This is a genomic window from Streptomyces sp. NPDC005811, assembly GCF_040630405.1.
Lineage (GTDB): Bacteria > Actinomycetota > Actinomycetes > Streptomycetales > Streptomycetaceae > Streptomyces.
The window spans coordinates 1-112808 of record NZ_JBEXXK010000004.1 but is presented as its reverse complement, the minus strand read 5'-3'; the positions used below and the strand labels follow the sequence as shown (position 1 = coordinate 112808).

Annotated in this window: 102 protein-coding genes and 3 pseudogenes (1 of these 105 running past the window's edge); 49 read left to right on the top strand and 56 right to left on the bottom strand. The window is 72.7% G+C overall.

The features are described from left to right. Positions 1-994 carry the 5' portion of a cellulase family glycosylhydrolase gene (locus ABZ490_RS05670; protein ID WP_358984627.1) on the bottom strand. Its footprint begins 866 nt before the window's first position, so only the first 994 of its 1860 coding nucleotides appear in the window; the start codon lies at positions 992-994; its stop codon lies beyond the left edge, outside the window. A 94-nt stretch (positions 995-1088) separates the two neighbouring features. After that, the gene (locus ABZ490_RS05665; RefSeq protein ID WP_358984624.1) at positions 1089-3047 is read right to left on the bottom strand and encodes a translation factor GTPase family protein; all 1959 of its coding nucleotides are present in this window, start codon (positions 3045-3047) and stop codon (positions 1089-1091) included. Between the two features lie 147 nt (positions 3048-3194). Between ABZ490_RS05665 and ABZ490_RS05660 the strand changes: the two genes are divergently transcribed. Continuing rightward, the gene (locus tag ABZ490_RS05660) at positions 3195-4322 is read left to right on the top strand and encodes an XdhC family protein (RefSeq protein WP_358984621.1); all 1128 of its coding nucleotides are present in this window, start codon (positions 3195-3197) and stop codon (positions 4320-4322) included. 171 nt (positions 4323-4493) lie between these two features. Here the strand turns inward: ABZ490_RS05660 and ABZ490_RS05655 are convergent, their stop codons facing one another. Further along, positions 4494-4994, bottom strand: a complete 501-nt coding sequence (locus ABZ490_RS05655) for a metallophosphoesterase (RefSeq protein ID WP_358984618.1) — start codon at positions 4992-4994, stop codon at positions 4494-4496. Positions 4995-5208: 214 nt separating this feature from the next. On the opposite strand from ABZ490_RS05655, the gene ABZ490_RS05650 reads away from it, so the two are divergent. Continuing rightward, a complete protein-coding gene (locus ABZ490_RS05650) occupies positions 5209-7116 on the top strand; it encodes a glycosyltransferase (protein ID WP_358984615.1) in 1908 nt (635 codons plus the stop codon). A 133-nt stretch (positions 7117-7249) separates the two neighbouring features. Here ABZ490_RS05650 and ABZ490_RS05645 read toward each other — a convergent pair whose 3' ends face one another. From ABZ490_RS05645 to ABZ490_RS05620, 6 genes are all read right to left on the bottom strand, one after another. Next, on the bottom strand, positions 7250-8050 hold the full coding sequence (locus tag ABZ490_RS05645; RefSeq protein WP_358984612.1) for a class I SAM-dependent methyltransferase: 801 nt from the start codon (positions 8048-8050) through the stop codon (positions 7250-7252). Further along, positions 8047-8928, bottom strand: coding sequence for a dTDP-4-dehydrorhamnose reductase (rfbD, locus tag ABZ490_RS05640; protein ID WP_358984609.1), 882 nt, complete (start codon positions 8926-8928; stop codon positions 8047-8049). The genes ABZ490_RS05645 and rfbD overlap by 4 nt, the downstream gene beginning before the upstream one ends. Further along, positions 8925-9893 carry a dTDP-glucose 4,6-dehydratase gene (rfbB, locus tag ABZ490_RS05635; protein ID WP_358984606.1) on the bottom strand — a complete coding sequence of 323 codons (969 nt, stop codon included), beginning with the start codon at positions 9891-9893 and terminating at the stop codon, positions 8925-8927. The genes rfbD and rfbB overlap by 4 nt, the downstream gene beginning before the upstream one ends. Beyond that, positions 9890-10957: a glucose-1-phosphate thymidylyltransferase gene (locus ABZ490_RS05630; protein ID WP_358984603.1), complete on the bottom strand. Its 1068-nt coding sequence runs from the start codon at positions 10955-10957 to the stop codon at positions 9890-9892. The genes rfbB and ABZ490_RS05630 overlap by 4 nt, the downstream gene beginning before the upstream one ends. 57 nt (positions 10958-11014) lie before the next feature. Beyond that, positions 11015-11197 (bottom strand): hypothetical protein, encoded by a 183-nt coding sequence (locus ABZ490_RS05625; RefSeq protein WP_358984601.1) that lies wholly within the window; start codon positions 11195-11197, stop codon positions 11015-11017. An 87-nt stretch (positions 11198-11284) separates the two neighbouring features. Beyond that, the gene (locus ABZ490_RS05620; protein ID WP_358984598.1) at positions 11285-13708 is read right to left on the bottom strand and encodes a SpoIIE family protein phosphatase; all 2424 of its coding nucleotides are present in this window, start codon (positions 13706-13708) and stop codon (positions 11285-11287) included. A 160-nt stretch (positions 13709-13868) separates the two neighbouring features. On the opposite strand from ABZ490_RS05620, the gene ABZ490_RS05615 reads away from it, so the two are divergent. Next, entirely contained in the window at positions 13869-16004 is a 2136-nt protein-coding gene (locus tag ABZ490_RS05615) for a SpoIIE family protein phosphatase (protein WP_358984594.1), read from the top strand. 78 nt (positions 16005-16082) lie between these two features. Here the strand turns inward: ABZ490_RS05615 and ABZ490_RS05610 are convergent, their stop codons facing one another. Further along, positions 16083-17600 carry a trypsin-like serine protease gene (locus ABZ490_RS05610; RefSeq protein ID WP_358984591.1) on the bottom strand — a complete coding sequence of 506 codons (1518 nt, stop codon included), beginning with the start codon at positions 17598-17600 and terminating at the stop codon, positions 16083-16085. A gap of 764 nt (positions 17601-18364) precedes the next feature. Between ABZ490_RS05610 and ABZ490_RS05605 the strand changes: the two genes are divergently transcribed. From ABZ490_RS05605 to ABZ490_RS05570, 8 genes are all read left to right on the top strand, one after another. Next, the gene (locus ABZ490_RS05605) at positions 18365-18580 is read left to right on the top strand and encodes a type A2 lantipeptide (protein WP_358984588.1); all 216 of its coding nucleotides are present in this window, start codon (positions 18365-18367) and stop codon (positions 18578-18580) included. Positions 18581-18664: 84 nt separating this feature from the next. Further along, positions 18665-19471: an HlyD family efflux transporter periplasmic adaptor subunit gene (locus ABZ490_RS05600; protein ID WP_358984586.1), complete on the top strand. Its 807-nt coding sequence runs from the start codon at positions 18665-18667 to the stop codon at positions 19469-19471. Then, positions 19468-21690: an NHLP family bacteriocin export ABC transporter peptidase/permease/ATPase subunit gene (locus ABZ490_RS05595; protein WP_358984583.1), complete on the top strand. Its 2223-nt coding sequence runs from the start codon at positions 19468-19470 to the stop codon at positions 21688-21690. Before ABZ490_RS05600 ends, ABZ490_RS05595 begins: the two co-directional genes overlap by 4 nt. After that, positions 21687-24503 (top strand): NHLP bacteriocin export ABC transporter permease/ATPase subunit, encoded by a 2817-nt coding sequence (locus ABZ490_RS05590; protein WP_358984580.1) that lies wholly within the window; start codon positions 21687-21689, stop codon positions 24501-24503. The genes ABZ490_RS05595 and ABZ490_RS05590 overlap by 4 nt, the downstream gene beginning before the upstream one ends. Positions 24504-24811: 308 nt before the next feature. Continuing rightward, positions 24812-26311 carry an MFS transporter gene (locus tag ABZ490_RS05585; RefSeq protein WP_358984577.1) on the top strand — a complete coding sequence of 500 codons (1500 nt, stop codon included), beginning with the start codon at positions 24812-24814 and terminating at the stop codon, positions 26309-26311. A gap of 130 nt (positions 26312-26441) precedes the next feature. Then, positions 26442-27446: a Ppx/GppA family phosphatase gene (locus ABZ490_RS05580; RefSeq protein ID WP_358984574.1), complete on the top strand. Its 1005-nt coding sequence runs from the start codon at positions 26442-26444 to the stop codon at positions 27444-27446. Between the two features lie 35 nt (positions 27447-27481). Continuing rightward, complete coding sequence (locus ABZ490_RS05575; RefSeq protein WP_358984572.1) at positions 27482-27661, top strand: hypothetical protein; 180 nt, start codon at positions 27482-27484, stop codon at positions 27659-27661. A 114-nt stretch (positions 27662-27775) separates the two neighbouring features. Beyond that, positions 27776-28135, top strand: coding sequence for an anti-sigma factor antagonist (locus ABZ490_RS05570; RefSeq protein WP_358984568.1), 360 nt, complete (start codon positions 27776-27778; stop codon positions 28133-28135). Between the two features lie 139 nt (positions 28136-28274). Here ABZ490_RS05570 and ABZ490_RS05565 read toward each other — a convergent pair whose 3' ends face one another. Beyond that, the gene (locus ABZ490_RS05565; protein WP_358984565.1) at positions 28275-28709 is read right to left on the bottom strand and encodes a protease inhibitor; all 435 of its coding nucleotides are present in this window, start codon (positions 28707-28709) and stop codon (positions 28275-28277) included. A gap of 335 nt (positions 28710-29044) precedes the next feature. Here ABZ490_RS05565 and ABZ490_RS05560 point away from each other — a divergent pair, with 335 nt between their 5' ends. The 4 genes from ABZ490_RS05560 to ABZ490_RS05545 all read left to right on the top strand — a co-directional run bounded on the left by ABZ490_RS05560 (position 29045) and on the right by ABZ490_RS05545 (position 33342). Further along, positions 29045-29638, top strand: coding sequence for a hypothetical protein (locus ABZ490_RS05560; protein ID WP_358984562.1), 594 nt, complete (start codon positions 29045-29047; stop codon positions 29636-29638). Between the two features lie 159 nt (positions 29639-29797). Then, positions 29798-31396, top strand: a complete 1599-nt coding sequence (locus ABZ490_RS05555) for a cytosine permease (protein WP_358984559.1) — start codon at positions 29798-29800, stop codon at positions 31394-31396. Continuing rightward, the gene (locus ABZ490_RS05550; RefSeq protein ID WP_358984556.1) at positions 31393-32088 is read left to right on the top strand and encodes an alpha/beta hydrolase; all 696 of its coding nucleotides are present in this window, start codon (positions 31393-31395) and stop codon (positions 32086-32088) included. Before ABZ490_RS05555 ends, ABZ490_RS05550 begins: the two co-directional genes overlap by 4 nt. Before the next feature lie 84 nt (positions 32089-32172). Next, positions 32173-33342 (top strand): lactate 2-monooxygenase, encoded by a 1170-nt coding sequence (locus ABZ490_RS05545; protein WP_358984553.1) that lies wholly within the window; start codon positions 32173-32175, stop codon positions 33340-33342. 181 nt (positions 33343-33523) lie between these two features. Here ABZ490_RS05545 and ABZ490_RS05540 read toward each other — a convergent pair whose 3' ends face one another. The 5 genes from ABZ490_RS05540 to ABZ490_RS05520 form a co-directional block, all read right to left on the bottom strand. Then, positions 33524-35152: an RICIN domain-containing protein gene (locus tag ABZ490_RS05540; RefSeq protein ID WP_358984550.1), complete on the bottom strand. Its 1629-nt coding sequence runs from the start codon at positions 35150-35152 to the stop codon at positions 33524-33526. Positions 35153-35560: 408 nt separating this feature from the next. Beyond that, the gene (locus ABZ490_RS05535; protein ID WP_133915542.1) at positions 35561-35938 is read right to left on the bottom strand and encodes a toxin Doc; all 378 of its coding nucleotides are present in this window, start codon (positions 35936-35938) and stop codon (positions 35561-35563) included. Positions 35939-35941: 3 nt separating this feature from the next. Then, a complete protein-coding gene (locus ABZ490_RS05530) occupies positions 35942-36187 on the bottom strand; it encodes a hypothetical protein (protein ID WP_055631620.1) in 246 nt (81 codons plus the stop codon). Positions 36188-36267: 80 nt separating this feature from the next. Further along, positions 36268-38508, bottom strand: a complete 2241-nt coding sequence (locus tag ABZ490_RS05525; protein WP_358984546.1) for a glycoside hydrolase family 9 protein — start codon at positions 38506-38508, stop codon at positions 36268-36270. Positions 38509-38641: 133 nt separating this feature from the next. After that, positions 38642-41725: a glycoside hydrolase family 2 TIM barrel-domain containing protein gene (locus ABZ490_RS05520; RefSeq protein WP_358984543.1), complete on the bottom strand. Its 3084-nt coding sequence runs from the start codon at positions 41723-41725 to the stop codon at positions 38642-38644. 301 nt (positions 41726-42026) lie between these two features. On the opposite strand from ABZ490_RS05520, the gene ABZ490_RS05515 reads away from it, so the two are divergent. Together ABZ490_RS05515 and ABZ490_RS05510 are read left to right on the top strand one after the other, a co-directional pair. After that, entirely contained in the window at positions 42027-44402 is a 2376-nt protein-coding gene (locus tag ABZ490_RS05515) for a SpoIIE family protein phosphatase (protein WP_358984540.1), read from the top strand. Positions 44403-44561: 159 nt separating this feature from the next. Next, on the top strand, positions 44562-45830 hold the full coding sequence (locus tag ABZ490_RS05510; protein WP_358985092.1) for an SLC13 family permease: 1269 nt from the start codon (positions 44562-44564) through the stop codon (positions 45828-45830). A 21-nt stretch (positions 45831-45851) separates the two neighbouring features. On the opposite strand, the gene ABZ490_RS05505 is transcribed toward ABZ490_RS05510, so the two are convergent. After that, the gene (locus ABZ490_RS05505; RefSeq protein WP_358984537.1) at positions 45852-47864 is read right to left on the bottom strand and encodes an RICIN domain-containing protein; all 2013 of its coding nucleotides are present in this window, start codon (positions 47862-47864) and stop codon (positions 45852-45854) included. Positions 47865-48183: 319 nt separating this feature from the next. Further along, entirely contained in the window at positions 48184-49107 is a 924-nt protein-coding gene (locus tag ABZ490_RS05500; protein ID WP_358984533.1) for a helix-turn-helix domain-containing protein, read from the bottom strand. Positions 49108-49168: 61 nt separating this feature from the next. Here ABZ490_RS05500 and ABZ490_RS05495 point away from each other — a divergent pair, with 61 nt between their 5' ends. Further along, complete coding sequence (locus ABZ490_RS05495; RefSeq protein ID WP_358984530.1) at positions 49169-49942, top strand: phytanoyl-CoA dioxygenase family protein; 774 nt, start codon at positions 49169-49171, stop codon at positions 49940-49942. Between the two features lie 67 nt (positions 49943-50009). Here the strand turns inward: ABZ490_RS05495 and ABZ490_RS05490 are convergent, their stop codons facing one another. The 3 genes from ABZ490_RS05490 to ABZ490_RS05480 form a co-directional block, all read right to left on the bottom strand. Next, positions 50010-50978 (bottom strand): aldo/keto reductase, encoded by a 969-nt coding sequence (locus tag ABZ490_RS05490; RefSeq protein WP_358984527.1) that lies wholly within the window; start codon positions 50976-50978, stop codon positions 50010-50012. Between the two features lie 74 nt (positions 50979-51052). Continuing rightward, positions 51053-51559 (bottom strand): flavoprotein, encoded by a 507-nt coding sequence (locus tag ABZ490_RS05485; protein ID WP_358984524.1) that lies wholly within the window; start codon positions 51557-51559, stop codon positions 51053-51055. A 9-nt stretch (positions 51560-51568) separates the two neighbouring features. Beyond that, on the bottom strand, positions 51569-52030 hold the full coding sequence (locus ABZ490_RS05480; RefSeq protein ID WP_358984521.1) for a nuclear transport factor 2 family protein: 462 nt from the start codon (positions 52028-52030) through the stop codon (positions 51569-51571). Positions 52031-52180: 150 nt separating this feature from the next. Here ABZ490_RS05480 and ABZ490_RS05475 point away from each other — a divergent pair, with 150 nt between their 5' ends. Then, the gene (locus ABZ490_RS05475; protein WP_358985089.1) at positions 52181-52726 is read left to right on the top strand and encodes a TetR/AcrR family transcriptional regulator; all 546 of its coding nucleotides are present in this window, start codon (positions 52181-52183) and stop codon (positions 52724-52726) included. Between the two features lie 9 nt (positions 52727-52735). Here ABZ490_RS05475 and ABZ490_RS05470 read toward each other — a convergent pair whose 3' ends face one another. From ABZ490_RS05470 to ABZ490_RS05460, 3 genes are all read right to left on the bottom strand, one after another. Beyond that, on the bottom strand, positions 52736-53362 hold the full coding sequence (locus tag ABZ490_RS05470) for an HAD family hydrolase (RefSeq protein WP_358984519.1): 627 nt from the start codon (positions 53360-53362) through the stop codon (positions 52736-52738). A 337-nt stretch (positions 53363-53699) separates the two neighbouring features. After that, a complete protein-coding gene (locus tag ABZ490_RS05465) occupies positions 53700-53924 on the bottom strand; it encodes a ferredoxin (RefSeq protein ID WP_358985085.1) in 225 nt (74 codons plus the stop codon). Between the two features lie 11 nt (positions 53925-53935). Continuing rightward, positions 53936-55153: a cytochrome P450 gene (locus ABZ490_RS05460; RefSeq protein ID WP_358984518.1), complete on the bottom strand. Its 1218-nt coding sequence runs from the start codon at positions 55151-55153 to the stop codon at positions 53936-53938. Between the two features lie 322 nt (positions 55154-55475). On the opposite strand from ABZ490_RS05460, the gene ABZ490_RS05455 reads away from it, so the two are divergent. After that, positions 55476-56099 (top strand): LysE family transporter, encoded by a 624-nt coding sequence (locus ABZ490_RS05455; protein ID WP_358984515.1) that lies wholly within the window; start codon positions 55476-55478, stop codon positions 56097-56099. A 16-nt stretch (positions 56100-56115) separates the two neighbouring features. On the opposite strand, the gene ABZ490_RS05450 is transcribed toward ABZ490_RS05455, so the two are convergent. Further along, entirely contained in the window at positions 56116-56544 is a 429-nt protein-coding gene (locus tag ABZ490_RS05450; RefSeq protein WP_358984512.1) for a nuclear transport factor 2 family protein, read from the bottom strand. Between the two features lie 135 nt (positions 56545-56679). Between ABZ490_RS05450 and ABZ490_RS05445 the strand changes: the two genes are divergently transcribed. Beyond that, positions 56680-57126, top strand: coding sequence for a nitroreductase family deazaflavin-dependent oxidoreductase (locus tag ABZ490_RS05445; RefSeq protein ID WP_358984509.1), 447 nt, complete (start codon positions 56680-56682; stop codon positions 57124-57126). A gap of 90 nt (positions 57127-57216) precedes the next feature. Here the strand turns inward: ABZ490_RS05445 and ABZ490_RS05440 are convergent, their stop codons facing one another. Then, on the bottom strand, positions 57217-58134 hold the full coding sequence (locus tag ABZ490_RS05440) for a cation diffusion facilitator family transporter (protein ID WP_358984506.1): 918 nt from the start codon (positions 58132-58134) through the stop codon (positions 57217-57219). A 234-nt stretch (positions 58135-58368) separates the two neighbouring features. Between ABZ490_RS05440 and ABZ490_RS05435 the strand changes: the two genes are divergently transcribed. Next, positions 58369-59388, top strand: a complete 1020-nt coding sequence (locus ABZ490_RS05435; RefSeq protein ID WP_358984503.1) for a glutathione S-transferase C-terminal domain-containing protein — start codon at positions 58369-58371, stop codon at positions 59386-59388. A 31-nt stretch (positions 59389-59419) separates the two neighbouring features. Further along, positions 59420-59725, top strand: a complete 306-nt coding sequence (locus ABZ490_RS05430) for a DUF4235 domain-containing protein (RefSeq protein WP_358984501.1) — start codon at positions 59420-59422, stop codon at positions 59723-59725. Between the two features lie 840 nt (positions 59726-60565). On the opposite strand, the gene ABZ490_RS05425 is transcribed toward ABZ490_RS05430, so the two are convergent. Beyond that, a complete protein-coding gene (locus tag ABZ490_RS05425; RefSeq protein WP_358984498.1) occupies positions 60566-60958 on the bottom strand; it encodes a VOC family protein in 393 nt (130 codons plus the stop codon). A gap of 64 nt (positions 60959-61022) precedes the next feature. Continuing rightward, a complete protein-coding gene (locus ABZ490_RS05420; protein WP_358984495.1) occupies positions 61023-61490 on the bottom strand; it encodes a pyridoxamine 5'-phosphate oxidase family protein in 468 nt (155 codons plus the stop codon). Positions 61491-61627: 137 nt separating this feature from the next. Between ABZ490_RS05420 and ABZ490_RS05415 the strand changes: the two genes are divergently transcribed. Both ABZ490_RS05415 and ABZ490_RS05410 read left to right on the top strand, forming a co-directional pair. After that, positions 61628-61990: a DUF1304 domain-containing protein gene (locus ABZ490_RS05415; protein WP_358984493.1), complete on the top strand. Its 363-nt coding sequence runs from the start codon at positions 61628-61630 to the stop codon at positions 61988-61990. Beyond that, positions 61987-62550: a TetR/AcrR family transcriptional regulator gene (locus ABZ490_RS05410; protein ID WP_358984490.1), complete on the top strand. Its 564-nt coding sequence runs from the start codon at positions 61987-61989 to the stop codon at positions 62548-62550. The genes ABZ490_RS05415 and ABZ490_RS05410 overlap by 4 nt, the downstream gene beginning before the upstream one ends. Before the next feature lie 7 nt (positions 62551-62557). Here the strand turns inward: ABZ490_RS05410 and ABZ490_RS05405 are convergent, their stop codons facing one another. Beyond that, the gene (locus ABZ490_RS05405) at positions 62558-63409 is read right to left on the bottom strand and encodes a hypothetical protein (protein WP_358984487.1); all 852 of its coding nucleotides are present in this window, start codon (positions 63407-63409) and stop codon (positions 62558-62560) included. Between the two features lie 61 nt (positions 63410-63470). Next, positions 63471-64424, bottom strand: a complete 954-nt coding sequence (locus ABZ490_RS05400) for a helix-turn-helix domain-containing protein (protein ID WP_358984484.1) — start codon at positions 64422-64424, stop codon at positions 63471-63473. Between the two features lie 71 nt (positions 64425-64495). Here ABZ490_RS05400 and ABZ490_RS05395 point away from each other — a divergent pair, with 71 nt between their 5' ends. Further along, the gene (locus ABZ490_RS05395; RefSeq protein WP_358984481.1) at positions 64496-65446 is read left to right on the top strand and encodes an NADP-dependent oxidoreductase; all 951 of its coding nucleotides are present in this window, start codon (positions 64496-64498) and stop codon (positions 65444-65446) included. Between the two features lie 20 nt (positions 65447-65466). Here the strand turns inward: ABZ490_RS05395 and ABZ490_RS05390 are convergent, their stop codons facing one another. Both ABZ490_RS05390 and ABZ490_RS05385 read right to left on the bottom strand, forming a co-directional pair. Continuing rightward, on the bottom strand, positions 65467-66573 hold the full coding sequence (locus ABZ490_RS05390) for an NAD(P)-dependent alcohol dehydrogenase (RefSeq protein WP_358984479.1): 1107 nt from the start codon (positions 66571-66573) through the stop codon (positions 65467-65469). A 30-nt stretch (positions 66574-66603) separates the two neighbouring features. Further along, a complete protein-coding gene (locus ABZ490_RS05385) occupies positions 66604-68058 on the bottom strand; it encodes an aldehyde dehydrogenase family protein (RefSeq protein ID WP_358984476.1) in 1455 nt (484 codons plus the stop codon). Positions 68059-68162: 104 nt separating this feature from the next. On the opposite strand from ABZ490_RS05385, the gene ABZ490_RS05380 reads away from it, so the two are divergent. Together ABZ490_RS05380 and ABZ490_RS05375 are read left to right on the top strand one after the other, a co-directional pair. Beyond that, positions 68163-68630 (top strand): MarR family transcriptional regulator, encoded by a 468-nt coding sequence (locus tag ABZ490_RS05380; protein ID WP_358984473.1) that lies wholly within the window; start codon positions 68163-68165, stop codon positions 68628-68630. Between the two features lie 191 nt (positions 68631-68821). Beyond that, on the top strand, positions 68822-69202 hold the full coding sequence (locus ABZ490_RS05375) for an anti-sigma factor antagonist (RefSeq protein WP_358984470.1): 381 nt from the start codon (positions 68822-68824) through the stop codon (positions 69200-69202). A gap of 15 nt (positions 69203-69217) precedes the next feature. On the opposite strand, the gene tuf is transcribed toward ABZ490_RS05375, so the two are convergent. Continuing rightward, positions 69218-70411 carry an elongation factor Tu gene (gene tuf, locus ABZ490_RS05370; protein ID WP_358984467.1) on the bottom strand — a complete coding sequence of 398 codons (1194 nt, stop codon included), beginning with the start codon at positions 70409-70411 and terminating at the stop codon, positions 69218-69220. 56 nt (positions 70412-70467) lie between these two features. After that, positions 70468-71421 (bottom strand): ribose-phosphate pyrophosphokinase, encoded by a 954-nt coding sequence (locus tag ABZ490_RS05365; protein WP_358984464.1) that lies wholly within the window; start codon positions 71419-71421, stop codon positions 70468-70470. Between the two features lie 248 nt (positions 71422-71669). Between ABZ490_RS05365 and ABZ490_RS05360 the strand changes: the two genes are divergently transcribed. Both ABZ490_RS05360 and ABZ490_RS05355 read left to right on the top strand, forming a co-directional pair. Further along, on the top strand, positions 71670-72332 hold the full coding sequence (locus tag ABZ490_RS05360) for a DUF4230 domain-containing protein (RefSeq protein WP_358984460.1): 663 nt from the start codon (positions 71670-71672) through the stop codon (positions 72330-72332). Between the two features lie 96 nt (positions 72333-72428). Then, on the top strand, positions 72429-73091 hold the full coding sequence (locus tag ABZ490_RS05355; protein WP_358984457.1) for a VanZ family protein: 663 nt from the start codon (positions 72429-72431) through the stop codon (positions 73089-73091). Here the strand turns inward: ABZ490_RS05355 and ABZ490_RS05350 are convergent. After that, the gene (locus ABZ490_RS05350) at positions 73088-73327 is read right to left on the bottom strand and encodes a hypothetical protein (RefSeq protein WP_358984454.1); all 240 of its coding nucleotides are present in this window, start codon (positions 73325-73327) and stop codon (positions 73088-73090) included. The genes ABZ490_RS05355 and ABZ490_RS05350 overlap by 4 nt on opposite strands. Before the next feature lie 81 nt (positions 73328-73408). On the opposite strand from ABZ490_RS05350, the gene ABZ490_RS05345 reads away from it, so the two are divergent. Together ABZ490_RS05345 and ABZ490_RS05340 are read left to right on the top strand one after the other, a co-directional pair. Continuing rightward, positions 73409-74431 carry a PHP domain-containing protein gene (locus ABZ490_RS05345; protein WP_358984451.1) on the top strand — a complete coding sequence of 341 codons (1023 nt, stop codon included), beginning with the start codon at positions 73409-73411 and terminating at the stop codon, positions 74429-74431. 49 nt (positions 74432-74480) lie between these two features. Then, positions 74481-75446, top strand: coding sequence for an SDR family NAD(P)-dependent oxidoreductase (locus tag ABZ490_RS05340; protein WP_358985082.1), 966 nt, complete (start codon positions 74481-74483; stop codon positions 75444-75446). Positions 75447-75484: 38 nt separating this feature from the next. Here the strand turns inward: ABZ490_RS05340 and ABZ490_RS05335 are convergent, their stop codons facing one another. Together ABZ490_RS05335 and ABZ490_RS05330 are read right to left on the bottom strand one after the other, a co-directional pair. Beyond that, positions 75485-75712, bottom strand: coding sequence for a hypothetical protein (locus ABZ490_RS05335; RefSeq protein WP_358984449.1), 228 nt, complete (start codon positions 75710-75712; stop codon positions 75485-75487). A gap of 88 nt (positions 75713-75800) precedes the next feature. Next, positions 75801-77090, bottom strand: a complete 1290-nt coding sequence (locus ABZ490_RS05330) for an ROK family transcriptional regulator (RefSeq protein ID WP_358984447.1) — start codon at positions 77088-77090, stop codon at positions 75801-75803. Between the two features lie 180 nt (positions 77091-77270). Between ABZ490_RS05330 and ABZ490_RS05325 the strand changes: the two genes are divergently transcribed. Next, on the top strand, positions 77271-77867 hold the full coding sequence (locus ABZ490_RS05325) for an HD domain-containing protein (protein ID WP_358984444.1): 597 nt from the start codon (positions 77271-77273) through the stop codon (positions 77865-77867). A 40-nt stretch (positions 77868-77907) separates the two neighbouring features. After that, positions 77908-78216 (top strand): annotated as a pseudogene (locus tag ABZ490_RS05320) (PAS domain-containing protein); the annotation flags it as partial. Between the two features lie 108 nt (positions 78217-78324). Here the strand turns inward: ABZ490_RS05320 and ABZ490_RS05315 are convergent. Further along, a complete protein-coding gene (locus ABZ490_RS05315; protein ID WP_358985079.1) occupies positions 78325-79140 on the bottom strand; it encodes a DUF3626 domain-containing protein in 816 nt (271 codons plus the stop codon). Between the two features lie 157 nt (positions 79141-79297). Between ABZ490_RS05315 and ABZ490_RS05310 the strand changes: the two genes are divergently transcribed. From ABZ490_RS05310 to ABZ490_RS05295, 4 genes are all read left to right on the top strand, one after another. Continuing rightward, entirely contained in the window at positions 79298-79792 is a 495-nt protein-coding gene (locus tag ABZ490_RS05310) for an FBP domain-containing protein (RefSeq protein ID WP_358984441.1), read from the top strand. Between the two features lie 387 nt (positions 79793-80179). Then, complete coding sequence (locus ABZ490_RS05305; protein WP_358984438.1) at positions 80180-81433, top strand: FUSC family protein; 1254 nt, start codon at positions 80180-80182, stop codon at positions 81431-81433. A 46-nt stretch (positions 81434-81479) separates the two neighbouring features. Then, the gene (locus tag ABZ490_RS05300) at positions 81480-82556 is read left to right on the top strand and encodes a hypothetical protein (RefSeq protein WP_358984435.1); all 1077 of its coding nucleotides are present in this window, start codon (positions 81480-81482) and stop codon (positions 82554-82556) included. A gap of 93 nt (positions 82557-82649) precedes the next feature. Continuing rightward, complete coding sequence (locus ABZ490_RS05295) at positions 82650-83909, top strand: lactonase family protein (RefSeq protein ID WP_358984434.1); 1260 nt, start codon at positions 82650-82652, stop codon at positions 83907-83909. Here ABZ490_RS05295 and ABZ490_RS05290 read toward each other — a convergent pair. Both ABZ490_RS05290 and ABZ490_RS05285 read right to left on the bottom strand, forming a co-directional pair. Further along, entirely contained in the window at positions 83877-84602 is a 726-nt protein-coding gene (locus ABZ490_RS05290; RefSeq protein ID WP_358984431.1) for a DUF2470 domain-containing protein, read from the bottom strand. The two genes, ABZ490_RS05295 and ABZ490_RS05290, sit on opposite strands and share 33 nt — an antisense overlap. A 95-nt stretch (positions 84603-84697) precedes the next feature. After that, positions 84698-85306 (bottom strand): TetR/AcrR family transcriptional regulator, encoded by a 609-nt coding sequence (locus tag ABZ490_RS05285; protein WP_358984428.1) that lies wholly within the window; start codon positions 85304-85306, stop codon positions 84698-84700. Between the two features lie 107 nt (positions 85307-85413). Between ABZ490_RS05285 and ABZ490_RS05280 the strand changes: the two genes are divergently transcribed. Further along, on the top strand, positions 85414-86946 hold the full coding sequence (locus tag ABZ490_RS05280; RefSeq protein WP_358984426.1) for a cytochrome P450: 1533 nt from the start codon (positions 85414-85416) through the stop codon (positions 86944-86946). A 131-nt stretch (positions 86947-87077) separates the two neighbouring features. Here the strand turns inward: ABZ490_RS05280 and ABZ490_RS05275 are convergent. From ABZ490_RS05275 to ABZ490_RS05215, 13 genes and pseudogenes are all read right to left on the bottom strand, one after another. Next, positions 87078-87167: pseudogene (locus tag ABZ490_RS05275) on the bottom strand (pentapeptide repeat-containing protein); the annotation flags it as partial. 97 nt (positions 87168-87264) lie between these two features. Then, a pseudogene (locus tag ABZ490_RS05270) lies at positions 87265-87354 on the bottom strand (pentapeptide repeat-containing protein); the annotation flags it as partial. Between the two features lie 82 nt (positions 87355-87436). Beyond that, positions 87437-88279 carry a pentapeptide repeat-containing protein gene (locus tag ABZ490_RS05265; protein WP_358984422.1) on the bottom strand — a complete coding sequence of 281 codons (843 nt, stop codon included), beginning with the start codon at positions 88277-88279 and terminating at the stop codon, positions 87437-87439. Between the two features lie 35 nt (positions 88280-88314). Then, positions 88315-89250 carry a sigma-70 family RNA polymerase sigma factor gene (locus ABZ490_RS05260; protein WP_358984419.1) on the bottom strand — a complete coding sequence of 312 codons (936 nt, stop codon included), beginning with the start codon at positions 89248-89250 and terminating at the stop codon, positions 88315-88317. A 28-nt stretch (positions 89251-89278) separates the two neighbouring features. Further along, positions 89279-90022: a PIG-L deacetylase family protein gene (locus ABZ490_RS05255; RefSeq protein WP_358984417.1), complete on the bottom strand. Its 744-nt coding sequence runs from the start codon at positions 90020-90022 to the stop codon at positions 89279-89281. A 28-nt stretch (positions 90023-90050) separates the two neighbouring features. Beyond that, on the bottom strand, positions 90051-91352 hold the full coding sequence (locus tag ABZ490_RS05250) for an alpha/beta fold hydrolase (RefSeq protein WP_358984415.1): 1302 nt from the start codon (positions 91350-91352) through the stop codon (positions 90051-90053). A 104-nt stretch (positions 91353-91456) separates the two neighbouring features. After that, positions 91457-92479: a LacI family DNA-binding transcriptional regulator gene (locus tag ABZ490_RS05245; protein ID WP_358984412.1), complete on the bottom strand. Its 1023-nt coding sequence runs from the start codon at positions 92477-92479 to the stop codon at positions 91457-91459. 79 nt (positions 92480-92558) lie between these two features. Further along, the gene (locus ABZ490_RS05240; protein WP_358984409.1) at positions 92559-93983 is read right to left on the bottom strand and encodes a BNR repeat-containing protein; all 1425 of its coding nucleotides are present in this window, start codon (positions 93981-93983) and stop codon (positions 92559-92561) included. Between the two features lie 47 nt (positions 93984-94030). Beyond that, the gene (locus ABZ490_RS05235) at positions 94031-94351 is read right to left on the bottom strand and encodes an L-rhamnose mutarotase (RefSeq protein WP_358984406.1); all 321 of its coding nucleotides are present in this window, start codon (positions 94349-94351) and stop codon (positions 94031-94033) included. A gap of 48 nt (positions 94352-94399) precedes the next feature. Next, positions 94400-95479 carry a rhamnose ABC transporter substrate-binding protein gene (rhaS, locus tag ABZ490_RS05230; protein ID WP_358984403.1) on the bottom strand — a complete coding sequence of 360 codons (1080 nt, stop codon included), beginning with the start codon at positions 95477-95479 and terminating at the stop codon, positions 94400-94402. Positions 95480-95573: 94 nt separating this feature from the next. Next, a complete protein-coding gene (locus ABZ490_RS05225; RefSeq protein ID WP_358984399.1) occupies positions 95574-96566 on the bottom strand; it encodes an ABC transporter permease in 993 nt (330 codons plus the stop codon). Continuing rightward, positions 96559-97629: an ABC transporter permease gene (locus ABZ490_RS05220; RefSeq protein ID WP_358984395.1), complete on the bottom strand. Its 1071-nt coding sequence runs from the start codon at positions 97627-97629 to the stop codon at positions 96559-96561. Before ABZ490_RS05220 ends, ABZ490_RS05225 begins: the two co-directional genes overlap by 8 nt. Then, positions 97626-99143, bottom strand: coding sequence for a sugar ABC transporter ATP-binding protein (locus tag ABZ490_RS05215; protein WP_358984392.1), 1518 nt, complete (start codon positions 99141-99143; stop codon positions 97626-97628). The genes ABZ490_RS05220 and ABZ490_RS05215 overlap by 4 nt, the downstream gene beginning before the upstream one ends. Positions 99144-99416: 273 nt before the next feature. On the opposite strand from ABZ490_RS05215, the gene rhaI reads away from it, so the two are divergent. From rhaI to ABZ490_RS05180, 7 genes are all read left to right on the top strand, one after another. Next, positions 99417-100577, top strand: a complete 1161-nt coding sequence (gene rhaI, locus ABZ490_RS05210) for an L-rhamnose isomerase (protein WP_358984389.1) — start codon at positions 99417-99419, stop codon at positions 100575-100577. A 108-nt stretch (positions 100578-100685) separates the two neighbouring features. Then, the gene (locus ABZ490_RS05205) at positions 100686-102725 is read left to right on the top strand and encodes a bifunctional aldolase/short-chain dehydrogenase (RefSeq protein ID WP_358984386.1); all 2040 of its coding nucleotides are present in this window, start codon (positions 100686-100688) and stop codon (positions 102723-102725) included. A gap of 53 nt (positions 102726-102778) precedes the next feature. Beyond that, complete coding sequence (locus ABZ490_RS05200) at positions 102779-104167, top strand: rhamnulokinase family protein (RefSeq protein WP_358985076.1); 1389 nt, start codon at positions 102779-102781, stop codon at positions 104165-104167. Positions 104168-104239: 72 nt separating this feature from the next. Beyond that, a complete protein-coding gene (locus tag ABZ490_RS05195; protein ID WP_358984383.1) occupies positions 104240-104995 on the top strand; it encodes a (Fe-S)-binding protein in 756 nt (251 codons plus the stop codon). Further along, the gene (locus ABZ490_RS05190) at positions 104992-106470 is read left to right on the top strand and encodes a LutB/LldF family L-lactate oxidation iron-sulfur protein (RefSeq protein WP_358984380.1); all 1479 of its coding nucleotides are present in this window, start codon (positions 104992-104994) and stop codon (positions 106468-106470) included. The genes ABZ490_RS05195 and ABZ490_RS05190 overlap by 4 nt, the downstream gene beginning before the upstream one ends. Continuing rightward, positions 106467-107096, top strand: coding sequence for a lactate utilization protein C (locus tag ABZ490_RS05185; RefSeq protein ID WP_358984377.1), 630 nt, complete (start codon positions 106467-106469; stop codon positions 107094-107096). Before ABZ490_RS05190 ends, ABZ490_RS05185 begins: the two co-directional genes overlap by 4 nt. A 55-nt stretch (positions 107097-107151) precedes the next feature. Beyond that, positions 107152-107877: a hypothetical protein gene (locus ABZ490_RS05180; RefSeq protein WP_358984374.1), complete on the top strand. Its 726-nt coding sequence runs from the start codon at positions 107152-107154 to the stop codon at positions 107875-107877. On the opposite strand, the gene ABZ490_RS05175 is transcribed toward ABZ490_RS05180, so the two are convergent. Beyond that, a complete protein-coding gene (locus ABZ490_RS05175; protein WP_358984371.1) occupies positions 107868-108440 on the bottom strand; it encodes a hypothetical protein in 573 nt (190 codons plus the stop codon). The two genes, ABZ490_RS05180 and ABZ490_RS05175, sit on opposite strands and share 10 nt — an antisense overlap. 106 nt (positions 108441-108546) lie before the next feature. On the opposite strand from ABZ490_RS05175, the gene ABZ490_RS05170 reads away from it, so the two are divergent. Then, a complete protein-coding gene (locus tag ABZ490_RS05170; protein WP_358984369.1) occupies positions 108547-109404 on the top strand; it encodes a MoxR family ATPase in 858 nt (285 codons plus the stop codon). After that, positions 109401-110753 carry a VWA domain-containing protein gene (locus ABZ490_RS05165; protein ID WP_358984366.1) on the top strand — a complete coding sequence of 451 codons (1353 nt, stop codon included), beginning with the start codon at positions 109401-109403 and terminating at the stop codon, positions 110751-110753. The genes ABZ490_RS05170 and ABZ490_RS05165 overlap by 4 nt, the downstream gene beginning before the upstream one ends. 15 nt (positions 110754-110768) lie before the next feature. Here the strand turns inward: ABZ490_RS05165 and ABZ490_RS05160 are convergent, their stop codons facing one another. Next, the gene (locus ABZ490_RS05160; RefSeq protein WP_358984363.1) at positions 110769-111677 is read right to left on the bottom strand and encodes an SDR family oxidoreductase; all 909 of its coding nucleotides are present in this window, start codon (positions 111675-111677) and stop codon (positions 110769-110771) included. A 133-nt stretch (positions 111678-111810) separates the two neighbouring features. Between ABZ490_RS05160 and ABZ490_RS05155 the strand changes: the two genes are divergently transcribed. Beyond that, entirely contained in the window at positions 111811-112377 is a 567-nt protein-coding gene (locus tag ABZ490_RS05155; protein ID WP_358984360.1) for a TetR family transcriptional regulator, read from the top strand. A gap of 222 nt (positions 112378-112599) precedes the next feature. On the opposite strand, the gene ABZ490_RS05150 is transcribed toward ABZ490_RS05155, so the two are convergent. Then, positions 112600-112808, bottom strand: a 209-nt coding sequence (locus ABZ490_RS05150) for a transposase (RefSeq protein ID WP_358984357.1), incomplete at its 5' end; no start/stop codon positions are given.

Here is a 112808-nt window from a genome sequence, read left to right as displayed (position 1 = left end):
GGATCCCGGAGATCGCCTTCTGGTCGTAGAAGTGCGTGTTGAAGACGTACCGGGAGCCGATCGCGCCGGCGTCGAGCAGGCCGCCCTCCTCCTTGCTGACGTTGCCGTTCCAGAAGAGGTTCGGCTCGACGAAGGCGGGCTTGTCGGTCCAGCCGGCCGCGTCCATCCGGGCCCGGAACTTCACATAGAAGGGCCACAGCAGGTCGCGTTCCCAGGTGCGGCTGGCCTGGCCGGAGTCGTAGGTGCCGGCGTAGGGCTCGTTGTAGGGGTCGAAGCCGAGGACGCCGGTGAACTCCTCGGTGGTGAGGTTGGCCTTGATGTACGCCATGGTCTTCTGGGCGGTGGCCAGGAAGTAGTCCTGGAGGCCGTAGGTGTTGTGCCAGAAGTCGTACTGGGCCTTCGTCACCGCGCTGTTCTGGGTGATGTTCTGGCCCCACATGAAGCAGATCCCGCAGGACTCGGTGGGATAGCCGCCGAGCGCGACCGCCCACGCGGGGGCGCCGTCGCCGGTGTACCAGCTGCCCGAGTTGAACAGCCAGCGGGAGTACAGGTCCTGGTGGAAGTCGGGGTAGACCCGGATGCCCGCGTCGAGGAAGGCCTGCATCTGGGCGGTGGCGGAGGCCAGGTAGGCGGTGTCGACCTGGCCCTTCACCGGTTCGGCGTAGGCCCAGGAGAGCAGGAAGCGCACGGAGTTGCCGCCGCCGAGGGCGCGCAGGGCCGTCGCCGACTTCTTGGCGTCGGCGACCGAGGCGAAGGGCAGGCCCTTGTTCTCGGCGAGTTTCGTCTCACCGGAGACGTTGTAGCCACGCAGTACCACCTCACGGCCGTTCGCGTCGACGAAGCGGCCGTTCGACACGGTGAGCGCCGTGCCGTCGAACGAGAGGGAGTCGGGGACGGTGGCCGCGGCGGCGGGCGTGCCCGCCGCCGTCAGGAAACCGCAGAGTCCGCAGAGGACAACCAGAACAGCGAGCAGACGTGCCCGGACATTCGGCATGTCCACTACAGTCGGGCGGTTTCCGGACACCGTCAATACATCTGACTCACGAGTAAGGTTGAACGTTGTTCACCTCTTGCGTCCATCGCGCACCTCACGCGCCCGTGCGGCCCGTCACGTTCAGCAGGTACTCCTTCCGGTCGAGCGGGTTGTGGTCGGTGCGCGGCCGCTCCGGGACCGTCCCGTCGACCACGGGCGCGTAGTGGTCGAACGCGCTCTCCCACTCCCCCTCGCCCCTGGTCAGCCCGGGGATGCGCTGCTCGAGGCCGTGCACCCGGGCGGCCGGCACCGCCCCTTCCAGCAGACACCGGCCGCCGCGGGTGTCCGTCGACCGCGGTACGGCCCGCAGCGCGGCCAGCACCGGCAGCAGCCCGCCCAGCGTGTCGGCCGGGGCCTCCAGCCGGAAGCGGTGCATGGGCTCGTACACCCGGGTGCCCGCCCGGCGCAGCGCCTCGACCAGGACCAGCGGGGTCAGGCCCCGGAAGTCGTACCCGGTGCTGGACATGCTCTTGTCGAAGCCCTGGTGGGCGTGGCTCTGACGCGGCCAGTAGCCGGAGTGGGTCATGGTGACCGCGCAGTCGGTGACCTGCCAGCCGTGCAGGCCCTGGCCGAGGGTGGCGCGAACGGTGTCCTCCACCGCCTTGAAGAAGGCGTACGGCATCGCGCCCAGCTCCACCTCCAGGCCGAAGGTGACGCCGGTGCCGGGCGGGGCCGGGTCGACGCGCAGGCCCACCGTGGCGAGGAACGGGTTGGCGTCCTTCTTGATGAACTCGGCTGCGGCCCCGCTCCCGGCCGGGCGTTCCACGCACAGCGGTGTCGTCCCGCGGAAGGTGACCCGCAGGCCGTAGTCGTCGGCGAGGGTCGCCTGCACGACCTCCTTCTGCACCTCCCCGTACAGGGACACCGAGGTCTCCCGGCGGACCTCGTCGTGGCGCAGGCCGATCAGCGGGTCCTGTTCGGCCAGCTGGGTGAGGGCCAGGTGCAGGGAGCGCCGGTCGGTGCCCGCTCCCGGGACGACGACCGTCTCCAGGGTCGGGGGTGCGAACACCCGGCCGTGCTCCCGGTGCGGTGCGCCGAGGCTGTCGCCGATGCGGATGTCCGTGAGCCCCCACAGCCGGGCGATCCGGCCCGCCGTGACGGTCTCCTCAGGGGCGTCGGTGCCGTGGTCGAAGACGCTGATCGCGGTGACCTTGCCCGTGGTCTCCCCGTACGGCACCCGGTCGCGGGTGTGCAGGGTGCCGGAGAACAGGCGCGCGTAGGCGATCTTCTCGCCGGCCGGTCCCCGCTCCACCTTGAAGACCGATCCGGACAGCGGACCGTCGGGGTCCCCCTCCGCGCGGGGCAGCAACTCCTCGATCCCGGCGATGAGTTCGGGCGCCCCGGCGCCGGTCGCGGCGGAGCCGAAGTAGACCGGGTGGACCACCGCGCGGCGGGTCCCGTCGAGGAGGGCGGCCTGGATCCGCGCGGGGGTGAGGGTGCCCTCGACGTACGCGGCGAGCAGCTCGTCGTCGTGCTCGGTGAGGACGTCCACCGGCGCCGGAGCGGGGTGGAAGGCCGCCGCGCGCGTCCCGATCCCGCTCACGGTCCCCATCGGGACCGCGGGCACCGCCAGCCGCTCGGTCAGCTCGCGCAGCACACCCTCCTCACGGGCGCCCCGCCGGTCGATCTTGTTGACGAAGACGAGCGTGGGGATGCGCAGCCGGCGCAGGGTGCGCAGGAGGATCCTGGTCTGCGCCTGTACGCCCTCGACGGCCGACACCACGAGTACGGCCCCGTCGAGCACGCCGAGGACCCGCTCGACCTCGGCGATGAAGTCGGGGTGGCCCGGGGTGTCGATGAGGTTGACGGTGACGTCGCCGACCGGGAAGGAGACGACGGCGGACTTGATGGTGATGCCGCGCTGCCGCTCCAGCGCGAGGGTGTCGGTCCGGGTGCTGCCGTCGTCGACGCTGCCGAGTTCGTCGATGATCCCGGCGGAGTGCAGCAGCCGCTCGGTGAGGCTGGTCTTACCGGCGTCGACGTGGGCGAGGATCCCGAGGTTGAGCAGATGCACGAGGTGTCATGTCCTTTGGAGTGGGGGTCGTTCCTTCCGGGGTGGACATGAACGCAGTGCGCATCTCTCGCTCCTGATCTTCCGGTGCCGTTACCCGCGCAGTGCACCAGAGCGGCGCGCGGGACCGCAACGGATTAACGTTCAGGCGTGCGCGAGATTCTCCCGGTGCTGAGCGGGTGGTACGCCGCCGGTGTGCCGTTCGGGCTCGCGACCGTGGTCGCGGTCAGCCGCAGTACGCCGCGGGCGCCGGGAGCGGCGATGGCGGTGGGGCCGGACGACGAGGTCGTGGGCAGTGTGTCCGGGGGCTGTGTGGAGGGCGCGGTGTTCGAGCTGGCCCAGGAGGTCGTGGCGAGCGGGCGGGCCCGCCTGGAGACCTTCGGGTACAGCGACGCCGACGCGTTCGCCGTGGGGCTGACCTGCGGCGGGGAGCTCACCGTGCTGGTGCGGCCGGTCACCCCCGCGCGGGATCCCGCCTTCGGCGTCCTTGCCGCGTCGGTCGCCGCGGGCGAGCCGGTGACCCTGGCGACCGTGACCGACGGCCCGGCCGCCCTCGGCGCCGCCCTCGCGGTCCGGCCGGACCGGGCGGCGGGCTCGCTCGGCACGGCGGGCCTGGACGCGGCGGTCACCGCCGACGCGCGCGGGGAGCTCGCTCTCGGCGCCACCGGGCTGCGGCACTACGGGCCGCGCGGGCAGCGGCGCGAGGACGCGGTCACGGTGTTCCTGCACTCCTTCGCCCCGCCGCCGCGCATGCTGGTGTTCGGGGCGATCGACTACGCGGCGGCCGTGGCCCGCATCGGTGACTTCCTCGGCTACCGGGTCACGGTGTGCGACGCGCGCCCGGTGTTCGCGACCCCGAGCCGCTTCCCCGAGGGCGTCGAGGTGGTCGTGGACTGGCCGCACCGCTATCTGCGCGGCACCCGGACGGACGAGCGCACGGTGATCTGCGTCCTCACCCACGACCCGAAGTTCGACGTGCCGCTCCTGGAGGAGGCGCTGCGCCGGCCGGCCGCGTACATCGGCGCGATGGGCAGCCGGCGCACCCACGACGACCGCCGGCGGCGGCTGGTCGAGGCGGGGCTGGGCGAGCCCGAGCTGACCCGGCTGCGCTCCCCGGTCGGGCTCGACCTCGGTGCCCGTACGCCCGAGGAGGTCGCGGTGTCGGTGGCCGCCGAGATCGTCGCGCTGCGCTGGGGCGGCACGGGCGCTCCGCTGACGGGGACGGCGGGGGCGATCCACGGCCTCCCTCCGAAGAATCATGACAATCGTGCGAATTAACTCATATATGGGCGTGTGGGGCGGGCGGATGGTGGGTAGTGGCACTGTCAACCATCCCCCGCGAGGGAAGGAGGTCCGTGAAGCACAGCAGACTCGCAGCAGCCGGGCCGCCCCCGACCGTTTCGGCCGGGCGCGGCCCGGTTCTCCGTTCCCGCTGAACCGCCGCCCGGTTCAGCGGGGCGGCAGCCGGTGCAGGACGACGTCCGTGAGCCGGCCGTCGGCCACCGTGGCGGTGAGATAGGTGCAGTGCGGCTGGCGGCGGCGGTCGGTCGGGGAACCCGGGTTGAGCAGGCGCAGTCCGCCGGGGGCGGTGCTGTCCCAGGGGATGTGGCTGTGGCCGAAGACCAGGACGTCGAGCTCGGGGAAACGGGCGGCGCAGCGGGCCTCGCGGCCCTGGGCCGGACCCGTCTCGTGGATCACGCCGAAGCGCAGCCCGCCCAGCTCGGCCCGCGACACCTCGGGCAGCCGGGCGCGCAGGTCGGGGCCGTCGTTGTTGCCGTACACCCCGATCAGCCGGCGGCTGCGGCTCTCCAGCAGATCCAGGGTGGCGCCATCGACCCAGTCCCCGGCGTGCACGACGACATCGACCTCGGGAAGGGCGGCGAGCAGCGGGGCGGGGAGTCGCTTGGCGCGTCGGGGCAGGTGGGTATCAGCCATCAGCAGGAGTCGCACGGGGCCAGGCTACGCGCGGCCTGGCCCCGCCTCCCCCGACCGGACCAAGGCGGAAATCGGCTCCGCGGCCCGGGAAACCCGCAGCCGGCGGGCAACGGCGGGCAACGGCTCATGAACGCTCGGGAACAGGACAGGTGGCCGAGGGGCTGCGGCGTTAGCATCGGGCCACGCGCATCCGCCCTACGGCACAGATCCAAAGGGGGCCAGGAGCCCGATGCCGGTCAAGGTCAGCGTCATCGTCCCCGTCTACAACCCCGGTCCCTACATCGAGGACTGTGTCGCGTCACTGCTGAGGCAGTCGCTGCCGCCCGACGCCTACGAAGTGATCTTCGTGGACGACGGCTCCACCGACGCCACCCCCGCCCGTCTCGACGCGCTCGCCGCGGAGGATCCCCGGGTGCGGGTCATCCACCAGGAGAACTCCGGCTGGTCGGGCAAGCCCCGCAACGTGGGCATCGACGCCGCCCGCGGCGAGTACGTCATGTTCGTCGACAACGACGACCACCTCGGCGACGAGGCCCTGGAGCGGATGTACGCGTACGGGGTCGCCAACGACGCCGACGTCGTCGTGGGAAAGATGGTCGGCCGCGGCCGCGGGGTGCCGGTGGAGCTGTTCCGGGTGAACCGGCCGAAGGCGAGCGTCGAGAACGCGCCGCTGATCGACAGTCTCACCCCGCACAAGATGGTCCGCCGCGCGTTCCTGGAACGCACCGGGCTGCGCTTCCCGGAGGGCCGGCGGCGCCTGGAGGACCATGTCTTCGTCACCGAGGCCTATCTGCGCGCGGACAACGTCTCGGTGCTCGGCGACTACGTCTGCTACTACCACGTACGGCGGGACGACGACGCGAACGCGGGCTTCCAGCGCTTCGATCCCGCCGGGTACTTCAAGAACCTCCGTGAGGCCCTCGACGTCGTCGAGAAGTACACCGAGCCGGGCCCGCTGCGCGACCGGCTCTTCCGGCGCTGGCTGCGCGTGGAGATGGTGGAGCGGTTGCGCGGCCGACGGTTCCTGGATCTGCCCGAGGACTACCGCAAGGACCTCTTCGAGGAGATCCACGCGGTGGTCGTCGAGCGGTTCGGACCGGGGGTGGCGGCACCGCTCCAGCCCACCCAGCGGGTGGTCGCCGCGCTGGTGACGGACGGGCGTTACGACGACGTCGTCGCGTTCGCCGAGTGGGAGTCCGGGGTCGCGCTCACCGTGGACCCGGAGGACGTCCGTTGGCAGGACGGGGTGCTGCGGATCGCGTTCGCCGCGGAGCTGACGCACGACGGCGGGCCGATGACGTTCCCGGCCGCCGGGGGCTCCCCGCAGTGGCCGCCGAGGGACGTCGGCGAGGCGGTGCGGTGGCTGGGCGAGGACACGGTCGGCCGCTTCGGCAGGGCCAGGCCGGATCTGCTGCTGCGCGACCGGGCCAGCGCCGCGCAGTACTTCCATCCGGTCGAGGTGGTCCGGGAGACGGTCCCGGCCGGGGACGGCAGCCGGGTGCGGCTGGTGCTGCGCGGGACGGCGACCGTCGACCCCGCGGACCGGGCGGTGCTGCCGGGCGACGGGCTGTGGGACGCGTACGTACGGGTCGGGCTCGGCGGCTGGACGAAGGAGCTGCGGCTCGGGCCGGCGCCGCGCCACGACCGCCCGGAGCCGCCGGCCGCCGTCGTCGCGGGGCGGGTGGTGCTGCCGTACTGGACCGACCGGCACACCAGTCTCGCGCTGGACATCGGCCGCGCGGGCAGACGGCTGGGCCTCGGCCGGCTGGCGCCCGGGGACGTCACGGTCGCCGGGGAGCGGATCGGGGCGGACCTGCGGCTGCATGTGCCCGTGCGCACGGGGGTGCTGCTGCGGCTGAGCGGGCCGGGGTCGCACGACGTGCCCGCGGTACTGCTGCCCGGCGGGCGGCTGGAGGCGTCGCTGCCCCTCGCCGACCTCACGGGGCGCACCTGGCGTACGGCGCTGTGTCTCACGCCGGACGGGCCCGGGGCGCGGTTCCATCCGCTGGCGGTGGCGCTGCGGGTCGGGGCGGACGGGGTGCGGGCCGTTACGGCGCCGCGGCCCGGGGGGTTGCGGAGGCTGGTGCGGCGGGGGTGGCGGCGGGTGCTGGGGGTTGTGGTGCGGGGGCGGGGCTGAGGTGTGCGTTCGGGTGCGGGGGGGGGGTGGCTGGTCGCGCAGTTCCCCGCGCCCCTGAAGAACGATGCCCCGCCCCTCGTGAAGCACAGGCGGCTTCCCGTGCCGCCAAAGGAATGCGCAGTCCCCCGCGCCCCTACAAGCCCGATACCTGGGTCAGGGCCGTGCGCAGGGGGTCCCAGCCTCGGGTGCGGGACAGGCCGCGGTTGCGGGCTCGGGTCAGGGGGCGCCAGAAGCCGGCCGTCAGGAGGGTCTCCGGCGGGACCGCGCGGACGCGGTCGAGGACGGTCTCGGGGACCTTCTGCGGGTCGGGCACGGCGAACTCGCCGAGGATCTCGTCGTAGCGCTGACTCAGTACCCGGCTGCGCGGGTCGGCGCCGAAGACGAGGAGCTGGCCGGTGGGCTCGGTGTCGACGAGGACCGTGACGAGGTCGGGGCGGTGGCGGGCGAGGATCTCGGTGAGTTTGTAGACGTCGCCGGTCCAGGCGGTGGTGTGGCGGTCGCGGGCCGCCTCGTCGGCGCTGCGCGGCAGCATGTCGTCGAAGACGATCACGCTCGCCCAGTCGGAGTGCCGCTCGACGTTGATGAAGTCGCGCAGCGCGTACTCGAACAGGTGCATGCCGTCGATGAAGGAGAGGTCGAGGACGGGGCGCCGCCAGTGGCCGAGGGCCGGTCGGCCGCGGCGCAGGTTGCGCCAGGGGTGCCGGCCTCCCCTGAGATGCTGGAGGGGGTTGTCTCGGGCGAAGAAGTCGTCGCTGGTGGCCTTCACCAGATGGACGTCGCAGCGGATCTCGGAGGTCACCTTGAACGCGGGGTCGACGGCGATGCTGGGGACCCGGGACAGCCGCAGGCTGCGGCCGTCGTTGACGCCGATCTCCAGGTAGTTGCGGTTGGCGGTGACCTTGTGCAGTTCCCGGAGGAACTCATGGCGTTTCACGAACGGACTCCTTGGGTCTCCTTGTGGATGAGGGGCAGTGCGGTGTGCAGGGCGGTGCGCCAGTCCCGCAGGGGGCGCAGGCCGGTCTCCCGCCAGCGGGCGTGCCCGAGCACGCTGTAGGCGGGGCGCGGAGCGGGCCGGGGGAAGGCGTCGCTGGTGGTGGGGCGCACCCGGTCGGGGTCGGCGCCGATGAGCCGGAGGATCTCGCGGGTCAGCTCGTACCAGGTCGCCTCGCCGGACGCGGTGGCGTGCAGGATCCCGGTGGCCGTACGGCCGGTGCGCGGTCCCAGGTCGGCGATCCGGGCGGCGACGTCGGCGCTCCAGGTGGGCTGGCCGCGCTGGTCGTCGACGACGTCGAGGGTGTCGCGGCGGGCCTGGAGACCGAGCATCGTCCGGACGAAGCTGGGGCCGTGGACGCCGTAGAGCCAGGCGGTGCGCAGGACGACGCAGGCGTCGGGGAGTTCGGTGAGGACGGCGCGTTCCCCGGCGAGCTTGGTGCGGCCGTAGGCGGTGCGGGGGGCCGGGGGGTGGTCCTCCGGGTAGGGGGTGGTGGCGTCCCCGGCGAAGACGTAGTCGGTGGAGACGTGGATGAGGCGGGCGCCGTGTGCGGCGCAGGCCCGGGCGAGCAGCCGGGGGCCGTCGCCGTTGATCCGCAGCGCGCGGTCCTCGTCGTTCTCGGCGTCGTCGACGGCGGTGTACGCGGCGCAGTTGACGACGAGGTCGGGCCGGTGCACGGCGAAGGCCCGGTCCACCCGGTCCGGGCGGGTGATGTCCAGGCCCGCGTGGTCGAGGCCGGTCACCTCCTCGCCGCGCCGGGCCAGTTCCGCGACGGTGTCGCGGCCGAGCAGACCGGCGGCGCCGGTGACGAGCCATCTCATACGGTCCGCGCTCCCCGTTTCAGCGGCTCCCACCAGTCGCGGTGGTCCCGGTACCAGGCGACGGTCTCGGCGAGACCGGCCGTGAAGTCGTGCCGGGGCCGGTAGCCGAGTTCGGTGCGGGCCTTGGTCCAGTCGACGCTGTAGCGCAGGTCGTGGCCCTTGCGGTCGGGCACGTGGTCGACCCGGTCCCAGTCGGCGTCGCAGGCCTCCAGCAGCAGCCCGGTCAGTTCCCGGTTGCTGAGTTCGGTGCCGCCGCCGATGTTGTAGACCTCGCCGGGGCGGCCCTTGGTGCGCACGAGGTCGACGCCGCGGCAGTGGTCCTCGACGTGCAGCCAGTCGCGGACGTTGCGTCCGTCGCCGTAGAGGGGGACCCGTTCGCCGTCGAGGAGGTGGGTGACGAACAGCGGGATGACCTTCTCGGGGAACTGGTGCGGGCCGTAGTTGTTGGAGCAGCGGGTGACCCGTACGTCGAGGCCGTGGGTGCGGTGGTAGGCGAGCGCGATCAGGTCGGAGGACGCCTTGGACGCGGAGTACGGGGAGGTGGGGCCGAGCGGGTGGCCCTCGGGCCAGGAGCCGGTCTCGATGGAGCCGTAGACCTCGTCGGTGGAGACGTGCACGAACGGTCCGACCGCGTGCCGCAGGGCCGCGTCGAGCAGGGTCTGGGTGCCGAGCACATTGGTGCGGACGAACGCCCCGGCGCCCTCGATGGAGCGGTCCACGTGGGACTCGGCGGCGAAGTGCACGATCTGGTCGGCGCCCGCGACGAGCTTGTCGACGAGGTCGGCGTCGCAGATGTCGCCCTGCACGAACTCCAGGCGGGGGTGGCCGGCCGGCAGGTTGGTGAGGGTGCCCGCGTAGGTCAGCTTGTCCAGGATGGTGATGTCGAGTGCGGTGTCGCGGGCGAGGAGGCCGCGGACGTACGTGGAGCCGATGAAGCCGGCGGCTCCGGTGACGAGGAGGTTCATGTGTGGATCTGTACCTTGCTGTGGTCGCCGAGGACGAGACGGTGGGCACTCGGCACGCCGGGCGCCGGGGTGACTTCCACGTGTCGGCCGATCAGGGAGTTCTCGATGCGGCCCACCCCGTCGATGGAGGAGTCGCGCAGCACGATGGAGAACTCCAGCTCGCTGTCGGTGATCCGGCAGTTCTCCGCGACGGAGGTGAAGGGTCCGACGTAGGAGTCGCGGACCTCGGTGCCCGCGCCGATGACGACGGGTCCGACGACGCGTGAGTTGACGATGCGGGCGCCCGCCTCGACGACCACCCGGCCGACGGTCTCGGAGGCCTCGTCGACCTCGCCGTCGATCCGGGGTTCGAGGCCCTCCAGGACGGTCCGGTTGACCTCCAGCATGTCGACGACGTTCCCGGTGTCCTTCCAGTAGCCCTTGATGATCGTGGAGCGGACGTCGGCGCCGTCGTCGATCAGCCGCTGGATGGCGTGGGTGATCTCCAGCTCGCCGCGCCGGGAGGGCCGGATCGTGTGCACGGCCGCGTGGATGGCGGGGGTGAACAGGTAGACGCCGACCAGCGCGAGGTCGCTCTTGGGCCGGTCGGGTTTCTCCTCCAGGCCGACGACCTGTCCGTCCGCGTCGAGTTCGGCGACGCCGAAGGAGCGCGGGTCGGGGACCCGGGTGAGGAGGATCTGGGCGGCGGGGCGGGTCCTGCGGAACTCGTCGACGAGGTCGGTGATGCCGCCGACGATGAAGTTGTCGCCCAGGTACATCACGAAGTCGTCGTCGCCGAGGAAGTCGCGGGCCACCATGACCGCGTGGGCGAGGCCGAGGGGCCGCTCCTGCGGGATGTAGGTGACGGCGAGGCCGAAGCGGGAGCCGTCGCCGACGGCTTCGCGGATCTCGTCGGCCGTGTCGCCGACGATCACCCCGACCTCGGTGACGCCCGCGGCGGCGATGGCCTCCAGGCCGTAGAAGAGCACGGCCTTGTTGGCCACGGGGACTAGCTGTTTGGCCGAGGTGTGGGTGATCGGCCGGAGCCGGGTACCGGCACCGCCGGACAGCACGAGAGCCTTCATCGCCTCACCTCTGCCCCCGGAGCCCCGGATGCCTGGATCGTGGTGGTTACGTGTCTTTCAGTCCTCACCCCTGACGATGTTCCATTCCGGGCCGGAGCGCATCCCGGACGGGGTGCCGGGGCCGACGACGGCGGGCAGGCAGGTACGCAGTGCCCACAGGTCGCGGCGCAGCCGGCGGGCCCTGGCCCAGCCGGTCTCCGCACGGCGTACGGCGGTCTTCTCCTCGATGTGCGAGGTCACGGGGTCTCATCACCTTCCGGGTGGCCCAGGGAGCGTTTCCCGTGGCGCCACGGGAGGGCGAGTACCCGTCCCGGCCGTGCGGATGCGTCAGCGGTCCAGGGGAAGCTCGGCCCACACCTGCTTGCCGCCGCTGACCGGGAGCGAGCCCCAGGCCTCGGAGACGGCCTCCACCAGGAGGATGCCGCGGCCGCCGGTGGCCTCCCAGCCGAGGTTGGGTTTGACGGGGGTCCGGGGCGAGGTGTCGGTGAGGGCCACCCGCAGCCGGTTGCCGGCCAGGGTGAGGTCGAGGCGGACCCGGCCGTCGGTGTGCACCAGGGCGTTGGTGACGAGTTCGGAGACCACGAGCAGGGCCGTGTCGACGGCGTCCCCGGTCACGTCCCAGGAGCGCAGGGTGCGCCGGGTGAAGCGGCGGGCCTGGCGGGCCGCCTCGGGCACGCGCCACACGGTCCAGCCCTCGCGCAGGGGTTTGACGGCCATGCCGTCGTAGCGCATCAGCAGCAGGGCCACGTCGTCGGCGCGGTGGGCGTCGGCGAGCAGGGCGTCGGCGACCAGGCCCAGGTCGGCGGGGTCGGAGCCGGACAGCTCCGCGGCGAGCCGGGCCAGGCCGGTGTCGATGTCGAGCTGGGCGGACTCCACGAGGCCGTCCGTGGTCAGGGCGATCACCGTGCCGGGCAGCAGCCTGAGCGGGGTCATCGGGAACTCGGTCCGGTCGAGCACGCCGAGCGGCGGGCCGCCCTCGCCCTCGGCGACTTCGGTTGCGCCGTCCGGGTGGCGCAGCACCGGTGGCGGGTGCCCGGCGCGTACGCACCAGCCGGTGCCGGACTCCATGTCGACGTCCACGTAGGCGCAGGTGGCGAAGAGGTCGGTCTCCAGTTCGGTCAGCAGCCGGTTGGCGTGGGCGACGACCACGTCCGGGGGGTGGCCCTCGGCGGCGTAGGCGCGCAGCGCGGTGCGCATCTGGCCCATCAGGGTGGCGGCGCCCGCGCTGTGGCCCTGGACGTCGCCGATGACGAGGGCCACGTGGTGGTCGGGCAGCGGGATCACGTCGTACCAGTCGCCGCCGACCTCCAGCCCGGCGGTGGCGGGCAGATAGCGGGCGACGGCGACCCCGCCGGGGAGCGCGGGCAGCCGGCGCGGGAGCAGCTGGCGCTGGAGCATGCCGACGAGTTCGTGCTCGGCGTCGAAGGCGTGGGCGCGCAGCAGGGCCTGTCCGGCGAGCCCGGCGGAGGCGGTGAGCAGGGCGCGTTCGTCGGGGCCGAAGTCGTGCGGGCTGTCCCAGCCGATGAGACAGGCGCCCGCCATCCGGCCGGCGGCGGGCAGCGGCAGGACGGCGAGGCCGCCCGGGCCGACCTCGGCGAGGGCGGGTTCCAGGACGTCGCTGCCGGCCGGCCAGATCCGGGCGCGGCCCTCGCGCAGCGCGGCGGCGAGGGTGGGCATGGAGCGCACGGGGGCGTCGGGCCATTCGCCGCGCCATTCCGAGCGCCACAGCTCGGGCCAGGCCTCGGGGTCGGGCGGGTCGAGGACGATGACGACGAGCCGGTCGTTCTCCAGCTCGGCGAGGGCGATCCGGTCGGCGCGCAGCGGCTCCCGCAGCGCGGTGACGACGGCCTGGCTGACGTCCCGGACGGTGCCGGCGGTGGCGAGGGCGGCGGCCAGGCGCTGGACCCGGGCCACGTCGGTGACCTCGGTGCGCAGGCTGGAGGCGTCGGCGACGGTGCCGACGAGCCGGGGCGGCCGGTCCTCCCCGCCGGGCAGCAGCCGGCCGCGCAGCCGCAGCCAGCGGGGCGGGCCGTCGGGCCGGAGCACCCGGAACTCCAGTTCGCGTTCGCCGATCGACATGTGGTCGGCCTCGACGACGGACATCAGCGAGGGCAGATCCTCGGGGACGGTGCGGGCGAGGAGGGTCTCCACGCGGCCGTCGAAGTCCTCCCGGTCCATGCCGAACAGGTCCAGGAGCGTGTCGCCGACCTCGACGCGGCCGGTGTCCATGGCGAGCCCGAAGGAGCCGGCGCCGGGTTCGTCCTCCCCGTCGGGGGCGGGGGGTGCCGGCGCGGCGAGGGCCTCCGCGACGAGGGCGAGGCAGGCGCGGTCGTCGCCGTCGAAGCCGGCGGGGCGCTCACTGACGGCGAGCAGCAGCCGTCCGCCGGCGCCGGGCACCGGCAGGGCGGCCAGCCGGACGTCCGGGGCGCCCTCGGCGAGGTGTTGCGGGCCGCACCACACCGGCTGCCCGGTGCGGTGGGCGTCGGCGACCGGCGAATGTGCGTCGGCGGGGTAACTCTCGCGCAGTCCGTACAACGCCCCGGGAACTCCCGCGGACTCGGTCAGCAGGAGCGGTCCGGCGTCCTCGCCGGGCGCGTACAGGGCGGCGAGGGAGGCCCCCGTGAAGACGAGCGCCTGTTCCAGGACCCGCCGCACCCGGTCCGGGGCGGCGGGATCGGCCGTGATCGTCTTGAGGACGATGTCGGCACGCACGGGTCCCGCTCCGCGCCCCGCAGCACCCTCACTGACCACGTCCGCAATTACAGCGCGTATGGGACCCGTGCGCAGCCCCTCCTCCCGGGGGAGCCGCCCGGGCCCCGCCGTGGCGCGTTCGCCGTGCGCCCGCGCCCGGCAGGGGGCAGATTTGGAGCCGGAACCCGGGGTGGTCGGTTGGGCCGAGGAGGTGGGCGCCGTGTCCGACGGGACCCAGGCCGGTCAGACGGCGGCCGCCGTGCGGACGCCGGTCGCCAGGCCGCTGCTGTCCCTCGCGCTGACCTCGATGATGGACGCGGTCGGCGCGCACTCGGGTGCGGTGTACCTGCGGCCGGGCGAGGAGCCGGTGCTCCAGATGGCGGTGACGGCGGGGCTGCCCCGCTCCTTCTCTGCGCCCTGGGAGCGGGTCGGGCTGAACGCGCCGATCCCGGTGGCGGAGGCGGTCCGGGAGCGGCGGCTGGTGTGGGTCGGCGGGGAGGAGGACATGGCCCGCCGGTATCCGCGGATCGCGGTCGTCCTGCCCTATCCCTTCGCGCTGGCGGCGCTGCCGGTGGCGACGGAGTCGCGGGTGTACGGGGCGGTGTACGTGACCTGGCCCGGTTCGCATCCGCCGGAGCTGTCCGCGCGGGAGCGCGAGGAGCTGACGGCGGGCTGCGAGCGGCTGGCGGTGCGGCTGGAGCGGACGGCGGCGGAGAACCGTACCCTGCGGGTCGAGTCCGATCTGATGGACGCCTGGTCGATCGGCGGGACCGCGGACACCCTCGGCACGGTGGAGGCGGCGCGGATGGTGGCCCGGCTGCCGTACGGGCTGTGCTCGCTGGACCTGAGCGGCCGGGTGGGCTTCGCCAACACGGCGGCGGCGGAGCTGCTCGGGGTGCCGGTGCGGCGGCTGCTGGGGGCGCAGCTGTGGGCCGCGGTGCCCTGGCTCAACGATCCCTCGTACGAGGAGCGCTACCGGGCGGCGCTGATCGGGCAGGCGCCGGTGTCGTTCGTGGCGCTGCGGCCGCCCAAGGACTGGCTGTCGTTCCGGCTGTACCCGAGCACCACGGGGATCAGTGTCCGGATCACCCGGGCCCGGAACGTGTCGGAGCCGAAGCCCTCGCCGTCCCGGCCGGGGGACGCGCCGACCCGGCTGGTGTCGATGTCGCAGGCGCTGTCCCTGGCGGGGGCGCTCACCGAGACGGTGACCGTGCAGGACGTGGTGGGGCTGGTCGCGGACGAGATCGCGCCGACCGTGGGCAGTCAGGCGCTGGCGCTGCTCGGGGCGCAGGCGGGACGGCTGCATGTGCTGGGCCATCACGGCTATCCCGACCCGCACCTGGTGGAGCGGTACGAGGGGATGCCGCTGTCGGCCGCGTCGCCGGGGGCGCATGCCGTCGCGCACGGCGTGCCGGCGTTCTTCGCGTCCCGGAAGCAGCTGGAGCAGCTCTACCCGGCCAAGCGGTCCTCCCCGGACGGCTTCGCGGCCTGGGCGTATCTGCCGCTGATCGCCTCCGGCCGTCCGGTGGGCGCCTGTGTGCTGGCGTACGGGGAGCCGCGGGAGTTCTCCACGCACGAGCGGGCGGTGCTGACCAGTCTGGCCGGGCTGATCGCGCAGGCGCTGGACCGGGCGCTGCTGTACGACGTCAAGCACCAGCTCGCCCACGGTCTTCAGGCGGCCCTCCTCCCCCACACGCTGCCGGAACTGCCCGGGGTGCGGGCGACCGCCCGCTATCTGCCGGCCACCCGGGGCATGGAGATCGGCGGCGACTTCTACGACCTGGTGCCGTCCCGGCCGCTGGCGGCGGCGGTGATCGGGGACGTCCAGGGGCACAACGTGACGGCGGCGGGGCTGATGGGGCAGCTCCGTACGGCCGTACGGGCGTACACGACCGTCGGGCAGGAGCCGGCGGAGGTGATGCGCAGCACCAACCGGCTGCTGATCGACCTGGGGTCCGATCTGTTCGCGAGCTGTCTGTATCTGCGGCTGGACCCGGCGCGCGGGCGGGCCGTGATGGCGCGGGCCGGTCATCCGCCGCCGCTGCTGCGCCGGGCGGACGGACAGGTGCGGGTGCTGGACCTCGCGGGCGGTCCGCTGCTGGGCATCGACGGGGCGGCGGCGTATCCGACGACGGAGGTGGAGCTCGCCCCCGGCTGTGTCCTCGCGCTGTACACGGACGGGCTGATCGAGTCGCCCGGGGTGGACATCGAGGACGCCGTCGCCGAGCTGGGCCGGCGGCTGGGCGAGGGCGGTGACCGTCCGCTGGAGGAGCTGGCCGACGATCTGGTGGGGCCGTACGCGGCGGCCGAGGAGCGGATCGACGACGTGGCGCTGCTGTTGCTGCGGGCGACCTGACGACATGAACGGTCCGGCCCCCGCCGGAGGGCCGGACCGTTCACATGGTTCCGGTGGTCGGCCGATGCCGACGCGGTGTCAGTGTGACTCGTTCACTCCCGAGCCGCCCTCGACACCGTTGTTGTCCTGCTGGTCGGCGCCGTTGCCGTTCTGGTCCTGGGCACCGTTCTGGTCGTCGGCGCCGTTCTGGTCGTCGGCCCCGTTGCCGGCCTCCTGGCCGTTGCCGGCGTTGTCGTCGCCCTGGATGGCCTCGCCCGTGTTGTCGTCGATGCCGTCGCCGTTCTCGTCCACGGCACCGGCGTCCTGACCGTTGCCGGCCTCGTTGCCGCCCTGGATGGCCTCGCCCGTGTTGTCGTCGATGCCGTCGCCGTTCTCGTCGACCGCACCCGCACCGGCACCCGCACCGGCGTTGTCGCCGCCGACCGCGTCACCGGCGCCGACACCGCCGCCGTCGCCGAGGGTCGCGCCGGTCGCCTCGAGGGCGGTCGTCACCGGCTGGAAGAAGGTCTCGCCGCCGGCGGTGCAGTCACCGCTGCCGCCCGAGGTCAGGCCTATCGCCTGGCCGTCCTGGGTGAACAGGGGGCCGCCGCTGTCGCCGGGCTCGGCGCAGACGTCCGTCTGGATGAGGCCGTTGACGGTGTCGACACCGTTGGGGTCGGTCTCGCTCTGGAAGTTGACCGTGGCGTCGAGGGCGAGCACCTGGCCGTCGTTGAGGCCGGTGGTGCTGCCCATGCGGAAGACCTGGGTGCCCACGACCGCGTCGGCGGCCTGCGAGATGGCGACGGTCTGCTGGCCGACATTGACCTCGCTCGGCGCCTGGGTGTTCGCGTCGTCGTACTTCACGAGTGCGAAGTCGCTGCCGGGGAAGGTCGCCTGGTCGACCGTGGCGATCGGCTGACCGGTCTCGGAGTCGGACCACTCCTTGGCCGCCACACCGCAGTGACCGGCGGTCAGGAAGGCCGGGCTTCCGTCACTGGCGGTGACGTTGAAGCCGAGCGAGCAGCGGACCGTGCCGCCCTCCGCCTGGGCGAAGATGGCGTCGCCGCCGGAGACCTTGGTGGAGAAGGTGCCGGCCGACTTCTTGAGGGTCGCCATGCCCGAGCCGAGCTTCGCGACGGTGGACTGGACCTTGTCCCAGTTGTTGCCGGTGACCGTGGAGTCGGCGCTGACGAGGATCTTGTCCGTCTTGGGGTCGACGGCCCACGCGGTGCCGGGGATGGTCGCCTCGGCCTTCAGCGTCTTGGCGGCGGCGGCGAGTTCGGCCGCGCTGTTCTCCACTTGGCGGACCTTGGCTCCGGCCTTCTCGGCCTGGACGATGACGTTGTTGTCGTCACCGTCGACGTTCACCACGTTGATCACGAGCTGCTGGCCGTCGGAGTCGTAGTACGAACCGGCGAAGGCGTCACCGAGCAGCTCCTCGAGCTGCGCGGCGAGGCCCGAGGCGTCGCCCGACTTCAGGGTCTTCACGGAGGCGGCGTTGTTGGAGCCGTCCTGGGAGGCGTTGGCCTGCGGAAGGAAGATGGCCGCCGCTCCGAGCGCAGCGACACCGCCGGCGGCGATGATGGCATTGCGCTTCGTGACTCGCTTGTGACTCAAAAAACTCGACCTCCTGGGGGACGGGGTCTGGCTGCCGGTCGTCGGCAGCTCCGTACAGCGGCGCCTGGTTGGCCTTGAGTACGCGGAGGACGCGGGATGCGTTCAATCGCGTTTGCCAACTTCCTTTGCGCAATGCGGAATCGGCCATGACCGCGCCCTGACCGGGCCATGGGGAGAGAACCACCCATACCGCGACGACCCCGTCGAAGCAGACGGGATCCTTCCAGGACACGGGCATCGAAATCCCGCCAGGCGCACAGCCTTCCCACAGCCCCCCGACGGATCGGATGTCTCGATCCCGGCAGTTCCGGCCACCCCCTGGACGCACATTCGGTGAGCGGGTCGTCACAGTGCGCACTCGTCGGAGAATCTGCACATCGATTGCCCAAGGGAGTCACCGGAAGCGGGGATTCTGCACAACTCCGGGGTGCCGCTCATGTCATTGGGGCAGGAGTGTCGGATTCGCCGTGACGGCTCCCGCCGCTCATCCGAGCGAATCGGAGCGAATGCGGACCGAGTCGTGAAGGAGTCGGCGACAAGTCGTGCGCGCGCCTGCACGGTTCGCCCCTCCCGTGCCGCAAGTTCCCAGGTGAGGCCGGTGATTGATTGGAACCGCGCCCCGCGGACCTGCTTTCATCCATCGCACCGCAGGGCTCGGACGCCTCCCGGAAACGGGGGTCCGGCCCCCACGGTCGCGGCCGTCGTCTGTCCCCAGAGGGGGCCGCTCCCCCCTTGTGAATATCCATATGAAGGGAAGTTCCATCATGAACTCCACCCCCCAGGTCGAGACCGTCGAGATCTCCGACGCGGACCTCGACAACGTCTCCGGCGGTCTGTCCGTGAACGCCCTCGGCACCGTCACCGGCCTGGTGGACGGCATCGCCCCGGTCTCCGGCCTGGTCGACACGGCCGTCGGCACCGTCGAGGGTGTCACCGGCCTGAACACCGCCCCGGTCACCAACCTGGTCGCCGGTCTCTGATCGCACCCCGTGTGACCTTCTGAGTCCCGGAGCCCTCACCCGGCTCCGGGACTCGTCGGCGTCCCGACCCCGGAAGAAGCGCCCGTGCAGTTCCGCCAACAGGCCCTCAGCAAGCTCCAGTCACCGGAGGAGCTCGACCTCCCGGTGCGTTTCGCGCGCCCTCAGGGCCGACTGGTGCTGGCCGTGACCCTCGTCGTCATGGCGGCCGCCTCCGGGTGGGCGGTGACCGGCTCGGTCGCCTCCACGGTGAGCGCGCCCGCCGTGCTGACCCACGGCGAGGGCAGCTACATCCTGCAGAGTCCGGCGGCCGGCCAGGTCACCGCCGTCCTCGCGAAGGAGGGCGAGCGGCTGCCCGCCGGCTCCCCCGTGCTGAAGGTCCGTACGGCCGACGGCGAGACCGTGGTCCGCACGGTCGCCGCGGGCCGGATCACCGCCCTCGCCGCCGCCCTCGGGCAGATCATCGCCACCGGCGCGAACGTCGCCGCCGTGGAGAAGGTCGCCCGCGCCGACGATCCGCTGTACGCCACCGTGTACGTGCCGGCCGGGAGCGCCGCGTCGATCCCCGAGAACGCCGCCGTCGACCTGACCGTGCAGACCGTGCCCGCCCAGGAGTACGGCGTGCTGCGCGGCCATGTGAAGTCGGTCGACCGCACGGCCCAGTCGGCGCAGCAGATCTCCGCGTTCCTCGGCGACAGCGGGCTCGGCGAGCAGTTCACCGAGGACGGACGTCCGGTGGCGGTGCTCGTACGGCTCGACACGTCGGCGTCCACGAAGAGCGGTTACCGGTGGTCCTCCGCCGACGGACCGCCGTACAGGCTGACTTCCCTGACCATGGCCACCGGCGCGATCCGGCTGGCCGACCAGCGTCCCGTCGATTGGCTGCTTCCGTGACCACCGCCGAGCAGACCCGGAGCCGGAGACGGGCGGCGCCGCCCCGGCGCACGGTCCCCAGGGCCCGGGCGAAGAGCGTCCGCACCCCCACCGTCCTGCAGATGGAGGCCGTGGAGTGCGGCGCCGCCTCCCTCGCGATGGTCCTCGGCCACTACGGCCGGCACGTTCCGCTGGAGGAGCTGCGGATCGCGTGCGGGGTCTCGCGTGACGGGTCGCGGGCGAGCAACCTGCTGAAGGCGGCGCGCGGTTACGGCCTCACGGCCAAGGGCATGCAGATGGATCTGGCGGCCCTCGCCGAGGTGCAGGCGCCCGCGATCCTCTTCTGGGAGTTCAACCACTACGTCGTCTACGACGGCATGGGCCGCCGTCTCGGCCGCCGCGGGGTGTTCGTCAACGACCCCGGCAAGGGGCGGCGGTTCGTGCCGATGGAGGACTTCGACGGCAGCTTCACCGGGGTCGTCCTGGTGCTGGAGCCGGGTGAGGGGTTCGAGCGGGGCGGGCGTCGGCCGGGGGTGCTCGGTGCGATGCCGGCGCGGCTGCGCGGCACGGCCGGCACCCTGCCCGCCGCCGTGCTGGCGAGTCTGCTGCTGGTGCTGGTCGGTGCCGCCGTCCCGGCGCTGAGCCGGACCTACATCGACATGTTCCTGATCGGCGGTCAGACCTCGCTGCTGAAGGTGCTGTTCACGGCCATGGGCGCCTGCGTCCTGCTGACGGTCGCGCTGACCTGGCTCCAGCAGGCCAACCTCCACCACGGCCGCATCATCTCCTCCACCCTCTCCAGCGCCCGCTTCCTGCGCCATCTGCTGCGGCTGCCGGTGACCTTCTTCTCCCAGCGCAGCCCGGCCGACCTGGTGCAGCGGCTCCAGTCGAACGACGCCGTCGCCGAGACCCTGGCCCGTGATCTGGCCTCGGCGGGCGTGGACGCGATCGTCGTCGTCCTGTACGCCGTCCTCCTCTACACCTACGACCCGCAGCTGACGTTCGTCGGCATCGGGGTGGCGCTGCTGAACATCGTCGCCATGCGGGTCGTCGTCCGGCTGCGCGCGACGCGTACGGCGAAGCTGCGGGCGGACACCGCCCGGCTCACCAACACCGCCTACACCGGGCTCCAGTTGATCGAGACGATGAAGGCGACCGGCGGGGAGGACGGCTACTTCCGCAAGTGGGCCGGGCAGCACGCCACCACGCTGGAGGAGCAGCAGCGGCTCGGGGTGCCGAGCGCCTGGCTGGGCGTGGTCGCGCCGACGCTGGCCACCCTCAACAGCGCGCTGATCCTGTGGATCGGCGGGATGCGGGCCATCGAGGGCCACCTCTCCGTGGGGCTGCTGGTCGCCTTCCAGGCGCTGGTCGCCCGTTTCACGGCCCCGCTGACCCGGCTGACCGGTGTGGCGGGCCGTATCCAGGACTTCGCGGCCGACGTGGCCCGGCTCAAGGACGTGGAGAGCTTCCGCGCCGACCCGCTCTACGACCGCCGCGCCGGAGCCGACTCCACGCGCCGGCTCCGGGGGCACGTCGAGCTGGAGAACATCGCCTTCGGCTACAGCCCGCTGGACAAGCCTCTGTTGTCGGGCTTCGACCTGACGGTCGGCCCCGGGCAGCAGGTGGCGCTGGTCGGCGGCTCGGGCAGCGGGAAGTCGACGGTCTCCCGGCTGCTGTCGGGCCTGTACACACCGTGGGAGGGCGTGATCCGGATCGACGGACAGCGGCTGGAGGACATCCCGCGCGGGGCGCTCGCCTCCTCCGTCTCCTTCGTCGACCAGGAGGTGTTCCTCTTCGAGGGCACGGTACGCGACAACGTGGCGCTGTGGGACCCGTCGATCCCGGACGAGGCGGTGATCGAGGCGCTGCGGGACGTGGCGCTGCACGACGTCGTCCTGCGCAGGCCCGGCGGCATCGCCGGGCGGGTCGAGCAGGACGGCCGCAACTTCTCCGGCGGGCAGCGGCAACGCCTGGAGATCGCGCGGGCGTTGGTGCGCCGGCCCAGTGTCCTGGTCCTGGACGAGGTGACCAGTGCGCTGGACGCGGAGACCGAGCTGGTGGTGATGGACAATCTGCGCCGGCGCGGCTGCGCCTGTGTGGTGATCGCCCACCGGCTGAGCACGGTCCGCGACAGCGACGAGATCGTGGTGCTGGAGCACGGCGCGATCGTGGAGCGGGGACGGCACGAGGAACTCGTCGCGCGCGGCGGCGCGTACGCGGCGCTGGTCAGGGAGCGGTGACCGCCATGTCCGACGGTGATGTCGTCCTGGGCGCACTCGGCGGGATGGGTGCGCGCGTCGACTGCGCCGGCTTCGGCCGCCTCGATCTCGAAGGCCCCCAGGCGCTGTGGCTCGTCGTGTCCGGCGCGCTGGACCTGTTCGCGGTGGATGCCGGACAGCAGGGCCACTGGCACCACTTGGGGCGGCTGGAGGCGGGCGCGCTGCTGCTGGGTCCGGTCGCCGGACCTCAGCACACGCTCGTGGCACGGCCGTTGCGCGACTGCGTGGTGCACCGCATCGGCCTGCGCGAGCTGTACCAGCCGGCCGGCACCCAGACCTGGTCCTACGACGCGTACGGCAATCCCCAGTACGTACCGCCGACGTCGAGCCCGCTGGAGTACGCGCTCGCCCTGGGCGTCGGCCGCGGTCTGTCCGTCCTCTTCCAGGCGCCGATGGCGACGGAGCGGCCCGCGGAGGTGACCGACGACGACGTGTTCTGGATGCAGGTCCCGCCGGGCAGCGTGCAGTACGGGTCGCTGTACGGCGCGGAGGCGGCCGCCGATCTGCTGATGGACCCGGCGGTGTGGCAGAGCATGGTCGACCAGCAGTACCGCCTGCTGACCACGCTGGACCGCTGGATCGAGCAGCTGGAGCGCACCCACGAGACCCGGGCCGCCGCCGGCATCAGGGCGGGCGAGGCGGTCCGCGACCGGGCCGACCGGACGCTGCTCGCCTCGATCGGCGCGAAGGCGTCCCGGCGGACCACGGCCGCCGACGCGGACGCGACCTTCGCCGCGTGCGGGCTGGTCGCCGAGGCGGCCGGGATCGCGCTCGTGGAGCCGGCCCGGACGGGGGCCGGGGACGACCGTCTCGACCCGGTCGAGCAGGTGGCCCTGGCCGCGCGGGTGCGTACCCGGGCGGTACGGCTCGACGGGCGCTGGTGGCGTGACGACATCGGCCCGCTGGTCGGCCGGCGGACGCTGTCCGGGGCCCCGGTCGCGCTGCTGTGGCGGCGCGGCGGCTATGTCGCCGTACACCCGTCGACGGGGCGGGAGACCCCGGTCGAGAAGGCGAACGCCGAGGAGTTCGAGCCGCGGGCCGTGATGTTCTACCGGCCGCTGCCGGACCGCAGGCCGGGCCCGCTGGGCCTGCTGCGGTTCAGCGTGCGGGGCACCGGCGGCGATCTGACGCGGCTGCTGCTGAGCGGGCTGGTGACGGTGGCGAACGGGGCGCTGGTGCCGATCGCCACGGGCAAGGTGCTCGGCGAGTACGTGCCGAAGGCGCAGTCGGGGCCGATCGTGCAGGTGTGTCTGGCCGTGATGGTGGGCGGTGTGGTCGCGGCCGCGTTCACGCTGCTGCAGAACCTCACCATCCTGCGGCTGGAGGGCCGGATCGAGTCGACCCTCCAGCCGGCCGTGTGGGACCGGCTGCTGAGACTGCCGACGCGGTTCTTCGCCGAGCGGTCCACGGGTGAGCTGGCCAGTGCCGCCATGGGCATCAGCGCGATCCGCCGGCTGCTGGCGGGACTCGGCCCCTCGGTCGCGCAGTCGCTCACCGTCGGCGCGATGAACCTGGGGCTGCTGCTCTGGTACAGCGTGCCGATGGCGCTGGCGGCGATCGGCATGCTGGTCGTGGTCGCCGGGGTCTTCCTGGGGCTCGGGCTGTGGCAGGTGCGGTGGCAGCGGCGGCTGGTGGTGCTCTCCAACAAGCTGAACAACCAGGCGTTCCAGACGCTGCGCGGTCTGCCGAAGCTGCGGGTGGCGGCCGCCGAGAACTACGCGTACGCGGCCTGGGCGGAGCAGTTCGCGCGCAGCCGTGAGCTCCAGCAGCGCCTCGGCCGGATCAAGAACCTCTCCACGGTGCTGGGCGCGGTGTATCTGCCGCTGTGCTCGCTGCTGATGTTCATGCTGCTGGCCGGTCCGGCGCGGGGCGCGCTGTCGGCGGCGGACTTCCTCACCTTCAACACGTCGATGACGATGCTGCTCACCTCGGTCACCGCGCTGACCGGTGCCTTCGTCTCGGCGGTGGCGGCGCTGCCGCTGTTCGAGGAGATCCGCCCGGTGCTGGAGGCGACGCCGGAGGTCCGTACGGCGAGCACCCGTCCGGGCCCGCTGTCCGGCGCCCTGGAGGCCCGCCGGCTCTCCTTCCGCTACTCCGACGACGGCCCGCTCGTCCTCGACGACGTCTCCTTCGCGGTCCGGCCGGGCGAGTTCGTGGCGGTCGTGGGGCCGAGCGGCTGCGGCAAGTCGACCCTGCTGCGCCTGCTCATCGGCTTCGACCGACCGGTCTCGGGCCAGGTGCTGTACGACGGCCAGGACCTCGCCGCGCTCGATCAGTCCGCCGTGCGCCGGCAGTGCGGGGTGGTGCTCCAGCACGCCCAGCCGTTCACCGGCTCGATCCTGGACGTCATCTGCGGCACCGGGGCCTACACGCCGGAGGAGGCGATGGCGGCGGCCGAGCTGGCGGGGCTCGCGGAGGACGTCCGGCGGATGCCGATGGGGCTGCACACCCTCGTCTCGGGCAGCGGCTCGGTCTCCGGCGGCCAGCGTCAGCGGCTGATGATCGCCCAGGCGCTGATCCGCCGGCCGCGCGTCCTCTTCTTCGACGAGGCGACCAGCGCCCTGGACAACGACTCCCAGCGCACGGTCATCGAGAGCACCCGCAAGCTGAACGCCACCCGGATCGTCATCGCCCACCGCCTGTCGACGGTGCTGGACGCCGACCGGGTCGTGGTGATGGAGAACGGCAGGATCACCGAACAGGGCGCGCCCGCCGACCTCCTCGCGGACACGGCCGGCCGCCTGCACGAACTGGTGCGGCGGCAGCTGACGTAGGGCGGGCGGGGGCGGGCGTCCAGCGCGGCCGGACACACCTCCCGGCCCACGGCGTTGCGCGCGGCGGCGTCGCGAAGGACAGATGGCTGAGCGCGTCCACGGCGAGGACCCGGCCGGTCGACTGACGCGGGCGACCGGTTGGCCGTAGGTCCGGGTGAAGCGGGCGGCGGGCCCCGTGACCCCTCCTAACGAAACTTTGCCGTTTCGCTCGAAGTGGTTTAGCCTCGATGTGTACGAAACCGTTTCGTTTACGTTCTCTTTGCCCTTCCGCCTGCTCCACCGCACCGACCTCCCTGGAGTGGTTCCCCATGTCCTCGAAGACCTTGACGGACGGCGCCCGCACGGGCACCGAGCCGGCGGCGTCCGCCTCCGCCAGGAAGTGGTGGATCCTCGCGGTCGTCGCCCTGGCCCAGCTCATGGTGGTGCTGGACGCCACCATCGTGAACATCGCCCTGCCCTCGGCCCAGGCCGACCTCGGCTTCTCCGACGGCAACCGGCAGTGGATCGTCACCGCCTACGCGCTGGCGTTCGCCTCGCTGCTGCTGCTCGGCGGCCGCACAGCCGACCTCTTCGGCCGCAAGACCGCCTTCCTCGTCGGGGTCGTCGGCTTCGCCGCGGTCTCCGCGCTGGGCGGCGCCGCCACCAACTTCGAGATGCTGGTCACCGCCCGCGCCCTCCAGGGTGCCTTCGGCGCGCTGCTCGCCCCGGCCGCGCTCTCCCTGCTCAACACGACGTTCACCGACGCCAAGGAGCGCGCCAAGGCGTTCAGCGTCTACGGCGCCATCGCCGGCGCGGGCGGCGCGGTGGGCCTGCTGCTCGGCGGCATCCTGACCGACGCGCTGGACTGGCGCTGGACCCTCTACGTCAACGTGGCCATCGCCGTCGTCGCCTTCGCGGGCGGCTGGGTCCTGCTGACCAACCACCGCGACGCGGGGAACTCCAAGCTCGACGTCCCCGGCACCCTCCTGGTCGCCGCCGGACTGTTCTCCCTGGTCTACGGGTTCTCCAACGCCGAGACGCACGACTGGGGCTCCCCCGAGACCTGGGGCTTCCTGATCGGGGGCGGGGTGCTGCTGGCGGCCTTCGCCTGGTGGCAGACCCGCGCCGCGCACCCGCTGCTGCCGCTGCGCATCCTGCTCGACCGCAACCGCGCCGCCTCCTTCTTCGCCGTGCTGATCTCCGGCGCCGGCATGTTCGGCGTGTTCCTCTTCCTCACCTACTACCTCCAGCTCAACCTGGGCTTCAGCCCGACGAAGACCGGTGTGGCGTTCCTGCCGATGGTCGGCGCGCTGATGGTGGCGGCCCAGGTCGGCACGACCGTCCTGGTGCCCCGGATGGGTCCGAAGGCGGTCATCCCGCTGGGCTTCGCGATCGCCGCCGTCGGCATGGCCTGGCTGACCGGGATCGGCGTCGGCTCCGACTACGCGAGCACGGTGCTCCCGCAGCTGGTCGTCACCGGCATCGGACTCGGCCTGGTCATGCCGCCCGCCATGCAGATGGCCACCGGCGGGGTCGCCGCCGAGGACGCCGGGGTGGCGTCCGCGACGGTCAACGCCATGCAGCAGGTCGGCGGTTCGATCGGCACGGCGCTGCTCAACACCCTCGCCGCGAGCGCCGCGACCGACTATCTGGCCGGCCGGGACGCGACCAGCAAGCTCGTCCAGGCACAGGCGACCATCGAGAGCTACACCACCGCGTTCTGGTGGTCGGCGGGCCTCTTCGTGGCGGGCGCCGTGATCGCGTTCGCGCTCTTCCGCCCCGGGGTGCCGCAGCAGGACGCGGACGCCGCACCGGTCGTCCACATGTAGTCCCGCCGATCCCCACCGGAGAACACCGGAGAACACCGGAGAACGAGGAGCCACCGTCCGCTGCGGGACGGTGGCTCCTTTCGTACGGCGTCCGGCGTAGGGAATCGGCCCTCTGGGTACGCGCCGGGCCATGAGAATCAGCGTGCTGGACGTGGGGTCGAACGCGGTGCGGCTGGTGGTGGCGGACGCCGAGGGCGGGATGCCGCTCCCGGTGCACACGGAGAAGTGGCGGCTGCGCCTGTCCGAACAGGTCGGTCCGGGCGGGCCCGTCCCGGAGGAGGCCGTGGAACGGCTGGTGACCGCCGTCGCCGCGGCGGCCCGGACCGCGGACCGGTGGGGCGCGACGGACCCCCTGGCCTTCGCGACCGCCGTGGTGCGCGCCGCCCCCAACCGCACGGAGGTGCTGCGGGCGGTCCACGCCAGGACCGGGGTCGCCCTGCGCACCATGCCGGGCGAGCTGGAGGCGGAACTGACCTTCCTCGGCGCCCGCCGCTGGATGGGCTGGCGGTCCGGTCCGCTCGCGCTGCTGGACATCGGCGGCGGCTCGTTCGAGGTGGCGTTCGGCCGGGGCCGGCTGCCGGACTTCGTGGCCTCGCTGCCGCTCGGGGCGAACCGGCTGACCCATGACTTCTTCACCGGGCAGGACCCGCCCTCCCCGGATCTGGTCCGGGCGCTGCGGCGCAGGGTCCGCCATCAGCTCAGGGACGCGGCCGCCCGGATCCGCTGGGAGGGACCGCGCACCGCGGTGGCCACCTCCCGCACGTTCCAGCAGCTCGGCCGGTTGTGCGGGGCCCTGCCGGGCCGGCACGGCCCGTTCGTGGACCGTACCCTGCACCGCAGTGATCTGCGGACGGCGATCGAACGGCTGGCCGAACTGCCGGCGGCGGAACGCGCCCGGCTGCCCGGTATCTCCGCACCGCGCGCCGCGCAGAGCCTGGCCGGGGCGGTGGTGGGACACACGGCGATGAAGCTGACGGGGCTGCGCCGGGTCACGGTCTGCCCCTGGGCGATCCGCGAGGGCGTCATGCTCCGGCACATCGAGGACGGCCCGTCCTGGTGGGCGGGGGTCGGCGGCCTGGCCGACGGGGCCCCCGGCCCCCCGGAGCCGGTGCCGCTGCGCGTCGCGCGACACTGAAGGGCCCCGAAGACGCCCGACCCGAGGAGCAGGCCATGTCCGACGACCGTGAACCGCCCGAGACCGCGCTCGAGGCGGTCCTGCGGGAGATAGAGGACGCCGAGGCCCGCGCCGACGAGTTCGACCACCTCGAAGACCACCCTGAGGACCATGCCGAAAACCACCCTGAAGCTCTGACAACAAGCGAAATGCGGAAATTTCACTGGGACGAGTGAACTAGATCTTGCGCCCGGCCGAGCAGGGATGCCGGGTGCCCCGACGGGGTAGCTACCGGCTCCGAAAGCGGTTCCCGAGAGCCGCCCGAGAGCCCCTGCCGAGGTGGAGCGGACATGACGCCACCGGCCGATCCCCACGCCCGTACTCGTGTCAGCGGTTCCTTCACCGTGGTGGAGCTGACGGGCGAGATAGACCTGGCGACGGCCGGGTTCGTCGCGGACCAGCTCGACGCGGTGACGGCCGCGGCGGCCGTCGACGTCCTGGTCGATCTGCGCGGAGTGGAGTTCTTCGACTGTTCGGGGCTGCGGGTGCTCTGCCGGGCCCAGGACCGGGCGGTGCGCGGGGGCGGCCGCCTGCGGGTCGTCTGCGACCAGCCGTCCCTGCACCGGCTGTTCCGCGCGACGGGCCTGCTGGGGCGCTTCCCCCCGCTCGCCTCGCTGCCCGACGGCGTCACGGACAGCCGTACGGAATGACCCCAGGGACCGGCGGGCGGCCCCACTCCGCCCGTCCGGCCCCTGGGTTACGAGATCACGGTCGTCCCGTGTCCAATGGCCCGCACTCCCCACGTCACGGGCCGGTCACGGCGTCCACGGGAGCCACGCGATCCCGGTCTCAGAAGGCGAAGAGGCTGCTCCCGGCAGCGTTCTTCACACATTCGTTGGCGAACGTACGCTCGTAGGCGACCCGCTTGCCCTGCCACACTCCGTCGACGGTGACGACGACCGGGGCGTACTGCTTGGTGCACAGGGCGTCGCCCGGGCCCGCGAGGGCGTCGAGATCACCGCCGGCGGCACGCAGCTCCGCACAGGCGAGCGCGGCCGCGGGGTGGGTGCCGGAGGGTCCCGGCGCACAGCTCAGGGTGACCGCACGGGCGGCACCCACCGTGGCGGCGCTCTCGCCGTGGCCCATGGTCAGCACCAGGGCGGACGGGGCGTAGAGCGAGGCGGGGGCGGCGGCCGGGGCGGCGAGCGCGGCCCCGGTCAGGGGTGCGCAGACGGTGGCGGCCGTAAGGCCGAGGGTCGCCGCCCAGCGCGCGGTGTTCCGCATTGTGTGCATCCTTCCGCTCGATTTCGAGGGTGTGCCGGCCGGCCCGATCGGAGCCGAACTCGGCGACCGCGAGTCTGCCGAGTCCGCCGCCGAAACTCACATCGACCCCACGCGTTTCAGTAACCTTGTGTATTGAATCAGTGGCGTGAAGTCACGGAATTCGAACGTTCCAACCCCGGAAGCAAGCGCTTCACGATCTCTTCCGTCGGCCAGATGGCTGGTTTCGATGGGTTCGTTAATCGGCCTGAAACATTCCGCTCCTGCTCTCTTTCCGCTCTCGGCTGACCCCTTCGCGACCCCTTGTGTTCATGGACCAGCGGAGTAATCGTCATTACATGATTACTTCAGAGCAGAGAGACAATCTGAGGGGCTGGTTCGCCGGGCGGCTGCCCGACGACCTGTTCGAGGAACTCGTCGAGGTCGTCGTGGACCGCGAGGAGATCACCGTGATCGGCCGGGTGCCCGCGCCGCGGCTCGCCGGGGACGCCCCGGCCGCCGAGCGGGAGGCCGCCGTCACGGCCCGGATCCAGGAGTTCCGGGAGCGCACCCGCGAGGCCCGGATGGCCGTGGCCCGGGACGCCGAGCACCGGTTCCGCCGCAAGGTGTCGTGGGGCGTGGTGTGCGACGGGGAGCGCGCCCTGTTCACGCATGTCGCGGCGCCGGTGATGACCCGGCTGCGGCAGCCCGAGCGGCAGGTCCTGGACACACTGATCGCCGCGGGCGTGGCACGCAGCCGCAGCGACGCGCTCGCCTGGTGCGTCCGGCTGGTGCAGCGGCACACCGACGACTGGCTCACCGAGCTGCGCGAATCCCTGGAGCATGTGCAGCGGGTCCGGGCCCAGGGGCCCGACACGGGGGAGGCGACCGACACCCAGGACGAGGCATCCACTCGGGACGATTCCTCCACTCGGGACCAGAAAGAAGGATGATCCGCCCACTGGCCGGGGTCCTGCCCCACCGCTTAGGTTCGGCAGACCCCGTCCCGGACGGCCTCCGCCCGCGCCGCCCACCCCGCGGCAGCGACGGCGTCCGGCTCCCCGCCGCGCCACCCCGCGCTCCGCCGTCGACCGCCCGCTGCTGGAGCCCCCGTGACCCCGCCGTCCCCCGAGACCTCCCCCACCGCGCCACCCTCCCTCACCGAGGTCGAGACCCACGGCGTGGACCGCATCCCCGACGCCGAGCGCTCGGCGAGTCCGTTCGACCTGTTCCGACTCGCCTTCGGCGGGGCGAACACCTTCTCCACCTGTGTCCTCGGCGCCTTCCCGATCCTCTTCGGCCTCTCCTTCTGGCAGGGTCTCGCCGCCACCCTCCTGGGCGTGGTCGCGGGCGCGCTGATCCTGTGCCCGATGGCGGTGTTCGGCCCGGTCAACGGCACCAACAACGCGGTGTCCTCCTCCGCGCACCTCGGGGTGCACGGCCGGGTGGTCGGTTCCTTCCTGTCCCTGCTGACCGCGATCGCCTTCTTCTCCATCTCGGTGTGGAGCTCGGGCGACGCGCTGGTCGGCGGCGCCCACCGGCTCTTCGGCCTCTCCCGGAGCGACGTCACCTACGGGGTGGCGTACGCGCTGTTCGCGGGGCTGGTCCTCGCGGTGTGCGTGTACGGCTTCCGGTTCATGCTGTTCGTCAACAAGGTCGCGGTGACCTCGGCGACCGTGCTGTTCCTGCTCGGCGCGATCGCCTTCGCCGGTGACTTCGACGCCTCGTACGCGGGCGTCTTCACGGACTCCGCCGACGCGGCGACGCAGTCCCTGTTCTGGCCCTCCTTCATCGGCGCGGCGCTGATCGTGCTGTCCAACCCGGTGTCGTTCGGCGCGTTCCTGGGCGACTGGTCGCGCTACATCCCGGCGTCCACCCCGCGCCGCCGGGTGATCGGCGCAGCGTTCCTCTCCCAGCTCGCGACGCTGCTGCCGTTCGTCTTCGGCCTCGCGACCGCGAGCATCATCGCCGCCAAGGCCCCGGAGTACGTCGACCCGGCCGCCCCCGACTTCGTGGGCGGGCTGCTGGCGATCTCGCCGAGCTGGTTCTTCCTGCCGGTGTGCCTGCTGGCGCTGATCGGCGGTATGTCCACCGGCACGACCTCGCTCTACGGCACCGGGCTGGACTTCTCCTCGGTGTTCCCGCGCCTGTCGCGGGTGCAGGCGACCGTGCTGGTCGGTGTGCTGTCGATCGCGTTCATCTTCATCGGCCGGTTCGGTCTGGACCTCGTGCAGTCCATCTCCACCTTCGCCACCATGATCATCACCTGTACGACGCCGTGGATGGTCGTGATGATGCTGGGCTTCTACACCCGGCGCGGCTGGTACGACCCGGACGCCCTCCAGGTCTTCAACCGCCGTCAGCGCGGCGGCCGGTACTGGTTCGCGCACGGCTGGAACTGGCGCGGCATGACCGCCTGGTGGGTGTCGGCCGTGCTCGGCGTCCTCTTCACCGACATCCCGGGCCAGTTCGTCGGCCCGCTGGGCGATCTGGCGAACGGCATCGACATCAGCCTGCCGCTGTCGCTGGCCGTCGCCGCCGTCCTCTACCTGGCCCTGCTGCGGCTGTTCCCCGAGCCCAGGGCGGTGTACGGCCCCGAGGGCCCGCGCCTCGCCCGGACCGTGGACGTGCCCGTCCCGCCGATCACCGGGCCGGGCGCGTCGGTCGAGGCAGGGGCGTTGTCAGACCCTGCCTCTACCGTGGGGGCATGACTCATTTCGTGCTCGTGGCGGGTGCTTTTCTGGGTGGATGGGCCTGGGACGAGGTGGCGGCGGAGCTGCGCGCCGCGGGGGACGAGGCCCATCCCCTGACGCTGTCCGGGCTCGCCGAGCGGTCCGCGGAACCCGCGGGGCTCCAGACGCATGTGCGGGACGTCGTGGCCGAGGTGGAGCGCCTCGGCCTGCGGGACGTGGTGCTGGTCGGGCACAGCTACTCGGGGATCCCGGTGGGCCAGGCGGCCGAGCGGATCGGCGACCGGCTCGGCAGGGTGGTGTACGTGGACGCGAGCGTGCCCTTCGACGGGGAGTCCTTCCTGGCGAGCTGGCCGAGCGACCACATCCGCGCGTCGATCGAGGCGAACGGCGGCAGCTGGCTCCCGCTCGACGCCGACGACTACGCCGGCCAGGACCTGACCGACGAGCAGATCGCCGGGATACTCGCCAGGGCCACCGCCCACCCCGGCGCCACCCTCACCGAGGGCGCGGAGCTCAAGGGCTCCGCGGGCGATCTCCCCTCGACGTACATCAAGTGCCTGCTCGACGGGGACACCCCGCCGCCGGCCGTGACGGAACTCCTCGAGGCCGAGCACTGGGAGCTGGTGGAGATGAACACCGGCCACTGGCCGATGTTCTCGCGCCCGGCCGAACTGGCCCGGATCCTGCACGAGTCGGCCGCCGGACGCTAGCCCTCCTCCCTCCTCCCTGTTCTCCCTACCCGCCGGTATCGTCGCCGTGCACGCGGGCTCGACGGCGAGAGGCGGTAGGGGCGGATGGCGAAGCACTGGGCGGACTTCCAGTACGAGATCTATCTGAACGGGATGACGGGCCAGGTCCCCCGGCTGCCCACCGATCTGACCCGGCTGGAGGAGCTGACCGAGCGGCGGCTCGGGCCGGGTCCGGTCGGATATGTGGCGGGCAGCGCGGGGGACGGCGGCACGGCGCGGGCCAACCGGGCCGCGCTGGAGCGGCGCCGGATCGTGCCGCGCATGCTGCGGGACGTCCATGAGCGGGATCTGTCGGTCGAGGTGCTGGGCCGGGCCCTGCCCGCGCCACTGGCCCTCGCACCGGTCGGCGTGCTGTCGATCATGCACCCGGAGGCGGAGACCGCGGCGGCCCGGGCGGCGGCCGCGCAGGGAGTGCCGTACATCCTGTCGTCGGCCTCCAGCACCCCAATGGAGCGGATCGCCGAGGCGATGGGGGACGCCGAGCGCTGGTTCCAGCTCTACTGGTCCAAGGACCGCGAGGTGACCCGGAGTTTCCTGGACCGGGCGAGGGCGGGCGGCTTCACCGTGCTCGTGGTCACCCTCGACACCCCGCTGCTGGCCTGGCGTCCGCGCGACCTGGACCAGGCGTATCTGCCCTTCCTGCACGGCGTAGGCACCGCCAACTACTTCACGGACCCCGCCTTCCAGGCGGGCCTGGCCAAACCGGCGGCGGAGGATCCGAATGCCGCCGTGCTGCATTTCATCGGTCTGTTCGCGGACCCCGGCAAGACCTGGCCGGACCTGGCCTTCCTGCGCGAGCACTGGGACGGCCCGATCGTCCTCAAGGGCATCCTGCACCCGGACGACGCCCGGCTCGCCGCGGACGCCGGGATGGACGGCGTGGTGGTCTCCAACCACGGCGGCCGCCAGGTGGCGGGCTCGATCGGCGCCGCCGACGCGCTGCCCCGGGTCGCACGGGCGGTCGGGGACCGGCTGACCGTGCTGTTCGACAGCGGGATCCGCACCGGCGACGACGTCTTCAAGGCCCTCGCCCTGGGCGCGGAGGCGGTCCTGCTGGGCCGCCCGTACGTCTACGGCCTCGGCCTGGACGGACAGCCCGGCGTCGAGCACGTCATCCGCTGTCTGCTCGCCGAGTTCGACCTCACGCTGGCCCTGTCGGGCCACGCCACACCGGCGACCGTGGGCCCGGGTGATCTGGCCGAGGACGAGGGCTAGTGCCGCGGCAGGCAACGTCTGCCCGTCAAGGAGCGGCGTCCGGTGCGTACTCTCGGCGTGCCGGCCGGAAGCCCTCGTACCGGACGTACTTGGGCTTTCGGCCGGTGCGGCGAGAGGGCGTGCCGGGCGTCGCGACGGGGCGAACGTTGCCTGCCGCGGCACTGGCGCCCGGGAGCGCCCCTCAGGCCGTCGTGCCCTCCTCCAGGCCCACCGGCTGGGCCGACGGTGGGGCGTCCGTGCCGGTGACGGCGAGGGAGCCGGGCGTGGCGGCGGCCGTGTCGGGGAGCCAGCGCTGGGTGTCGGAGCGGTCGCGGACCTTGACCACCACATCGGCGCCCGCCTCCGTGCCGGCGCTGGTCAGCGCGAGGGAGTCGTCCCAGCGCGGCAGCAACTCGCCCTGGACGGTGAAGTCGTAGCGGACGTCGTCCGCCCGGGCCTCCCCCGCGTCCACGCAGTCGCCGAGGATGACCACACCGGCGTCGGCGTGGGAGTCCACGCACAGGTCGGGCTGGGCCGCGCTGCGCAGCTGGCCGTCCTCGGCGTACGACCACTGCTGGGTGTTTCCGGTGCCGCACGCGGCGAGTTCGAGGGCGGCGCCGGCCTCGGCGTCGCCCCGGATGTCCAGGCAGAGGTCGGCGCCGGCCTCGCGCAGCCTGGTCCGCTGGGGCGCGGTGGGGAGCTGGACGGTGCCCTGGGTGGTCGGGGAGGCGCCGGCGGCCGGGGTGTCGGTGCCCGGGACGACACCGCTGGTGGAGGCGGCCGGGTCGGCGCTGCCGTCGTCCATCCACATGCCGGCGGCCAGCAGGCTGGTCAGCAGCCCGGCGGAGGCGAGTCCCACTCCGGTGAACAGGGCACGCGGGGAGCGCGCCTGGCCGGCGGCGCGACGGCGCGGCGAGGGGATGCGGGAGAGCAGGGTGCCGCCGCGCGGCCGGCCGCCCCGGTGCCGGGCGGAGCCCCGCAGCCGTACGGGCTGCTGGGCGCGGCCCGGGCGGGAGTCGTGGTAGCGGCGGGCGCCCCAGCCGAGGACGGCCTCGGCGAGCAGCACACCGAGCGCGTTCTCGAAGTGCCCGAGCTGCTCGGCCGCGGCCCGGCAGTAGCGGCACTCGTCGAGGTGCCTGCGGACGTCCGGCAGCAGTTCGCCGCCGCGCCGGATGGGCACGTCGAGGAGGCGGTTGTAGAAGCGGCACTCCTTGCTCGGGGCGAGTTCCCGGTGGGCGCGGACCAGGCCCTCGCGGAGCTTGTCCCGGGCCTGTTCGTAGGCGCCGGTGACCATCTCGGTGTCCATGCCCAGCAGTCCGGCGGCCACCGGGATCGACTCGGCCTCGACCTCGACGTGCCACAGGATGCAGCGGGCGATCGCGGGCAGGCTCTGGAAGGAGCGTTCGGCGAGCACCCGGTTGTCCGGGGTCATGGACTTCGCGGCGCGCATGCCCCGGGCCCCGGCGGGCTTCGTCAGCACGGGCAGCACGCCGGAGATGTGCTCGTCGGCGGCCCAGAGCCGGGCCATGTCCCGTACGGTCACCAGCAGTCGGGGCCGCAGCGCGGTGCCGGGCTCGCCCAGCTTCAGCCGGTCGAAGACCTGGTGGACGGCGGCCGCGGTGAGCATGTTCGAGACGTTCCCGGAGGACGCGAGGCAGATCACCGCGTACTCGTGGACCGGCCGCCAGTGCCGGGCGATCAGCACCGCCGTGGACTGGGCGACCTCGCTGTCCGTGCCGCCGCGGATCCCTGCGGCGAGGGACTCGTCGGATTCTCCGGGGCCACCGCCGGGCGGCGGGTAGGGAGGGCGAGGCGGCTGGGCGGTCGGCACTGAGCGGTTCCTTTGGTACGTACCTGATGGCGCGACGGGGAGCGTGTGTCCGCCCCACAGGCGTCACACAGGGACCCGGCCGTCACCCCCCGCTCGGAAGGTTCACCTTTGCACAACTAAGTCGCGCACAACAAGGCGTGAGGACATCCGGCCCCTTGTTGAAAGGAAGTCGACAAGGAGGGCGGACGAATGCCCCGCGGCACGCCTTTCGTCCGTTCTTGCGCCCCGTGTGAAACGGACGCACGCGCAGGGGTGCCGCGCACCTTCCCGAGGGGTGCGGCGCGTAGTGGACTGGGACCCGGCCACTTCCTCGGAGGCCCCGCGCAGGACGGCGGCTCTCCTGCGCGCCACGGCCGCCGGCCCTGTTCCTCCCGCCCTGGGCCGGCGGCCCACAAGCCTGCGGTGCGGCTATATCTGCCAGGACCGCAGCCGGTCCGCCGCCCCGTACACATCGGTCTTGCCGTCGATCAGGTCACGGGCGAGGTCGACGAGCGCGCCGTAGGGCGGGTCGATGCCGACGCCGCTGACGAACATGTAGGCCACCGCGGTCGCGCAGGCGAACCGGGCGTTGGCCGACGGCAGGGGCTTGAGCAGGGTGAGGGTGTGCAGCAGGGCGGCGGCCCGCCAGGCCGGGTCGGAGTCGACGCCGAGCCGGGGCGGATCCACCCGGTGCCGGGCGACGGCCGCGACCAGGGCGGAGAAGTCGTTGACGGTGGGCTGGTCCGGCAGGACCTCTTCGTGCCGCTGGAGCAGCCAGGGCACATCGATGTGGATGACGGGTGTCATCGGTCAGGCGACCCGCCCCTCGCCCTTGACGGCGGGTTCGTCGTCCGGGAACGCGGCCGCGAACTCGTCGGCGTGGGCGGAGAAGAAGCGACGGAACGCCTCCGCGCCCTCCTGGAGCGCCCGGTGCCGTGCGATGTCGGCGGCGGCCGCCTCCCGCACGAGTGCCTTCATGGACGTACCGCGTTCCTTGGCGATCTGCCGCAGGTCCTCCAGCTCGCGATCGCTGAACTCCACATTGAGGGCTGGCATGCCCTCACGGTACCGCCCGGGTACTTACTCGTAAATATCCCCAGGTCAAGCGAGTGTCCGGGCGGTACCGAGCGGAGTGCCTAGCCCTGGTCCGCCACGAAGGAGGCCAGCCGGGCCAGGGCCGCGTTCCAGTTGATCGCGGTCTCGTTCGTGGACCAGGACTGGATGTCGTCGATGTAGCAGAACTGGCCGACGCAGCCCTGGAGTTTGCTCTGGGCGTAGGGGTCCTGGATGCTCGAGTTCGCGCCGCCCGCGAGGGTGCCCCTCGGCGGCTCCGGGAGGTTCGGGTCGAGCTGGTGGGCGTACCAGCGGCTGTGCTGGTGGTGGGAGGCGACCTCGCCGTAGCCGGTGACGTACGACAGGTTCAGCGCGTTGCGGCCGAGGACGTAGTCCATGCTCTCGACGGCCCCGTCGCGGTACTTCGAGGCGCCGGTGAGGTCGTAGGCGGTGGCGATGACGACCGCGTTGTTCAGCACCTGGTGGCTGGAGCCCCAGTCGTAGCGGTTGCCGTCGGGGGCGTAGGGCATGCCGTACGGCTGTGCGGCGAGCGTGGCCAGGTAGGTGTCGGCGCCCCGCACCACCGACCTGCGGACCTTGTCGCGGCCGGGCAGCCGGTTGGGCACGAGCGCGAGGTCGAGGCGGCCGGCGGCGGCCGTGCGGGCCCAGTCGAAGCCGTTGGGGACGAAGATGTCGGCGGTGTGCGCCGGGGAGCCGAGGACGTGGTCGGCGAACCGCTGCTCGCCGGTGGTGAGGTACAGCTCGGCGGCCGCCCAGTAGAACTCGTCGGTCGCGTCGCTGTCGTCGTAGGTGCCGCCGCCGTTGCCGTCGGCGGGACTGGCGTGGACGTCGGGGTGGGCGAGGGCCGCGGCCCAGGCCTTGCGGGCCGCCGTGAGGGCCTTCGCCGCGAACTCCTTGTCGTAGGGCCGGTAGAGGCGGGCCGCCTGGGCGGCCGTGGCGGCGAGGTTGAGGGTGGCCGTGGTGGTCGGCGGGTGCAGTTCGCGCTTCTGCGGGTCGGCGCCCGGCAGCAGGGGCAGGCCGGTCCACTGCTCGTCGTGGACCTTGTGATGGGCCATGCCGGCGAGGGGCTGTCCGTCCGGTACCTGCATCTTCAGCAGGAACTCCAGTTCCCAGCGGGCCTCGTCGAGGACGTCCGGCACCTTGTTGCCGCTCTCGGGGAGGGCGAGGGTGCCGTCGCCCAGCGTCGAGGGCCGGCCGGTGCGGGCGTGCAGGGAGCGCTCGTAGGTGCTGAGCAGCTCCCAGGTGGCTATGCCGCCGTTGACGACGTACTTGCCGTGGTCGCCGGCGTCGTACCAGCCGCCGCTGACGTCGAGGCGGTAGTCGCACACTCCCGGCTGGCAGGGGACGCTCGTGTCGCCCTGGTTGGGCGCGACGCCTGCGTGGCCGGCCGCCCTGCCGTAGCCGGGGCGCAGGTCGTCGCGGATCGCGATGCCGCTGCGCTGGGTGTAGTAGTACTTCACCGCGTCGAGCCGCAGCTGCTGGTAGGCGGCCGTGCCGATGTCGAAGGGGCGGCTGGTCTCGCCGTCGGCGACCAGCGTGAGGCCCGTGCCGCGCCCCCGGTAGGCGCCGAAGTCGATGGAGTGGACGCGCTGCCCGGAGGAGACGTCGAGGCCGCGTGGCACGGTCCAGCCGTGGGCGAGCGTCGCTCCGGCGGCGTTCTTCAGCCGCCAGGGCAGCTTCCCGGTCGCGTCGGTGACGAGCGTGGCGTTCTTCGGCCCGGCGGGCAGATAGGCGACCTGGTTGACGCGCACCCGCGGCCCGGTGTCGGGCTCGTAGACCTCCGGGGGCACCCCGCCCAGCAGCGACACGTCGTCCAGGCAGAACCGCCACGGATCGGCGCTGCCCCCGACCTGGAAGGCGACCTGCCCGTCGGTGGAGTCCACCGGCGAGGTGAAGGTGTACGTGTAGGAGTCGCCCGACGCGCTCAGCACCGGCGTCGCCTCGTACCAGGTGTCGTACGGGGCGACACCGAGCCCCACGATCGCCCGCACCACATGCCCCTCGGGCACCCCGGAGGCGGCGAAGGAGAAGCGGTACGAGGACCCCTTGACCAGGGTGATCGCGTTCTGGCCGAGCGCGGAGTCCCAGCGGTTGGCGGTGCCGCCGGGGACGTCCGCGCAGAGGCGGCCGTCGGACAGGCCGGCGGTGACGTTGCTGGTCCACCAGGGGTCGGCGGTGGTGTCGAAGCCGCCGTTCCTGACCTGCTCGACCTCGTCGGCACCGGCCTGCTGCACGGGCAGCGCGGTGAGCGCGGCGCCCAGCAGGGCCGCGAGGGACAGCAGGGCGGTTCTGCGTCGTGTCACGTCCGGCTCCTCGGTCAGCGTCATGGGAGCGCTCCCAAACAGGCGCAGGGATATGCTTGTCCCAGTCATGACACCGCGTCAACGGTCCGGACGGGAACGGACGGCCCGCCCCCGCCCCGGACCATGAACCCGGTTACGCCTCCCACTTGCTGATCCGCACCGCCCCTCCGACCGTGCCGGGCGCGGCGCTGGTGAACGTCAGCCGCACCCGGGAGCCGCGCACCGCGTCGAAGGTGACGACGGTCGGGGCGTCGGAGTCCGTGGCCCACTCCACGGCCGCCCCGGTGACCGGCGTGTACGACCGCCCGTCCGCCACCGCGACCTCGATCGTCGCGGGCAGGCTGTGCGTGGCGTCCACGGTGAAGGAGACCGCCACCCGGTCGAGGTCCCGGGTGCGCCCCCAGTCCACCGAGACCCAGTCGGCCGGCCGGGCCCCGCTGAAGGCGGGCAGCAGCGCGGTGGCCGCCTTGGTGAAGGCGTTGGACCAGCCCGTGGCCGGGTTCCCGTCCAGCATCGCGGCGGGCAGGGTGTCCGGCCGGCCGGAGTAACTGGCGTCCGCGTGAGGGTAGTTCACCGGATCGGGATAGGCGGGCGCGAACGCGACGGCGGGCGTGGCGGCCACCCGGCGGGCCCGGGTGGCGCGCACGGTGGCGGTGCCCTCGCGCAGCCCCTCCACGCGCGCGGTCACCTTCAGGGGGCCCGCCTCGGTTCCGGCGCGCACGATCGCGAGCGCCTTGCCGTGGAAGGCGGTCCGGGTGCTCGCATGGTACGGCTCGGCGCTCTCCTGGCGGCCGTTGTCGAGCCCGGCGAGCGAACCGCCGCTCACGGCGAAGGAGATGAGGTGCTCGGCGTCCGGGACGAGAACCCCGTGGGCGTCGACGACGTCGGCGGTGACGAAGAGGAGGGAACGCCCGTCCGCCGGGAGGGAGGTGCGGTCGGGGGTGAGCCGTACGGCGTGCGGGGCGCCGGCCGTGCGCAGGACGTCGGTGGCCACGACCTTGCCGCCGCGCCGGGCCACCGCCTTCAACACCCCTGGTTCATAGGCGACTTTCCAGGTCAGATGCAGTGTGCCCGCGCTGCCGTTCGGGCTGGTGTAACTGCCCGGCCAGGGGCCGGTGGTGAAGGTCTTGTCGTCGCCGGTGGCCTCGGTGGTCTCCAGGTAGGTACGGCCGTCCACGGTCGTCTTGGTGTCGAACGTCCGCACGCCCAGCGACCGTCCGTCGAGATACAGCTCGACGGTGTCGACGTTGGCGTACGCCCACACCTCGACGGTGTCGCCGGGCTCGTGGTTCCAGGTGGCCGGCAGCAGATGGACCATCGGCTCGTCCGTCCACTGGCTGCGGAACAGGTGGTACATGTCCTTGGGGAAGCCGGCCGTGTCGACCGCGCCGAAGAAGGAGGCCTTCACCGGGAAGACGTTGTACGGGGTCGGCTCGCCGATGTAGTCGATGCCGGACCACAGGAACTGCCCGGCGAACCACTTCCGGTCCCGGTCCTTCTTGTGGCCGTACTCGCCGCTCATCGTCCAGGAGGCGAGGTTGTTGTCGTAGGACGAGGTGGCCCGCCTGCCGGGGGTGTGGTTCTCGCCGGTGTTCAGGTGCTCCGGTTCCTGGTACGCCCCTCGGGTGGAGGTCTCCGAGGAGGACTCGGACTCGAAGAGGAACAGGTGCGGGTAGGTGGCGTGCAGCACGTCCACGCTCTTCGCGGTGTTGTAGTTGAGGCCGAGGCCGTCGAGCTTGGCCAGCATCAGATCGGCGGCGGAGCCCTTGGCGGGCGGGGTGCGGTACTTGTCGGAGCCGATGACCAGCGGGCGGGTGTCGTCGGCCGCCCTGATCGCGGCGATGATCCGGTCGGCCATGGCGAGGCCGGCGGTGGAGGTGGAGTCGGTGATCTCGTTGCCGATGGACCAGAGCACCACGGCGGGCGAGTTGCGGGCGGCGAGGACCATCTCACCGGCGTCCCTCTCGCACCACTCGTCGAAGAACCGGCCGTAGTCGTAGCGGGTCTTGCCGGTCCGCCAGCAGTCGAAGGCCTCCACCATCATCACGATGCCCAGCTCCTCGCAGACCTCGATCATCTCGGGCGAGGGCGGGTTGTGGGAGGTGCGGAAGGCGTTGACCCCCATCGATCGCATGATCGTCATCTGGCGGCGGATCGCGTCCTTGCTGACCGCCGCGCCGAGGGCGCCCAGGTCGTGGTGGAGGTCCACCCCCTTGATCTTGGAGTGTCTGCCGTTGAGGAAGAAGCCCTCGTCCGGGTCGAAGCGGACGGTGCGGATCCCGAAGGGGGTGCGGAAGGTGTCGGTGATCCGGCCGGAGACCCTGAGCTCGGTCTCCAGGGTGTAGCGGTGGGGCGCCGTGAAGTCCCACAGGCGCGGGCGGTCCACGGTGAGCCGGTGGGTCTCGGTGGCCCGCTCGCCCACGGTGACCGTGGAGGCCGTACGGGTGACGGTACGGCCGTCCGGCGCGACGATCCGGGAGACGACCTCCACCTCCGCGTCCGCCCCGGAGACGTTCTCGACGGCGGTCGCCACCTGGACGAGGGCACGCTCGGCGGTGACCTCGGGGGTCGTGACGTACGTGCCACGGCGGGCGACGTGCACCGGTTCCGTGACGACCAGGCGGGCCTCGCGGTAGATCCCGCTGCCGGAGTACCAGCGGCTGCTGGGGAGACGGTTCTGCACCTTGACCGCGATCACGTTCGCGGTGGTGCCGTCGGTGTGCAGCAGCCCGGTGAGATCGAAGGCGAAGCCGGTGTAGCCGTAGGGGTGGCGGCCGACCTCGGTGCCGTTGCAATAGACGTACGCGTCCATGTAGACGCCGTCGAACTCGACCGAGATCCGCCTGCCCGCGTGGGCGGGCGACAGCGTGAAGCCGAGGCGGTACCAGCCGAGACCGCCCGGGAAGAAGCCGGTGCCGCTGGTGGTGCCGTGCTCGGTGGTGGGGGCCTGCTCGATGCTCCAGTCGTGCGGGACCGCGACCTCGCGCCAGGCCGAGTCGTCGTAGCCGGGGGTGGCGGCGTCCGCGTACGCGCCGGTCGGGTCGGTGATCCCGCCCGGATCGACCAGGGCGAAGCGCCAGCCGTCGCGCAGGGCGACCGTGTGGCGGCCGGCGGTGTGCCCGGCCGCCGAAGTCGCCTCGGCCGGGCCGGCGAGGAGCGCTCCGGCGGCCGGGGCGGCCGCGGAGGCGATCAAGACGGATCTGCGAGTCACTGTCACTGGCGGCTCTCCCTCTCAGGACCCAGAAGTACTCACAACTGATCTGACAACTGATCGTGACCAAACAGAATCTGACGACGAGCCCCTCCTGCCCGTCAAGAGGCCGGGGGCGTCTTGAAGCCCCAGGGGTGACAGCTGCATCCGGCAGGGCACTTCGGCCGGAATTGCCCCTTGACCTCGGCCGGAGAGGGGCCGCCCGGCCGCCCGAGGGGGTTCCCGTCCGCGCACGGGCGGGACGGACTAGGCTGGAACGGATGTGGCGCGCCTGTTCACTGTGAGTGTCCGCGATGGAGTGGCGACGATGAGCCCGGAGTATCCGTTCGACGAGGCCGCGACGGCCCGGGTGGTCGTCGACGACACCGGCACGGTCGTCGGCTGGAACGAGGGTGCCCGCACCCTGCTGGGCTGGGCGTCGCCCGAGGTGGTGGGCCGGCCCGCCGGCGAGCTGCTCGCGGAGGGAAGGCCCCCGGCGCCCACCGGCCCCCGCTGGGACGGCACGCTGGCCCTGCGCCACCGCGACGGCCGCACCCTCCGGGTGTGGCTGCTCGCCCACCACCGCCCGGCCCTCCCCGACACCCCGGGCACCTGGCTCGTCGTGACCCCGCTCACCGCGCTCTCCCCGGACGGCCCCGGCGCCTCCGAGGACCCCCTGGACACGGCCGCGCTGGCCCAGGCGCCGTGTGCCGTCGCCGTCTACGACGAGCGGCTGCGGCTGGCCCGGGTCAACGACGCGATGGCCGCGGCGATCGGTCTGCCGGAGGAACGCATCAGGGGGCTGCGGCTCTCCGAGATCGGCGGCCGGCCGCAGAGCGCCGAGCTGGAGACGCACATGATCCGGGTGCTCGCCAACGGACGGGCCGAGGACATCCAGATCTACACCCGCACCGGCGGCGAGGAGCGGGCGCACGCCTGGCTGGCCCGGTTCAAGCCGGTCACCGACGCCCTGGGCCGGGTGCGCGGCGTGTGCCTCGCCGCGCACGACTTCACCGAGAACTACCTCGCCCGCGAGCGGCTGCGGCTGGTCAACGAGGCCAGCGTGCGCATCGGCAGCACCCTCGACGTCACCCGGACGGCTCAGGAGCTGGCCGAGGTGTGCGTGCCCGCGCTCGCCGACTTCGTCAGCGTCGATCTCCTGGACCCCCAGGACGGCGGGGATCCGCCCGCCCGGCTCGTCGCCCCGCTGGAGCTGCGCCGCGCCGCGCACGACTCCGTCAACCCCGGCAACCCGATGGCCGTGGCCAAGCCCGGGGACGTCCTGCGCTATCCGGCCGGCTCGCCGCAGGCCGACTCGCTGATCGCGGGCCGCACCATCGTCGCCTCCGTGGACGAGCTGAACGCCTGGCTGGCCTGGGACACCCTGCGCGGCGAGCGGGTGCGCGAGTTCGGCATCCACTCCACGATGTCGGTGCCGATCCGGGCCCGGGGCGCGACCCTGGGCGTCGCGGTCCTCACCCGCTACCAGCGGCCGGACCCCTTCACCCCGGACGATGTGCTGCTCGCCGAGGAGATCACCGCACGGGCGGCCGTCTGCATCGACAACGCCCGCCGGTTCTCCCGCGAGCGCGACACGGCCCTCGCCCTCCAGCGCAGCCTGCTCCCGCGGTCCCTGCCCAAGACGGTCGCCGTCGACGCCGCCTCCCGCTATCTCCCGGCCGCGCGCGCCGGGGTGGGCGGCGACTGGTTCGACGTGATCCCGCTGTCGGGCATGCGGGTCGCCATGGTCGTCGGGGACGTGGTCGGCCAGGGCATCCAGGCCTCGGCGACCATGGGCCGGCTGCGGACCGCCGTGCGCACCCTCGCCGACATCGACCTCGCCCCCGACGAACTGCTCACCCACCTCGACGATCTCGTCGTACGGCTGTCCGAGGAGGCCGGCGGCGAGGGCAGCCCCGGCGAGGTCGGCGCGAGCTGCCTGTACGCGGTGTACGACCCGGTGTCCCGGCGGTGCGCGCTGGCGCGGGCCGGACACCCCTCGCCGCTGCTGCTGCGGCCGGGCGGCGCGCCGCACCGGATCGATCTGCCCGCCGGGCCCGCGCTGGGCGTCGGGGGGCTGCCGTTCGAGTCGGCCGAGCTGGAGCTCACCGAGGGCAGTGTGCTGGCGTTCTACACGGACGGGCTGCTCGCGTCCGGCGAGCGGGACGCGGAGGCCGGTCACCGGCTGCTCAGCGAGGCCCTCGCCGCGTACTCGGACTCACTGGACGAGACGTGCGACCGGGTGCTGCACGCCCTGCTGCCGGCCGGGGGCGTCGCCGACGACGTGGCGCTGCTGCTGGCGCGCACCCGGGGGCTGCCCGCGGCCCAGGTCTCGACCTGGGACATCCCCGCCGATCCGGCGCTGGTCGCGCCGATCCGCAAGCAGGTCGTCGACCAGCTCGCGCGCTGGGAGATGAGTGAGGCGTCGTTCACGGCCGAGCTGGTGGTGAGCGAACTGGTCACCAACGCGATCCGGTACGGGGCGCATCCGATACGGCTGCGGCTGATCCACGACGCGACGACGTTGATCTGTGAGGTGTCCGACACCAGCCACACCGCGCCGCATCTGCGGCGGGCGAAGACGTGGGACGAGGGCGGGCGGGGATTGTTGCTGGTCGCGCAGCTCACGCAGCGGTGGGGCAGCCGGCACACGACGGAGGGGAAGACGATCTGGGCGGAGCTGGGGCTCTTCGACGAGGAGTAGGGCATTCGTGGTGGTGGGTTAGGTTGTAGGGCGGCTGCGGGTCGTCCCGGGCTGGTCGCGCCTACGCGGCGGAGCCGCAGAACAAGTGCAGCCCCGCGCCCCTGAGTGGGGAGCAGCCGAGCCCTGAACCACCATCTGCACCCGCTCCGGAGATCCCCCCTGAACGCCCCGCTCGCCGAAACGCTGTCCGTCTGCCTGCTCATCGCCTCGCTCGCGTGGGCCGTTCTGCGGCCTGCCGGGCGGTCGGAGGCGTTCGTCGCCGTTCCGGCCGCTGTCGTGGCCGTGGCGCTGGGGGCGATCTCGCCGGCACATGCCCTGGCGGAGGCCGAGCGGCTGGGGCCCGTCGTCGGGTTCCTCGCGGCGGTGCTGGTGCTGGCGCACCTGTGTGATGTCGAGGGGCTGTTCACGGCGTGCGGGGCGTGGATGGCCCGGCGGGCGGCGGGGCGGCCCCGGCGGCTGCTGACCTCGGTGTTCGTGCTGGCCTCCGTCATCACGGCCGTGCTCAGTCTGGACGCGACGGTGGTGCTGCTGACGCCGGTGGTGTTCGCCACGGCGGCCCGGATGGGGGTGCGCTCGAAGCCGCACGTCTACGCCACGGCGCATCTGTCCAACACGGCCTCCCTGCTGCTGCCGGTGTCGAATCTGACGAACCTGCTGGCGTTCACCGCGAGCGGGCTGAGCTTCACCCGGTTCGCGGCGCTGATGGCGCTGCCGTGGCTGGTCGCCGTCAGCGTGGAGTACGCGGTCTTCCGGCGCTTCTTCGCCGACGACCTGCCCGAAGGACCGTCCGGTGCCGCGTCCGCCTCCGTGTCCGAGGCCGGTCCGGCGCCCGAGCTGCCGCTGTTCGCGCTGGTCACGGTGGGGTGCACGCTGGCCGGGTTCGTGGTGGCGTCGGCGCTCGGGATCGAACCGGCGTGGGCGGCGTTCGCGGGCGCGCTGGTGATGGCCGGACGGGCCCTGGCGCGGCGGCGGGTGACACCGGTGGCGGTGGTGCGGTCGGCGGCGCCGGGGTTCCTGGCGTTCGTGCTCGCGCTCGGGATCGTCGTCCGGGCGGTCGTCGACAACGGGCTCGCCGACGCGCTGCGGCACGCCCTGCCGAACGACTCGGGGCTGCTCGCGCTGCTGGGCGCGGCCGCGGTGGCCGCCGTGCTCGCCAACCTGATCAACAATCTGCCGGCGGTCCTGGTGCTGGTCCCGCTGGCGGCCCCGGCCGGGACCGGGGCCGTGCTCGCGGTGCTGCTCGGGGTGAACATCGGCCCCAACCTGACGTACGCCGGCTCGCTCGCGACCCTGCTGTGGCGGCGGGTGGTGCAGGAGCGGGCGGAGCACGTCGAGGTCGGGGAGTTCACCCGGCTGGGTCTGCTCACCGTGCCGGTCACGCTGGGCGCGGCGGTCGTGGCGCTGTGGGTGTCCCTCCAGCTGGTCTGAGCCCGCCGCCGCGCCGGTGGGTCAGTGGCGTCCGCCGCCGGAGTAGGAGCCGCCGTTTCCGGAGCCGTATCCGCCGTACCCGTTGCCGCCGTAGCCGTACCCCGAGCCGCCGTAGCCGTACCCCGAGCCGCCGTCCTGGCCGCCCCAGGTGCAGTAGTACCAGGAGGAGTACGAGCAGGAGGTGCCCGAGGTGGAGCTGCCGGAGGAGGAGGTGCCCGAGGAGCTCTTCGTCGTCGGGGTGGCCGAGGGGGCCGGGTCGGCCGACTTGGGCGTGGCCGCCTTGGGGGTCGCGGTCGGCGTCGGGCTCGCGGACCCGGCGTCGTCGTCGGCGCCCCAGTTGACGAACTCCATCTGCGGGTCGGGCTGCGAGGTGTCGATCACCCAGCGCTGGGAGGTGCCGTTCGCGCGGTTCTTCAGGACCAGGGCTCCCGAGCCGTCGGTGGCGGCGGGCGCGAGGGCCAGGTTCTGGTCGGAGCGCGGCACGAGCGTGCCCTGGAGGGTGAAGTCGTACCGGACGTTCTTCGCGGTCCCGGCGGAGGAGTCCGAGCACTCGCCGAGCCGCACGGAGTAGCCGAGGTGGGAGTCGAGGCACAGGTTCGGGTCGGCGGCGCTGCGCAGCAGACCGTCGGTCTCGTACGTCCACTGCTGGCCGGCGTCGGAGGAGCAGGTGGCCAGCTCGGTGTCGGCGCCCTTGGCCGCCTTGCCGCCGGCGATGCCGATGCACAGCCCGGAGGCGACGTTGTGCAGCCGGCCGCGCAGGGTGCCCTGGGTCTCCTGGTCGGCGATCCAGGACGGGCTGTCGGTGGCGGTGTCGGTGCCCGCGGAGGGGGTCTTGGTGCCCTCGCTCGCGGTCGGGCCGCTGCCGCCGTCGGAGCCCAGGGCGGCCCACACCACGAGCGGGAGGACGACCATGCCGCTGACGGTCAGGACGGCGGCGGTGAGGTTGCGGCGGCGGATCCGGCGGGCCGCCTTGCGGTCCGAGCGGCGGGACGCGGGACGGAGTGCGAGCTCGGTCCCGGAGCCGGAGCCGGGGCCGGGGCCGGGGCCGGCCGCCGGCCGGGGCGCCTCGGCCCCTCCCGGGGCTCCGGACGCGAGGGCCGACGCGTCGGCGGGCGTCCGCGGTGCGGCCGGTTCGCTGTCGAAGGCCTCACCGGTGGCGCCCGGGTGGCGCTCCCGCTCGGGCGCCGCCGCCCGTTCGCGTCCGTCCGCGGTGGCCCGGCCCTCCAGGTAGGCGCCGGCCGCCCAGCCGAGGATGCCCTCGGCCAGGGCGACGCCGAGGAGTCCCTCGAACTGGAGGAGCTGGTCGGCGGTGTGCGCACAGTGCCGGCACTGCTCGGTGTGGCCGCGCAGATCGGGGTCGACGTCCATGCCGCCGCGGCGGCAGGTGACGTCGAGCAGGCGGTGGTAGCGGTGGCACTCGTCGTCGGTGGCCTGCTCGCGGTGGACCTGGAGGACCTCCTCGCGCAGCCGCTCGCGGGAGCGGCGCAGTTCGACGTGGGCGCCCTCCTCGTCGAGACCGAGGAGTCCGGCCGGGATCGCGAGGGGTTCGGCCTCGGCCTCGCAATGCCAGAGCAGACAGCGGGCCGACTGGGGCAGCCGGTGGAAGGCGCGGGCGATCATGCGCCGGTTCGGCGGCGGGAGCAGCCGGGCGGCGACCGGGGTGCCGTCGGCGTCCTGGGCGCGCAGGGCGGGGTGGAGCAGGTCGCGGCGGCCGTCGGCGTCCCACTCGGCGGCGAGCCGGCGGACGGTGGCCAGCAGATGGGGGCGCCAGGCGGCGGTCGGGCCGTCCTGGTGCTGGGTCGCGCCGAACAGCCGGGTGAAGGCGGCGGTGGTGAGCATGCCGGCCGCGCGTTCGCCGTCGGTGCACAGCCGCGCGTAGGCGAAGGCCGCCTCCCAGTGCCGGTCCAGCAACTCACCGACGGGGTGGAGTGCGGGCGACTCCCCCGTCCATTGGTTCAGTTCCGCGCTCAGCTGTTCGTCCGTCGCGTCGAGGCGGCGAGCCGAAGGGGAATTCGACAGGCCTGCGTCATTCACGGCTGCATTCCTCCTGGAGGCATGTCCGGGGGGAGCGGGACATGCGGCAATAGGCAGGGTTCGACACCTGTGAGGTCAGCGGAGGAGCTGGCTCTTGTGAAGCGTGGGGGGTGTGACGGAACACAGGGGCCTCGCGCGCACAGGGGAGAAAACGTTGTCCGTGCGCCGACACGCCACACCTTCGCACAGCCGGACCAGGAGGAACAAGAGATCTCGCGGTTTCGTGCACAGTGTGCGGGGCCCAGGAATTGACGAAACGTCAATGCACTGTCTGAGTTAGGGAGGGTCCCGCTATCGGTGTCCCTTTTTGCCGTCGTTTTCAGGGGCCGTTTCCCGCGCCGTCCATTGTGGCGCGTATTCCGTCCCGGTACGCGCCGGGCGGACGGCCGTAACGGGCGCGGAACACACGCGTGAAGTGGAACGGGCTCACGAATCCGGAGGCCGCCGCGACCCGTTCCACGGGGAGGCCGGTGCCCTCCAGCAGCCGGGCCGCGTGCCGCAGCCGCGCCTCGCGCAGGGCCCGCATCGGGGACTGGCCGGTCTGCTCGGTGAAGAGGTGGGACAGCCGGGAGGGGGACAGCGCGACCAGGGCGGCGAGCGAGCCGACGGTGTGCGGGGCGCCGGGGTCGGCGGCGAGGAGTGCCTGGACGCGCCGGACGCGCTCGTCGAGGCCGGGCGGCGGGAGGGGCGCGCGGGCGGCGGCCGTGGTGAGCAGGACGGCCTCCTCCAGTGCGCACAGGGCGAGTTCGCGGGCGGTGGTGCCGTGCGCCACGGCGATGCCGGAGCCGTCCGGCGCCTCCTCGGCTCCCCCGGGCCCGCGGGCATCGGCGTACAGGCGCCGGAACGCGGCCTCGACGCGCGGGTGCAGGGCCTTCGGTACGGGGGCCACGGCGTACAGGCCGTCGTCGGTGCCGTACGGGCGCAGCCAGGGGGTCCAGGCGGGGCGGGCCTGGCAGTGCGCCCACCAGAACCGCCAGTGGGAGGCGCCGGGTTCGACCGCGTAGCCGTGCGGGACACCCGGTGCGAGGACGACCAGATCGCCGGCGCCGGCCCGGACCTCGCTCCCGCCCTGCCGCAGCAGGCCCCGCCCGGCGGTCGTCCAGGTGAAGAGCCAACTGTCCGATCCCCCGGGCCGGTCGACCCCGTACCCCGGGAGCTCGTCGAAGTGGGCCGCGACCACCAGACCGGGTGGCGGCGAGGGATCCCCTGGCCCGGCAGCGGCGGGCAGGTCGTCAGCAGGCATGGGCATCCTCCGGTGGGCCGGGTCCGCCCCACGATAGGGGGACCGATCAAGGAGGGCACACATGCTGCGGCAGTACGAGGAGGACGGCTTCACGGTCGTCCGGGGGCTGTTCGGACCCGACGAGGTGGAGCGCCTGCGCGCCGAGTTCACCGTGCTCCAGGCGGCGGGGCGGGCGGTGCCGGGGCACTTCGAGCCGCGCGCCGGGAACGATCCGCTGGACCGGTTTCCGAGGGTGATGAACCCGCACGAGATCAGCGCGCCCGCCCGGCGGGTGCTGCTGGACGCGCGGTTGCGGGAGGTGCTGGAGACACTGCTGGGCGAGGAGGTGCTGGCCGCGCAGAGCATGTTCTATTTCAAGCCGCCGGGGGCGCGGGGGCAGGCGCTGCACCAGGACAACTTCTATCTGCGGGTGGAGCCGGGCACCTGCGTCGCGGCCTGGCTGGCGTGCGACGAGATCGACCGGGGGAACGGGGGGCTGGAAGTCGTCCCGGGCACGCACCGGATGGAGGTGTTCTGTCCGGAGGAGGCGGACGCGGAGCTGTCGTTCGCGCGGGAGTATGTGCCGCCGCCGGCCGGGCTGGCGCCCGTGCCGGTGGACATGGCGCCGGGGGACGTCCTGTTCTTCAACGGGAGTCTGGTGCACGGGTCTCCGCCGAACCGGAGCGGGGATCGGTTCCGGCGGTCGTTCATCGGGCATTACGTGGGGCGGTCGGCGGAGCGGATCGGGCGGTATTACCGGACCATGTCCATGAGTGGGGCACGGGTGCCGTTGGAGGAGAGTGCGGGGGCGGGGCCTTGCGGGACGGAGTTCGCGTCGCCAAGGGGTGGGCATTGACCGTTGAGCGGGTGCGGGGTTGGTCGTGGCTGGTCGCGCAGTTCCCCGCGCCCCTTTCGGGGCGCTTTCAGTGACCGGCGATGGGATGGGGGCCGTAGGGGCGCTCCAGCTCTTCCCGTTCCTCTTCGGTCAGTCGGAATTCCACCGCCGCCACCGCGTCCTCGATGTGCCGGGGCTTCGAGGCGCCGATGATCGGGGCCGTGACCTGGGGCTGGTGGAGGAGCCAGGACAGGGCCACCTGGGCGCGGGGGACCTCGCGGGTGGCGGCGATGCGGGAGACCGCCTCGACGACGGTGTGGTCGCCCTCCAGATAGAGCGTGCCGCCGAAGGTGTCCGTGGTGCTGCGCCCGGTGGAGGTGCCCCAGTCGCGGGTGAGGCGGCCCCGGGCCAGGGGGCTCCAGGGCAGGACGCCCACGCCCTGGTCGGCGCAGAGCGGCAGCATCTCGCGCTCCTCCTCGCGGTAGAGGAGGTTGTAGTGGTTCTGCATGGAGACGAACTTGGTCCAGCCGTGCCGTTCGGCGGTGTACTGCATCTTGGAGAACTGCCAGGCGTACATCGAACTCGCCCCGATGTAGCGGACCTTGCCCGCCTTGACCACGTCGTGCAGCGCCTCCATGGTCTCCTCGACCGGGGTGTACGGGTCGTAGCGGTGGATCTGGTAGAGGTCGACGTGGTCGGCGCCGAGGCGGGTCAGGCTGTGGTCGAGTTCGGAGAGGATCGCCTTGCGGGAGAGTCCGCCGCCGTTGGGGCCCGGGCGCATCCGGCCGTGCACCTTCGTGGCGAGGACGATCTCGTCGCGGCGGGCGAAGTCGCGCAGCGCCCGGCCGACGATCTCCTCGCTGGTGCCGTCGGAGTAGACGTTCGCGGTGTCGAAGAAATTGATGCCGGCGTCCAGCGCCTGACGGATCAGCGGACGCGCGGCGTCCTCGTCGAGGGTCCACTCGTGCGCGCCCCGGTCGGGAAGGCCGTAGGTCATGCAGCCCAGACAGATCCGCGACACGTCCAGGCCCGTCGAACCGAGCTTCACGTACTGCATCGATGCTGCTCCTGACTCGGTGGGGAGTACACAGAGGGGAGCCTACGTCGGCGCGGCCCGCTCCCCCGGGTGACTCACTCCACCAGGTCCAGCGCCCCTTCCCAGCCGAACTCCCCGCCCCGGTGGGGAGGTCCGAAGCGGACGCCCATGCCACGCAGCCGTATGAGGCTGTCCTGGTAGGCGGGGTGGGCGGCGAGGCCGTCGGAGACACAGGCCAGGACGCCGACCGGGACGTCCTGGCCGGCGACCTCGCACAGGGTGCCGAGCGCGAGGGTGTCGGCGATGCCCGCCGCCCACTTGTTGATCGTGTTGAAGGTGGCCGGGGCGACCACGACCGCGTCCGGATCGGGGAAGGGCCGCGGGTCCCCCGGGCGCCGCCAGGCGGAGCGGACCGGCCGGCCGGTCTGCGCCTCGACGGCGGCCGTGTCGAAGAAGCCGTTCATGGCGTGCGGGGTGGCGATGACCCCGACCTGCCAGGACCGCTCCCGAGCGGCGGTGATCAGTCTGCCGACGCCGGAGGCGATGCCGGCGGCGCAGACGACGACGTACAGGAAGGGCGGCTTCTCGTCCGGTGCGGTCACCCGGGAAGCCTAGGCGAGCGGGAAGGTCAGCCCTCGTTCGGACGTGGGGCGCGGGCCGTGCAGGCGGCGGTCCCCCTCGTCGATCCGTACGTCGTTGATGCTGGCCTCCCGGCGGGTCATCAGGCCGCGCTCGTCGAACTCCCAGAGTTCGTTGCCGTACGAGCGCCACCACCGGCCGTCGGCGTCCCGCGACTCGTACTGGAAGCGGACGGCGATGCGGTTCCCGTCGAACGCCCACAGGTCCTTGCGCAGGGCGTACTCGCGCTCGCGGGCCCACTTGGCGGTCAGGAAGTCGACGATCGCGGCGCGGCCGGTGAGGAAGGTGTCGCGGTTGCGCCAGACGGAGTCCTCGGAGTAGGCGAGCGCGACGCGCTGCGGGTCGCGGGTGTTCCAGGCGTCCTCGGCGGCCTGGACCTTCTGCACGGCGGTCTCCCGGGTGAAGGGCGGATAGGGCGGACGGGGGTCGGACATGGGGGCCTCCTGGAGGCATGGCTGCGACGACCACTGGAGAACGAGCGTTCTCGGGTACGCTGCCAACGTAGAGAACGGCCGTTCTCCTCGTCAAGCGGGAGTCGGCGCGCAGGACCCGGCAGGGGGATCAGGAGCACGGTGATGGTGGCCATGGACGGCGCGACGGCGCGTGAACAGGCGCTCGACGCCGCGGAGACGCTGTTCTACGGGCGGGGGGTGCAGTCCGTGGGGATGGACGAGCTCCGGGCCGCGTCGGGGGTCTCGCTCAAGCGGCTGTATCAGCTCTTCCCCGCGAAGGAACTGCTGGTGGAGGCCTATCTGGAGCGCCGGGACCTGCGCTGGCGGGGGCGGCTCGCGGAGTACGTGGCGCGGCGGGAGGAGCCCCGGGAGCGGATCCTCGCGGTGTTCGACTGGCTGGAGGAGTGGTTCGCCGAGCCGGACTTCCGGGGCTGCGCCTGGATCAACGCGTACGGCGAGCTGGGCGCGACCTCGGAGCGGGTGGCGGAGCGGGTGCGGGCGCACAAGCGGGCGTTCCGGGAGTATCTCGGCGGGCTGGTCGCCGCTGCCGGGCTGCCCGGCGCCCTGACGGGGCCGCTGTTCCTGCTGGCCGAGGGGGCGATGGTGACGGCCGGGATCGACGGGGCGGCCATGCCGGCCGCCGAGGCGCGGGAGGCGGCCCGGCTGCTGCTGGGGTGAGTCTGAACGTCAGGCGAGGGGCAGGGGGGCGCCCAGGTCCACCGTGAATCCGGCGCGCTCGAGGACCCCGGCGCCCAGCGCGCTCACCAGGGCCGGTGCGAGCTGCTGGTCGTCGCCGGGCAGCAGGACGGCCTCGGTCGTACCGGCGACCTCCGCCAGGTCGGCCAGCCCGCGATCCGCCGGGAGCGCGATGCGGGCCTCGAACACGGGGCGCCCCTCGATCGCGGCGAGGGTGAGGACGGGGTGGGGTGCGGTACGCAGTCCGGCCTCGGCGGCGAAGGCGCGCTCCCGCGCGTCCTCGCCGACGAACACACACGCGTCGGCCGGCACCGCCGGGACCCCGTCGCGGGCGGTGGCCGCGACGGCCCGTTCGAAGATCGCAGAGCTGTCCTTCGCGCCCCAGAGCACCAGCTCCTCGTCGGGGAAGCGGCCCGGGAACGCGGTGCGCAGGGCGGACGCGGCCCGGGCGACGGCGGCCTCGCCCTGCCCGGGGTTGGACACGATCCCCTTGCGGACCTCGGCGAAGGCGTCGAGCACGGCCAGGACACGCGGCCGGGGCCGGAGGGTGAGGGAACCGTCGGCGCCGACGGCCGCGTCCGCGAGGGTCGCTCCGATGTCGAAGAAGAGCACGGGCATGTCGGCGCCTCCGCACGGTGATCGGGTCCCCCGTCGACCCTGGCCCACCGGGCCGTGCGCAGCAACCCGGGCGGCGATCCGCCCGGGGCGCACGGAGGCTTGTCTTCCGGGCCGTTCACCTCCGGAAGCCCCCTGCCGCTGCCTTCCGCACCCGACCGGCGGCCGTGGCCGAACCGGCCGGTGCCTGCGCGGGGACTTCGGGCGCGCTGTACGGCCGGAAGGCCGTACCGGCGCGGATGCGCGCCCTCCAGGAGGACTTCGTCCGCGCCCTGCCGCGGGGCAAGGGCTGGTCCGGGGGTCCTCGCGGGTCCCCGGCCAGGATCCCGGCCCCCGCCCGTCACCCGTCCGAGCCGGGTACCGCGATCGCGCCGACCGGGCAGGCCCGCGCGGCCTCCCGGACCATCGGGTCCCCGGCGCCGTCCTCACGGCCGGGCAGCAGCGTGCTGAAGCCGTCGTCGTCCTGGGTGAAGACGCCCGGTGCGGCCAGCGCGCACTGACCGGCTCCGATGCAGACGTCCGTGTCGATGCGGATGGACCCGCGGGCAGGGGTGTCGCGGTGCATGGCGGTGCCTCTCACCAGGTCACGGGGAGTTCGAGCATCCCCTGGATGGTGTCGCCGGGTTTCCAGCGGACGTCCTCGGCCGGGATCGCGAGCCGCAGTCCGGGCAGGCGCGCGAAGAGCGTGCCGAGGGCGATCTCCAGCTCGGCGCGGGCCAGGTTCTGGCCGAGGCACTGGTGGATGCCGAAGCCGAACGCCACGTGGTGGCGGGCGGAGCGGTGCCAGTCGAGGGTGTCGGGTTCGGGGTAGGCCGTCTCGTCGCGGTTGATCACCGAGGTGGAGAAGACCACCCCGTCACCGGCCCGGATGGTGGTGCCGGCCACCTCGATGTCCTCGGTGGCCAGCCGCAGCAGCCCGTCCGCGATGGACAGCATCCGCATCAGCTCCTCGACGGCGGCCGGCAGCAGCGCGGGGTCGGCGCGCAGTTCGGCCAGCCGCTCGGGGTGCCGGAGCAGGGTGTAGGTGCCGAGGGAGATCATGTTGGCGGTCGTCTCGTGGCCGGCGACCAGCAGGATGACGGCCAGAGCGATAGCGCCCTCGCGATCCACGGTGCCGTCGCGCAGCCGCTCGTGGACCAGGGCGTCCAGGACGCCGTCGCCGGGCGGGCCGGCCGCCTTGCGGTCGATCAGCGCGCCCAGGTACGCGTCGAGCCGTTCACGGGCGTCGACCACCTCCGCGGGCACCCGGCCGCGCAGCATCCGCCGGGACTGCTCCTCGAAGAACTCGTGGTCGGCGTACGGCACCCCGAGCAGCTCGCAGATCACCCTGGACGGCACCGGCAGCGCGAAGGCGGAGACCAGCTCGGCGGCCGGGCCCTGGGCGAGCATCGCGTCGATCCGCTCGTCGACGATCCGCTGGATGGCCGGGCGCAGCGCGGTGGCGCGTTTCAGCGTGAAGTCCGCGACCAGCATCCGGCGCTGGACGTGGTGCTCGGGATCGTCGACGTTGAGGAGGGCGGCCCGGCGGTCGAGCAGGGCCTTGAAGCGCGGGGAGGTCGCCGGGTAGCCGGGCCGGGTGCGGTCGGTGGACAGCCGGGGGTCCGCGAGCAGGGCGCGGGCGGTGTCGTGGCCGGTGACGACCCAGGCGGTGCGGCCGTCGTAGAGGGTGACGCGGGACAGCGGGCGGCCGGTGCGCAGGGGGTCGTAGGCCGTGGGCGGGTGGTAGGGACAGCTGCGGTCCTGGGGGAAGGACACGGGCTTCGACAGTGGGGGGAGTTCCGACAGTTCCGTCATGAGAGACCTCGCAGACGAAGGGTGCGGCGTGCCGATCTTCATTAGATGCCCCGGGCATCTATAGGACGACAGGGAGTTCGGCCAGATCGGCGAAAGGGACGAGATGGCCGGAACCGACCACTCCGCGGGGGCTCCTCGAAGGCTCCCGCGCGGGGTGCGCCGGCCTCGGGACGGAAATTCACTTGCCGGTGGGTGGGGAGGAGCCGCAGGATCCGGCCATGTCTCGAATCGCCGTTCCGCTGCCGCTGATGTCCGACGCCGTCCTTCCGGCGCGGGTTCAGCAGCAGCCCGGCCGTCCCCGGAGGCCCGATCCCGTACGCCGGTGACGGCCGCGCTCGTCGCGGGCCTGATCGCGGGCTACGGCATCGCCGTACCCGTCGGGGCCGTCGCGACCTACCTCGTCTCCCTCACCGCCCGTACCTCCCTGCGCACCGGCGCGTGCGCCGCGCTCGGCGTCGCCACCGCCGACGGGCTCTACGCCCTCCTGGCCACCGTCGGCGGGTCCGCGCTCGCCGCCGCGCTGCGGCCGGTGCTGGTGCCGCTGCGCTGGGCCTCGGCCCTGGTGCTGCTGGCCCTCGCGGCCCGCGGCGCCCTGACGGCCGTACGCCGGTACCGGGCCCACCGGCTCGCCACCCGCTCCGTGCCCACCCCGCCCACCGCCGCCCGCGCCTACCTCGCTCTGCTCGGCATCACGCTGCTCAACCCGACCACCGTCGTCTACTTCGCCGCGCTGGTGCTCGGCACCGGCACCACGGACGCCGTACGCCCCCTGGACCAGGGCGTGTTCGTCCTGTCCGCCTTCGCCGCGTCCGCGAGCTGGCAGCTGCTGCTGGCCGGGGGCGGCGCCCTGCTGGGCCGTGCGCTGACCGGCCACCGGGGACGTCTGGCGACCGCGCTGGTGTCGAGCGGGGTGATGACCGTGCTGGCCTTCGGGATGGTGGTGTAGCCCCCAGGGGGGTGCGTCAGGGGGTGAAGGCGCGGGCGACGGCCAGGCTGTCCTCGTACACGTGGTGGCGGACGACCAGGCCGTCGCGGACGGTGAGGTGCAGGGCGAAGGCGGCCCGGTAGGGGCGTCCGGTGGGGGCGGCGGTCTGCCGGATCTCGCCCAGCACCACCGCGTCGGCGCCGTCGACGAGGACGTGTTCCACACGGGTGTCCGCCGCCCCGGGCGTGTGGTGCGCGGCGAGGGCCCGGAAGTGGTCGGCCGCCTCGGCGCCGGTGGCACGGTGCCGGATCCAGGGCGTCCCGGCGCGGCCGTGCTCGTCCTCGGGCCAGGACAGCCGCCAGTCGACGACGTCGGCGTACAGGGCGGCGATCCGCTCCGGGTCGCCCTCGCCGATACGGCGCAGCAGTTCCTCGGTCACGGCGCGGGTGTCGGTCCTCTTCGTCATGGCTCCGAGTCTGGCGGTGGGCCACGGGTGGCGCGATTACCCGTGAGGTAAGGGGATACGGATGAATCGAGGGGGTGACGGTGTTGAAGGGGGCAGCCGGTCGTGAGCGACCATGTGACGAAAGGGACGGATGCCATGCCTCTCGAAGGTGAGTACGAGCCCAGCCCGACCCAGTGGGTACGCGAGCAGGTGGAGCTGTACGAGAGCTCCGGCGGCAGGGAGGGGACGACGCTGCGGGAGACGGGGCTGCCGGTGATCCTGCTGACCACCCGGGGCGCGCGCAGCGGCAAGCTCCGCAAGACCCCGCTGATGCGGGTCGAGCACGACGGCCGGTACGCGCTCGTCGCCTCCCAGGGCGGAGCGCCCACCCACCCGGTCTGGTACCACAACCTCGTGGCCGACCCGGCCGTGGAGCTCCAGGACGGTCCCGCGAAGCAGGACATGACGGTCCGTGAGATCAGCGGTACGGAGAAGGCCCAGTGGTGGGAGCGTGCCGTCGCCGCGTTTCCGCCGTACGCCGAGTACCAGGAGAAGACCGACCGGGAGATTCCCGTGTTCGTCGCCGAACCGCAGGGCAGCTGACCGCTCGGCGCCGACCCCACGACGGCGGGGGACGCGTAGAAAAATCTGCCGCCGACGCGCATGAACCGGCCCGCACCGGGCACCCGAGAATCAGGCCCCGCCGCGCTCCCCCGTCGCGGCGGGGCTTCTGCGTGCGCCGGGCGGCGGGCGGTCGGTGACGTCGAGGAAGACCGCGTCGGCCTCGGGGACCGCGTCGCCGATGGCGCGCTTGATCCGGTCGGCGACCTCCTCCACGCGTTCGCTGTCCAGGCCCGGCACGAGGTCGACGCGCGCGGCGACGAGGGCCGTGTCGAGGCCCGTCTTCATGGTGAACAGCGCCTCCACGCTGTCGATCTCCGGCTGGGCGGCCAGCAGTTCCCTGATCCGGGCGCCGGTCTCGGGGTCGGCGGCCTCGCCGATCAGCTGGTCGCGGGCCTCCCGGCCGAGACGGAAGGCGACGTGGACGAGGAGCGCGCCGATCGCCAGCGAGGCGGACGCCTCCCACACGACGTTCCCGGTGACCATGTGCAGCACCATGCCGACGGCGGCCAGGGTGACCCCCAGGACGGCGGTGCCGTCCTCGGCGACGACGGTGCGCAGGGCCGGGTCGCGCAGCCGGGCGGTGCCGCCCTGCCGGCGCACCTGGTGCAGGGCGCGCAGGAGAGAGGCGCCCTCGGCGAGGAGGGCGAAGCCGAGGACGATCAGACCGGCCACATAGCCGCTGGTCTTCTCGTCTGCACCGGTCCTGAGGGCCTCCGCGCCCTGGAAGAAGGAGAAGCAGCCGCCCATGACGAAGATCCCCACGGCGGCGAGGAGCGACCAGAAGAACCGCTCCTTGCCGTAGCCGAAGGGGTGGCGCCGGTCGGCCGGGCGGCGGCTGCGGCGCAGCGCCGCCAGCAGGAACACCTCGTTGAGACTGTCGGCGACGGAGTGCGCGGCCTCCGACAGCAGCGCGGGCGAGCCGGCCAGCAGACCTCCGGCCGTCTTGGCTGCGGCGATCACGAGGTTGGCGGCGAGGGCGACCAGCACGGTGAGGCGCGTCCTGCGGTCGGCGTGCGTCTTCCGGGCCGGGCCGGGTCGGGCTGCGGCTTCGGCTTCGGCTTCGGCTTCGGGCTTCGGTGGTGTCCCGTTCGGTGTTGTGCCGCTCACCCGTGCCGACTGCCCCGGCGGGTCGGGATCACACCGTGCCGTCCGCGGAAATCGGGGAACGCGGTCTGGAGGACGCGTGAAGCCGGTCGACCGGTGTGAGCAGCGGGAGGTCCCATGAGCGGCGGCGACGACGGCAACAGCGGGTACGGACACCGGCGGTTCCGGCGGTCGCGGAGTCATTTCCGGGACCGGATCACCGCGGACGGCCGGGACGGCTGGCCGGTGACGGCGGACCGCTACCGTCTGGTGGTCAGCCGTGCCTGCCCGTGGGCGAGCCGGGCGGTGATCTCCCGGCGGCTGCTCGGCCTGGAGGACGCGCTGTCGATGGGGATCGCCGATCCCGTCCAGGACGACCGGAGCTGGCGGTTCACCCTCGATCCGGACGACCGCGACCCGGTCCTCGGCATCCGCTTCCTCGGTGAGGCCTACGACCGGCGGGAGGCCGGCCACCCCGGCGGGGTCAGTGTGCCGGCGATCGTGGACGTGCCCAGCGGGCGGCTGGTGACGAACGACTACCAGCGGATCACCCTCGACCTGGCCACCGAGTGGCGGGCCCTGCACCGCCCCGGGGCGCCGGACCTCTACCCCGAGAAGCTGCGCGCGGAGATCGACACGGTGATGGCCGAGGTGTACGAGGACGTCAACAACGGGGTGTACCGGGCGGGGTTCGCGCGGGGGCAGGAGGAGTACGAGGAGGCCTGTGCGGCTGTCTTCCGGCGACTGGAGCTGCTGAGTGCGCGGCTCGCGGGGCAGCGGTATCTGGTCGGTGACACGATCACCGAGGCGGATGTACGACTGTTCACCACGCTGGTCCGGTTCGACGCGGTCTACCACGGACACTTCAAGTGCAACCGCTGGAAGCTGACGGAGGACCAGGTGCTGTGGGCGTACGCCCGTGACCTCTACCAGACGCCGGGATTCGGTGACACCGTCGACTTCGACCACATCAAGCGGCACTACTACCAGGTGCACACCGGCATCAATCCGACGAGGATCGTCCCCGTCGGACCGGACCTGGCGGGCTGGCCGACCCCGCACGGCAGGGAGCGGCTCGGCGGCCGCCCCTTCGGGAACGGCACCGCGCCGGGACCGGTCCGCGCGGAGGAGGAGGTCCCGGCACGGGGGCGGCCCTGAAGCGGTTCGAGGATTCGACAAGGAGGACTCGGTGGCCAGGAAGACCAGGAAGAAGAAGCTCCCGCTCGTCTACCAGCCCGTCGGCTTCGTCTTCGGCTGGGCGAGCGGCGCGCTGGCCGGGGTCGCGTTCCGCAAGGCGTGGAAGGCGATCCGACACGAGGACGACGCACCCGACGCCCTGGACCGCGATCGCGGCTGGGCCGAGATCCTGCTGGCCGCGGCGCTCCAGGGCGCGATCTTCGCAACGGCCCGAAGCGCCGCCGACCGCACGGGCGCGAAGGCCATCGAACGCTCGACGGGCACGTGGCCGACGAAGGAGAAGGGGGGCCGGGACTGAAGCCGCCGTCCCGGACGGGAACGGTCGGCGCTGACGCAACCGGGGTTGACGGACCAGGGCTGTAGAGCCCCGGAGCTGCGAGCGCCGGCGCTGAAACAGCCGCAGGCGACACAAACGTCGGCGGGGCTGAGAAGTCGGGGCTGAAGGGCCCGGAGACCGCAGAGGACCGGGGGGTGAAACGGCCCCGGCCTCAAGAGACCGGAGCCGACCCGGCCCGGCGGGACTGGACCCAACGCCCCCTGGGCAGAGGCTGCCGGAGCCACAGTGCCGGAGGGGGGCCCTGAAGCCGCAGTGCCCCGGCGGGCAGCCTTGGAACCACAAGCCCCGGGGGGCAGCCCCGGAGCCGACGCGGCCCTGACAGGGCTGGACCCGACGCCCCCGCCTGGAGGCTGCCTGAACCGCAGTGCAAAGGGGGTCCCTGAAGCCGCAGTGCCCCGGCGGGCAGCCTTGGAACCACAAGCCCCGGGGGGCAGCCCCGGAGCCGACCCTGCCCCGGCGGGGCCGGACCCGACGCCCCCGCGTGGAGGCTGCCTGAACCGCAATGCTGGGGGCATTCCCCGGAGCCACAGTGCCCCGGGGGCAGCCCCGGAGCAGCAGTTGCCCCAGGTGACAGTCCCGGAACCGCGGCCCCGGGGAGCAGCCCGGAGTCGCAGTACCCCGGGAGCAGCCCCGGAACCGCAGTTACCCAGGGGACAGCCCCGGAGCCGCTGGCCCCCAGGGAAGGCCTCGGAGCCGCTGGCCCCCAGGGAAGGCCTCGGAGTCGCAGGCTCCCGGCAGGGACGTGTCGGAGGCTCACCGGCGTGGGCTGCGGTGGCGTTGGTCGGCAGGGGGCTCCCGGGGTCAGCCCTGTTTGGGGGTGGTCGGGGTGGTGTGGCGCAGGGTGAAGGAGTGGCCTGCGGGGTCGGCGTAGCCGCGTTCCTCGTGGGGGCCCGCGGTGCCCTTCGTGTCCAGGGGGCGGCCGCCCAGGCCGACGACCCTGCGCTCGGCCTCGTCGAGGTCGTCGACCAGGAAGTCGAGGTGGGCCTGGAGCGAGTTCTCGGGGCGGGGCCAGCTCGGCGGGGTCGCGTTGGCGTCGCGGCGGAAGGCCAGCCGGGTTCCGCCGGCGCCCCGGATCTCGACGCGGTGGGCGCAGACCTCGGTCTCCTCCGCGTCCAGGAGCCCCTTGTAGAACTCGGCGAGCTGCTCCGGCTCGGCACAGTCGAGCACCACGACGCCCGCTTTCACCACGGCCATGTCGTCTCCTCCACGAGGTCGGGGACGGGCGGCTCCCGTCCCGGACCTTGCGGATACCCCGGTTTCAGCCGGCCACCAGCCACTCCCCGTCCCGCATCACCTCGCACCCCCCGGACTCCTCCTCCCGGGTCCGCCAGGACCGGATCCGTTGCGGCTGGATGAGGAAGTACAGGTGGGGCGCGGCCAGTTCACGGGGGTCGAAGCCGGTCTTGCCCGCGAAGATCTCGGCGTCCTCCTCCGGCAGGTCGGCGGGCGGGACGGCGACGGCCCGGCCCTCGATCATGACCACGTCGTCGGCCGGGCCGACGGCGAGACGTGCCACCCCGGTGTCGTGCAGGGCACGGCCGGTGGGCGTGGTGACCGGGGCGGCGACCAGCAGGACGGCGCCGTCCCAGACGTAGGAGAGCGGGGCCAGCTGGGGGGCGACGCCGTCCGCGGCGGCCGTGGCGACCCAGACGTCGACGTCGTGTTCCAGCCGGTGGAGCGTGTCGTGCTTGCGCTGCTGCGCGGTGCGTGCCGGTGCGGGGGTCATGTCTCCAGTGTGGCCACGGCCCGCGTCCCCGCACCCGGGCGAGGAGCGGCCCCCTGGACTTCCTGGACAGGTGTCCCGTTATAGTGGACACCTGTCCCGGAAGTGGACGAGGTTCAGAGGAAGATCAGAGGGAGATCATGGACATTCTGGCCGGTGTACTGGTCGCGTTGGTGGCGCTGCTGCATCTCTACATCCTGGTGATGGAGATGTTCCTGTGGCAGAAGAAGCCGGGGATGGGCTTCCACGGGTTCGACGCGGAGCTGGCGCGGCGGACCGCCCCGATGGCCGCCAACCAGGGCCTGTACAACGGCTTCCTGGCGGCGGGGCTGGTGTGGGGGCTGGTCGCCGGGGACCCGACCGGGTTCGCGGCGCAGGTGTTCTTCCTGTCCTGTGTGATCGTCGCGGGCGTGTACGGCGCGGTCACCGCCAACCGCCGGATCCTGGTCGCCCAGGCGCTGCCCGGCGCGCTCGCCCTGGCCGCCGTACTGATCGCGCAGTGATCCGGGCGGAGGCCGAGGACCCGAGGGCGGCCCGGACCCGGGCGCGGCTGCGGGCCGCGCTGCTGGCGGAGTGCGCGGAGCGGCCGCTGGAGGAGGTGGGCGTGGCGGCGCTGGTGCGGCGGGCCGGCGTCGGCCGGGCCACCTTCTACGTGCACTACCCCGACCTGGAGGCCCTCGCGGTCGACGCGTGCGCGGATGTCGTACGCAAGGCCGTGGAGGCGTTGCACGCCTGGCAGGGGCGGCCGGACCCGGTGCGGGCGCCGGCCGCCCTGCCGGAGTTCTTCGCCTCGCTCACCCCGCACGCCGCGCTCTACCGCACCCTGCTCGCACCCGGCGGCGGCGGTCCGCTCGGCCGGGTGCTCCACCGGGACCTGCGGGCCTACAGCCTGCGGGAGCGCGAGCGGGCGGGCGCGGCCGACGCCCCGCTGGTGGCCTCGGCCGTCGCCGCGACCTTCGCAGGTGTGCTGGCCGACTGGCTGCACGGCGACCTCGGCGGCACCCCCGGCGAGATCGCCGACCAGGTCTGGCAGTTGCTGGTCGCCCTGCACGCCAGCCGCTGAACGGCCCTCACTTGCAGGCCGCCGCCTTCTTGGCCAGCGGCCAGGCCTCGACTCCGTCGGGGGTGCGGACGTACGCCGTCGTACGGTCCTCCGTCAGCCACAACCGCCAGTCTCCGTAGCGGTATCCGGTGTCGTGGGCGTCGGCCGGCATCCGGACGTCGTCGTCGTACGGGGCGGTGAGCAGGCCGGGTTCGAGCACACCGTCGGGGTCGCGGACGTACTGCCGGTAGTCGTCGCCCCGGCCCGTCCCCAGGAAGTGCGCCTTCTCCCAGCCGCAGTGCTCCGCGCCGGCGTGGCTGGTGACGGTGGTGGTCGGGACGCGATGTCCGTCGCGGTCGGTCCAGATCTCCAGGCCGATCGAGTCGGTGAAGCTCGCGGGGAGTTCGGCGGGGTCGCAGGAGGCGTTCGTCTCCGGGCCCCAGCCCGGCCGGCCCTTCTGGTCCTGGGCGACCACGACCGCGACCTTCGTCCGGCCGGCGACGTCGTACGAGTACAGGACCCGGCCGCCCGCCGCGCGCTCCACCCGGTAGCCGGAGTGCGGGAGCAGCGGCTGGAGCATGTCGAAGAAGAGCCGCAGCCCGTCCTCCGGGGTGTCACCGCCGTCGTCGGCGCTCCAGCCGTCGGGGCCGCCGCCGCCGGCGATCTCGCCGTCGCACTCCAGCGCCCGGCCCGCGGCGCCGGACTCGGCGAGCAGGGCCTGCGGGGTGTCCGCGTCGAGGGTCGTCGTCGCGATGCCAAGGGGTCCGGTGTACGGCGTCGCCGGCGGCGATCCCTTGACGACCAGGTCCGCCTTCTCCCCCGCGCCGCAGCCCACCGCGGCCACCAGTGCCGCCGTCACCAACGCCAGTCCCCTGCGCATGCGTGCCCCCGTCTGTCCGGTCGATCCCGTGCCCCTACGACGCCGGGGCGGACCGGTACGTTCAGCGGGCCGTCTGGAACGTTCTGCGGTAGGCCTGCGGCGAGACCCCGATCGCCGCGTGCAGGTGCTGGCGCAGCGAGGCGCCGGTGGCGAAGCCGACCCGGCCGGCGATCTGGTCGACGGAGAGGTCGCTGGCCTCCAGGAGCTGCCGGGCGTGCACCACCCGCTGCTGGATCAGCCAGCGGCCGGGGCTGACGCCCACCTCGTCCTGGAAGCGGCGGGCGAACGTGCGCAGGCTCATCCGGGCGTGCGCGGCGAGGTCGGCGAGGGTGAGGGGCTCGTCCAGGTGCTCCAGGGCCCAGGCCCGGGTGGCCGCCGTGCTCGCCGGACCGGCCTCGGGCACCGGCTGCTCGATGTACTGCGCCTGCCCGCCGTCACGGAACGGCGGCACCACACAGCGGCGGGCCACCTTGTTGGCGAGTTCGCTGCCGTGGTCCTTGCGGACGAGGTGCAGACAGATGTCGACGCCGGCGGCGGCACCGGCCGAGGTCAGGATCCGGCCGTCGTCCACGAAGAGGACGTCCGGGTCGAGGTCCACCTGCGGGTACATCCGGCGGAAGCGGTCGGCGCAGTTCCAGTGGGTGGTGGCCCGGCGGCCGTCGAGGAGGCCCGCGGCGGCGAGGACGAAGGCCGCCGTGCAGATCGAGACGATCCGGGTGTCGGGGCGGATCCGGGCGAGGGCCCCGGCGACCGCCGACGGCAGTTCCTCCGTGAGCCGCTCGGGAGACACGGACGCGACGACGACCGTGTCGGCCGTCTCCAGCACCTCGGGGCCGTGCTCGACGCCCACCGTGAAGTCGGCGTTCGTGTGCACCGCACGGCCGTCGACCGTGCAGGTCAGCACCTCGTAGCGGCCGTCGGCTGCGCCGAGGATCCGGCTCGGGATGCCGAGTTCGAAGGGGTAGACGCCGTCGAGGGCGAGGACGACGACACGGTGGGGGGCTCCGGCAGGCATGGCACGATTCTATCGGAGGTTGGCCTTCATGCCATTTTCCGGCGGGGCCGGGCCCGGCAGGCTGGTGGACCATGAGCACTGAGCACACCATGCGAGTCATCGGCCAGGACGTCCTCGGCGGTCCCGAGGTCCTGAAGGAGAAGGAAGTGGAACGGCCCGCGCCGCGGGCGAACGAGGTCCTGGTGCGGGTGCGCGCCGCCGGGGTCAACCCGACTGACTGGAAGCACCGCGCCACGGGCGGGTTCCTGGGAGCACCGCCGTTCGTCCTGGGCTGGGACCTCTCCGGGACCGTCGAGGCGGTCGGCATCGGCGTCGCGACGTTCGTGCCCGGCGACGAGGTCTTCGGGATGCTGCCCTACCCCTACGGCCACGGCTCGCACGCCGAGTACGTCGTCGCCCCGGTCCGCGCCCTGTGGCACAAGCCCGCCGGTGTCGACCACGTCCAGGCGGGCGCGCTGCCGCTGGTCTCGCTGACCGCCTGGCAGGCGCTGGTGGAGAACGCCGGACTCACGGCGGGGCAGCGGGTGCTGATCCATGCGGCCGCCGGGGGCGTGGGGCATGTGGCGGTGCAGATCGCCAAGGCGCGCGGCGCGTATGTGATCGGGACGGCGAGCGCGGGCAAGCACGCGTTCCTGCGGGATCTGGGCGTCGACGAGGTGATCGACTACCGGGAGACGGACTTCACCGAGGCCGTGAAGGAGGTCGACGCCGTCCTGGACACCCTGGGCGGGGAGAACGCGACGCGCTCGCTGCGGGTGCTGCGGCCGGGCGGGGTCGTGGTGTCGATCCTGCCCATGGGCTCACGGGAGTTCGAGGAGGAGGCCGGCCGGCTCGGGGTGCGCGCGGTGCGGATGCTCGTGGACGCCGACCGGGCCGGGATGCGGACGATCGCCGAGCTGGTGGAGGCGGGGAAGCTCCGCGCGACGGTCGCGGGGACGTTCCCGCTGGCCGATGCCGCCGAGGCGCACAGGCTCGGCGACACCGACCGGACCACCGGGAAGCTGGTCCTGACGGTCGACTGACGGACCGTCACCGGCGGCTGTCAGAAGGTCAGCACCGGCTTGATGGTCTTGCCCGAGGTCATGTCCTGGACCGCCTGGCCGATGTCCTCGAAGGCGTAGGTGCCGATCAGCCGGTCCAGCGGGAGCCGCCCCGCCTTGACCAGTTCCACCAGGGCGGGGATGAAGGTCTGGGTCTCGCTGTCTCCGAGGGTGAGGCCGACGACCCGCTTGCCGCCGAGCAACCCGTTGACGTCCAGGGCGACTTCGCTGCCGAACGGCGGTGCGCCCACGACGACCAGGGTGCCGCGGGCGGCGAGCGAGTCGACCCCCTGGCGCAGCACGGCCGTACTGCCGGTGGTCTCCACGATCCCGTCGGCGCCCCGGCCGCCGGTGATCTCGGCGACGGCCTCGCCGAGCGTGGCCTGTCCGGCGTCCACGGTGTGGGTGGCGCCCAACTCCTTGGCGAGTGCCAGGCGTTCGGCGACACGGTCGACGGCGATGATCGTGGTGGCGGGGCTCTGGGCGGCGGCCATGACGGCGGACAGGCCGACGGCTCCGGCGCCGAGGACGACGACCGTGTCACCGGCGGCGGGTCGCAGGACGTTCCAGACGGCGCCGACGCCGGTCTGCACCCCGCAGCCCAGCGGGGCGATCGACGTCAGGGGTACCTCGGGGTCGACCTTGACCAGGCTGCGCTCGTCGACCAGGGCCCGCTCCGCGAAGGAGGACTGGCCGAAGAAGTGCCCGCCGAGCGGCTCGCCGTCGCGGCTGAGGGTGCTGGTGCCGTCGGCGCGGCGGCCCCCGATGAGGTTCAGCGGCAGCCAGGTCGCGCAGTAGGCCGGGTGGCCGCCGTGGCAGTTGCGGCACTCGCCGCAGGAGGTGAAGGAGAGGACGACGTGGTCGCCGGGGGCCACCCCGGTGACGGCCGCTCCGACCGCCTCGACGACCCCCGCGCCCTCGTGGCCGAGGACGCCCGGCAGCGGGAAGGGCAGTCCGCCGCTCTGCACGCCCAGGTCGGTGTGGCACAGGCCGGCCGCCACCAGCCGGACCACCGCCTCGTGCGGGCCGGGCTCGTCGAGGACGACCTCGGAGAGGGTGAACGGCGCTCCGGCGGACTCGACGACGGCCGCGCGTGTGGTGATGGACATCGGTGGAACTCCCTTTGCTGTACGGCGCGTTCAGTCGAGCGAGACGACGACGGACTTGACCTTGGTGTAGGAGGCGAGCGCCTCGGGGCCGTACTCGCGGCCGAATCCGGAGTCCTTGACGCCGCCGAAGGGGACGGCCGGGTCGAGCATGGCCCAGTCGTTGACCCAGACGATGCCGGCCTGGAGGCGGTCGGCGACCCGGTGGGCGCGGGCGAGGTTGCCGGTCTGCACCCCGGAGGCCAGGCCGTACGGCGTGGAGTTGGCGAGGGCGACCGCCTCGTCCTCGTTGTCGAAGGGCTGGACGGTGAGGACCGGGCCGAAGATCTCCTCCTGGATCACCCGTGAGTCGTTCGGGAGGTCGGCGATGACGGTGGGCTTGTAGTAGTAGCCGCCGTCGAGGTCGAGGCGCTCACCGCCGCAGACGATCCGGGCGCCCTCCTTGCGGGCGAGGTCGACGTACTCCTCGACCTTGCGCAGGTGCTTCTCCCCCGCCATGGGTCCGACGACGGTCTCCGCCGCGCGCGGGTCGCCCACGGGCACCCCGGGGACGGCCTCGGCGAGGATGTTCAGCAGGGTGCTGTAGACCGGGCGGGCCACCAGCAGGCGCGGGCCGCCCATGCAGAACTGGCCGGTGTTGAAGACGAAGCCCTTGATCACCGCGCCGACGGCCTTCTCCAGGTCGGCGTCCTCGAAGACGACGTGCGCGGCGTTGCCGCCGAGCTCCATGGTGACCTGCTTGAGGTTCTCGCCGGCGATGCCCGCGACGTGCCGGCCGATCGCGGTCGAGCCGGTGAAGGCGATCTTGTCGACGCCGGGGTGCCGCAGCAGCGCCTCTCCGGCGACCGGGCCGGTGCCGGTGACGACGTTGACGACACCGTCGGGCACCCCGGCCCGCTGGAGCAGTCCCGCCATGTACAGGGCGCTCAGCGGGGTCTCGTCGGCGGGCTTGTGGACGACCGTGTTGCCCGCGGCAAGGGCCGGGGCGAGCTTCGAACCGGCCAGGATCAGGGGGAAGTTGAAGGGGGTGATGGCGGCGACGACACCGATCGGCCCGCGCTGGGTGTAGGCGAGGGCGTTCATCGGGGTGTCGCGGTTGCCGCCCTCCAGGGAGAAGGCGAGCGTGGCGTAGTACTCGTAGTCGTTGGCCGCGTTGGTGACGTCGACCGCGTGGGCCAGGGTGATCGGCTTGCCGACGTCCAGGCTCTCCAGCCGGGCGATCTCGTCGGCCTCCTCGCGGATCAGCTGGGCCACCCGCAGCAGGACCCGGCCGCGCTCCCGGCCGCTGAGCCCGGACCACCGGCCGGAGTCGAAGGCCTCGCGCGCGGCCCGCACCGCGGCGTCCACGTCGGCGGCGCCCGCCTCCGCGACGGTGGTGACGACCGCGCCCCGGGACGGGTCGACCACCTCGGTCCGCGCTCCGTCCGCGGCCTCGCGCCACTGTCCCCCGATGAACAGCCGACCGGGGTCGATCTCGAAGGTGGTCATCGCCACTCCTCAGCATCGTCGCCAAGATTTCAACTAACAGGATTCCTGTTGGTCCGCAGTCTCATTACAGACAGGTTTCCTGTCAATGGTCTACGCTCGGACTCATGGCCGGCACCCAGACGACCCAGGCGGCGGCTTCCGCGCGCCCGCCCCACAAGGCTCCCCCGTCCCTGCTCTACATGGTGAAGCAGGTGGAGCTCGTCGTGCGATCCCGGCTGGACGAACTCGTCAAGCCGTCCGGGATCACCGCCCTGCAGTACACGGCGCTGACCGTCCTGGAGCGGCACGACGGGCTGTCCGCCGCCCAGCTGGCCAGGGACTCGTTCGTGACCGCCCAGTCCATCGCCGATCTGGTGCGCTCACTGGAGAACCGCGGCCTGATCCGTCGCGAGCGCAATCCGCGCAACCGGCGGGAGCTGCTGATCCTGCTCACCGACGAGGCGCGCGCCCTGCTGGAGCAGTACGCGCAGCCCGTGCGGGAGCTGGAGGAGCGGATGGTGCGGGAGCTCACGGCGCACCAGACCGAGCAGTTCCGGACAGCCCTGTCCAAGGCGTGGCAGGCCCTCTCGTAAGCTTCTCGCACCCCTTCGCTCACGGCGCGAAAAAACTCGGTCGAGACACGCCCGAGTTTCGAAGACATATGTCAATCGAACATGCTGAAATTCACTCTATCGGGGGTACCTTGCTGGAGCGGGGAACTGCTGTGCGCTTCCCCGCCGTTGAAGGCTCCCGACCGGTGGAGCGGGTTGGAGGCGATGTCGTCGTGCAGCAGGAACCCGCCGCGGACACCCCGCACCTGTACGTCCGGCAGGAGCGCGGGTACACGGTGCTGGAGTTCCGCGGCGAGATCGACATCGTCGCGGCGACGGAGATCGGTCCACGGCTCGACGAGGCGACCTCCGGGCCCGCGCCGCGCGTGGTCATCGACCTCTCGCCGATCGACTTCTTCGACTGCTCCGGACTGCGCCTGCTGTACCGGGCCCGCAGCCGGGTGCTCGACCAGGACGGCGAACTCCGGCTGGTCTGCAGCCACCCGCTGGCCCTGCGCGTCCTCAGGGCGACCGGACTGCACCGGTTACTGCCGCCCGCCACGACACTGGACGCGGCCCTGGGACAGCCCGAGGCCACGTCCGGCACCTTATGACCGCGCTCCCGAGCCCTACCGCACGATCTTCGTCACCTGTCCGGCGCCCACGGTCCGCCCGCCCTCGCGGATGGCGAACTTCAGCCCCTCCTCCATCGCGATCGGCTGGATCAGCTCCACGAGCATGGTGGTGTTGTCGCCCGGCATGACCATCTCGGTGCCCTCCGGCAGGGTCACCACGCCCGTCACGTCCGTCGTACGGAAGTAGAACTGCGGGCGGTAGTTCTGGAAGAACGGCGTGTGCCGGCCGCCCTCGTCCTTGGACAGGATGTACGCCCGTGCCTCGAACCGGGTGTGCGGGGTGACCGAGCCCGGTTTGATCACCACCTGGCCCCGCTCCACCTCGTCCCGTTTGATCCCGCGCAGCAGCAGGCCGACGTTCTCCCCGGCCCGGCCCTCGTCGAGGAGCTTGCGGAACATCTCCACACCGGTGACCGTGCTCCTCGTCTTCTGCGGGTGGATGCCGATGATCTCCACCTCGCTGTTGACCCGCAGCGTGCCGCGCTCGATGCGGCCGGTGACGACCGTCCCGCGCCCGGTGATCGTGAAGACGTCCTCGATCGGCATCAGGAACGGCCGGTCCACGTCCCGCTGCGGCTCCGGCACCGCCTCGTCGACCGCGTCCAGCAGATCCAGCACCGACTGCGTCCACCGCGGGTCGCCCTCCAGGGCCCGCAGCGCGGAGATCCGTACGACGGGCACCTCGTCGCCCGGGAACTCGTACTCGGTGAGCAGTTCGCGCACCTCCAGCTCGACCAGCTCCAGGATCTCCTCGTCGTCGACCATGTCCGTCTTGTTGAGGGCGACGACGATGTACGGCACACCCACCTGCCGGGCCAGCAGCACATGCTCCTTGGTCTGCGGCATCGGCCCGTCCGTGCCCGCCACCACCAGGATCGCGCCGTCCATCTGGGCCGCGCCGGTGATCATGTTCTTGATGTAGTCGGCGTGCCCGGGGCAGTCCACGTGGGCGTAGTGCCGGCGCTCGGTCTGGTACTCCACATGGGCGATGGAGATGGTGATGCCGCGCTGCCGCTCCTCGGGCGCCTTGTCGATCTGGTCGAACGGGGTGAAGGGGTTGAGCTGGGGGAACTTGTCGTGCAGCACCTTGGTGATGGCTGCCGTGAGGGTCGTCTTGCCGTGGTCGATGTGCCCGATGGTGCCGATGTTCACGTGCGGTTTCGTCCGCTCGAACTTCGCCTTCGCCACTGCGAGCCCTCCCTGGTCACATGGGTGACGACATGCGCGTATCCACTCCTTCCTGTCTATTCGCTGCGGGCCGCGTCGAACAGGGCGCTGACGGACTCACCGTTGTGAATGCGGCGCACGGCCTCGGCCAGGGCGGGCGCGATGGACAGGATCCGCAGCTTGTCGGTGTGCTCCTCGGCGGGCACCGGCACGGTGTTGGTGCAGACGATCTCCAGGACGTCGGGCTGCTCGCTGAGCCGCTTGAGGGCGCCGCTCGCGAACAGTCCGTGCGTGCACGCCACCCGGATCGAGCGCGGCTGGAGCTCCCGCAGCCGGTCGAGGAGCTCGAGGACGGTGCTGCCCTTGGCGATCTCGTCGTCGAGGACGATGACGTCCCGGCCGGTGACCTCGCCGATCACGGAGTTGATGCTGACCCGGTCGTCGGCATAGCGCTGCTTCGCGCCGGCCGCCACCTGGGCGCCGATCATCCGGGCGAAGGCGGCGGCCTCCTTGGCGTTGCCGAGGTCGGGCGAGACGACGGTGGTCTCGGTCAGGTCGTAACGGCGGAAGTGGGCGGCCAGCTCGCGGCGGGCGTGCAGATGGTCCACCGGCATCGAGAAGAAGCCGTGCACCTGCGGTGAGTGCAGGGTCATGGCCAGGACCCGGTGGACCCCGGCCGCGGCCATCAGATCGGCGACCAGCCGGCCGCCCAGGGATATCCGGGGCGCGTCCTTCTTGTCGGAGCGGGCGTAGGAATAGTGCGGCATGACCACGGTGATCCGGCCGGCGGAGGCGCCGCGGGCCGCGTCGCACATCAGCAGCAGCTCCACGAGGTGCTCCTGCACGGGCTTCACCAGGGGCTGGACCAGGAAGACGTCCCTCTCCCGGCAGTTGGCCTGGAGCTGGACCTCCAGGCAGTCGTTGGCGAACCTGCTGAGCCGGGTCGGGCTCAGTGGCACGCCCAGATGGGAACAGACCTCGGCGGCCAGCTCGGGGTGGGCACTGCCGCTGAACACGGAGATGTCTCGCACGAAAGGACTCCTCGCCCAGGTCCGACTGGAGGGGATCACTCACGGGATCTCTCATGCTACGGACCCCGCCGGGGCATGCGATCGGCCGGATGGGCCGATCGGGTGAGCCGGGCGGGCGTGATCGTGCGGACCCCGGCGGGCCGGGCCATCGTGACCCAAGGCCTCGCTTTCTGTCACAGGTCGTCAACAACGCGGTCTGTCACGGGCTTTGACGGGAATCCGTCCTGACAGGAAGGAGGGCCGTCGCCATGACGACTCCCGTCAAGCGCCTCCAGGGGCGCATCCCCGGCTGGGCCAAGGTGCTCATCGCGGTCGTGGTCGTGCTCACCGTGATGTTCGCCGGGATCCGGCTCAGCCTGCTGCCCGGGCTGCGCGGGTTCTTCGGCACCGAGACCAAGGACCGTTCGGGTCCCGCCCTGCTCAAGTCCATCCAGGACATGAGCCGTTACGACGCCGCCTCCGGCAACTTCCAGGTCGTCGTGGACCTGGAGAAGGACGCCAAGTACCTCCCGGACGCCCTTCGCGGCACCCGCACCCTGTACGTGGGGGCGGGCACCGTGGACGCCTATGTCGACCTCGGCAAGGTGGGCGACGACGACGTGACGGTCGACGGCGACCGTACGTCGGCCACGCTCCGGCTGCCGCACGCGCAGCTCGGCAAGCCGGCGCTCGACCCGGACCGCTCCTACGCGGTCTCCAAGCAGCGCGGTCTCCTCGACCGCCTCGGCGATCTCTTCTCGGACAACCCCAACAGCGAGCAGGCCGTGCAGAAGCTCGCCGTGAAGCACATCGGCGAGGCGGCGAAGGACAGCGAGCTGACCGCGCGCGCCGAGACCAACACCACCGACATGCTGGAGGGCCTGCTGCACTCCCTCGGCTTCGAGGAGGTCAAGGTCACCTACGCGTCCTGACCGGCCGGGCGGGGGTTTCCACGGGCCGTGCGCATCCTCGGGTCCTTTGCGGGTAACCGCCTTAGGACGCAGGTAAGTTGAAGACTGGAGGACAGCATGGCCCGTGCAGCCTCACGCCCACGCACCGTGTTCCGCCTGCGCCCGCACAGGGCCGAACAGCCGCCGGCCCCGGCCCCGGCCGCGCAGAAGGCCGCGCCCGAGAAGAGCAAGAAGAAGGCGGCACCCCAGAAGAAGGCTGCACCCCAGAAGAAGGCGGCAGCCGAGAAGAAGGCGGCCGCGCGTTCCGGTGCCCGGCCGTTGCCCTTTCCGCTGCGGCTTCTCGCGATGCTGTTCGCCTTCGCGTTCATGGTGGGGTTCGCCGTCGTGCTGGCGCGGCTGACGCTGGAGCCCTCCCCCGCCTCCGAGGCGCTCGTGCACTCGAATCTGCACCCGGGCCGGTCGCTCCAGGCCTATCTGGACCAGCCCGCGCTGCGGGACGCGGTCAAGCAGATCGGTGGGAACGTGCTGCTCGGGGTGCCGTTCGGCATCCTCGTGCCGGTGCTCGCGCCCAAGGCGCGCGGAATGCTGCGGGTGCTCGTGCTGACGGCGTCCGTGATGCTGCTGGTGGAGTTCGCGCAGGGCGCGCTCATCACCGGGCGCGCCTTCGACATCGACGACGTCATCCTCAACACGACCGGCGCGCTCGTCGGTTACCTGCTGCTCGGACGCCGGATGAGCCGCGCGGTGCACGCTCCCCGGCCCCGGCGGGGTGACTCCTAGGGACGCGGCTTCCAGGTGTACTTGTCGCCGCCCACCCAGCGCACGACATCGGGGTCGTCGAGGTCGTGGACGATGATGCCGAACGCGGCGGCGGTCTCCAGGACGTCGGTGACGGTGTGCGCGGAACCGACGACCTCGCCGTCGATCTCCACGATCCGGAACGGGGGTTTGCCCGGCTGCACCCCGAGCACCATGATCCGTGGCTGGTTCATGAAGGGGCTCGCGACTTCGGTCATGACATAGAGCGTAAAGCGCAACCGGCCGGTACGGATCGCCAAAAATCACCCGTCGGGCCACGCTGGAGCCAGGAGGTGGCGATGGATCCCCTGGATGCCCTGGACCGGATCGCCTTCCTGCTGGAGCGGTCCCTGGCGCCGCCGTACCGCGTGAAGGCGTTCCGTACGGCCGCCAGGGTGCTGGCGGACCTGCCCGAGGGCGAGGTGGCCGCACGGGCCGAGGCCGGCACGCTGGAGTCGCTGAAGGGCGTGGGACCGAAGACGGCCCAGGTTGTGCGCGAGGCACTGACCGGCGAGGTGCCGTCCTACCTGCGGAAACTCCAGGACGAGGTGGGGCGGCCGCTCACCGACGGCGCCGGGGAGCGGCTACGGGCCCTGCTGCGCGGCGACTGCCATCTGCACTCCGACTGGTCCGACGGCGGCAGCCCGATCGACGAGATGGGCCGCACGGCGGCCGCCCTCGGCCACGAGTGGGCCGTACTGACCGACCACTCGCCCCGGCTGACGGTCGCCCGGGGGCTGTCGCCGGAGCGGCTGCGCGCCCAACTGGAGGTGGTCGAGGAGCTGAACGCGTCCTGGGCGCCGTTCCGGCTGCTGACCGGCATCGAGTGCGACATCCTGGAGGACGGCTCCCTGGACCAGGAGCCCGAGCTGCTCGACCGGCTGGACGTGGTCGTGGTGTCCGTGCACTCGAAACTGCGGATGGAGAAGCGGGCGATGACCCGGCGTCTGCTGAAGGCCGTACGGGATCCGCACGCGAACATCCTCGGGCACTGCACGGGGCGGCTGGTGCAGGGGCGGGGGCGGCCGGAGTCGGAGTTCGACGCGGACGAGGTGTTCGCGGCCTGCGCCGCGTCCGCCACGGCCGTGGAGATCAACAGCAGGCCCGAGCGGCTGGACCCGCCCCGGCGGCTGCTGCGGCGGGCGGTCGCGGCGGGAGCGCTGTTCTCGGTCGACACCGACGCGCACGCGCCCGGCCAGCTGGACTGGCAGATCCTCGGCTGCGCGCGGGCCGAGGAGTGCGAGGTGCCCGCCGAGCGGATCGTGACGACCTGGCCGAGGGAGAAGCTCCTGGACTGGTCCCGTAAGGGCGTCTCCGCTTGACTTCGAGCGCACTCCAATCCGTAGCGTTTCGGACATGAGCAACAGCGACATGAGCAACACCGCACAGCACAAGATCGGCTCGGGCTTCGGCGCCACGAGCACCGCCGACGACGTCCTGCGGGGCATCGATCTGGGCGGTCGGCTGGCGATCGTCACGGGCGGCTACTCCGGGCTCGGCCTGGAGACCACCCGGGCACTGGTGAAGGCCGGCGCCCGGGTCGTCGTCCCGGCGCGGCGCCCGCAGACGGCGCGGGAGAACCTCGACGGCGTCGAGAACGTCGAGGTGGACGAACTCGACCTCGCCGACCTGGACAGCGTCCGCGCCTTCGCCGACCGGTTCCTCGCCTCGGGCCGCACGCTCGACCTGGTGATCGACAACGCCGGGATCATGGCCTGCCCGGAGACCCGGGTCGGGCCGGGCTGGGAGGCGCAGTTCGCCACGAACCACCTCGGTCACTTCGCCCTGGTGAACCGGCTGTGGCCGGCGATCGAGCCCGGCGGGGCGCGGGTGGTGTCCGTGTCCTCGCGCGGCCACCACTTCTCCGGCATCCGCTGGGACGACGTCCACTGGCGGCACGACTACGACAAGTGGCAGGCGTACGGGCAGGCCAAGACGGCGAACGTGCTGTTCGCCGTGCACCTCGACGCGCTCGCCCGGGACCGGGGCGTACGGGCCTTCTCGCTCCACCCGGGCGGCATCCTCACGCCCCTCCAGCGGCATCTGCCGCGGGAGGAGATGATGGCGAACGGCTGGATCGACGAGGACGGCAACCCGATCCCGCAGCCGGGCTTCAAGACGCCGGAGCAGGGCGCGGCCACCCAGGTGTGGGCGGCGACCTCCCCGCAGCTCGACGGCATGGGCGGCGTCTATCTGGAGGACTGCGACATCGCCGAGCCCGCTCCGGAGAGCGGCGAGCGCGCCGGGGTGAAGGCCTGGGCGACGGACCGCGAGCAGGCGTCCCGCCTGTGGGACCTCTCGGCCGAGCTGACCGGGGTGAACGCGTTCGCGTCCTGACGGTGCGCGCCGGTGTCCCGCCGTGGCCCGGCGAGCCCTCAGCCGGACGGCTCGTCGGGGGGCGGCGGGCCGGGGCGGGCGCCGGCCGGGCGGGGGGCGCCGCGGCGGCCGGTGCCGGCCTCGTCGGTGTCGGGGAGTTCGGTGCCGGGCAGGTCGGGGGCGGTGACGTCCCAGGGGTCCTCGCCCGGGCGGGTCTGCCGGTCGGGCAGGTCTCGGGGGATCGGGGGGCCGGTCTCGCCGGGGCCCTCCTCACGGTGGGCGGCCACGGTGTGCTCCCTTCGGGGGGAACGTGGCGGGTACCTCGGCGGCAGGCAGCGAAACCTCGGCAGCTCGGTGCCTCGGTGCCTCGGTGCCTCAGTGCGGGGTGCGCTCCTCCAGGGCCGTGTGCCAGGCCGGCCGGGGGAGGTCGGGCTGCGGTTCGGGGCGCCGGCCGCCGTGCGCGAAGAAGTCCGCGAGCGGAAGGATCGCCGCGCCCACGGTGACCGCGTCGGGGCCGAGCCTGCCGAGGTCCACGGTGACCCTGCGGGCGGGGTGACCGAGGGCGTAGGCGGTGGCGTGGCGGCGTACGGCGGGCAGCAGACGGGGACCGAGCTGGAGGCCCGCCCAGCCGCCGATGAGGATGCGCTCGGGCTGGAAGAGGTTGATCAGGTCGGAGAGACCGGCGCCCACGTACTCGGCGGTCTCCTCCAGGAGCCCGCGGGCGACCGGGTCGCCCTCGGTGCCGTCGTCCGGGTGGGCGGCGGCGAGCAGCGCGGCGAGCGCGCTCTCCTCGTCGGTGTCCGCGGGCGGCCGGCCGCCCCCCTCGCGCCATCGGTCGAGGAGCGCCTCCGCCCCCGCGTACGCCTCCAGACAGCCGAGGGCGCCGCACCGGCAGCGGCGGCCCCGGACCCGTACCGTCAGATGCCCCCATTCGAGCGCCCGGCCCTGCTCCGCCTCGGGGGTGACGAGGCTGGCGCCGACGCCGGAGCCGAAGAGGACCACCACGGCGTTGCGGGCACCGCGTCCGGCGCCGAACCACATCTCGGCCTGGCCGAGGGTCCGGGCGCCGTTGTCGATGAAGTACGGCACGGTGTCGGGCAGCGGGGAGCCCTCGCGCAGCAGCGCCTCCAGCGGGACGGCGTCCCAGCCGATCGTCTGTCCGTGCACGACGGCGCCGTCCCCGGGGGTGTGCTCGACGATGCCGGGGACCCCGATGCCGACGCCCAGGAGCCGTTCGGGGGCGAGGCCGGCCGTCGCGAGCACCTCGGCGACACCGTCCCGGACATGGCCGACGATGCCCTCGACCGCGTACCGCTGCTGCTCCAACGGGCGTTCCGCGCGGGCGAGTTCGGTGAGGGTGAGGTCGAACAGCTCGATCCGCACCCGGGTCTCACCGACGTCCACGCCGATCATGTGGCCGCTGCCGGGGGCCACGCGCAGCAGGATGCGGGGGCGGCCGCCGTCGGAGTCGACGCTGCCGGCCTCCTCGACCAGTCCGTCGGCGGCCAGGTCCGCGACGACGTTGCTGATGGAGCCGGAGCTGAGGCCGGTGGCCGGGCCCAGCTCGAAGCGGCTGAGGGGGCCGTCGAAGTAGAGCCGTTGCAGGACGGCCGTGCGGTTGGCCCGCCTGAGATCGCGTACCGTACGCCCGTTCCGCCCCGTCATGACGCTCCTTTCGTGCCCTGCCCGATCTGCAACATACCCTCAGGGAGGGGCCGGGCGCGACTTCCTCCAACCCTTAGTTCACGATGCGAGACAAGCAGGGCGGGGCAAGCGACGGGACCAGCGCCCCCTCGCGTCGGTGGGGTTGCCGGGCCGCCCGCCCCCGGTTATTAGGCTGGACCGATGACCCCCACCCCTGACGTACGGTCGATCGCCCTGGACGAGACGTCGGATCCGCCGCTGCGGCCCCTGCCGGCGGGCGTCGCCGGGCTGCTCGGCGATCTCGGGGCGCCACCCCGGCTGGTCGCCCATCTGCGGGCCGTGCACGAGGTCGCCGCCCTGATCGTGGCGTGGATCGGGGAGCACCGGCCGGAACTGGCCGTGGACGGGGCGGCGGTGCTGTTCGGCGCGGCCACGCACGACATCGGCAAGGTGCTGCACCCCGGCGAGCTGTCCGGTCCGGGCGCGCGGCACGAGGAGGCGGGGCGCGAGCTGCTGCTGGCGCGCGGGGTGGCTCCCGGGCTGGCGCGTTTCGCGGGCAGTCACGCGTCCTGGCAGGCGCCGGGCGTCGAGGTCGAGGACCTGCTGGTGAGCCTGGCCGACAAGGTGTGGAAGGACAAACGGGTGGCCGATCTGGAGGACCTCGTGGTGGCGGAGCTGTCGCGGGCGGGCGGCCGGCCGGTCTGGGAGGAGTTCCTGGCGCTGGACGAGTTCCTCACCGGGGTCGGCGCGGGCGCGCCGCGCCGGCTGGCCTGGCAGGCGGCCCATCCCGTCGGCTGAGGGCAGGCGTTCGACGGCCGGGGCGACCGACCCGTGCGGCGTGCTGTGGCGCAACCGGGCGCCGGCCCCCTTCGACCGCGTGGCGGTGCCGGTCGCGGAGTGCGGGACCACGCCGGGGCGGCTGCGCGGGCGGGAGGTGCGGGAGCTGTTCCGGCCACAGGAGGCCGGCCAGGTGGAGCGGATCGCCCAGGCGTTGCGGCTGCGGCACCGCTCGCGCTACCAGGTGTCGGTGCGCCGGCGGGCGCCCGGCGGCGCGGAACGGTACGGGGAGCTCACGGCGGACCCGGTGAGCGACCTCGTCGGGGAGACGCCCGCCCCGCTGGTGATGCTGCGCGTCCTGGGGGAGCGCGAACCGCCCGGGAGACCGGCCGCACCCCTGACGGCGTGGGGGTGCGGCCGCCCCCCGGGCCGGGGACTCCCGGCGACGGGGCGCAGGGAGCCCACAGAGCCGTTCCGCCTACCGTGCGTCGGCCCCTGCGATGTCGGACAGGTGGCGGGCGACGGCGCCCTCCGTCGTCTCGGCCGTGCCCGCGCCCCGGGGTGCGCCGAAGCGGGCGAGGGTGTGCCAGACCATCTTGAGGTCCTGCGGGGCGGCCCGTCCCGCGCGCACCGCGTCGCCGATCACGCGCGGGTCGACCACCGCGTCCTCGGCGATCCGGGCACCCAGCTCGGCGTACGCGCGGCCCCGGTACTCGGCGTTCCGGTACAGCTCGGCGACGGTGATGCGGTAGCCGGGGTGCCACTCGACCGGGCAGGGCAGGGCACGTGCCGCCTCCTCGACCGGGGTGCCGCGGTAACTCGGGTCCAGGACCAGGGCCTCGACGTCCCGGGCGAGATCGACGCCCCCGTGGACATGGGCCTCGACGTAGTCGTTGAGGGCGTCCCGTTCGTCGGTCTCGGCCAGGGCGATCAGCGGCATCGCGGCGGCGACGCCGAAGTCGTCGGGCTCGGCCGCGCTGTCGGGGTAGCAGAAGGTCGCGCGGGTGAGCGCGTCCGGGCGCAGCCGCAGGTGCGAGGAGCCGAACCTCGGTGCTGCGCCGACGACTTGGCGGCGGAAGTCGAGCGCGCCGTACACCGGTCGCTCGCGCGGGTCCGCGTCGTCGTACGCCCCGCCGAAGATCCGGCTCTCCCAGCGCCAGCGGTCGCCGCCGGGGTGGGCGGTGAGGCCTCCGTTGCTCGTGCCGGTGACGAACTGCGAGCGGTAGACGCCGTCCCGGGCGAGCACGGCGAGGACCGGCAGGCCACCGGTCTCCCGGTCCGGGTGACAGTTCAGCGTGGTGACGAAGGGACTTCCTGGAAATCCACTGGCTCTCCTCGGTGAGGCTCTTTACCCTAGGCTCAAACCTAGGGATCCTAGGTTTTATGGATCAGCAGATCAGCAGATCAACAGTTCGACAGATCGATACGGACCGGCACCCCAGGAGACTCCCATGAGGTCACTCACCGAAAGCGACATCCGCACCTCGTTCGTCAACTGCTCGAAGGGAGAGGCCAAACGTCTGTACCTGCCCCGCGATCTCGGTGAACTCCCCTGGGCCGACCTGGACTTCCTCGGCTGGCGCGATCCCGGGGCGCCCGACCGCAGCTATGTGGTCGCCGAGCGGCGGGGCGAACTCCTGGGCGTGACCCTGCGTCTGCCGTCCTCGCGCCGCGGGCTGCCGCACCGCAGCATGTGCTCGCTGTGTCTGACCACGCACCCCGGCGGCGGGGTCTCGCTGATGACGGCCCGCAAGGCGGGCGCGGCCGGCCGCGAGGGCAACTCGGTCGGCCTGTACCTGTGCGCGGACCTGGCCTGCTCCCTCTACGTGCGCGGCAGGAAGGTCCCGGAGTCGGGCGCCAGACTGGAGGAGAGCCTCACCCTGGACGAGCAGATCGCCCGGACGACGGGCCGCCTGTCGGCCTTCCTCGACCAGCTGTACATGTGAACCGGCCCGCAGGTCGACGGCGTAGTCCCGGTACGGCACCGTCGTCGGGGCCGGTGGCGTTGAACGAGCCCCGGCCCCGCGCCTGCCCGGTCCGCCGCCGCCGGCGGGCGCGGCAGCGGTGACAGCGGTGACAGCGATGGCAATGGTGACGCAGAGCAGGAAGAGAACAGCGGTGACACCGACACGGATGGTGTGAAGTCTGATGAACCGAGCGTCGCCCCGCAGCCCCCGTGGAAACCATCCTGCGGACCGCCGTCCTGGAGGTACGCATGACCCGAGGAGTGAGACGGGGGTTTCCCCGCGGCATGTCTCCGACGGCACCCTGGGTACAGAAGAAACGTTCGAGCACCATTTCGAGCACCATGGGGAAGGGGAACTGGTCCGGGAATGCGAGAGGTAAGTCAGCGAGCGGAGCCGTTCGTCCGGCTCCTGCGGCGTCATCGGGAACCGGCGGTGGTCCAGGCGTTCCGCTCCGCGGCGGCGGCGGCGATCGCGTACGTCGTCGCCCTGCGGCTCAGCCCCGAGGCGGCCCCCCTCACCGCGCCCCTGACCGCGCTGCTGGTCGTCCAGGTCACCCTGTTCGCCACGCTCACCAACGGCATCCGGCGGGTGAACTCGGTGGTGGCCGGCGTCCTGGTCGCCATCGCCTTCAGCCAGCTCGTCGGCCTGACCTGGTGGAGCCTCGCGCTGCTGATCGTGGCCTCGCTGGCGGTCGGGCACCTGGTCCGCGTCGACGAGTACGTGCCCGAGGTGGCGATCAGCGCCATGCTGGTGCTGGGCGTGACCACCGTCGGCGACACCGCCTGGGCCCGGATCGTGGAGACCCTGATCGGCGCGGTCGTCGGCCTCGCCATCAATCTGCTGCTGCCGCCCCCGGTGTGGATCGAGGAGGCCGGCGAGTCGATCGAGGGACTGGCCCGCCGGCTGCGGCAGCTCATGCTGCGCATCGGCGAGGAGGCGGCCGGCCGCCCGGCGTTCGAGGAGGCGGCCGCCCGGCTGCACGAGGCGCGCCGCCTCGATCACGACATCGTGGAGGTGGACGCGGCGCTGCGGCAGGCCGAGGACAGTCTGCGGCTCAATCCCCGGGTCCGGGAGGGCCTGCTGCACCGGGTGGTGCTGCGCACCGGTCTGGACACCCTGGAGATCTGCACGGTCGTCCTGCGGGTCCTGGCGCGCACCCTGACCGACCTCGCCAAGGAGCGCGAGCCCGATCCGCTGTTCCCGGAGGAGACCGGCCAGGTCGTGGAACGGCTCCTGTCGGAGATCGCCGACGCGGTGGTCAGCTTCTCGGTGCTGGTCACCACGCATGTCAGTCACGACGCGGACGCCGCCGAGGCCCGGCTCACCGCCGAGCTGCGGCAGGCCGCGGCCACCCGCGACAAGCTCGCCCAGCTGCTGCTGGAGCGGCTCCAGCACGACGCCCGGCAGTGGCAGCTGCACGGCGCCCTGCTCACCGAGGTGAACCGGATGATCGACGAGCTGGACACCGAGCACCGCTCGCGCCGGCTCCTGGAGGAACTGGACCGGGTCTCCTCCGAGCAGCGGGCGCGGATGCCGCGGCTGACCCGGCTGCGCGAGCGCCTCGGCGTCCAGGAGGAGCTGTGGCGGAACCGCACGGGGATCGGCGGGCGTTCTCTCTGAGGGAGCGCCGGGACGGGGCCGGCGCCGGATGCGAGGGAGCGCGCCTGTGGCCGGCACCAGCGTACGGATCGACGGGGACACACTGAGGCTGCCGGGCGGGGTGGCCGTGCGGTTCATGCGGACCCTGCGGCTGCCGGAGAGCGGCGAGCACGACCTGCCGCCCGGGCTGGGCACGTTCCCGCTCCGCCGGGTCGCCGACCACCCGGACACCGTGCCCGCCGAGTGGCTGGCGCGCGGGGGCGTGATGCTGCCGATGTATCTCCGCGAGGCGATGTGGCTGGGCTTCGCGGGCTCCACGCGGCCGGCGGCGCTCCAGGTCGGCGCGGGCAAGGTGTGCGCGGTCTCCGGCAAGCCGTGGAGCGACCGGCTCTCGCACGACCCGCAGAACTATCTGGCGCTGCCGCGGCAGCCCTGGCTGGACGGCATCAACTCCGGGAAGGGCACGGTCCGCCAGTTCGTGGCGGTCCCGCTCGGCCTGGGCGCGACCGTGGAGGGCCAGGTCACCGGCGAGGAGGTGTGGGGCGGGGTCCAGCTCCAGTCCTTCCCGCTGACCGCGGAGAAGCACGCGGAGTGGGAGGAGGAGCAGCGGTTCCTCTCCCTGGAGACGCGGAGCGTGAAGTCGGTCGGGGGCGGGTACGGCGCGGTGCCCGCGGCTCCCGGGGCGATGCCCCCGCAGGCGCCGATGCCCATGATGCCCGCCGCCGTCCCCGCCCCGCCCGGTGCGCCCCGGGCGCGCGCCGCCGCGGCGATGGGGCTGGGCGTGGGCGGTTCGATGCGGCAGGAGGTCTACCGGGACACCCGCCCGGTCGAGGACTACACCCGGGAACCCGGCGCGCGGGTCTTCGTGCACCTGGTCACTCCCCCGGAGTGGCGCCGCATCACGGGCGAGGAGCCCCCGCCCTCCCCGGTGGACCGCGCCGCGTACACCAAGGCGGGCCTGCCGTGGTTCGACTACTACGACGAGGGCGCGCAGGACCTCGCCCCGGGCGACGCCCTGTCCGGGGTCAAGCCGGTCGGCGACTGGCTCGGTGACGATCTGGACCCCTGGGAGCAGCCGGCGCCCGGCCAGGTGCATCCGCTGAAGGACGCGCCGGGGACGCCGGTGCAGGACGGCGACTGGTAGCCGGGGCGGGGCGTACCGCTTTTGCGTTCGAGGGTCGTTCCGCGTCAAGGTGCTGTGTACGACGGGGGCGCGGGACGACCTGAGGTGCGCGGAATGAACAGTGGGACGGCAGGGGAACGCGGCCCGTGGAGCAGGCGGCGGTTCGTCGCGGTGCTCGGCGGCGCGGCGGTGGCACCGGCCGTGGCGGGCTGCGGCGGTGACGGCGACGGCTCGTCGGGGGCGGCGCGGGAGGCACAGGAGCCCCAGGAGGCCTCGACGGCGCCGCAGGCCCCGCAGTCCTCGGTGTCCGGGTCCGCCTCGCCCGAGCCCGCGCCGAGCCCCTCCGGCCCCCGCCCGCTCTACCTGGGCACCTACACCTCAGCCGAGGGCGGCGGGAAGGGCATCGGGGTCGCCTCGTACGACCCGTCCTCGGGCCGGATCACCGGCCGGGGCACCCTCACCGGCGTCCCCGACCCGTCGTACCTGGCGATCCACCCGGACGGCGGCACGCTGTACGCGGTGAACGAGCGGGCGAAGGGCACGGTGACCGCCGTACGGCTGTCCGACCGCGCGGTGCTGGGGAGCCGGGCCACGGGCGGGGACCACCCGTGTCATCTGTCGGTGCATCCGAGCGGGCGGTGGCTGCTGAGCGCCGACTACGGCTCGGGCAGCGTGGCCGTGCACCCGATCGGGGCCTCGGGAGCGCTGGGCGAGCGCACCGCGAAGGTCACCCACACGCGTCCGGCGCCCGGGCCGGGTCAGCAGGGGCCGCACGCCCACCAGTTCCTGACGGCGCCGGACGGCGGGCATGTGCTGGCCGTGGACCTCGGCACGGACACGGTGTACAGCTACCGGCTGGACGAGCGCGAGGGCACGCTCACCGAGGTCGCACAGGCGCACACCCGGCCGGGCGCGGGGCCGCGCCACCTCACCTTCCATCCCGGCGGCCGGTACGCCTATCTCGCCGACGAGGGCGACGACACGGTCTCGGTCTGCGCCTACGACGCCGGAAGCGGGCGGCTGACGATCGGCGCGCCGCAGTCCACGGGGGCGAAGGCGGACCCCAACTATCCGGCGCAGTTCGCCGTCACGCCGGACGGGGCGTACGCGTTCCTGGCCAACCGTGGCGACAACACGCTCGCCCGGTACGCGGTGGAGGCCGACGGGGCCCGGCTGCGGCTGCTCGGCACGGTCCCGGTGCACGGGGACTTCCCCCGGCAGATCGCCCTCTCGCCGGACGGCGGTCTGCTGTTCGCGGCGAACCAGCGCTCGGGCACGGTCAGCGTGTTCGTGGTGGACGCGGGCAGCGGCGGACTGCGGCTCGCGGGCGAGCCGTTCGCGTCACCCGTCGCCGTCTGTGCGCTGCCGCTGTAGGGGGCGCGGGCAGGACGCGGAGCTCGCCTGGGTGAGCAGGACGTGCATGCGCTCGGTGAGCTGGCCGACGTCGTCGGCGGGCGTGTGGAAGGGCAGGCGTACGTCGCCGTGGGCGCGGGCGCGTTCGATGCGCAGGGTCAGTCCGTGCCGGTCGACGGCGAGCGGCTGGACCCGTACGGCACCGTGCAGGCTTTCGTGCCGGACCAGACGGGTGAGCCGCTCGACCGCGTCGGGGTGGGCGTCGGCGAGGTGGGTGAGCAGCTGGGCCTCGGCGGTGGCGAGGGGGTCGGGGCGGGCCTCGGCGAACTCGTCGAGGCCGACGACGACCGCGCCGGTGGCCTGTTTCAGGACGACCCGGGTGGCACGGAAGACGAGGTGGTCGTCCTCGGGGGCGAACCAGCCGGCGAGCCAGAGCCGGCCCCGGATCCGGTGGCGCACGGGGACGGGCGCCACGTCGGCGAACTCCAGGACCGCGGACGGCTCGCCGCGGGGCGCGCAGATGGCCGCCGTGAGCAGGGAGCTGTCGTCGGGCACATGGAGGTGCACCCGGCCGTCCTCGTCGACGGTGTGCGCGCCGACGAACTCCTCGCGCCCGCCGTCGGCGGTCACCGCGCAGGACCACGAGGCGGCCAGCACCGACCGGGCCCGCTCGGCCGCACCGGGCACCGCCGTCCAGCTGTGGCTGTCACCCATCCCAGAACCTCCTTAGGTAAGCCTTGCCTAACCTAGCGGAGATCCGGGCGTACGCCAACCGCCACAGGTGATCTTTCGCGGCGGCCGGGCGGCCGTCAGTGCGCGATGACCCCGAGCAGCGCCCTCGCACACAGGTCCCGGACCTGGTCCCGCGTCAGATCCGGGCCCCGCAGCCACTCCAGGCAGACCGCCGTGATGAACGCCAGCCAGCCGCGCACCGCGAGCCGTACGTCCGCGCGCTCCTCGAACAGCGGACCGAACTCCGGGTCGGCCCCCAGCGCGGCCAGGATCTGCTCCTCCTGGGCCGCGAGGGCCCGCTGGTAGACCCGGCGCACACTCCGGTCGCCGGCCGCGTCGGCGCGATGGAAGGCGCGGTAGCCGTGTGCGTGGGTCTCGACGTACTCCAGATACGCGTCGAGGCCCGCGGCGAGCTGCTCGCGGACCGGGACGCCGGGCACCGCCGCCGTCATCCGCAGCATCCGCTCGCTCTCCCGCTCGACGACCGCCGCGAAGAAGTCCCGCTTGGTCGGGAAGTAGTGGTAGAGCAGCCCGCGTGAGACCCCGGCGATCTCGGCGACCCGCTCGATGCGGACCTCGTCGTAGGGACTCTCCGAGAACAGGCGGGCGCCCACCGACAGCAGCTGCTCCCTGCGCTCCTCTGTGCTGAGTCGGCGCCGGGTGCGCTCCCCCTGGTTCGCGGCCATGCCCGCACTTTACTTGACGCCGGTTCAACAGCGGGACGAGACTGGGCGCGTTATTGAACTCACGTACAACAGTTTCGACCTGCCGCTCGATCAAGGGAGATCGCGTCATGGCGGAGACGGTGCCGACGACGACCGGGGACGTCCTGCCCAAGGGGTTCCGCAGCGCCGAACTGGGCTGGCCGGACCTGCGGCGCATCCCGCACCCGCCGTACCGGATCCCCGTGCTCGGCGACCTCCTCGGCGCCAGCCGGCGCACTCCCCTCCAGGACTCCCTGCGCTACGCCCGGCAGCTCGGCCCGATCTTCCGGCGCAAGGCGTTCGGCCGGGAGTTCGTGTTCGTGTGGGGCGCGGAGCTGGCCGCCGACATGGCGGACGAGACACGGTTCGCCAAGCATGTGGGGCTGGGCATCGCCAACCTGCGGCCGGTGGTCGGGGACGCGCTGTTCACGGCGTACAACCACGAGCCCAACTGGCAGCTGGCGCACGACGTCCTGGCGCCCGGGTTCAGCCGGGAGGCCATGGCGGCCTACCACCCGATGATGCTGGACGTCGCCGAGCGGCTCACCGCCCACTGGGACCGCGAGGCCGCCGCCGGACACCCGGTCGACGTGCCCGGGGACATGACCAAGCTGACCCTGGAGACGATCGCGCGCACCGGGTTCGGACATGACTTCGGCTCCTTCGAGCGCACCCGCCCGCATCCCTTCGTCAGCGCGATGGTGGGCACCCTCACCTACGCCCAGCGCCTCAACACCCTGCCGTTTCCCGGGCTGTTGAAGGGGGCCGCCCGGCAGAACGAGGCCGACATCGCCCATCTGGACCGCACGGTCGACGCGCTGGTACGGCAGCGGCGCGCCGGAGGCGGCGGGCAGGGGGACCTGCTCGACCGGATGCTCGACACGGCGCACCCCGGGACGGGTGAGCGGCTGTCCGACGAGAACGTACGGCGGCAGGTCATCACCTTCCTCGTCGCGGGCCACGAGACCACCTCGGGCGCGCTCTCCTTCGCCCTGCACTACCTCTCCCTGAACCCGCGGATCGCCGCCCGGGCCCGGGCCGAGGTGGACCGGGTGTGGGGCGACACGGCGGTGCCCGGGTACGACCAGGTGGCGAAGCTGCGGTACGTCCGCCGGGTCCTGGACGAGGCGCTGCGGCTGTGGCCGACGGCGCCCGGCTTCGCCCGGGAGGCCCGCGAGGACACGGTGCTGGGCGGGGAGCATCCGATGCGGCGGGGCGCCTGGGCGCTGGTCCTGACGGCGATGCTGCACCGGGACCCCGAGGTGTGGGGCGAGGACGCCGAGCGGTTCGACCCGGACCGATTCGACGCCGCGGCCGTCCGGGGGCGGGCCCCGCACACCTTCAAGCCGTTCGGCACGGGCGCCCGCGCCTGCATCGGCCGCCAGTTCGCGCTGCACGAGGCCACCCTGGTCCTCGGCCTCCTGCTGCGCCGCTACGACCTGCGCCCCGACCCGGCCTACCGGCTGCGCGTCACGGAGCGGCTGACGCTGATGCCGGAGGGACTGCGGATGGGTCTGGAGCGGCGTACGTCGGCCGGAGCACCGCAGGAGCCGACGACAACTCCGACTCCGGAACAGGAGGTCTCAGCGCCCGGCTGTCCAGTGCACCGGGCGGGTGACTGAGACCGGCAGCCTGGTACCGGCACCGCCCCGGGCCGCCGCCGCGGACGCCGGCCGGAGCGCCACAGACACCGACAGCGGGTCCACCAGCCACAGCTCCGGCTCCTCCGGCTCCCGATCCAGGGCAGGAGGTCTCAGCGCCCCGCTGTCCAGTGCACCGGGCGGGTGACTGAGGTCGGCAGCCTGATGCCGGCGCCGGCCCGGGCCGCGGCCACCTGGGGCTGGATGCCGCGGACGGCGGCAGGAGCGCCACAGACGCCGACAGCGGGTCCACCGGCCACAGCTCCGGCTCCTCCGGCTCCCGATCCAGGGCAGGAGGTCTCAGCGCCCCGCCGTCCAGTGCACCGGGCGGGTGACTGAGACCGGCAGCCTGATGCCGGCGCCGGCCCGGGCCGCGGCCACCTGGGGCTGGATGCCGCGGACGGCGGCAGGAGCGCCACAAACGCCGACCGCGGGTCCACCGGCCACAGCTCCGGCTCCCGGGCAGGAGGTCTCAGCGCCCCGCTGTCCAGTGCAGCGGGCGGGTGACTGAGGTCGGCAATCTGGTGGCGGCGTTGCCCCGGGCCGCGGTCACCTGGGGCTGGGTGAGGAAGAAGGCGCCGGTCAGGTCGGCGTCCGTGAGGTCGGTGTCCCGCAGGTCGGCCCCGATCAGGTCCGCGCCGCGCAGATCGGCGCCGGTGAGGTCGGCGGCGATCAGACAGGCCCCGCGCAGATTCGCCCCGCGCAGATCGGCGCCCTTGAGGCGGGCCCCCATCAGATCGGCGCCCCGGCGGTCCTTGCCGCGGCCGCGGACCCCGGCGCGGGCCAGTTCGCTGGTCCTCAGCAGCAGGACGTTGACCTCCTGGCGGTGGGCCGGGACGTCCAGGGCGGCCAGCTCGACGGGGGTCCCCCGGGTGAGCGCCTCGGTCCGCGCCAGGGCGAGGCGCAGCTCCGGGTGGACCGGGCGGGCGGCGGGCAGGCCGAGCGCCTCGGTGAGGTACCAGAGCAGCTCGTGGAGCTGGCGCACCACCGGGAACACCTCGAACACCGCCCGGGCGTGCTCGGCCGGGGCACCCCGCCAGTCCCGCCCGCCGAAGGTGACCTGGGAGACCTTCTGACCGGCGCCGAAGCAGTCGTAGACCGTGCAGCCGCTGAAGCCCTTCTGCCGCAGCCGGTCGTGGATGCCGCAGCGGTGGTCCGCCGCCAGGTTGGGGCAGGGCCGCCCGGCGGGCTTGTCGAGCGCGAAGTCGGCCGAGCGGGCGAAGGGCAGGGCCACACAGCACAGGCCGAAGCAGTGCGCGCAGTCGCCGCGCAGCCCCTCCCGGTCCACCGTGTCGTCCCCTGTCTTGTCTTGCATGCCCTCCACCCTACTGACACTCCGCTGACCTGCGCTCACACCCCGTCCGGCACCTCCAGGGCGGCCACCCGCTCCGGGTCGGCCAGGATGTTCAGCGCGATGATCCGGCCGTCGGCGACGGTGATGCCCATGACCGAACGCACCTCGCCCTCGGGTCCGTTGAGGATGCCGACCGCGCCGCCCACCAGCGCCAGCCGCCCGGCCGGAGCGAACTGCCGGAAGAGGATGGCCTGTTCGGCCACCGCCTTCGCGCCGTGCACGATCTTGGAGGCCGCCGCGCCGCGCACCAGCGCCCCGGAGTCGGCCCGCAGCACCACATCGGGGTGGAGCACGGAGACCAGCGCCTCGAAGTCCCCGGCGCGGGCGGCGGCCAGGAACGCGGAAACCACCTCACGCTGCCGGCCGAGGTCCGGCTCCGCGGCCGGTGCGGCCCCCTGGACCCGGCGGCGGGCCCGGCTGGCGAGCTGCCGGGTCGCGGCCGGGGTGCGCTCGACGACCGGCGCGATGTCGTCGAACGGCACGGCGAACATGTCGTGCAGCACGAACGCGAGCCGCTCGTCGGGCTCCAGGGTCTCCAGCACGATCAGCAGGGCGAGGCCCACCGCGTCGGCCTGGAGCACCTCCTGCTCGGGGTCGGTCCGGGACAGGGGCGCGATCACCGGATCGGGGACGAGGCCGCCGTACCCCGCGGACCCCGCGGACCCCGCGGACCCCGCGTAGCCTTCGTCCATCGGCAGTTCACGGCGGGCGGTGCGCGAGCGGAGCAGGTCCAGGCAGACCCGGCCGGTCACGGTGGTCAGCCAGCCGCCCAGGTTGCGCACCTCCTCGACGTCGCTGCGGCTGAGTCTCAGCCAGGTCTCCTGCACCGCGTCCTCGGCCTCGGCGAGCGAGCCGAGCATCCGGTAGGCGACGGCCCTGAGATGGGCGCGCTGCTCCTCGAAGCGCTGCGCCAGTACGTCCGTGTCGGTCATCGTGCCACTCCGCCTGGGGCATCGGTGTCTATCGGTTGAACAGTTCGAACGCGACCGCCGGGCGGCCACCGAAGCGCTCCCCGACGGAGTGCGCGACCCCGGTCAGGAAGCCGCGCACATAGGTCTCGGGGTCCTCGTCGGTGAGGGCCTCGATGTAGGCGCGGTGTTCGAGCAGCGAGCCCACCGCCCGCTCCAGGCCCGCCGAGGCGTCCACGGCGTGGGTGGGCGTCGCGGAGCCGGCGACCGCGACCCAGCGCACGCCGTTCCAGGGATCGAGGCCCTGTTCGGCCAGCTCCGGGAAGATCCAGCGGTTGCCTGCGTCGCCTGCGGCGTCCAGCGTGGCCCGGCCCACCGCGACATGGTCGGGGGTGTTCCAGGCGACGCCGCCCCAGGTGTCGCGGTGGTTGAGCGTGATGACCAGCTCGGGGCGGTGCCGGCGGATCGCGGCGGCGATGTCGCGGCGCAGGGCCGGCCCGTACTCGATCACGCCGTCGCGGTGGTCGAGGAACTCCACCTCGGACACGCCCACGACGGAGGCGCTCGCCCGCTGCTCGCGCTCCCGCAGCGGGCCGCACTCGGCGGGCGCGATGGTGTCGATGCCCGCCTCGCCGCGCGTCGCGAGGACATAGGCGACCTCGCGGCCCGCGTCGGTCCAGGCGGCGACGGCCGCGGAGCAGCCGTACTCCAGGTCGTCCGGGTGCGCCACGACGGCCAGGGCCCGTCGCCAGTCCTCGGGCATGGGCTGGAGCTGAGGGATCGTCGGCACGGTCATGCCCGAAGACTAATCGGTGACACCGACATCACGCTTCGTCACGGACGAGGGCGAGCAGCCGGTCCAGGACCCGGGGTCCGCCGGCCCGGACGCCGTCGTGTTCGAACTCGTCGGTGACCCAGGTGCGCAGGCCCCGGATCGCGCGGGCGGTGCGCAGGGAGTGGGCGGTGTCGACGTACAGGTCGTCGTGGTAGATCGCGGCCGCGACCGGGACCTCGTTGGCGGCGAGGCGGGCGGGGTCGTACAGCGGGGTCCAGTCGGTACGGGCGGCGAGGAGGCCGGCGGTCTCGCGCAGGGGGCGCAGCGCCGGGTCGGTGTCGAACATCCAGGGGTGGATCGTCTCGCCGGTGAGCAGCAGCGGTCCGTCGCCGGTGAGCGTCTTCGCGGCGTCGAACTGCGGGAACTCGGCGCGCACCCGTTCCGCCGACCAGGCGGTGGGGCGGGCGTCCTGGCCGTAGATCGCCTCGTGGACGAGGGCGTAGAGGGGGTGTCCGGCGAAGGAGAGCTGCTGCTGGAGCTGTTCCTGGAAGGCGTCGGACAGCTCGGGGCCGTGCGGGGTGGGGACGAAGGCGTCCTCGAGGAGGTGGTGCAGCCGGTGGCTGCCGTCGCCGGTGCCGAGCAGGATGCCGAGGGTCTGGAACCCCTCGACCGTGAGCCGGTGGCCGCCGGGGAGGGTGACCTCGTGCTGGAGGAGGTGGTCGGCGATCCGGCGGACCCGCTCGACGTCCTGCGGGTAGCGGGCGTAGTGCGCGGCGTTCTTGCGCTCCATGCGCGGGTAGGCGGCGCGGTAGACGTCGTCGGCGTGGGCGTCGAGGGCGGGCAGACCGCCGGTGATCAGGGCGGCGGCCAGGCCCTCGGGGGCGAGGGAGAGATAGCTGACCGTGCAGAAGCCGCCGAAGCTCTGGCCGAGGACGGTCCAGGGGGCGCCGCCGGTGACCTCGCGGCGGACGGCCTCGCAGTCGCGGACGATCGCGTCGGCGCGGAAGTGCGTGAGGTAGTCGGCCTGGGCGGCCGGGCCGCCGCGCAGCGGGAGCGTCTGGCGGTTGGCGGGCGTGGAGGCGCCGGTGCCTCGCTGGTCGAGCAGGAGGACGCGGTACTCCTTCAGGGCGCGGCCGAGCCAGGCCGGTCTGCCGACGAAACGGTTCGCCCCGAAGCCGGGGCCGCCCTGGAGGTAGAGCAGCCAGGGCAGGTCCTGGCCGGCCTTGTCGCTCGCGACGACCTCACGGGCGTACAGCTCGATCGTCTCCCCCGCCGGGTCGGCGTGGTCGAGGGGGACGGTGAAACGGCGGTCGGTGAGTACGACGCCGGGCTGGCGGTAGCTGAGGGACAACAGGGGTCTCCTGGGACGCTCGGTGTACGGGCCGCGTCCCAGTTCAGCACATGTCCGGGCGGGCGTGGCGCCCGGGGGATCATGAGCGGCTACTGAACGGCGGCTCAGCGGGCCGACAGACTCGACCGGCGCACCACCAGCTCGGGCTGGAGCACGACCCTGCGGTGCTCGTGCCGCCTCCCGGTGTCCTCCTCGGTCTCCTCCAGCAGCATCTCGGCGGCCAGGGCGCCCATGGTGACGGCGGGCTGGCGGACCGAGGTGAGCGGGACGGCGGCCGCGGCGGCGAACTCGATGTCGTCGTAGCCGACGATGGCGAGGTCGTCGGGGACCCCCACGCCGGCCGCGTACATGGCCTGGAGCACGCCGAGGGCGAGCAGGTCGTTGGCGCAGAACACGGCGGTGGGGCGGTCGGCGAGTCCGAGCAGCCGGGCGCCGGCGTCGCGTCCGGCGGCCACGTCGAGCCGCTCGGTGGGCAGCTCGCGCAGGCAGTCGGGGCCGAGGCCGGCCTCGGCGAGCGCGTTCAGGGCGCCGGTGCGGCGGTCGCGGACCTGGTTGAAGCCGGGCGGGCCGCTGACGTAGGCGAGGGAGCGGTGTCCGGCGTCGATGAGGTGCCGGACGGCGAGCGCGCCGCCCGCGACGTCGTCCACCGACACCGAGCACTCGGTGGTGCCCTCGGAGACCCGGTCGACCAGCACGAACGGGATGCCGTGGCGGCGGAACGACTCGATGTTGCGGCCGGTGGCGTCGGCGGGGGTGAGCAGCACGCCCCGCACCCGCTGCTCGGCGAAGAGCGAGAGGTACTCGGCCTCCTCGCCGACGCTCTCGGCGCTGTTGCAGACCATCACACCGAGCCCGGCGTCCCGGGCGGCCCGTTCGGCGCCGCGCGCCACGTCCACGAAGAACGGGTTGCCCATGTCGAGGACGAGCAGCCCCATGATCCGGGACCGCCCGGCCCGCAGCTGACGCGCGGACTCGCTGCGGACGTACCCCAGCCGGTCTATCGCGGACAGCACACGGGCCCGGGTCTCCGTGGCGACGGTGTCGGGGCGGTTGATGACGTTGGAGACCGTGCCGACGGAGACTCCGGCGGCACGGGCGACGTCCTTGATACCCACCGGCTGGGCCATCAGGCGGGGACCTCCAGGTGAACGGGGTACGGCGGGACGGGCTTCACATTACCGTCACGCCGCCCCCTGGCCGTTCTTGTCATGCGGGCAGTGCGAAGTCGACGACGTGGAGCGCCGAGGGGGTGGTCCCGCTCGACTTCTCCTGGTACATGATCGACAGCGTGTTGTCGGCCTTGACGCGCAGTTCGTCGATGACGACCTCGCCGAAGGCGTTCAGCCCGCTGCCGTCGAAGAGCACGGTCCAGTCGGTGTATCCGGAGGCCTTCGAGGCGCCGGCGATCCGCCCGAACGGGAAGATCGCGTAGGCGTTGTCGTACTTGTCCAGGATCAGTTTGGTGCGCTGGCTGGAGCCGAGGACGACGGGGATCTCCGTCTTCTGCCAGGTGCCCGAGGAGTTCTTGCGGACGTGGAAGGCGCGGCCGTTGGCGGTGCGGTCGCTGACGTAGTTGGTGGTGCACTGCCCGAAGCGGCCCGGCACATAGCTGATGATCGCGTGCGGGAGGCCGCTGGAGTCGGTGAACTGGCTCTCCTGGTTCATCAGGGAGTGGTCGGGGTTGAGCGAGTCCACGACGAGTCCCGCGTCGGTGACGGCCACCGTGTCCGAGGTCCCGGTGGTGCCCACGAGCGTCCCCGCGTTGTTGCGCCAGGTCCGCCCGCGGTCGTCCGAGTACACATAGCCGGTGTCGTGGTTGGTGATGCCGCCGCTGCTGCACATGACGGCCGCGGACTGCTCGCGCCAGGTGAAGAATGAGTGCAGGCGTCCGTTGACGTCGTAGTCGATGCCGTGCAGGTACATGTTGCGGGCGGTGGAGGAGCCGTGCGAGCTGGTGTACGTCCCGGTCGAGCCGGACCACTCCCCGAGCGCGGTCCAGGACGAACCGTCGTACTCCGCGAGGGCGTTGCGCCCGTTGCCGGAGATCCCGACCCGGTAGCTGAGCTGGAGCTTGCCCTCGGGCGTCGAGACGAACTGCGGGTAGGTGAACTGCGAGGTGAGCGCGAGCCCGTCGAGGCTGGTCTGCACGGCGCCGAAGACGGACGAGGTCCAGGACGTGGACGCCGGGTTGTCCAGGAGTCCGGCGACCGACTTCACGTAGAAGAAGCCGTCGCTGTGGGAGTCCATGTTGAGGTGGAGCCGGCCGTCGGTCTTGGAGACGCCCATGGAGATGACGTTGTGGGAGTCGCTGGCCTTGAGGACGTGGGAGAGGGTGACGGTCGACCACGAGGTGCCGCCGAGGACACGGCGGCCGACGACCGCGTTGCCGGTGGAGGTGTACCAGGCGGCGTACTGGTAGCCCTTGTAGGTCAACAGGCCGTTCTTCTGGAACGAGTTGTTGTTGACCAGGCCGTCGTAGGACACGAAGAAGACGGCGGTGGCGTCGAGTTGCGTGGTGCCCTTGCTGGTCACGGACGGGCCGGGGTCGGCGGCGCGGGCGGTGCCGGAGGCGAGGAGGGGGGTCGCCGCGGCGGTCGCGAGGGCGCCGGCCAGCAGGGTGCGTCGTCTCATCTCGGGGGACTCCATTGTCGTACGAGAGCGGGAGGTACGGGGTGGTGTCAGGCGAGGTGGAACACTTCGGTGAGGGGCTTCATGGCCTCGTCGGGCCGGGCGCCGTCCAGGGACTCGAAGAACGGTGCCATCTCGGCCTGCCAGCGGGCGTTGACCTCGGCGGCCTCCATCCCGGCCTGGGCGGCCGCGAAGTCCTCGGTCTCCAGATAGCCGACGAGCAGGCCGTCGTCTCTGAGGAACAGGGAGTAGTTGTGCCACCCGGTGGCCGAGAGAGCTTCGAGCATCTCCGGCCACACGGCGGCATGCCGTTCGCGGTACTCGGCGAGACGGTCCTGACGGACCTTGAGCAGGAAACAGACGCGCTGCATGGAGTACCGCTCCCGATGGGTGTGGGGGGATGATCAGGGGGACGGGGATCAGAAGTTGAACTGGTCGATGTTCTTGGCGTCGAACACGGTCGGCTTGCCGAGGCTGATCACACCGTCCTTGCCGATGGTGTACGACGTCCCGCCGGCCGTGAAGGTCTCACCCTCCTTGCCGGTGATCTGGCCGGAGACGAGCGCCACGGCGGTCTGCGCGGCGAGGGCGCCGAGCTTGGCCGGGTCCCACAGCTCGAAGCCGTCGACGGTGCCGTTCTTGACGTACTTGCGCATGTCGTTGGGGGTGCCGAGGCCGGTCAGCTTGACCTTGCCCTTGTACTTCGAGCCCGACAGGTACTGGGCGGCGGCCTTGATGCCGACGGTGGTCGGGGAGATGATCCCCTTCAGGTTCGGGTACTCCTGGAGCAGGCCCTGGGTCTGCTGGAAGGACTGCTGGGCGTCGTCGTTGCCGTACGCGACCTTGACGAGCTTGATGTCCTTGTACTTGGCGTCCTTGAGTTCGTCCTTCATGAACTCGATCCAGGTGTTCTGGTTGGTCGCGGTCTGCGCGGCGGACAGGATCGCGATCTCGCCCTTGTACCCGATCTGCTCGGCGAGGAGCTGCACCTCGGTGCGGCCGAGGTCCTCGGCGGAGGCCTGCGAGACGAAGGCGTTGCGGCACTCGGGGTTGGTGTCGGAGTCGTAGGTGACGACCTTGATGTCGTTGCTCATCGCCGTCTTCAGGGCGGTGCACAGGGCGCCCGGGTCCTGGGCGGACACGGCGATCGCGGCGACCTTCTGCTGCGTGAGCGTGTTGACGTACGACACCTGCCCCGAGGTGTCGGTCGCGCTGGACGGACCGACCTCCTTGTAGCTGGAGCCCAGCTCCTTCAGCGCGGCCTCGCCGCCCTTGTCGGAGGTGGTGAAGTACGGGTTGTTGACCTGCTTCGGCAGGAAGCCGACGGTCAGCCCCTTCTTGGTCGCGGCGTTGGGGTCGGCCTTGCCGGTGGCGGCGGCGGAGGCGCCTTCGCTCTTCACGTCCTCCTTGGTGGTGCCCCCACAGGCGGTGGCGGCGAGGGCGAGCGAGGACACGACGGCGAGGGCGGCACAGGCACGCCGAAGGGATGACTTGGACATGTGGAGTCCTTCTCGAGAGAGTTTCAGGTGAGGTTTCTTGGGGGCGCGGGGAACTGCGCGATCAGCCACAACGAACCCGCGGACGACGGACGGCCTATCCAGCGGAGCGTGCCGCCCGGGCAACGGAGATCTGACGAGCGACCCGAGGGCCGAGCACCGACACGACCAGCAGCACACCGGTCACGACGATCTGGGACTGCGCGGACACATTGACGAGGCTCATCACGTTCTGGAGCGCACCGAGGAGGAACACCCCCGCGATCGCACCGCCCAACGTGCCCTTGCCACCGTCGAAGTCGATCCCACCGAGCAACACGGCGGCGACGACGGACAGTTCGAGCCCGGTCGCGTTGTCATAGCGAGCGCTGGCGTAGTGCAGCGCCCAGAAGATCCCGGTGAGCGAGGCCATGAACCCCGTCACCGTGAACAGGATCAGCTTCTGCCGCTTGACGCGGATCCCGGCGAACCGCGCCGCCTCCTCGCTCGCCCCGATCGCGAACAGCGACCGTCCGAACGGCGTGGCGTGCAGGACGACCACGGCGATCGCGAGCAGGACCAGGAAGGGCAGGAAGGCCTGCGGCAGGAAGCTGTCCCCGACCCGTCCGGCCGCGAAGTCCAGGTACTGGGACGGGAAATCGGTCACCGCGTCGGAGCCGAGCACGATCTGTGCGATGCCCCGGTAGGCGGCGAGGGTGCCGATGGTGACGGCGAGGGAGGGCAGTCCGAGCCGGGTCACCAGCAGGCCGTTGACCAGCCCGCAGACGACGCCGAGCAGCAGACAGATCGGGATGATCGTCTCGATGGTCATGCCCTGGTTCCACAGGGCGCCCATCACCGCGCCGGACAGCCCGGCCGTGGAGGCGACCGAGAGGTCGATCTCGCCGGACACGACCAGCAGGGTCATGGGCAGCGCGACCAGCGCGATCGGCAGGGTGTTGCCGATGAGGAAGGACAGGTTGAGCGCGTTGCCGAAACCGTCCACGAAGGAGAAGGAGAACAGCAGCAGGACGATCAGCAGCGCACTGACGGCTGTATCCCACCTGAAGGTGGACCTGCGGACCACCCGACCGGCAAGAGACTCACGCACGGGTCTCCCCCTTCTCCACGGCCGGCGTGACGGACGCCGACTTCTTCTTCAGGGCGGTCGCCACCCGCAGCGCCACGATCCGGTCGACCGCGATCGCGAGCAGGAGCAGCACGCCGTTGATGGCGAGGACCCACACCGAGCTGACGCCGAGGGCGGGCAGGACGCTGTTGATGGAGGTCAGCAGGAGGGCGCCGAGGGCGGCGCCGTAGACGCTGCCGGAGCCGCCGGTGAAGACGACGCCGCCGACCACGACCGCGCTGACGACGGTGAGTTCGTAGCCGTTGCCGGTCGAGGAGTCGACGTTGCCGAACCGGGCCAGGTACATCGCGCCGGCGAGTCCGGCGAGTCCGCCGCAGAAGGTGTACGCGGCGAGGATCCGCTTGCGCACGGGGATGCCGGCGAGTCGGGCGGCCTCCGGGTTGGAGCCGAGGGCGTACAGCTCCCGGCCGCTGCCGAAGTGCTTGAGGTAGTACGCCGTGGCGATCAGCACCGCCAGGGCGATCAGCGCCAGGTACGGCACGGCGGAGAGGCCGCCGGAGCCGAAGTCCACGAAGCCGCCGGGCAGGTCGGCCGCGGTGATCTGCCGGGAGCCGACCCAGATGGAGTCGATGCCGCGGATGATGTACAGCGTGCCGAGGGTGACGACGAGGGCGGGCACCTGGCCGAGGCTGACCAGCAGTCCGTTCAGCAGTCCGAAGCCGATGCCCAGCAGGACGGCCAGGACGATCGCGACGACCGGGTTGCCGCCGCCGTGCAGATAGGTGCCGGCGGCGAAGGCGCTGATGCCGAGGGTGGAGCCGACCGAGAGGTCGACGTTCCTCGTGATCACCACCAGGGACTGGCCGGTGGCGACCAGCACCAGGATGGTCGCGTTCAGCAGCAGGTCCTTGATGCCCTGCTCGGAGAGGAACTCGCTGTTGCCGGCCTGGGTGACGGCGATCATCACCAGGAAGACGACCAGGATGGCGAGTTCGCGCATCTTGAAGACGCGGTCGACGAGCCGGGTTCCGCTGGACCGGTGCGTCTCGGCGACGGGGGCCTGTTCAGGAGTGGCGACCGTCATGCGGCGGCCCTCCCGGTGGCTGCGGCCATCACGGTTTCCTCGGTGGCGTCGGAGCGGGGGATCTCGGCGGTGAGCCGGCCCTCGTGCATCACCAGCACGCGGTCGGCCATACCGAGGATCTCGGGCAGGTCGGAGGAGATCATCAGGACGGCGACGCCGTCGGCGGCCAGCTCGCTGAGCAGCCGGTGCACCTCGGCCTTGGTGCCGACGTCGATGCCGCGGGTGGGCTCGTCGACGATCAGCACCTTGGGGGCGGTGGCCAGCCACTTGGCGAGGACGACCTTCTGCTGGTTGCCGCCGGAGAGCGTGTTGACGGTGTCGGCGATCCGGGCGTACTTCACCTGGAGCTTGACCGCCCAGTCCAGGGACCGGCTGCGCTCGGCGCCCCGGTCCATCAGGCCCGCCTTCACGGTCGTCCGCAGACCCGTGAGGCCGATGTTGCGCTCGATGGACATGTCCATCACCAGGCCCTGGGCGCGCCGGTCCTCCGGGACCAGGGCGAGGCCCGCGGACATCGCGGTGGAGGGGGCGCCGTTGACGAGCGCCTTTCCGTCCACGGTGACGTCGCCGGCGTCCCAGCGGTCGATCCCGAACACCGCGCGGGCCACTTCGGTACGCCCGGCGCCGACCAGTCCGGCCAGTCCGACGATCTCGCCGCGCCGTACGTCGAAGGAGACGTCGGTGAAGACGCCCTCGCGGGTCAGCCGGCGCACGCTCAGGGCGACCTCGCCCGGCGTGACGTCCTGCTTGGGGTAGAGCTCGTCGAGGTCGCGGCCGACCATACGGCGGACCAGGTCGTCCTCGGTCATGCCGGCGACGGGCTCGCTGGCGATCCAGGCACCGTCGCGCAGGGTGGTCACCCGCTGGCAGATCTCGAAGATCTCCTCCAGCCGGTGCGAGATGAAGAGGACGGCCGCGCCCTGCTCGCGCAGGGTGCGCACGACTCCGAAGAGGCGGGCGACCTCGCTGCCGGTGAGGGCGGCGGTCGGCTCGTCCATGATCAGGACGCGGGCGTCGAAGGAGAGCGCCTTGGCGATCTCCACGATCTGCTGGTCGGCGATGGACAGTCCGCGGGCCGGGCGGTCCGGGTCGAGGTCGACGCCGAGCCGGGCCATCAGGGCGGCGGTCGCCGCGCGGGTGGCCTTGTGGTCGATACGGCCGAGGGCGCGCCGGGGCTGGCGGCCCATGAAGATGTTCTCGGCGATCGAAAGGTCGGGGAAGAGCGTCGGTTCCTGGTAGATCACGGCGATGCCGGCGTCGCGGGCGTCGCCGGGTCCGTGGAAGACGACGGGCTCGCCGTCGAGCAGCACCCGGCCGGTGTCCGGCCGGTGCACCCCCGCGAGGGTCTTGATCAGGGTCGACTTGCCCGCGCCGTTCTCCCCGGCGAGTGCGTGCACCTCGCCGGGGAACAGCTCCAGGGAGACGCCCCGCAGGGCGCGTACGGCGCCGAAGGACTTGGCGACGTCCTTGAGCGCCAGCACCGGGGCCGGTCCCGTGTCGGACGGGTGGGTCATGGGTGGCTCCTCGACGAACGTCCGCGGCGGTGCCCCTGGGGCCCGTCACGGCGTCGTGAAAGGTTTCAACTGGATTGCCGGGACGTTAGGCACGGCGGGCATGTCACGTCAATGGGTCCGTCTCGAAAAGTTTTCGATAGCCGAAGGTCACGCGGCGGTCACGAAAAGGGGGCCGGGTCGAAAGGGTTGACAGTGCCTTCGCGGCCTCATAGCTTCCCGTTCTGAATCGTTTCATCCGGGCCTGGTCCCGGACCGATGTCACAGGAGCCCGAAGTGACCGACCTCGCCGCCGTGAAGGCCGCGCTGAAGACCCAGGCCGTCGAGACGCCGTCGTGGGCGTACGGGAACTCGGGGACCCGCTTCAAGGTGTTCGCCCAGCAGGGCGTTCCGCGCACCCCGCAGGAGAAGCTGGACGACGCGTCCCAGGTGCACGCGGTCACCGGCGTGGCCCCGACCGTGGCGCTGCACATCCCCTGGGACAAGGTGGAGGACTACGCGGCGCTGGCGAAGCACGCCGAGGACCGGGGGGTGAAGCTGGGGACGATCAACTCCAACACCTTCCAGGACGACGACTACAAGCTGGGCAGCATCTGCCATCCCGAGGCGGCGGTGCGCCGCAAGGCCCTCGGCCATCTGCTGGAGTGCGTCGACATCATGGACGCCACGGGGTCCACCGATCTCAAGCTGTGGTTCGCGGACGGGACGAACTATCCCGGCCAGGACGACATCCGCGCGCGGCAGGACCGGCTGGCGGAGGGGCTGGCCGAGGTGTACGAGCGGCTCGGGGACGGGCAGCGGATGCTGCTGGAGTACAAGTTCTTCGAGCCGGCGTTCTACTCGACGGACGTCCCGGACTGGGGCACGGCGTACGCGCACTGCCTGAAGCTGGGGCCGAAGGCGCAGGTCGTGGTCGACACCGGTCACCACGCGCCGGGGACCAACATCGAGTTCATCGTGGCCACGCTGCTGCGCGAGGGCAAGCTCGGCGGGTTCGACTTCAACTCGCGCTTCTACGCGGACGACGACCTGATGGTGGGGGCCGCGGACCCGTTCCAGCTGTTCCGGATCATGTACGAGGTCGTGCGGGGTGGCGGGTTCACCTCCGAGGTGGCGTTCATGCTGGACCAGTGCCACAACATCGAGGCGAAGATCCCGGCGATCGTCCGTTCGGTGATGAACGTGCAGGAGGCGACGGCGAAGGCGCTGCTCGTCGACCGGTCGGCGCTGGCCGCCGCTCAGGCTTCCGGGGATGTGCTGGAAGCCAATGCGGTGCTGATGGATGCGTACAACACGGATGTGCGGCCGTTGCTGCGGGAGGTGCGGGAGGAGATGGGGCTGGATCCCGAGCCGCTTGTTGCGTACCGGCGGTCGGGGTGGGCCGAGAAGGTCGTTGCCGAGCGTGTCGGTGGGGAGCAGGCGGGGTGGGGGGCGTAAGCGTCTGCCTGGTTCCGTCGTCTGCGGGGTGCGGGCCCGTCGTGGCTGGTCGCGCAGTTCCCCGCGCCCCCAGAGAAACTCCCCTGTCCCAAGAAGTAAGGAATCTCCATGTCCACCCATCCCGAAGCCGCCGCTCTTCTTGCTCGGTCCCATCGGCTCGGTGCTGATCCCCGTAATACGAACTACGCCGGCGGCAACGCGTCCGCGAAGGGCACCGACACCGACCCCGTGACCGGCGGGGATGTCGAGCTGATGTGGGTGAAGGGGTCGGGCGGCGACCTCGGGACGCTCACCGAGGGCGGGCTGGCCGTGCTGCGGCTGGACCGGCTGCGGGGGCTCGTCGAGGTGTATCCGGGGGTGGAGCGCGAGGACGAGATGGTCGCCGCGTTCGACTACTGCCTGCACGGCAAGGGCGGGGCGGCGCCGTCCATCGACACCGCGATGCACGGGCTGGTCGACGCCGCGCACGTCGATCATCTGCACCCGGACTCCGGGATCGCGCTCGCCTGCGCGGCGGACGGGGAGAAGCTGACCGCCGAGTGCTTCGGGGACAGTGTGGCGTGGGTGCCGTGGCGGCGGCCCGGGTTCCAGCTCGGGCTGGACATCGCCGCGATCAAGGCCGCCAACCCGCAGGCCGTCGGGGTGATCCTCGGCGGGCACGGGATCACCGCCTGGGGCGACACCGCGGAGGAGTGCGAGCGCAACTCGCTGCACATCATCCGCACCGCCGAAACGTTCCTCGCCGAGCGGGGGAAGGCCGAGCCCTTCGGGCCCGTCGTCGAGGGGTACGAGGCTCTTGCCGAGGGCGAGCGCGGGAAGCGGGCCGCCGCGCTCGCGCCGTATGTGCGGGCGATCGCCTCGCAGGACCGGCCGCAGGTCGGGCACTTCGCCGACTCCGACGTCGTCCTCGACTTCCTGGCGCGCGCGGAGCACCCGCGGCTCGCCGCGCTCGGCACGTCGTGCCCGGACCACTTCCTGCGGACCAAGGTGCGGCCGCTCGTGCTGGACCTGCCGCCCACCGCTCCGCTGGAGGAGGCCGTCGCGCGGCTCAAGGAGCTGCACGTCGCCTACCGGGAGGAGTACGCGGCCTACTACGCGCGGCACGCCGAGGCCGGCTCCCCCGCGATGCGCGGCGCCGACCCGGCCATCGTGCTGGTGCCCGGCGTGGGCATGTTCTCCTTCGGCAAGGACAAGCAGACCGCCCGGGTCGCCGGTGAGTTCTACGTCAACGCGATCAATGTGATGCGGGGCGCCGAGGCGGTGTCCTCGTACGCGCCGATCGAGGAGCGGGAGAAGTTCCGCATCGAGTACTGGTCGCTGGAGGAGGCCAAGCTCCAGCGGATGCCGAAGCCGAAGGCGCTGGCCACCCGGGTGGCGCTGGTGACGGGCGCGGGCAGCGGGATCGGCAAGGCCATCGCGCACCGGCTGGTCGCCGAGGGGGCGTGTGTCGTCGTCGCCGATCTCGACGGGGAGAACGCCGCCCAGGTGGCGGAGGAGCTGGGCGGGGCCGACAAGGCCGTGGCCGTCACTGTCGACGTGACGGACGAGGAGCAGATCGCCGGGGCCTTCCGGGCCGCCGCGCTCGCCTTCGGCGGGGTCGACCTCGTCGTCAACAACGCCGGCATCTCCATCTCCAAGCCGCTGCTGGAGACCTCGGCCAGGGACTGGGACCTCCAGCACGACATCATGGCCCGGGGATCGTTCCTGGTGTCGCGGGAGGCGGCCCGGGTGATGATCGCCCAGGGGCTCGGCGGGGACATCGTCTACATCGCCTCGAAGAACGCCGTGTTCGCGGGGCCGAACAACATCGCGTACTCCGCCACCAAGGCCGACCAGGCCCACCAGGTCCGGCTGCTCGCCGCCGAGCTGGGCGGGCACGGGATCCGCGTCAACGGGGTCAACCCGGACGGTGTGGTGCGGGGCTCGGGCATCTTCGCCGGCGGGTGGGGCGCCCAGCGCGCGGCGACCTACGGGATCGAGGAGGAGAAGCTCGGCGAGTTCTACGCCCAGCGGACCATCCTCAAGCGGGAGGTGCTGCCCGAGCACGTGGCGAACGCGGTGTTCGCACTGACGGGCGGGGAGCTCACCCACACCACCGGGCTGCACGTGCCCGTCGACGCGGGTGTGGCGGCCGCTTTCCTCCGGTGACGGGTGTGCGGTCGTACGCCGCGGTCGACCTCGGCGCGTCCAGCGGGCGCGTCATGGTCGGCCGGGTCGGCCCCGACTCCCTGGAGCTGACGGAGGCGCACCGGTTCCCGAACCGGCCGGTGCGGGTGCCGGACGGGCTGCGGTGGGACGTGCTGTCCCTGTACGCCGGGGTGCTCGACGGGCTGAGGGCCGCCGGGCAGGTCGACTCCGTCGGCATCGACAGCTGGGCCGTGGACCACGGACTGCTCGACGGCGACGGGGCGCTCCTCGGGAATCCGGTGCACTACCGGGACGCGCGCACCGACGGGGTCGCCGAGAAGGTGTGGGCCGGTGTGCCCGCCGCGGAGCTGTACGCGGCGACCGGCATCCAGTACGCGCCCTTCAACACCCTGTACCAGCTCGTCGCCGCCCGCGGGACACGTCAGTTCGCCCACGCCGAGCGGTTGCTGCTCATTCCCGATCTGCTGGCGTACTGGCTGACCGGGGAGCAGGGCACCGAGCTGACCAACGCCTCCACGACCCAGCTGATCGATCCCCGGACGCGGACGTGGTCGTACGAGCTCGCGGCGCGTCTCGGCATCGACCTGGAGCTGTTCGCGCCGCTGCGGCAGCCCGGCGATCCGGCCGGGGTGCTGCGCGCCGAGGTGCTGGAGGAGACCGGGCTGACCGGGCCGGTGCCGGTGACCGCCGTCGGGTCGCACGACACCGCGTCCGCGGTGGCGGCCGTACCGGCGACCGGGGAGCGCTTCGCCTACATCTGCACCGGCACCTGGTCCCTGGCGGGACTGGAGCTGGAGGCGCCCGTGCTCACCGAGGAGAGCCGGGCCGCCAACTTCACCAATGAACTGGGGCTGGACGGCACGGTCCGGTACCTGCGCAACATCATGGGGCTCTGGCTGCTCCAGGAGTGCGTACGGGCCTGGGGGGACCCCGATCTGGGGGTGCTGCTGCGGGAGGCGGCGGCCGTGCCCGCGCTGCGGTCGGTCGTGGACGCGGGGGACGCCGCGTTCCTCGCGCCCGGACGGATGCCGGAGCGGATCGCCGAGGCGTGCCGGGCCACCGGGCAGCCGGTGCCCGGGACGCGCGGCGAGATCACCCGCTGCATCCTCGACTCGCTCGCCCTCGCCCACCGCCGGGCGGTCGAGGACGCCCAGCGGCTCGCCGGGCATCCCGTCGACGTGGTGCACATCGTGGGGGGCGGCACCCGTAACGCGCTGCTGTGCCAGCTCACCGCCGACGCCTGCGGGCTGCCGGTGGTGGCCGGGCCGACGGAGGCCGCCGCGCTCGGCAACGTGCTGGTGCAGGCGCGGGCCCACGGACGGGTCGGCGACCGTGCCGACATGCGCCGGCTGCTCGCCCGCACCCAGCCGCTGACGCGCTACGAGCCGCAGGGCGGCACCCGGCGGTGGCGCGAGGCACAGGCCCGGCTCGCCTCGCGGTGAGCCGGGGCCTCCCCCGGGCCCTGCCGCCGGGCTACCCTGCACTCATCCGATGATCGACCCCGAGGAGCCGCGATGCGTGTCGCACTGTTCCTGACCTGTGTCAACGACACGCTCTATCCGGACACCGGCCGCGCCGTGGTGAAACTGCTGACCAGACTGGGTGTCGAGGTCGACTTCCCGATGGCCCAGACCTGCTGCGGCCAGGCCCACTACAACACCGGCTACCGCCATGAGGCCGAGCCGCTCGCCCGGCACTTCTCCGATGTCTTCGGGGAGTACGAGGCGATCGTGACGCCCTCGGGGTCCTGCGGGGCGATGGTGCGGGAGCTGTATCCGCGGATGGGTGAGCGGGCCCGGGCGGAAGGGCGCGGGGGCTCCCTGGCGACGGCGCTGGCGCCGGTGGTACCGAAGACGTACGAGCTGACCGAGTTCCTGGTGGATGTGCTCGGGGTGACGGACGTCGGCGCGTACTACCCGCACACGGTGACCTACCACCCGACCTGTCACGGGCTGCGCGGGCTGGGCCTCGGGGACCGGCCGAGGCGGCTGCTGGAGGCGGTCCGGGGGCTTGAGCTGGTGGAGCTGCCGGGCGCGGAGGAGTGCTGCGGGTTCGGCGGCACGTTCGCGCTGAAGAACGCCGACGTGTCGGCGGCGATGGGCGCGGACAAGGTGCGCAACGCCGAGTCGACCGGCGCCGAGGTGCTGTGCGCGGCCGACAACTCGTGTCTGATGCACATCGGCGGGACCATGACCCGGCTGAAGGCGGGTCTGCGGCCGGTGCACCTGGCGGAGATCCTGGCGAGCACGGAGGAGGAACCGGCCGTATGAGCGGCACATTCGTGGGAATGCCGGCCTTCCCGAAGGCCGCGCACGAGGCGGTCGGCGACCGGACCCTGCGCGCGAACCTGCGCCACGCCACGCACACCATCCGCGCCAAGCGGGCGGTGGCCGTGGCGGAGCTGGAGGACTGGGCCGAGCTGCGGGAGGCCGGCAAGCGGATCAAGGACCATACGCTGCGTCATCTCGACCGCTATCTCGTGCAGCTGGAGGAGTCGGTCACGGCGGCGGGCGGGACCGTGCACTGGGCGGCCGACGCCGAGGAGGCCAACCGGATCGTCGCCCGGCTCGTCAAGGAGACCGGCGAGTCCGAGGTCGTCAAGGTCAAGTCCATGGCCACCCAGGAGATCGGGCTCAACGAAGCCCTGGAGGCCGAGGGCATCCGCGCCTACGAGACCGATCTCGCCGAGCTGATCGTCCAGTTGGGCGAGGACCGGCCCTCGCACATCCTCGTCCCGGCCATCCACCGCAACCGGGGCGAGATCCGCGACATCTTCCGCAGGGAGATGGGCGCCTGGGGGCGCGCGGCGCCCGAGGGGCTCACCGACACGCCCGCCGAGCTGGCGGAGGCGGCCCGGCTGCATCTGCGGGAGAAGTTCCTGCGGGCCAAGGTGGGCGTCTCCGGCGCCAACTTCATGGTCGCCGAGACGGGCACGCTGGTGGTCGTCGAGTCCGAGGGCAACGGGCGGATGTGCCTGACCCTGCCCGAGACCCTGATCTCGGTCGTGGGCATCGAGAAGATCGTGCCGACCTGGCGGGACCTGGAGGTCTTCCTCCAGACCCTGCCCCGCTCCTCGACCGCCGAGCGCATGAACCCGTACACCTCGACCTGGACGGGCACCACGGACGGCGACGGACCGCGGACCTTCCATCTGGTGCTGCTGGACAACGGCCGCACCGACACCCTCGCCGACGAGGTCGGCCGCCAGGCCCTGCGTTGCATCCGCTGCTCGGCCTGTCTGAACGTCTGCCCGGTCTACGAGCGGGCCGGCGGGCACGCCTACGGCTCGGTCTACCCGGGCCCGATCGGCGCCATCCTCAGTCCGCAACTGCGGGGCACGCAGAGCGAGATCGACGCCTCGCTGCCGTACGCCTCCTCGCTGTGCGGCGCCTGCTACGAGGTCTGTCCGGTCGCCATCGACATCCCCGAGGTGCTGGTGCATCTGCGCGAGCGGGTCGTCGAGGGCGGTCCGGTGGTCCGGGAGGGCAACCGGGTGGTGCTCAAGCCCGCCAAGGGGCACGCGGCCGAGCGGGCGGCGATGCGGGCGGCGCGCTGGGCGTTCGCCCGCCCCGGCGCCCTGCGCACCGGGCAGCGGCTCGCCTCCCGGACGCGCCGGCTGCACCCTCGTACGCTCCCCGGACCGGGGAAGGCGTGGAGCGGCAGCCGGGACCTGCCGGCCGTACCGGCGGAACCCTTCCGCGACTGGTGGCAGCGGACGAACGGCGGAAAGGACGGGGCGAAGTGAGCAGCAGGGAGCGGATCCTGGGGCGGGTGCGGCGCGCGCTCTCCGAGGTGCCGGGGGACGACACACCGATCACGCGCGACTATCTGCGGGTGCACGGGGACCGTGGTGCCGAGGAGACGGTGGAGCTGCTGGCCGAGAACCTGGCCGACTACCGGGCGCTCGTGCACCGCTGCTCGCCGGACGAACTGCCTTCCTTGATCGGCCGGTTGCTGGCCGAGCGCGGGGCGAAGTCGGTGGTGGTGCCGCCGGGGCTGGACGCGGGATGGCTGTCGGCGACCGGGGCCGACCGGGTCGAGGACACGGTCGCGAGCACCGCGGAGGAGCTGGACCGGGTCGACAGCGTGGTCACGGCGTGCGCGGTGGCGATCGCCGAGACCGGGACGATCGTGCTGGACGGCTCCCCCGATCAGGGCCGCCGCCGGATCACCCTCGTCCCCGACCACCACCTCTGTGTGGTGCGGGTGCCGGAGCAGGTCGTCTCGTCGGTGCCGCAGGCCCTCGAACAGCTGGATCCCGCACGGCCGTTGACATGGATCTCCGGTCCCTCGGCGACGAGTGACATCGAACTGGACCGGGTGGAGGGCGTGCACGGTCCGCGCACCCTCGAGGTGATCCTGGTCGGCTGAGCGGGGCCCCACGCGGGTAGGGGCCTGGTGCCGTGCGCGGACCCAGGGGGCTCCCATGCAGTTCATCGAAGTGACCGGCCTGGCCGGGGTGCGCTCCGCCGTCATCCGGTTCACCAGGCCGGGAACGCACCTGTCCTTCCTGCTCTTCCCGATGGTCCACCTCGGGGAGCCGGCCTTCTACCGGGAGGTGACGGACCGGCTGCGCCGCTGCGACCTGGTGCTCGCCGAGGGCATCGGCCGGGAGACGCGCTCCCCCGGTGCGGAGGCCCTGGTCGCGTCGTACGAGCAGCTGGAGCACAACGAGCGGCTGGGGCTGGTCGTCCAGGACATCGACTACCGGGCGCTCGGGGTGCCCGTGGTGTGCCCGGACATGTCGGGCCGGGAGTTCGAGTCCGGCTTCCGGCGGCTGCCGCTGCGCGAGCGCCTGCTGATCGCCACGCTGACACCGGCGATGACCGCGGGCATGCGGATGTTCGGCACCCGCCGCTATCTGGCCCGGCACATGGCCACCGAGGATCTGGTGAGCGACACCGAGCAGGCCGTGGCGGACGGCATGCCCGGCCTCGACGACCTGGTGATGCGCCGCCGCGACCGGCTGCTGGTGCGGGTGCTCACCGAGTTCGACCAGGCGTACACGAGCGGCACCGGGCCGTTCACGATCGCCGTGGTCTACGGCGCCGAGCACATGCGGGCGGCCTCGGAGGCGCTGGTCGGGCTGGGCTATCACGCGGCGGACGCGGAGTGGCTGACGGTGTTCCTGGTGGAGCGCGCTCAGGAGTAGGTCATCGCGCAGTCGTGCCGCAGCGCGTACCGGGCGGCGCGCAGACACAGCGCCGTGAAGAACGCGGTGTCCAGGTCGTCGGCCCAGGGGCCGGGGCGGGCGGCGGCGGTCTTCTCCGCGTCGCCGTCGAGGAACCAGGCGTGGAGTTCGTGGGGGCCGGAAGGCTCCGGTATCAGGTCCAGCGGCAGGTGGAGGGCGGCGGCGAGCCGCTCGGCGAGGGCGAGGGCGTACGGTGCTCCGACGACCAGGCTCTCGGTGTCGTGGGCGTTCTCGACCGGCAGCAGGACGGGCTCCTCCAGCGCGAACGGGACCAGGAACGACCAGCTGAGGAGGGTGTGCCGCTCCTCGGGGGCGAGGTGGGCCCGGCACAGCGCGTCGAAGCCGTCCATCGGCGGGCTCGTCCTCTCCGCGAACCTCCCCGGCTCCGGCGGCCGGCCCGGCCGGTACGGCGGCAGGCCACGGCGGGCCCGCTCCTCGTCGAGGGCCGCGGCGATGTCGCCGTAGCCGTCCTCGCCGGGCGTCGACCAGTCCTCCGGCGTCACGTTCACGAGATGGATCCCCATGGGTGCAAGGTAGCCGCCGCCACTGACAACATCGACAAGGTGGGTGAACAAGCGCTTAGATATGTGCTCGGACCTGCCCCTCTCGACCGCTCCCCCGGAGGCCCCGTTGTTCACGTCCGTCGACGACGTCTCCGCCCGTCTCGCCGAGACCGGCTATCTGGCCTCGCCCGCGGTCGCCACGACCGTGTTCCTCGCCGACCGGCTCGGCAAGCCGCTGCTCGTGGAGGGCCCGGCCGGCGTCGGCAAGACGGAACTCGCCAAGGCCGTCGCCCAGGTGGCCGGGGCGCGGCTGGTGCGGCTCCAGTGCTACGAGGGCGTGGACGAGTCCCGCGCGCTGTACGAGTGGAACCACGCCAAGCAGCTGCTGCGGATCAGCGCCGGCCGCGACGAGACCTGGGACGAGACCCGCACCGACATCTTCAGCGAGGAGTTCCTGCTCCCCCGTCCGCTGCTCACCGCGATCCGCGGCGAGGAGCCGACGGTGCTGCTGATCGACGAGACCGACAAGGCCGATGTCGAGGTGGAGGGGCTGCTGCTCGAGGTGCTCAGCGACTTCCAGGTCACCGTCCCGGAGCTGGGCACGATCACCGCGAGCCGCCGGCCGTTCGTCGTGCTCACCTCCAACGCCACCCGCGAGCTGTCGGAGGCGCTGCGCCGCCGCTGCCTCTTCCTGCACCTCGGCTTCCCCGACGAGGAGCTGGAGCGGCGGATCGTCCGGCTGAAGGTGCCCGGTCTGGACACGGCGCTGACCGAGTCGGTGGTCCGGGTGGTGGCCGCGCTGCGCGCCATGGACCTGCGCAAGGTGCCGTCGGTCGCCGAGACCATCGACTGGGCGCGCACCCTGCTGGCGCTGGGCGCCACCACGCTGGACGAGGGCGTCGTACGCGACAGTCTGGGCGTGATCCTCAAGCACCAGGACGACATCCTGAAGGCCGGGGCAAAGCTCGACCTGGACGCCGTGTGAGCGGCGACGCCGCCGACCGGCTGACCGGGTTCGTGGCCGCGCTGCGCGCGCACGGCGTGCGGATCGGCACCGGCGAGACCGTGGACGCGGCCGAGGCGGTGACCGCGCTCGGGTTCACCGACCGGGGGCTGCTGCGCGAGGGACTGGCCGCCACCCTGCTGCACTCGCCGGACCAACGCCGGGTGTTCGACACCGTCTTCGACCTGTACTTCCCCTACGGCGTCGGGGCGCCCGCGGGCGAGCCCGGCGACCGGGACTCGCTGCGCGACCGGCTCGCGGACGCCCTGGCCGCCGACGACCGTGCCCTGCTGGGCCAGTTGGCGGTCGAGGCGGTCGACGGGCTGGGCGGATACGGGAGTTCACCGGGGGCGGACGGCTGGTCGTCGTACCAGACCCTCGACCGGCTGCGCCCGCAGACGCTGCTGGCCCGGGTCCGGGACGAGATGCGGCGGCGCGGGGGCGGTTCCGGGTTCGCGGGGCGGCTGCTGGAGGACGAGATCCGGCGGCGCATCGAGGAGTTCCGGGGGCTGGTGGCGGCGGAGGCGCGGCGCCGGGTGGCCGAGCGGCGGGGGCGGGACGAGATCGCGCGGCGGGCGGTGGCGCCGACCGCGGACCGGGTGGACTTCCTGTACGCGGGGCGGGACCGGCTGGCCGAACTGCGGCGGACCGTCCAGCCGTTGGCGCGCAAGCTGGCGACCCGGCTGGCCGCGCGCCGCCGCCGTGCCACGCGCGGCACGATCGATCTGCGCCGCACCCTGCGGGGCTCGCTGTCGACGGGCGGGGTGCCGATGCGGCCGGTGCTGCGCCGCCGGCGGCCGGCCCGTCCCGAACTGGTCCTGCTGTGCGATGTGTCGGGCTCGGTGTCCGGCTTCTCCGACTTCACCATGCTGCTGGTGCAGGCGCTGCACGACCAGTTCAGCAAGGTGCGGGTGTTCGCCTTCGTCAACCGGATCGACGAGGTCACGGGACTGCTGGAGCACGGCCGGGCCGACGCCGAGGGGCTCGGCGCCCGGATCCTGGCCGAGGCGCGACTGACGGGCTATCACGGCAGCAGCGACTACGGTCTCGCCCTGGGCGAGTTCGCGGAGCGGTACGGCGCCGCCGTGGGCCCGCGGACGACGGTGTTCGTGCTGGGGGACGCGCGGACGAACATGAGCGACCCGAACCTTGCGGCGCTCCGGGAGATCTCCGCGCGGGCCCGCCGTCTGTACTGGCTGAACCCGGAGCCCCGCTCGCTGTGGGGCACGGGCGACTCGGCCGCCCCCGAGTACGCCGAGCTGGTCGCGATGCACGAGTGCCGCAACGCCCTCCAACTCGGCGCACTGGTGGGGCGGTTGCTGCCGATCTGAGCTCCGCCCACCGTCTCAGGCCGTGAAGTAGTGCCCCTTCTCCAGGTCCTCCAGGAGCCCGGGCCGCAGCGGGCGCCAGTCGAGGAGTTCGCGGGTGAGGGCGCTCGAGGCGGGCAGGTCCTGGCCGATGAGGCCGGCCAGCCAGGTGAAGTGGGCCGGGGCGTCCTCGGGGGCGACCGGGGCGGTCGGGACGTCCAGGTGGCGGCCTATCACCTCCGCGACGGCGCGGATCTCGACGCCCTCGTCGGCGACGCCGTGCAGCACGCTCGCCGCCGGTGCCCGCTCCACCGCCAGCCGGAACAGCCGGGCCGCGTCGAGGCGGTGGACGGCGGGCCAGCGGTTGGTGCCGTCGCCGAGGTAGCCGGAGACGCCCTTGGTGCGGGCGAGGGCGACGAGGGAGGCCATGAACCCGGGGTCCCCGTCGCCGTGACAGGTGGGCGACAGCCGGACCACCGAGGAGCGCACGCCCCGCGCGGCGGAGTCCAGCACCGCGGCGGCGGTCGTGGCGCGGCCGGACGGCCCCGAGCCGTCGACCGCAGGCATGTCCCGCTCGGTCGCGGGGCGCCCGGGCAGGAAGCCCATGAACCCGCCGGCGACGACCAGCGGGTGCCCGCTGCCCGCCAGGGCGTCGACGAGGGTGTCGACGGCCCGGCGGTCGGCCCGTACGGCACCCTCGAAGTCACCGGTGAAGGCGATGTCGTGCTTGAAGGCGAGATGGACCACGCCGTCCGACGCGGCGGCGGCCGTGCCGAGGACGTCGAGGTCGTCGAGCGTGCCCCGGACCACCGCGGCGCCGGCGCCGGAGAGCGCGGCGGCGGAGGCGTCGGAGCGGGCGAGGCCGGTGACCTCGTGCCCCGCGTCGAGGAGATCGGGGACGAGGGCGGAACCGAGCCAGCCGGAGGCGCCGGTGACGAAGATGCGCATGGGAGTACCTCAGACCACGAGTGAGTCGTATGCCGTCGGGCGGGCAGCGCCGGACGGCACCGAGTGATGTCAGTGACTGTCGTCATCGACGCTAGCACTGATGTCAGTGACTGTCATCACGTAGGATCCGGCCATGGGCAGATGGGAGCCGAACACCCGGGAGCGCCTGGCGCGGGCCGCGCTGGAGCTGTTCGGCGAGCGCGGATACGAACAGACCACGGTGGCGGAGATCGCCCGGCGGGCCGGGCTCACCGAGCGCACCTACTTCCGGCACTACGCCGACAAGCGCGAGGTGCTGTTCGGCGGTGCGGAGGTGCTGCGGGAGGTGTTCGCGAAGGCGGTGGCCGAGGCGCCCCCGCCCGCGGCGCCGATCGATGTCGTGGCGGCGGGGCTGGAGGCGATCGCGGTGGTGTTCCCCGCGCGGGAGAGGGCCCGGCAGCGGCAGTCCGTCGTCGGCTCGCACCCGGAGCTCCTGGAACGCGAACTGATCAAACTCGCCGCGCTCTCCACCGCCGTGGCGGAGGCCCTGCGCGCCCGGGGCGTCCCGGACCCCGCGGCGGCCCTCACCGCCGAGGCCGGGATCGCCGTCTTCAAGGTCGGCTACGAACGCTGGATCGCCCCCGCGGAACACCGCGAACTGGCCGAGCTGCTCCACGAGTCACTCACCGAGCTCAAGGCGGTGACGGCGGGGAGCCGGTGACTCCGGAGAGCCGTGACTCCGGGAGGCGGGCCGCAGGACCGGAGCCCGAGCGGTCGCACGGCGACGCGCCCGGCTTCTCCGGCCCTGCTCCGACGACGGACGTGCGGCTCGGGCCGCCAGGGCCTGTCGTCCGGATCCTGCCGCACGTCGCGGGGCGTGACATGCACTCCCCGGAGAGACCGACCTGAGCCGGACGACAGGCCCTAGGTCGTGTCCGCAAAGTCAGGGCAGCCAGAGTCGTAGGCAGGCGATGGTGACCAGGGCTTTGTAGTGGCGGGCGCGTTTGTCGTAACGGGTGGCCAGGGCTTTGTTGTGCTTGAGCTTGTTGAAGCAGCGCTCGACGACGTTGCGGCGCCGATAGGCGGTCCGGTCGAGTCGGCAAAGGCCCTCGCCGCGGCGGATGCGGCCGTTGATCTGGTCGATCCGTTCCG

Excerpts from the sequence above, each read along its gene's own strand:
- ABZ490_RS05650 (WP_358984615.1), top strand. The coding sequence starts at position 5,209 with ATGCCGGTCAAGGTCAGCGTCATCGTCCCCGTCTACAACCCCGGTCCC.
- rfbD (WP_358984609.1), bottom strand. The coding sequence starts at position 8,928 with ATGAGATGGCTCGTCACCGGCGCCGCCGGTCTGCTCGGCCGCGACACC.
- rfbB (WP_358984606.1), bottom strand. The coding sequence starts at position 9,893 with ATGAACCTCCTCGTCACCGGAGCCGCCGGCTTCATCGGCTCCACGTAC.
- ABZ490_RS05630 (WP_358984603.1), bottom strand. The coding sequence starts at position 10,957 with ATGAAGGCTCTCGTGCTGTCCGGCGGTGCCGGTACCCGGCTCCGGCCG.
- ABZ490_RS05605 (WP_358984588.1), top strand. The coding sequence starts at position 18,365 with ATGAACTCCACCCCCCAGGTCGAGACCGTCGAGATCTCCGACGCGGAC.
- ABZ490_RS05585 (WP_358984577.1), top strand. The coding sequence starts at position 24,812 with ATGTCCTCGAAGACCTTGACGGACGGCGCCCGCACGGGCACCGAGCCG.
- ABZ490_RS05580 (WP_358984574.1), top strand. The coding sequence starts at position 26,442 with ATGAGAATCAGCGTGCTGGACGTGGGGTCGAACGCGGTGCGGCTGGTG.
- ABZ490_RS05575 (WP_358984572.1), top strand. The coding sequence starts at position 27,482 with ATGTCCGACGACCGTGAACCGCCCGAGACCGCGCTCGAGGCGGTCCTG.
- ABZ490_RS05570 (WP_358984568.1), top strand. The coding sequence starts at position 27,776 with ATGACGCCACCGGCCGATCCCCACGCCCGTACTCGTGTCAGCGGTTCC.
- ABZ490_RS05565 (WP_358984565.1), bottom strand. The coding sequence starts at position 28,709 with ATGCGGAACACCGCGCGCTGGGCGGCGACCCTCGGCCTTACGGCCGCC.
- ABZ490_RS05560 (WP_358984562.1), top strand. The coding sequence starts at position 29,045 with ATGATTACTTCAGAGCAGAGAGACAATCTGAGGGGCTGGTTCGCCGGG.
- ABZ490_RS05550 (WP_358984556.1), top strand. The coding sequence starts at position 31,393 with ATGACTCATTTCGTGCTCGTGGCGGGTGCTTTTCTGGGTGGATGGGCC.
- ABZ490_RS05545 (WP_358984553.1), top strand. The coding sequence starts at position 32,173 with ATGGCGAAGCACTGGGCGGACTTCCAGTACGAGATCTATCTGAACGGG.
- ABZ490_RS05535 (WP_133915542.1), bottom strand. The coding sequence starts at position 35,938 with ATGACACCCGTCATCCACATCGATGTGCCCTGGCTGCTCCAGCGGCAC.
- ABZ490_RS05530 (WP_055631620.1), bottom strand. The coding sequence starts at position 36,187 with ATGCCAGCCCTCAATGTGGAGTTCAGCGATCGCGAGCTGGAGGACCTG.
- ABZ490_RS05515 (WP_358984540.1), top strand. The coding sequence starts at position 42,027 with ATGAGCCCGGAGTATCCGTTCGACGAGGCCGCGACGGCCCGGGTGGTC.
- ABZ490_RS05500 (WP_358984533.1), bottom strand. The coding sequence starts at position 49,107 with ATGCCTGCTGACGACCTGCCCGCCGCTGCCGGGCCAGGGGATCCCTCG.
- ABZ490_RS05495 (WP_358984530.1), top strand. The coding sequence starts at position 49,169 with ATGCTGCGGCAGTACGAGGAGGACGGCTTCACGGTCGTCCGGGGGCTG.
- ABZ490_RS05490 (WP_358984527.1), bottom strand. The coding sequence starts at position 50,978 with ATGCAGTACGTGAAGCTCGGTTCGACGGGCCTGGACGTGTCGCGGATC.
- ABZ490_RS05480 (WP_358984521.1), bottom strand. The coding sequence starts at position 52,030 with ATGTCCGACCCCCGTCCGCCCTATCCGCCCTTCACCCGGGAGACCGCC.
- ABZ490_RS05475 (WP_358985089.1), top strand. The coding sequence starts at position 52,181 with ATGGACGGCGCGACGGCGCGTGAACAGGCGCTCGACGCCGCGGAGACG.
- ABZ490_RS05470 (WP_358984519.1), bottom strand. The coding sequence starts at position 53,362 with ATGCCCGTGCTCTTCTTCGACATCGGAGCGACCCTCGCGGACGCGGCC.
- ABZ490_RS05465 (WP_358985085.1), bottom strand. The coding sequence starts at position 53,924 with ATGCACCGCGACACCCCTGCCCGCGGGTCCATCCGCATCGACACGGAC.
- ABZ490_RS05460 (WP_358984518.1), bottom strand. The coding sequence starts at position 55,153 with ATGACGGAACTGTCGGAACTCCCCCCACTGTCGAAGCCCGTGTCCTTC.
- ABZ490_RS05450 (WP_358984512.1), bottom strand. The coding sequence starts at position 56,544 with ATGACGAAGAGGACCGACACCCGCGCCGTGACCGAGGAACTGCTGCGC.
- ABZ490_RS05445 (WP_358984509.1), top strand. The coding sequence starts at position 56,680 with ATGCCTCTCGAAGGTGAGTACGAGCCCAGCCCGACCCAGTGGGTACGC.
- ABZ490_RS05435 (WP_358984503.1), top strand. The coding sequence starts at position 58,369 with ATGAGCGGCGGCGACGACGGCAACAGCGGGTACGGACACCGGCGGTTC.
- ABZ490_RS05425 (WP_358984498.1), bottom strand. The coding sequence starts at position 60,958 with ATGGCCGTGGTGAAAGCGGGCGTCGTGGTGCTCGACTGTGCCGAGCCG.
- ABZ490_RS05420 (WP_358984495.1), bottom strand. The coding sequence starts at position 61,490 with ATGACCCCCGCACCGGCACGCACCGCGCAGCAGCGCAAGCACGACACG.
- ABZ490_RS05415 (WP_358984493.1), top strand. The coding sequence starts at position 61,628 with ATGGACATTCTGGCCGGTGTACTGGTCGCGTTGGTGGCGCTGCTGCAT.
- ABZ490_RS05405 (WP_358984487.1), bottom strand. The coding sequence starts at position 63,409 with ATGCGCAGGGGACTGGCGTTGGTGACGGCGGCACTGGTGGCCGCGGTG.
- ABZ490_RS05400 (WP_358984484.1), bottom strand. The coding sequence starts at position 64,424 with ATGCCTGCCGGAGCCCCCCACCGTGTCGTCGTCCTCGCCCTCGACGGC.
- ABZ490_RS05395 (WP_358984481.1), top strand. The coding sequence starts at position 64,496 with ATGAGCACTGAGCACACCATGCGAGTCATCGGCCAGGACGTCCTCGGC.
- ABZ490_RS05390 (WP_358984479.1), bottom strand. The coding sequence starts at position 66,573 with ATGTCCATCACCACACGCGCGGCCGTCGTCGAGTCCGCCGGAGCGCCG.
- ABZ490_RS05385 (WP_358984476.1), bottom strand. The coding sequence starts at position 68,058 with ATGACCACCTTCGAGATCGACCCCGGTCGGCTGTTCATCGGGGGACAG.
- ABZ490_RS05380 (WP_358984473.1), top strand. The coding sequence starts at position 68,163 with ATGGCCGGCACCCAGACGACCCAGGCGGCGGCTTCCGCGCGCCCGCCC.
- ABZ490_RS05360 (WP_358984460.1), top strand. The coding sequence starts at position 71,670 with ATGACGACTCCCGTCAAGCGCCTCCAGGGGCGCATCCCCGGCTGGGCC.
- ABZ490_RS05355 (WP_358984457.1), top strand. The coding sequence starts at position 72,429 with ATGGCCCGTGCAGCCTCACGCCCACGCACCGTGTTCCGCCTGCGCCCG.
- ABZ490_RS05350 (WP_358984454.1), bottom strand. The coding sequence starts at position 73,327 with ATGACCGAAGTCGCGAGCCCCTTCATGAACCAGCCACGGATCATGGTG.
- ABZ490_RS05345 (WP_358984451.1), top strand. The coding sequence starts at position 73,409 with ATGGATCCCCTGGATGCCCTGGACCGGATCGCCTTCCTGCTGGAGCGG.
- ABZ490_RS05340 (WP_358985082.1), top strand. The coding sequence starts at position 74,481 with ATGAGCAACACCGCACAGCACAAGATCGGCTCGGGCTTCGGCGCCACG.
- ABZ490_RS05330 (WP_358984447.1), bottom strand. The coding sequence starts at position 77,090 with ATGACGGGGCGGAACGGGCGTACGGTACGCGATCTCAGGCGGGCCAAC.
- ABZ490_RS05325 (WP_358984444.1), top strand. The coding sequence starts at position 77,271 with ATGACCCCCACCCCTGACGTACGGTCGATCGCCCTGGACGAGACGTCG.
- ABZ490_RS05310 (WP_358984441.1), top strand. The coding sequence starts at position 79,298 with ATGAGGTCACTCACCGAAAGCGACATCCGCACCTCGTTCGTCAACTGC.
- ABZ490_RS05305 (WP_358984438.1), top strand. The coding sequence starts at position 80,180 with ATGCGAGAGGTAAGTCAGCGAGCGGAGCCGTTCGTCCGGCTCCTGCGG.
- ABZ490_RS05295 (WP_358984434.1), top strand. The coding sequence starts at position 82,650 with ATGAACAGTGGGACGGCAGGGGAACGCGGCCCGTGGAGCAGGCGGCGG.
- ABZ490_RS05290 (WP_358984431.1), bottom strand. The coding sequence starts at position 84,602 with ATGGGTGACAGCCACAGCTGGACGGCGGTGCCCGGTGCGGCCGAGCGG.
- ABZ490_RS05285 (WP_358984428.1), bottom strand. The coding sequence starts at position 85,306 with ATGGCCGCGAACCAGGGGGAGCGCACCCGGCGCCGACTCAGCACAGAG.
- ABZ490_RS05280 (WP_358984426.1), top strand. The coding sequence starts at position 85,414 with ATGGCGGAGACGGTGCCGACGACGACCGGGGACGTCCTGCCCAAGGGG.
- ABZ490_RS05265 (WP_358984422.1), bottom strand. The coding sequence starts at position 88,279 with ATGCAAGACAAGACAGGGGACGACACGGTGGACCGGGAGGGGCTGCGC.
- ABZ490_RS05260 (WP_358984419.1), bottom strand. The coding sequence starts at position 89,250 with ATGACCGACACGGACGTACTGGCGCAGCGCTTCGAGGAGCAGCGCGCC.
- ABZ490_RS05255 (WP_358984417.1), bottom strand. The coding sequence starts at position 90,022 with ATGACCGTGCCGACGATCCCTCAGCTCCAGCCCATGCCCGAGGACTGG.
- ABZ490_RS05245 (WP_358984412.1), bottom strand. The coding sequence starts at position 92,479 with ATGGCCCAGCCGGTGGGTATCAAGGACGTCGCCCGTGCCGCCGGAGTC.
- ABZ490_RS05240 (WP_358984409.1), bottom strand. The coding sequence starts at position 93,983 with ATGAGACGACGCACCCTGCTGGCCGGCGCCCTCGCGACCGCCGCGGCG.
- ABZ490_RS05235 (WP_358984406.1), bottom strand. The coding sequence starts at position 94,351 with ATGCAGCGCGTCTGTTTCCTGCTCAAGGTCCGTCAGGACCGTCTCGCC.
- rhaS (WP_358984403.1), bottom strand. The coding sequence starts at position 95,479 with ATGTCCAAGTCATCCCTTCGGCGTGCCTGTGCCGCCCTCGCCGTCGTG.
- ABZ490_RS05220 (WP_358984395.1), bottom strand. The coding sequence starts at position 97,629 with ATGACGGTCGCCACTCCTGAACAGGCCCCCGTCGCCGAGACGCACCGG.
- ABZ490_RS05215 (WP_358984392.1), bottom strand. The coding sequence starts at position 99,143 with ATGACCCACCCGTCCGACACGGGACCGGCCCCGGTGCTGGCGCTCAAG.
- ABZ490_RS05205 (WP_358984386.1), top strand. The coding sequence starts at position 100,686 with ATGTCCACCCATCCCGAAGCCGCCGCTCTTCTTGCTCGGTCCCATCGG.
- ABZ490_RS05200 (WP_358985076.1), top strand. The coding sequence starts at position 102,779 with ATGGTCGGCCGGGTCGGCCCCGACTCCCTGGAGCTGACGGAGGCGCAC.
- ABZ490_RS05195 (WP_358984383.1), top strand. The coding sequence starts at position 104,240 with ATGCGTGTCGCACTGTTCCTGACCTGTGTCAACGACACGCTCTATCCG.
- ABZ490_RS05190 (WP_358984380.1), top strand. The coding sequence starts at position 104,992 with ATGAGCGGCACATTCGTGGGAATGCCGGCCTTCCCGAAGGCCGCGCAC.
- ABZ490_RS05180 (WP_358984374.1), top strand. The coding sequence starts at position 107,152 with ATGCAGTTCATCGAAGTGACCGGCCTGGCCGGGGTGCGCTCCGCCGTC.
- ABZ490_RS05175 (WP_358984371.1), bottom strand. The coding sequence starts at position 108,440 with ATGGGGATCCATCTCGTGAACGTGACGCCGGAGGACTGGTCGACGCCC.
- ABZ490_RS05160 (WP_358984363.1), bottom strand. The coding sequence starts at position 111,677 with ATGCGCATCTTCGTCACCGGCGCCTCCGGCTGGCTCGGTTCCGCCCTC.
- ABZ490_RS05155 (WP_358984360.1), top strand. The coding sequence starts at position 111,811 with ATGGGCAGATGGGAGCCGAACACCCGGGAGCGCCTGGCGCGGGCCGCG.